Consider the following 103,338-nt stretch of genomic DNA (forward strand, 5'->3'; position numbering starts at 1 on the left):
AATATGCACCAAACCGTCTTGTTTCACCCCGATATCGACAAAAGCACCAAAATCGATCACATTACGTACCGTTCCAGACAATTTCATTCCTACTTTTAAGTCGTCCATTGATAAGACATCTTTTCGTAAAAGCGGAGCTGGCATGCTGTCACGCATATCTCGGCCTGGTTGGATAAGAGCGTTAATGATATCTTTAAGTGTTTGTCTGCCTACCTCTAATTCTTCAGATAGGTCTTTTAAAGAAAATCTTTCGAGAACTTGTTTTGCTTGTATACTGCCGACTTCTGACAGACCTAACTGAGCCTTTTCTAATAAGCGCTTTGCTACAGCATAGCTTTCCGGATGAATGGCCGTGTTATCTAAGATATTTTGAGCTTCAGGAATTCTTAAAAAACCAATCGCTTGCTCATAAGCTTTAGGTCCTAAACGCGGAACTTTTTTTAATTGCGTTCGCTTAGTAAAAGCACCCTTTTCTTCACGATAATTTACAACATTTGCTGCTGTTGTTTTATTTAAACCAGAAACATATTGTAATAGCTGCGGACTTGCCGTGTTTACGTCGACACCTACTTGGTTGACAGCCGTTTCTACGACAAAATCCAACTGTTCATTTAAACGTTTTTGCGAAACATCGTGTTGATATTGACCTACACCTACAGCTTTAGGATCAATTTTTACTAATTCAGCTAAAGGGTCTTGCAGACGACGGCCAATGCTTATAGCACTGCGTTCTTCTACTTGCAAATCAGGAAATTCTTGACGAGCGACTGAACTAGCAGAATAAACAGAAGCTCCTGCCTCGTTGACCATAACATAAAAAACTTCGCGACCAATAGTCTGTAAATTTTTAGCTACAAATTGTTCTGATTCCCGACTTGCTGTACCGTTGCCGATAGCTATCATATCCACTTGATAGTTTTCCACAAGTTGGCAAAATTGTTTGTCAGCTGCTTTTCTTTTCTCAGCAGAAGCGGGTTTGTGCGGATAAATAACTTCAATAGCTAATACTTTTCCTGTTCTATCACAAACAGCTAATTTACAGCCCGTTCGATAAGCAGGGTCAAAACCTAAAACCGTCTTGCCTTTTAATGGGGGCTGTAATAGTAAGTTGTGCAGATTTTCTCCAAAAATAGTGATCGCTTGCTCGTCGGCTTTTTCTTTTAATTCATTACGTAACTCGCGCTCAATCCCAGGACCGATAAAACGTTTATAAGCATCTTCATAAGCTGCGACTACCAGTGAGACAGCTGGTGACGATTCATCTTTTACTAGTTGACGATATAAGTAATGGAATATTTTTGTTTCGTCAATTTCAAGAGAAACATTTAAGATGCCTTCTTTTTCACCCCTGTTACAAGCTAGAATTCGGTGTGAAACCATTTTTTTTAGCGGCTCGGAAAAATCATAGTACATTTCGTAAACGCCTTTTTCGTCTTTATCTGCATCCTTTACATGGCTTTCAAAGCATCCATTTTGAAAAGTTTCATTACGTATCCAGCTACGAAATTTAGCCGTATCACTAATCTGCTCAGCCATAATTTCGTGAGCTCCTAAAAGAGCCTCTTCAGCTGTGGGAATTTTATCGTTGACAAAGGTTTGTGCTTTGTCATAAATATCATCTTGCGGGAAATTCAATAACCACTTGCTTAAAGGGGCTAAGCCATTTTCTTTAGCGATAGTTGCTTTGGTACGTCGTTTTTGTTTATAAGGACGATAAAGATCTTCAACTTGTTGCATCTTGTCTGCTTGTAAAATTTTATTTTTTAACTCTAAAGACAATTTACCTTGTTCATCGATTAACCGCAAAACTTCTTCTTTCCGGTTTTCTAGATTCTCCAAATAATGGTATCGCTCTTCAATCTCTCTGATTTGAACTTCATCTAGTTCCCCAGTCGCTTCTTTGCGGTAACGAGCAATAAAAGGAACGGTATTCCCGTCTTTTAATAATACCAATACAGATTGGATTTGTTTTGGTCGATATTGCTTCAAATCTTGTTGTAATAAAGTAAGTAATTCTTGATTAATTTCTTGCGCCATTTTGACACACCTTTCATTTTGTATCTTTTCAATTATACCATAAAAAAACGTGAATTTCGTTTAGGAAATCCACGTTTTGACTAAAAATCAGGTTGCCAACCCCCAGCTAAATTAGGATATTCAATATCTTGTACGATACCGTTTTTATCAAAAATCACTCCATGGACTGACCCACCAAAAACAGCCCCACCGTCGATGCCGATTTTTTGGTCAGAAATCCATAAGTCTGTTGTTTGCATATCACCATATAACAACGGAGTAATGGTGTGTCCAAAGACAATCGTTTTTCCAGTATTGTTTTTTCCTTGATGAAAAGGTTCTCTAATCCAGATAAAATCAGGAGGATTCGTTTTCTTCCAATCTTTTTTGCTGAGATCAACCCCTGCATGAACAAAGATATAATCTTCCCATTCAAAATATAAGGGCCTTTGTATCAGAAATTGTACTAACTCCTTATAATAAGATCGAACAGTCATAGCGATCTCTGTAGGCGAGTATTCTTCACAGCATCCTTTAAATAATAAATTTTCCAATGTTTCCTTCCCACCATTTTGAACATAGGCTTGGAACCATTCTTCTGGTGAATTTAAAAACTGTAAAAGGTACTCTTCATGGTTTCCTCGTAAATAAACAGCATCATATTTTTCTACTAACTTTTTGCCCAGCAACAAACATTCTTTGCTCCTTTTTCCACGATCATTCAAGTCACCGATTAAAACAAGCTGGTGGTTTAGCGGATCAAAATCCTTTAAAAGTTTTTTAAACAACTCTAATTCACCATGAATATCACTAATCGCGTAAACATAAGGCTTCAAGAGAAACACCCCCTTTTTTAGCTTTCTGATACAGCAAAAAAGTTCCCATCTGGATCGATAAAATTAAAGACAAGTGTTTCTTCCAACTGAATTAACTCACCTATCTCAATGGGAAGTGCTTGCATTTTTTTATACAATTCGATAATATTTTCCGAAAAAAACATCACTTGCGGTGGATTTGTTGCTACTTCTGGTGATTGTTTTTCAATAAAATTTCGGTCATAAATCATAAAATGCGTTCCCGCATTTTTGTTTGGCGCGATTTCTGCTACTAAAGTGCCATCTGTTTCTTGTGCATCAATAAGCTCAAAATCTAATGACTGCCAAAATTCGATTGCTTTTTTGACATCATCTACAAAAAGACTTACTTGTACTTTACTTGAAAACATAATTTCTCCTTTATTCTTGACGTTCAAAATCCAGATTAATGCCTGGTTTGTCAGTAATGATTTCAGTCACTTCATAAGTTAGGCGTTGCAAAATATCAAATAAAGGTTCCATCAATTCGTCAATTTCTTCTTTAGTTAAGTCTTCTTGGCTTTGAATATCTTGGTTAACAATGTGATTGATTTGCCCCATTGCTCCACGAATAATAAACTGATTAAAGACAATTTCAAAACGCAAGCGCGTTCCAATAATGCTATTTTCTTTAGGATAATCTTCATTTGGGGCCTTTAACGGTGCAAGTCCAATATTTATCCTTGTCTTAAGCTCTTTTTCTTCTTTTTTCCGCTGATCAAAATGATAAGCTTCTACAAGTGGTTGTTGTCTTTTAATTTGCAATTTGTTCACCTCTTAAAATTAAGTATAGCATAGATAATAAGCGAAACAACAAACAAAGCGCTGTGACTACCAAAATAATATGGTTAATCACAGCGCTTTGTTTATTTAATTCATCTCTTCTAAGAAATCAATAGCATCTTGTAACGTTTTTACTGGTACAATTTTCATGTGGCTGTCTAATTTGTCAGCGGCTGATTTTGCTTCCTGGTAATTACTTTTTATACCAGGGTTCTCTTTTCGCTCTTCTTTGGTTAAAGAGTCATCGGGAGCAAAAAAGATTTGAACATTTTTTTTATCAGCACTAGCTACTTTTTTATCAATTCCACTGATGCGCCCTACCTTCCCATCATTCCCCATTGTGCCTGTACCTGCAATCTCCTTGCCCTTTCTTAGGTCTTTTCCAGTTAATTGTTCATAAATCTCAAGTGTAAACATTAAACCAGCCGAAGGACCACCGATATTGTTTACATGGAAATCTATCTTGTCTTTTGTTTTAATATCTGTGTGATCGACCAGAGTGATTCCAATCCCAGCTTTTTGGTTACTTGGCAATTTCATTAATTTACCGCTAGCTTTTTCTGCTTTATTATTGTGCTCATAAGTGACCGTAACAGTATCACCAACGGACTTTTGCTGAACATAATCCATAAAAGCTTGATGATTTTTAAAACTTTTTCCGTCCACTTTCGTAACAGTGTCTCCTACAGCAATATCATTTTTAAAACTAGAATTTTTCATCACATTCATGACATAAACACCTTTATATTCAAAATCGTAAGGACGCTTTGCTAGTTTTAAAGCTTGCTCAATTGCATTATTTTGCGAGGATTCCATATAATAATTTTGCATCTGATCATATTCTTTGCCACTAGCACCTCCAAACAATTCATCTTCTGAAACTAACTCTTCAAAAGGAGAAAGTTTAGCTTTCAGCGCTGTAATAACCGAGGCTTGCTGTACACCTACAGAGGTTAAGTAAAAAGAGCCATCAGACTGATCTTTTTTTTCATTCACTGTAATTAATTCTTTTAAATCAATGGTCGAACCTGGCTTTTCAACATAATAGGGCAAGGGTAAAAAGACACTCGCACAAACGGCGAGTGCAATGACAAAAAGGATTAGGGTCTTTTTTAAAGAATCACGCTTCATCTTGGTCACGCTTCTTTTGTAATGCTTGGTAGATATTCGTTGGCAAATATTCTTTTACGTCTCCATGAAAGAATAAAGTTTCTTTTAATAGACTAGAACTAATATGACTATACTGCGTTTCTGCCATCAAAAAAACAGTTTCGATTTCAGGGTCAAGATGGCGATTCATTGTCCTAATTTCTTTTTCATACTCATAATCGTTGAAATTACGGATGCCACGTAATAAAAATTTGGCTCCAAAACGACGGGCTGTCTGCACAGTCAATTCTGTTTCTTGCGAAATTACTCGGACATTGGATAAATGATGGACCGCTTCTTTTGCTAATTGTACCTTTTCTTCTGTTGAAAATAAGGACTTTTTGTTAGTATTAACAAAAATCCCAACAATAACTTCATCAAAAATCTGAGCCCCTCGTTCAATAGTAGACAAATGCCCCATAGTTAAAGGGTCAAAGCTACCAGGAAATAAAGCAATATTTTTCATGCTTACGCCTCGTTTCTATATATGGTTATTTTTGTTCCCCCATAGATTTGCCTACGTATTTGTTGTAAAGTTTTTATTTGTTCAGGTAAATCTACGTTTGCATCCGTTTCACAAACAACTAAACTACTCTTTGTTAATAAATTTAAAGATACTAATTGCTTGATATCTTGTAAAATTGTCTGTTTAGCATAGGGCGGATCTAAAAAGACCAAGTCAAATCGCTGATTATTTTGAGCTAGTTGTAAAAGTGCTTTTTGAGCTGTTTGTTTTATAGCAACAAATTTTTGTTCCTCTTGAGTTAAATGAATATTTTCCTGAATAACTTTTAAAGCAGGATAATATTTTTCTACACAAACTGCACATTTTGCTCCCCGAGAAACAGCCTCTATTGCTAAAGCACCGCTACCAGAATAAAGGTCTAATACCCGTTCACCAGCAAAGTAAGGACCAATGATATTAAACAAAGCTTCTTTTACCTTATCCGTGGTAGGTCGCGTTGTATTTTTAGACAAGCTTTTTAATGTCAACTTTCGATAATTTCCAGAGATTACACGCAAGGTTGTTCTTCCTTCCATCCATCATAACTTAGCAGTAAAGCTAAGTTGTTTTTTATCCGTCCGATTGTGATTCAAATAAGATCATTCAGCTGAATGATCTCCAATACTTTCTGTTACTTGAAAAGCAGCTTGAGTCCCAATTTTATCACCAAAATCCATATCAATATCCGGATAATGAGAAATATCTACATTTCTGACAAAATGAAGTCGTTTTAACTTTTCAATACTTTTTTCTATGTCTTCTTCATTAACATATAAAACTACATATTTCATTTGGTTAGAAACATAATGTACAAAGCCATAGCGCCGTAAGTTTTTTAACTGCTTTAAACTATAAACCCATACAATAAGCCCACGTCTCTTTTGAATTTCAAAGGATTTTGCATTATCTGACATGGCAATGACCTCCTCGACTAGTTTTACTTTCAAAGAAAGGATTTCCTGCATCGACTTTAATTTCTTCTGAAATAGCAAGCGCAATCGTTGAACCTATGACATCTAATACGGTTTGCAATTTAGTCTCAGCATAATGAAATTCAGCAACTTTTGGATGAAGGTCTAAGGCACGTTTGGCTTCACGTACAGCAAGCTGTTTTTTTCTGCGATCGGGTGCATATTTGCCATAAGCAGCAATCGCTTCGAAAGCTTCTCTTTTTGTAATAAAATCTTTTCGTAATTTTTGAACTTGTCCATCTTCATACATTGTACGCTTTTGCTGTAAATAGTTTTGAAAAGTCTTACTTTTTTTAAGCACATCGCATAATTGATCGACTTGATCTTCAATCATAAATAATTGATCATTATAAATCAATGGCTCTCACTTTCCTCTGCTTGAGATTCTAATTCTTTCCATAAGATTAACACATTTTCTTTTGAAAAGGCAACGGCTAATGAAGCGTCATCAGCTCGCATCAGCTGTTCTTTTAATACTGGCGTACTGTATAAGGTCAACACAGAAAAACTAGGATCATAAACGGGCAATTCTAAATGTCCGGAAACAGACGGATCTTTCAGCTCAGCTAATAAATCCGACATTTCTGTGTCATTTAAGATAAACGTACCAGGTTCGCTTTCTTCAAACCTTTGAAGTTCTTGCAGTCTTTCAGTCATTAAAATGTCTTCTTTGTCTTTATCAAAAGTATTTAACAAGTCCTCGCTACTTGCTTGCAGTTGGCTATCAAGCGAAAAAGCAGGCTTATCGTTTTTTTGACGGAGTAATTGAATTAAACGACTGGTTTGCCGTTTTTTAAACTGATCGATTTTATTCCAATGAACATCTCTTTCTTGCTTATAATAAGGAACTTCATCATTAGCGACTGTGTAAGGAGCAAGTTTTACCAAAGTTTCACTATCTAAGTAATCAACTGCGTACAGTCGACTTTCTCCTTGAGTTTGTTCAAAAAATAAAATCGCAAAGCTGCCATTATCAAAAGCAATCAATGGACGGTAGTTCATATCATCTTCTTCTAATTCTAGATCGATTGATTGATCATGGTAATCAATTGTAAAGTTTGGATAAACCATAGTGATTTTGGATAATTCATCCATTGTCATGCCAAACTTAAAGGGTTCTATATCGTCGTTATTTTCTCCCAAATATTTGATACTTTTGATTCTCTTATCTTTGGTATTTACCTCTAAAAGCCCGTCATCCACTTCATAGCGGTTAATCGTAAAAGAAAAACCTGAAGTCATACTTTCTTCTGGCTGACCATAAGCTTTTTCAAACTCATCTAAATCTTGGCCAATCCAATTAGCAAAACCAGCTGTTTGGATTGGCTCATAATTTAAATTCGTAGCAGGAGGCTCTTTATTTACTTGTTTTGTTGATTGATCTTCTGCCAAGTCTTGAGGAAACCAAACAGGTTGCATATACAATGCGATCAGAAAAAGAAGAAAAAGACCTGCAAACAGAAAACTTCTTTTTTTCATATACCTAGACCTTTCTATTATTTTTCTTCAATTTCAATTAACAAGTCTCCAGAAGCAATCGGTTCATTGGTGGTTACATAAACATGTTTTACTTCTCCATCAAAACCAGCGTCAATAGAAGTCTCCATTTTCATAGCTTCTGTTACCATCAACGTATCTCCGCGTTTTACTCGATCTCCACGTTTAACCAGAACATCTAAAACAGTACCTGACATGGTAGCGCCGATATGTTCCTTGTTCGTTGGTTCAGCTTTCTTTTTGACCGCAACACTTGTTTTTATCGAAGTATCTTTTATTACAATCTCGCGTCGTTGTCCATTCAAATTGAAAAAGAGGGTCCGGTTTCCTTCAATATCAGGCTCGCCTATTTCGTCCAAACGAATAATTAAGTCCTTCCCTTTTTCAATTTTTACATTAATTTTCTCTCCTTGACGCATGCCATTAAAAAATGTAGGTGTATCTAAAACTTTAATATCCGCGTATTGTCCGTAGGCCTTTTGGTAATCTAAGAAAACGTCGGGGTACATTAAGTAGCTAAGCACTTCATCCTGCTTAGGGGTATAGCCAATCAGCTCTGCTAATTCGTCTCTTACTTGGTCAAAGTTTACAGGTTGGGCAAAGGTGCCCGGACGATCCGTGTAAGGTTTCTTCCCTTTTAAAATTATTTCTTGCAATTTCTCGGGGAAACCGCCTACCGGCTGGCCTAAATCGCCTCTAAATAGCGAAATGACAGATTCAGGAAAACTAATTGACTCTCCTTTTTCATAAATATCTTCTTCTGACAAATCATTTTGCACCATAAATAAAGCCATATCGCCAACAACTTTAGAAGAAGGGGTTACTTTTACAATGTCTCCAAACATCATATTCACTTGATGATACATTTGTTTAATTTCATCCCAACGATCAAACAAGCCGACTGCTTTAGCCTGTTGCTGTAAGTTAGAATACTGCCCGCCAGGCATTTCATGCATATAAACTTCCGTTTGCGGTGCATTTAATCCACTTTCAAAAGCTTGGTAATACTGACGTACGTCTTCCCAATAATGATTTAAATTTTGTACATTTTCTACTTGGATGTGAGGAACCCGATGACTATCATCTAAGGCATAGTATAAACTGCTCATACTTGGTTGGCTCGTTCCACCACTCATGGCGCTCATTGCTACATCAACAATGTCAACACCTGCTCTAACAGCTTCAGAATAAGTCATAATACCATTTCCACTCGTATCATGCGTATGCAAATGAATCGGCAAATCAACACTTTCTTTTAATTCACTAATTAAACGATAAGCCGCTTGCGGTTTTAACAGTCCGGCCATATCTTTTATGGCAATGATATGAGCCCCTAATTGTTCTAATTCTTTAGCCATATCTTTATAATATTGTACTGAATATTTCGGTCGATTAGGATCATTTATATCTCCTGTATAGCAAATCGCTGCTTCAGCAATTTTTCCTGTATCTCTTACTGCTTGAATGCTTCTTTCCATTTGCGGAAGCCAATTTAAACTGTCAAAGATACGGAAAACGTCCATTCCTTGTTTAGCTGCCTCGTTGATGAATTCAACCAGTACATTATCAGGATAGTTGGAATAGCCTACCGCATTTGACCCACGAAATAGCATTTGTAATAAGGTATTGGGCATTTCTTTACGTAAAAGACGTAACCTTTCCCAAGGGTCTTCTGTTAAAAACCGATAGCTAACATCAAAGGTAGCCCCTCCCCACATTTCACTAGAAAACAATTGAGGAATTCCTTTTTCTGTTTGTTCAGCAATTCTTGCCAAATCATGGGTACGTACACGAGTAGCAAGTAAACTTTGATGAGCGTCACGAAAAGTTGTATCGGTCAAAAGGACTTCATTTTGTTGACGGACCCATTGACTTAGTTGATCTGCTCCTTTTTTGTCTAAAATATTTTTAGGCGTTTGATCCACTGTTGCCTCGATAAGATTTTCTGGAATCCGTGGCTCTTCGTAATAAGGTTTTTCTTGCTTTTCAATACCGGGAAAGCCGTTAATTGTAATCTCACCAATATATTTCATCGTCTTATTACCGCGGTCTCGTGTAAAAGAGAATTCAAATAACTCAGGCGATTGATCGATGAATGTTGTCGTCATCTCACCTGAACGAAATTCCGGATGAGAAACGACATTTTTTAAAAAAGGCATATTAGTTTTTACGCCACGTATGCGAAATTCTTTTATACAACGAGCCATTTTAGCAATTGCTTGTTCAAAAGTTGCTGCATGTGTACATACTTTAACTAATAAAGAATCAAAATAAGGAGTAACGACAGCACCGGCGTAAGCATTTCCTACGTCAAGACGAACACCAAAACCACCAGGTGAACGATAGGTATCAATTTTTCCAGTATCTGGCATAAAATCATTTAAAGGATCTTCTGTGGTAATCCGACACTGTATTGCCGCTCCTTTAAAAGAGATGTTTTTTTGTTTAGGTAGGCCAATTTCTTGATGAATATCTTTTCCTTGAGCGATTAAAATTTGCGTCGTTACGATATCTACATCCGTGATCATTTCAGTGATGGTGTGTTCTACTTGAACCCGTGGATTTACTTCAATGAAGTAGTATTGATCATCTTCAACTAGAAATTCTACTGTTCCTGCATTCATATAACCGACATGCTTCATTAAGTGAACAGCTGCTGTACAGATTTTATTCCGCATTTCGTCGCTTAAAGAAACACATGGAGCGACTTCGACCACTTTTTGGTGCCTTCTTTGGACAGAACAATCCCGCTCAAATAAGTGTATAATGTTACCATGAGCATCACCTAAGATTTGCACCTCAATATGTTTAGGATTAGCAATGTATTTTTCTACATAAATTTCTTCACTTCCAAAGGCTGCTTTGGCTTCGCTTCTTGCACGCTTAAAACCTTCTCGAGCTTGCTTTTCATCATAAGCGACTCGCATGCCACGACCTCCACCGCCTAAGGCAGCTTTAATCATAATTGGATAGCCGTTTTCTTTAGCAAATCTAACAACTTCCTCAGCATCAGCAACAGGCCCATCTGAGCCAGGTATTGCTTGAATACCTGCAGCAACTGCTGCTTGCTTTGCTTTAATTTTATCCCCAAAAATATCTAAATGATGAGGAGTTGGACCGATGAATGTAATTCCCTCTTCTTTACAACGGGTAACAAATTCCAAGTTTTCGGATAAAAATCCATAGCCGGGATGGATTGCTTGAGCGCCAGACTCCTTAGCAATACGAATAATATCTTCAATATCTAAATAAGCTTCAATAGGCTTTTTACCTTTCCCTACTAAGTAAGCTTCATCTGCTTTAAAACGATGAACTGAATATTCGTCTTCCTTGGCGTAAATAGCTACTGTCTTTATATTTAATTCAACACATGCCCGAAAAACACGCGTGGCAATCTCTCCACGATTAGCAACAAGAATCTTATCCATTCAACCACTCCTCAAATTTAATCTTATCATTTATTTGGCATGTGCCAAAAATTTACTTACGGAAAAGCTGAAAAATAAGTAACATACTCATTCTTCAGCTCTGTTTTGTTACATTTCATTTAACATTGCTTTTTTCTTTTCATCTGCACTAATATTTAAAACAAAACCGATACAAATCGAAAACATCATCAAACTCGACCCGCCTTGGCTGATAAAAGGAAAGGTAATTCCAGTTAATGGTATAATTCCAGTAATGCCTCCTAAATTAATAAAGATGGAAATTAAAAATAATGAAGCAATGCCAATGCACATAATCGAATTAAAAGGATCTTTAGAACGAATACCAATTAATAAGATCCGTGCAATCATGTAAAACAAAGCCCCTAAAATCAAAATAGCAACAATGAGGCCTAATTCTTCAACTACAATAGCAAAAGCATAATCGGTATGAGCAAATTGCAAAAAGCCCTTCTTTTGGATACTATTTCCTAATCCTCGTCCAAATAATCCACCGTTAAATAAGGCATAGTATCCATGAATCATTTGATGTCCATCCCCATATTCATCAATAAAGGGATTGCGAAATACGGCAAATCTCGATAGCACATAATTAGGTAAGAAATATTTACCAAAAGTATTGACACCAAGTATAGCTAGCACACTACCGACGATCCCAATTAAGCCCCCATATAGGGTATAAAGATAATTAACGCCGCTTGCAAGTAGTAAAATTAATACAATCAAAACAACAATCGCTGCATTTCCAAAGTCAGGGTAAAGTAATAACATGACAGTTGGAATAACCATAGCAAATAAAGAACCTTTAATACTAGTTAAAAAATGAGCTTGTACATGATTTTGCTGTCTTGCTAAGGTTGTAGAAAAAAACCATACAACCACTAATTTAAAAAATTCTACCGGCTGGATTGTTCCCATCCCAGGGATTTGTATCCAACCATAAGCACCGTTTACTGGTTTAAAAGCAAAAGCTACCAGCAATAAAAAGCTAACAAATATCAAAGCAGCAAAGGTAAGTTTTTTGCTCTTTAATACCTCAGTCTTTAATCTATAAATAATAAAGATTAAAAGTAAGCTAATAAACCAAAAAATAAATTGAAAGATGGCTTGTCTAGCCGGATTATCTCCATCTTCTAACAATACGTAAGAAGTTGTGCTATAGACCATCATCAGTCCAATAACTGTTAAAAATAAATAAGGGATTAAGATTCCCCAATCTAAAAAGCGTCTTTTTTTTATCTTGTTTGGCAAGTGCTATACCTCCTTGCCATTTTCAATAACTTTGATTTCTTCATAAATATCATTATATAATTGATTTAAATCACGCTCAAGATCACTGAGCAGTTGTTGTCCTGTTTCATCGGAAATAATTCCTAAACGAATCGAAAAAGATACTTGCCTAGATAAACCATACATTTGTGTATCAACAATTTCTTCAAATGCTTTACACTGGGTAATGCATAAATGGTTTTGCTGATTTTTAATTAGCATTTTAATACGATCTGCCTCTTGATAAAGCAAGTCTAGTGCTAATTCCGGAGAAATAGATTCCATTATAGGTCCCTCCTCTACTTATGTTTTTCCATTATAGCACAAACTTTATTCAAATTGGATGATTGGTTTTAGCAATTATTAATAAATTAAATAATTCTTCTTAAAAAAATAGAGGCTACATACAACATAGTCTCTATCTTTCATCTTTATTACTATTAGTTTTTCTTTTGTCTTTTTGCTGCTTTTTCACGTTCAGATTTATTTAAAATCTGCTTACGTAAACGAACATTTTGCGGTGTTATTTCGCAATACTCATCTTCATTGATAAACTCAATCGATTCTTCTAGTGTTAGAATTCGGGGTTTTTTAATCGTTGAAGTTTGGTCTTTTGTTGCGGAACGAACATTTGTCATTTGTTTTGCTTTTGTAATATTGACACCCAGGTCATTTTCACGAGCGTTTTCACCTACGATCATGCCTTCATAAACTTCTGTATTAGGTTCTACAAAAACAGTCCCACGTTCTTCAATATTCATAATAGAATAAGTTGTCGCTTTACCAGCATCAATGGAAACTAATGCACCGTGATTTCTACCAGCGAGTTGCGCCTTTAACATAGGCAAATATTGATCAAAGGTATGATGCATAATTCCATAACCACGTGTCATAGATAAGAATTCATTATTATACCCGATAAGTCCGCGTGAAGGTACTTGAAAAATTAAACGTACTTGACCGTTTCCGCTGTTAATCATGTCTTGCATTTCACCTTTGCGCGTGCCCAAAGATTCAATCACAGAGCCCATGTATTCTTCTGGTGTATCAATTTGTACACTCTCAAATGGTTCGCATTTCACGCCATCGATTTCTCTTTCGATAACTTCTGGGCGAGAAACTTGAAGTTCATAGCCTTCGCGACGCAAGTTTTCGATTAAAATAGATAAATGTAGTTCCCCGCGTCCAGAGACTGTCCATGAATCGGGAGTAAGTGGTTCTACTCGTAAAGAAACGTCTGTTTGCAGTTCTTTCATCAAACGTTCTTCAAGCTTTCTAGCAGTTACATGCTTTCCTTCTTGACCTGCAAATGGTGAATTATTGACTAAAAAGGTCATTTGCAAGGTAGGTTCATCAATCCGTAATATTGGAAGAGCATCTTGGTGGTCATAAGGTGTGATTGTTTCACCGACAAAAATATCTTCCATCCCTGCGATAGCAATTAAATCACCAGCCTTAGCTTCTGTGATTTCTTCTCGTTGCAACCCAAAATAACCAAATAATTGACTTACACGGAATTTTTTCACATTACCATCAAGTTTGATCAAAGCAACTTGGTCACCAACTTTAATCTTACCGCGGAAAATACGGCCGACTCCGATACGACCTACATAATCATTATAATCCAGTAAAGAAACTTGGAACTGTAAAGGTTCATCGCTATTATCAACAGGAGCTGGAATGTGCTCAATAATTGTGTCGAATACGGGTGCCATAGTTGTTTCTTGTTGACTTGGATCATCCGAAAGACTGGAAGTGCCATTGATCGCCGATGCATAAATAACTGGAAAGTCCAATTGTTCGTCATCAGCGCCTAATTCGATAAATAGTTCCAAAACTTGATCCACTACAAATTGCGGACGAGCTTCCGGCTTATCAATTTTATTAACGACTACGATTGGCGTTACGTTTTGATCCAATGCTTTTTTCAAAACAAAACGAGTTTGAGGCATAGTGCCTTCATAAGCATCTACTAAGAGGACTACGCCATCGACCATTTTCATAATACGTTCAACTTCACCACCAAAGTCCGCGTGCCCTGGTGTGTCTAAAATATTAATACGGGTATTACGATATTGGACAGCCGTGTTTTTAGATAAAATAGTGATACCGCGTTCTTTTTCAATATCATTATTGTCCATAGCTCTTTCTTGTAAATCTTTTCTTCCATCTAATGTTTCTGATTGTTTTAATAATTCATCAACTAAGGTTGTTTTTCCATGGTCAACGTGGGCAATGATTGCCACATTGCGAATTGTATCTCTATATTTCAATATTCATTTGCTCCTTTAAAATTCAATCAACTTATCAATCGTCTCAATAGAATAAGTGTTAAATTATTTCTACTTCATAACAGATAATACTACGCTCGACAAGTCATTATATCAAAAATTCTTTCTGAAAACCAGTGAAAACATTTCAAATTTGTAAATTTCTTACAAATTTCATCTAATTTTCGTCTTTAGCTTCCTCGACTAAAGCCATCATTTTTTCATAAGCTTTAGGAGTTGCTGCAATGAAATGTTCACGGCCATCAAATTTTAAAGGTCTGCCATTGATGTTTGATACCTTCATGCCAAATGCTTCTAACATAGCATTGCCTGCTGCGTAATCCCAAGGTGCTAAACTGGAAACGTAAGCACTACGCTCTCCTCTTAATAGCCCTATCAGTTCCAAACCAGCACAGCCCGACATACGAACACCCATCGAGTGTTCAGCCATTACCTGCGCATTATAGCTATTTTTACGATACATACTTGAATTCATTCCTACTAGACCATCTTTTAAAGACAGATCATCCGGTGCTTTTAAATTTTCTTCATTTATAAAAACACCGATTTCTTTGCCTCCCCATAAAAGAAGATCCTCCATTACGTTGTAGATAAAACCTAGTTTTCCTTGTCCTTGTTCATATACACCAATCATAATACAAAAATTTTCTCGTTCTAAGACAAAATTTAAAGTGCCATCAATAGGATCAATGATAAACACACGACCTGAAAAATCGGTTAAATGATCACGTCCGTTTTCTTCTGCTAAAATTTTTGCATCAGGGTCAAAAGCACTGATCTGTTCAATCAAAAAATCTTGAACTTTTTGATCAACATTTGTCACTAAATCTCGACGACCATTTTTTGTATCCACTGTCATCTCGTTTTTAGCAATTTCTTTTTTAATTAATTCTGCCGCTTCTTTCATCCAATTTTTTATTTCATTAATCATAATTTGCATCTGATTCATCCTTTCATTCTTAATTTTTTATCAGGATGAGTTTTTGCTTCTTGTACCGCTTTATATAAAGAATAACCAGACAATTTTTCAAACTCTCGACCTAACTTTCGCTCTTCACCGATACTTTTAACTACCGTTTTAAACCCTTTATAAGCATCAAGAAATTTTTCGGCAGAAATTCCCTTCTCATAACTATCTTCTAAGGCCTGCCATAAATTAACGACTAAAATGATTTCTTTAGTTGTCCATTCCATATCCAGAGGGTATTGATAATCTTGCATGACTTCACCTATTTTCTTTTTTCTCATAATTCTAGTGTACCAATATCTAAAAAAATGAACAACTATGACAGAAAGTTTTCGTAAAAAATGTTAAAAGCTTTAATCGTTTTCAACAATCGTTATGTATACATCCTAAGTATTATATAAGTACACAATTACTTTCAATATGTAAAATATATAAAAAAATTGTGGACTAAAACGCAAGCCCACAATTTTTACTATTTATGCATGGATTGGTAATCCAAGAGCTAACTCGGAAGCATCCATTGTAATTTCTCCTAAAGAAGGATGTGGATGAATGGTCAATGCGATATCTTCAGCGTTCATTCCTGATTCAATTGCTAATGCTAATTCTGAAACCATGTCAGAAGCTCCCACACCTGCGATTTGTGCCCCTACAAGTACATTATCTTCAACAGTAGTTACAAGTCGCATAAACCCTTCTGTCTTGTTTAAAGATAATGCCCGACCGTTACCAGCGAATGGAAACTTATAAGCTTTAGCATCAAGTCCTGCATCTTTGGCCTCAGTAATTGTCATACCTACAGTTACAATTTCTGGATCTGTAAAAGCTACAGCCGGCATTGCTTTATAATCAACAGCTACCTTTTTACCAGAAATAGCTTCAGCAGCAATTTTTGCTTCATAGCTTGCCTTATGTGCCAAAGCAGCGCCAGGGACAATATCGCCAATGGCAAAAATGCTTTTGACGTTTGTCCGTCCTTGATTATCAACTGGAATTAAACCGTGATCGCCAATTTCAACGCCAGCTTGTTCTAATCCCATTTCATCGGTATTAGGGCGGCGTCCGACAGTAACCATAACATAATCAGCTGTCACTGATTCTTTTTTACCATCAACTTCATAATTAACTGTAACACTATCGCCATTATCAACTGCTTCTTTGGCCATTGCGCTAGTAATAATATGAACGTCTCTTTTCTTGAAATCATCCTCAACTAATTTTACTAGATCTTTTTCATAAGTAGGCAAAATTTGTGGAGTTCCTTCAAGGATCGTTACTTCAGCTCCTAGGTTAGCGTAAGCACTCCCTAATTCGGCTCCGATAACGCCGCCGCCGATAATCACTAATTTTTCTGGTACTTGTTTTAAAGCTAATCCACCAGTCGAATCAATCACACGGCCACCAAATTTAAACCCTGGAATTTCAATAGGACGTGAACCAGTAGCAACAATCGCATGGTTGAAAGAATACGTTTGTGCTGAGTCAGGGTGAATGACCCTTAAATTATTTTCATCAACAAAGAAGGCTTCACCTTCAATAACCTCTACCTTATTTTTCTTTAATAGACCTTTAACGCCAGAAGTTAATTTGTTTACAACTTGTTTTTCTTTCCATTCTTGTGTTTTGCTAAAATCAAGAGAAGCATTTTCTGTTTTCACACCAAATACTTCAGAATCTTTTGCGTCTTGGTAGTGATGTCCAGCAGCAATCAAGGCCTTTGAAGGAATACAACCTACGTTTAAACAAACGCCACCGATATTTTCTCTTTCAATTATAGCAACTTTTTGGCCCATTTGGCTGGCCCGGATGGCAGCTACATAGCCACCAGGTCCCGAACCAACGACAACTGTATCTAATTCTATGGCAAAATCTCCAACGACCATTTATTTATCATCCTTCCATTAATAGTAGCTCTGGATCGTTTAGTAAACGTTTGATGTTGTTCATTGCAGTTTGAGCCGTTGCACCATCGACAATACGGTGGTCAAAACTCAATGACAATTTCATCATACGACCCACTACAATTTCACCTTCATCATTAACGATTGGTTCTTGTTTGATAGTACCTACGCCTAATATAGCAACTTCAGGGTAGTTGATAACTGGAGTAAACCAAGTGCCACCCACTGATCCGATATTACTAATTGTGATCGAACCATCACGCATATCTTGTGCCGATAGTTTGCCTTCGTGAGCAAGACCTGCTTTTTCGTTAATTTCGTCTGCAATAGCAAACATTCCTTTACGGTCAGCTTCTTTTACATTTGGCACGTACAAACCATGATCGGTATCTGTTGCAATACCAATATTGTAGTAATGTTTATAAACAATTTCTTGGGCTGCATCGTCGATCGAAGCGTTTAAAACAGGGAATTTCTTCACTGTTGCTGTCAAAGCTTTAACAACATATGGTAAGAAAGTCAACTTGGTCCCATTTTCTTGAGCAATGGCTTTGAATCTCTTACGTTGATCCCAAAGTTTGCTTACTTCTACTTCGTCATGCAAAGTAACGTGAGGTGCTGTATGTTTACTATTTGTCATCGATTTTGCAATAGCTTTACGTGTTGGAGTCATCTTTTCGCGTGTTTCCAAATCAGATAAGTTAGAAGTAAACGGCTTAGCAGGTGCAGCTTTTTCTTCTGGTTGAGATGTAGCTGCTTTTTCAGTAGTTTCTGTGCTTGCCTCAGCTTGTCCGCCGCCTGAAATAAAGTTTTCCACGTCTTCTTTTGTCACGCGTCCGCCTTTACCAGTTGCTGATACTTGTGTAATATCAACATCTTTTTCACGAGCAAATTGACGAACAGATGGCATTGCCAATACCCGTTTATTAGGATTAGATGCTGCCACTACTCCTGTCGAGCCGGTCGTATCCGTGCTTGCATCTTCTTTTAATTCTTGGCTAGCAGCAGGTGCACTTGATTTAGCATTGTTATGGCCAGGCGCATCGATTTCTACTAAAGTATCTCCTACATTGGCTACTTGACCTTCATCAATTAAAATATTTTTAATGGTTCCAGTAACTGGAGAAGGAATTTCTTCAACAGACTTGTCGTTTTGTACCTCAAGTAAAGTATCGTCTTCATTGATTGTATCGCCTGGTTTTACCATCCACTTAGCGATTTCACCTTCTGCAATTCCTTCACCAATGTCTGGTAATTTGAACTCATAAAAGCCTTCTTCACCAGATTCAGCATCTGATGCTGGCGCTGCAGGTGTCTGTTCTTCTTTAGGAGCAGCCGTCTCTTCGCTACCGTCATCTTCATAGCCTTCTGCGTCAATTTCTACTAAAGTATCTCCTACAGCTGCAGTTGTTCCTTCCTCAGCTAAAATATTTTTAATGGTTCCAGTAACTGGAGAAGGGATTTCTTCAACGGATTTGTCGTTTTGCACTTCAAGCAATGTATCGTCTTCATTAATTGTATCGCCTGGTTTTACCATCCATTTGACAATCTCGCCTTCTGCAATTCCTTCACCGATATCTGGTAATTTAAATTGAAATGCCATTTTGATATCTCCTTTATTTAGGGTTGGTATTACAGGCACACATTTCAAGAGATAAGAGTAAGATGACTCTTACCTCTTATCCCTGAATATGAACCTTCTTTATCTTTTTGATTAAAAGTTTACAATTTCTTTAACTTTTTCTTCAATATCTGCTGCATTTGGTAACCAAATTCCTTCAGCTTGGCCAAATGGGAAAACAGTATCAGGTGCAGAGACACGTCCGATTGGAGATTCTAATGAAAGAATGGCCTTTTCAGCAATTTCAGATGAAACTTTTGCACCAACACCTGCTTGTTTTTGCGCCTCTTGTACAACAACTACGCGATTTGTTTTCTCAACAGAAGCAATAATTGTTTCCATGTCAATTGGAGAAACTGTACGTAAATCAATAATTTCTGCACTGATGTTTTCTTTTTCTAAATTCTCAGCTGCTTTTAAAGCTTCACGTACCATAGCGCCGTATGTCACAATTGTAACGTCGTTGCCTTCTTTAGTTACTGCAGCTTTATCTAGCGGTACTTCATATTCTCCATCTGGAACTTCTTCACGGAAAGAACGGTAAAGTTTCATATGTTCTAAGTAAACCACCGGATCGTTACTTCTAATAGAAGAAATTAATAGCCCCTTTGCATCGTAAGGATTAGACGGGATAACTACTCGGATACCCGGTGCTTGAGCAATGAGCCCTTCCAAGTTATCAGAGTGCAGCTCTGGAGTATGAACACCACCGCCAAATGGCGCACGAAGGGTAATTGGTAAGTTGCGCGTTCCTCCCATACGATAACGTGTACGTGCGATTTGTCCTACAATTTCGTCCATTGCTTCAAATACAAAACCGAAGAATTGAATTTCAGGCACAGCACGATAACCTTCTAAAGCTAAACCAAAAGATAAACCCATAATTCCAGATTCAGCAAGTGGTGTGTCAAAGACTTGCTCTTCGCCGAATTTATCTTGCAAATCAGCAGTCGCACGGAATACTCCGCCGTTTTTACCAACGTCTTCACCAAAAACTAAGACATCTTTATCTTTTTCCAATTCAACAGCTAAGGCATCCGTGATCGCTTGAATCATTGTTTTTTGTGCCATGATTATTTCGACTCCTTCGCTTCGTAAAATTTAATTTGCTCTTGAATATTTTGAGGTTGTTTTTCAAACATATTCTTCAAGAAACCAGACACTTTTTGTTTTGGAACTTTGTCTGCTTCTGCAATTGCGTCTTTAATTTCTTGTTTTGCGTTTTCCATAACTTCTTCTTCTTTTTGTTCAGACCATAGTCCTTTATCTTCCAAGTAATTGCGGAAACGGATCAATGGATCTTTCTTTTGCCATTCATCGTCTAAATCTTTTGAACGGTAGCGGGTTGGGTCATCTCCTGACAAAGTATGAGCTCCGTAACGATAAGTAACTGTTTCAATCAGTACTGGGCCGTTGCCATTTGCAGCCCATTCACGAGCTAATTTTGATACAGTATATACAGCAAGCGGATCCATTCCATCTACTTGGATACCTGGAATTCCAGCTGCAACTGCTTTTTGTGCAATCGTCGTTGCCGCTGTTTGTTTATCACGAGGTGTAGAGATTGCAAAACCATTATTTTGCACATAAAAAACACCATTTGCTTTATAAGCACCAGCAAAGTTGATTGCTTCATAGAAATCTCCTTGGGAAGAACCACCATCACCAGTATAAGTAAATACTACATTCTTTTTACCACGTTTTTTCAAACCTAAAGCAACCCCTGCAGCTTGTACAAACTGAGCACCAATAATAATTTGTGGTGGAAGAGCTTTAAAATCCTCTTCGTATTCGTTACCAACTACGTGTCCACGGGACCACAAAAATGCTTGGTATAATGGTAATCCATGTTTTATTAATTGCGGAACATCACGATAGCCTGGTAGTAATACATCTTCTTTTTCAAAAGCAAAATGACTTGCTAATTGACTTGCCTCTTGCCCGGCAGTTGGTGCAAAAAAACCTAAGCGTCCTTGCCGGTTTAAAGCAGTAGAACGTTGGTCTAACACACGTGACCATACCATCCGAGTCATTAATTCAACTAATTGTTCATCACTTAAATCAGGTACTAACGATTCATCTACTACATTTCCATCTTGATCCAAAGCTTGGTAAGTTGGAAATAGCGTATCAACTTTATCCAGCAATGCTTGAAAGTCAATCGTCTTTTTCTTTGCCATCTTGTCACACTTTCCTCTCTTTAAACAATTATTCCTATTTATGGGTCACTATAACAGCAAAAAAATTCTGTATTACTGCTTGAACCACTTACAAATATAAATTATCATTTTTACAACCAAAATACAAGCGTATTCTTGATGAAAATTGTATTATTCCTGTTTTGTAGCAGTCATATATTAAAGTGTCTAAAAAATATAAACAATTTATGGAAACGCTCGCTTTCAACAAAAGTTCGTGCGTTTTATCACAAAAATAGTACAGTTTTAAGAAGCAACCAAAACAGTTTACTTAAAAACATCATTTTCATTGTCTGTATTTCATGTGAAAATTTGTACTATAAAAATAAAATCGCTTAAAAAACTTTGGAGCCAACTTAGAATATCAATAGTTTTGTCCCATAAATTATTTGTAACACGAAAAAAAGATGAGACATGATAAAATCTCATCTTTTTTGCTATATAACTATATAAAATTAAAGCCATTCTTCATTCAATGCAATATAAAACCTTTTAACTCCTTCTACTGTCAAAAGATAGGCTGCAACAATTAAAAAGAAATAAATCCAGTAACTATTTGGAAGCTGAACAAAGTCAAAAGCCTCACGCAATGGTGTTAATAAGATGACTCCCCCCATTAAGCAAGCTATGACAGTCGCAAATGTCACTTGCCAAGAAGCTTGGCTTTCAATCAGTGACCGTCTGCTAGTACGCAAGAAGTGTACAACCAGAGTTTGAGTAACAAGTCCAATAGCGAACCAACCGGTTTGGAATAGGTTTTGATCTGCTGGAGTATTGGCACCTATGATATACCACATCACCAAAAAAGTAGCAATATCAAATATACTACTAATCGGACCTATACACAGCGTAAATTTCAACAACCCTTTAACCTTCCATTTAACTGGAGCTTGTAACTCTTTATCATCAACGTTATCCCAAGGCAAAGTTAATTGGGCCATGTCATAGATTAAATTTTGAACAAGTAATTGCAGTGATAACATAGGCAGAAACGGCAAGAAGGCACTGGCAGCTAAAATGGTAAAAACATTCCCAAAATTAGAGCTGATTGTCATCTTGATATACTTCATCATATTAGCAAAAACCCTACGTCCTTCAATAACTCCTTGGGAAAGTACATTTAAACTTTTTTCTAGCAGTATAATAGAACTAGCGTCTCGTGTAATATCGGCAGCTGTGTCAACTGAGATACCAACATCGGCTGTTCTTAGTGCAGGCGCATCGTTAATCCCGTCTCCCATAAAACCCACAGTATGTTCTTTTGTTTGCAAAGTTGCAATAATTCGTGATTTTTGTTGCGGATTTAATTTAGCAAATAAGTGTACTTCATCTACTTTGTCTGCTAGTTCTTCATCAGTCATTTTTTCAATATCATTACCTAACAGCCATTCATTCACTTCAATTCCTACATCATGGCATACTTTTTTAGCCACAACATCATTATCCCCCGTTAATACTTTGACCGCTACGCCGTGGCTTTGTAAGGAATCAATAGCTGATTTTGCTGTTTCTTTTGCTGGGTCTAAGAAACAGATAAACCCTAACAGCTGCATATCTTTTTCATCATCAACAGAATAGACAGCTTCATTGTGCGCATCCATTTTTGTCGCAACAGTCAATACGCGCATACCTTGTTCATTTAATTTGCGGTTAAGCCTACGTAACTTTTTTCGTATTTCATCTGTCAAAGGAACTGTTTGTTTATCCCAGCGAATACAAGAACAAGCCTCTTCCATTTCTTCAACAGCCCCTTTAGTAATCATGAGCTGATGGGTCTCATTTATCTTTACTACAGCAGTTTGCCGCCGGCGAGCAAAATCAAAAGGAATCTCATCGATTTTTTCGATCTTATTATAAGGTAGTCGCTTATTGTTTTCGTTATAGAAATCAATTAATGCCTCATCCATAAGATTTTTCCAACCTGTTTGGTAAAAAGCATTCATATACGCTACATCAAGTACTTCGTCATTTTTATTACCTGAAGAATCTAGGTGTTGTACTAGCACCACTCTGTCTTCGGTAATGGTTCCCGTTTTATCTGTACATAAGACATTCATACTTCCTAAATTCTGAATCGATGGCAGTTCTTTGACAATGACTTTTTCTTTAGATAATGTCATTGCCCCTTTTGCTAAATTTGTGGTCACAATCATTGGCAGCATCTCTGGAGTAAGTCCTACCGCTACTGCAATAGCAAAGAAGAAAGCCTGTGCCCAATCCCCTTTTGTTAGCCCATTTAATACAAATACAATAGGAAACAAAATAAAAACCATTCGTAATAATAATTTACTAATTTGAGAGAGACCGCGATCAAAAGAAGTTGTGTTACGCCTTTTTGTCGCATTTTGAGCAATATCACCAAAGAAAGTATTCTGCCCAGTTTTTAAAATAATTGCCTTAGCTTGTCCACTCAACACATCGGTCCCCATAAAAACTAAATTGGGCATTTCAACGGCTGAACCCTCACCAATTGTTTCGTGTTTAACATCGGCAAGCTTTTCTACTGGCATCGATTCTCCCGTTAATGAGGATTGATTTACAAATAAATCTTTGGTCCAAATCAATACTGCATCTGCCGGTATCATATCTCCTGTTTCTAAGGTTAAAAGATCTCCTGGAACAACATCTTCCATAGAAATTTCGTTGGTTTGCCCTTCACGAGTAATTGCACATGTATTTTCAATAAACTCTTTTAACTCAATACTTGCTTTTTGTGAACGGTATTCTTGTACAAAAGTAATAAAAGCACTAGCTAAAATCATAATTGCCATCACAATTGCAGCGTCTAAATCATTCGTGAGAAAAGAGACGACCATCAAAAAGGCTAAAACAAAAACAAAGGGATCATAAAACGCATGCAGGAAAATTTTCCAGCCAGCCAATGGTTTTTGAGCATTCACTTGGTTTTTTCCATATTCTTCTAATCTTTTTTTTGCATCTTGTTCCGTTAACCCATTTTCAGAAGTACGCAAACTCATCATCAATTCTCTTTTTGAAAAAAGACCTAATTGCTTCATTTCTTTTTCTTTATTTTGTAATACACGCATGTTTTTCTCCTCCAAGCTTTTTACTAGGAGGTATGCTTAGGCCCCCTAGAAACGTTTTTTATTCTCTTACATTTACTCTGGGGATCTTCCATCATTCCACTCCTTTCTTTAACCTCAACAAACTGTTGGGCATTGTTCAGGTGAAAAACAAAGACGTCATTGACATAAAAAAACTGTGCACTTACTCAACAATGAGCGTACACAGTAATACAAATAACTTATGGCCATCGTCGAGCTTTGACACTATACGCCGTAGACGATGAATATATCGTCAGCTGCATTGTGAATGACCTTTTCGAGCATCCATGTTATACCAAGCTAAGAGTCTCTCGATTCTTTCGCGGCAGCAGCTTATTTCCGTATAGGAGCCTCACCTAACAATTATTTTATTTTCAACTCTCACTCTAATAGATATAAAAATATTCGTCAATAAAAAACTCTTTTTTTTTTTAACACAAAACGTTTTACTTCTCTGGATAAAAATATTTATCTATAGCATTTAAAATATACTCGCTAGCAAAACCATCTCCATAAGGATTTTTTGCTTGTGCCATAGCTGCGTGAGCATCAGCGTCATCTAGTAAATGTTTAGTTATTTGATAAACATCTTCTTCTTGTGTGCCGATTAATTTTAAAGTCCCTGCTTCAATTCCTTCCGGACGCTCAGTAGTGCTTCTTAAAACAAGTACTGGCACTCCTAATGAAGGAGCTTCTTCTTGCACACCGCCAGAATCACTCAAAACTAAATAACTGTTTGCAATAAAATTATGAAAATCAATAACATCCAACGGTTCTATTAAGGAAACATTATTTAAATCAGATAATTTTTCTTTGGCTAACTTTCGTACCTGGGGATTTTTATGCATAGGAAAAACAATAGAAACATCAGAAAACTCTTTAGCAATTCGTCTTAAAGCAGAAAACACTTGTAACATTGGCGTTCCTAAATTTTCTCTTCGATGCATTGTCAAAACTAGCTGTCGCTTTCCGCTAGGCGCTAAAGAAGGAGCAGTATAATCTTTTTTTACAGTAAATTTCATCGCATCAATCGCTGTATTACCAGTGATGACAATTGATTTTTCCGGATGGTTTTCGGCTAAAAGATTTTGCTTACTTTGCTTTGTTGGCGCAAAAAACAGATCTGCTAGCACATCTGTCATCTGTCTGTTGGCTTCCTCAGGGAAAGGAGAATATTTATTCCATGTTCGTAAGCCAGCTTCTACATGTCCGATTCTTACCTGTTGATAAAAAGCAGCAGTAGCAGCTGCAAACGTTGTGGTAGTATCCCCATGAACAAGGACCATATCTGGCTGTTCTTTTTGTAAGATTGGCTGTAAATCCAGTAAAACTTTGGTCGTGATATCCGTCAAGTTCTGACCTTGAGCCATAATATTCAAATCATAATCAGGAGTAATCGCAAAAATCTGTAACACTTGATCCAGCATATCTCGATGTTGAGCTGTGATTACTGTTTTTGCTAAAAAGCGTTCATCGTTTTTTAATGCTTTGACAACCGGCGCCATTTTGATTGCTTCTGGCCGTGTGCCAAATATAGATATCACTTTAATCGGCATCTTTTTCACCTCAGCATCATTCTATCAGACATAAGAAAAACAAGCTATCTTTAAATTGTATCGCCATTAAAGATCGAGTTTTTTACGATTGCGTAATCTACAGTTCGAATAGAATCTAAATCTTTCCCTCCAGCGTAAGAAATAGAAGACTGCAAGTCTTGTTGCATCTCATCTAAAGTATCTTGAAAAGATCCTTTATGAACGACCCAAATTTTTTTGCCTTCAACGTTTTTCTTTTCGCCCTTTTGAAATTCCGATGCAGAACCAAAATATTCTTTATAAACAATGCCATTTTCAACCTTCGTTTCACCAGGAGACTCTTCATGTCCAGCAAATAAGGAGCCAATCATAACCATGGTTGCTCCGAAACGGACGGATTTAGCAATATCTCCATGTGTACGAATACCACCATCAGCAATAATGGGTTTTCTGGCTGCTTTAGAACACCAATGTAAGGCGGCTAACTGCCAACCTCCAGTACCAAAACCGGTTTTAAGCTTCGTAATACAAACTTTCCCGGGCCCAATTCCAACTTTTGTCGCATCAGCACCAGCATTTTCCAATTCACGAACAGCTTCCGGTGTGCCCACATTACCTGCAATGACAAAAGTTTTTGGTAAGCTTTTTTTGATATATTGAATCATTGCAATCACTGAATTTGAATGTCCGTGAGCGATATCGATAGTTATATAATCTGGTATCAGCTTTTCTTTGGCTAATTCGTCAATAAAAGTATATTCTCCTTCTTTTACCCCTACACTAATGGAAGTAATCAGCCCTTTTTTCTTCATCTTTTTTATAAATGGAATTCTTGCTTGTTCATCAAAACGATGCATGATGTAAAAATAGCCTTTTTCTGCCAAAAATTCAGCAATTGATTCATCGACAATCGTCTGCATATTTGCTGGTACAACTGGCATCTTAAAAGTATGCTTACCTAAAGTAGCTCTTGTATCACACTCTGAACGACTATTTACAATACATTTATTAGGTATTAACTGAATATCTTCGTAATCAAATACTTGCATATCAACCATAAATAATTTCATCTCGCTTTGTTCGTTATTTTTTTCAAACCCTTAACAACTTAGCGTAAATGAACCTATTTTGCAAATGAATCCTTGATTTAAGTAAAATAAAACAGCCGATTGTTCGCCTTTTACGAACAATCGGCTGTGTTTTTATGGTAAATCATTTCCAGCTGCAAGATAAAGTTGATACCAATCTTTTCTTGTTAGTTGAACTTGACTAGCTTGGGCAATCTCTTCAATTCGTTTTGGATTCATTGTACCTGCAATGACCTGCATATTTGCCGGATGACGCAATATCCAAGAAGAAGCCAGTCCATTTGGCGTAGTGTTGTATTTTTCAGCTAGTTCGTTTAATTTTTGATTTAATTCCGGGAACCGTTCATTTCCGATAAAGACTTCTTTAACGGAACTAGCTTGATAAGGCGGCTATGCCTGAATCGTCATGTTCTCTAAACGAGAAAATTCTAAAATCTCACCGTCACGTACATTCGCTTGTTCTTCTTTCCGGTTAACGTATAAGCCTTCATCAATCATTCCCGTATGCATTAAACCAAATTGTAATTGATTGGCAACTAATGGTTGCTTAACCACACTTTGCAACAGTTTGATTTGTGCTGGATTATGATTACTTACACCAAAATGTCGAACTTTTCCTTGGGTAGCCAGTTCATCAAAAGCCGCCGCCACTTCTTCAGGTTCCATCAAAGCATCCGGACGATGTAAAAGCAAAGAATCCAGATAGTCTGTCTGCAGTCTTTTTAGACTGCCATCAACCGCTTCAATGACATGTTCTTTTGAGAAATCATACATTTCACCTGGAACAATACCACATTTTGATTGAATAAATAGATCTTCTCGTTTGATAGAAGTTTTTGCTAGATTTTTTGCAAATATCTGCTCGCATTCGCCCTTACCATATATATCTGCATGATCAAAAAAAGTAATTCCGTTATCAACAGCTGTTTGTATCACTTTTGCAGGATCTGCAGCAGAGTTCATCCGCATACAGCCTAAAATGATACTTGGCAGCTTAATTCCTGTAGAACCAAATGTCACTTGTTTCATGTTAGTCACTCCTTAGCTATCTAACCCTACACGTCTAAAAAGATCATCTACATGTTTTAGATGATAATGGTAATCAAAAGCATCATCAATTTCTTTGTCAGATAAAACATTGGTAATCTTTTCGTCTTTTTCCAATAAAGAACGAAAACTAATCCCATTGTCCCAAGCCTCTGCTGTTTTCGGCTGAATTAAATCATAAGCTTCTTCTCTTGTCATCCCATGATCAATTAATTTTAGCAGTACTTGCTGGCTATAAATCAATCCGTAAGTAGCTCCCATATTTCTTTTCATATTTTCTGGGAGTATAGTAAGATTTTTTAATATATTCGTAAACCTTACTAACATATAGTCCAGTAAAATCGTTGTGTCTGGAATAATTATCCGCTCAGCTGAGGAATGAGAAATATCCCGTTCATGCCATAATGAAACATCTTCATAAGCCGTGATCATATGTCCTCGCATCACACGAGCCAAACCAGCCATATTTTCTGAACCAATTGGGTTTCTTTTATGGGGCATAGCAGAAGAACCCTTTTGACCTTGAGAGAAAAATTCTTCGACTTCTCGCGTTTCTGATTTTTGTAAACCACGAATCTCTGTTCCAAATTTTTCGATGCTAGTGGCAATTAATGCCATACTAGCGATATATTCAGCATGTAGATCGCGCGGTAAAACTTGCGTTGAAATATCTTGAGCGCGTATTCCTAGCTTATCACATACATATTGTTCAACAAATGGTGGAATATTAGCAAATGTTCCTACAGCACCGCTAATTTTCCCAGCTTCCACTCCACTAGCAGCATGTTCAAAACGTTCGATATGTCGTTTAACTTCAGCATACCATAAAGCAAGTTTCAAACCAAAAGTAGTAGGTTCAGCGTGGACGCCATGGGTTCGTCCCATCATTACTGTATATTTATGGGCTTTTGCTTTTTCTTCGATCGTTTTGGCAAACGTCTTTAAGTCTTGACGTAAAATTTCATTGGCTTGTTTCATTAGGTAACCATAAGCTGTATCTACCACGTCAGTAGAAGTCAGTCCATAGTGAATCCATTTACTTTCCTCACCCAAAGTTTCAGAAACGGCGCGGGTAAAACTTACAACGTCATGTTTGGTCTGTTCTTCAATCTCTTGGATTCGTGAAACATCAAAAGAAGCGTTCTCCTTAATTTTTCTAACGTCTTCCTGCGGAACTTCTCCTAACTCTGCCCAAGCTTCATCAGCTAAAATTTCAACTTTCAACCAAGCATTATAGCGATTTTCGTCCGACCAAATGCTTCCCATCTCTTTACGTGTATATCGTCCTAACATGCTTTTCTCCTTTTATTACAAATTTGTACCATCAATTTCACTTAAAACCCGTTCGGGCGTCGTTGTTGGAATAGTGATATGCCCCATTTTTCTATGATTAACTGTCCGCTTTTTTCCATAATAGTAAAAATTCCAATCTTTTTTTTCAGGAATCAGTCTAAAACTAGTGCTTAACGCTGTACCTAAAATATTGACTGTTACTGCTTTACTAAAGAGTTGAACCTCTCCTAAAGGCCAGCCGCAAACACCTCGAATATGGGCATCGAACTGGCTCATATTGCAAACATCAATCGTATAATTTCCAACACTGTGTGGTCGAGGCGTCAATTTAATCGTATAAATGCTACCGGATTCAGTCAAAACCATATCAATTGCTAAAACCCCATGCAAAGCTAGTGCTTCTCCAATTTGTATACCAATCCGTTTTACCTCATCAGAAACTTCCTCGGCAATATCGGCAGAAGCAATGGTTTCAAATAAAATTCCATCCCGATAAATGGTTTCCGTTACTGGAAAGGTTGTATACTCTTGACCGTTTCCAGCAACTAAAACTGACAGCTGTTTTTTTACAGGAATTAAAGCTTCCAGTACACAAGTTCCTTCCCTAAGTAAGCCCATCGAAGGGGCCAAGTCTGACATACTATTTAAAATATTCTGTTGTTCAGAATCACGTGTGACTTTTAACACACAAGGAAAACCAATGCTATCAATGGCTTCTTGAATATCGGTAGGACTAATAATTGTCTCATAAGGCGGGATAACAACATTATTTGTTTCTAAAAAGGATATTTCCATCAGCCGATCTTGTGTGATGGCTAGCAGGTCCGTACCTTGCGGAACATTTGCTGAATCAATGACAGCATTTAAACTTTCTACGCCAATTTTGCTTGTTTCGTAAGTGACAATATCACTTCGCTTTGCCAAGGCTTCTAAAGCAAGTACATCGTCACAATCAGCAACGATATGCCAATCGGCTAGCTGCGCAGTTGGACAATCATTTACCGGGTCTAAAACTCCCACATGAAACCCCATATTTTTTGCACTGATTGTCATCATTTTGCCCAACTGTCCTCCGCCGACAATCCCAATTGTTCCACCTGGCATCAAAGGTCTGACCAAGTTGATCCCTACTTTCCATAATTGTTTGGCTTCTACTTGTAAATGATACCTTGAAAATTCGACAGCCGCAAGTAGGCACGCAATAGTTAAAAGAAATTTTTTTCTAAAACTAAAATAGTTCAATAATAATTATCGGAAACCCCATCAAAACTACTTATCCTAGCTTTAATTTTAAGGCTGTCACACCAACCCTTTAAGTGAACGCTTATTACTTGTAGGCTTATATAGTAAGTACAATAACTCAGCCATTAATTTTTATTAAACAATAAATAACCAACTAAACAAAGATGAAGTTTAGCTGGTCGAATCATTCTATAAAAACAATATTAAAAATTAAGCATCAGCTTCTTTAAATGAAACTTTTCCATCATTTAAAGAAGCAATACGTGCCAATGAAACAACCGGTACGTCCATGTCTTCTAATAATTGTCGACCTGTTTGAAAACCTTTTTCAATGACAATGCCGATTCCTTCAACCTGAGCGCCAGCTTGTTGACATAGCTCAATTAATCCTTTAGCTGCTTGACCATTAGCTAAGAAATCATCTACAATTAATACACGATCTTGTTCGCTAAGAAACTTCCTTGAAATAGAGATAGTGCTTGATACTTGTTTAGTGAAAGAATAAACCGAACTAGTCAACAGTTCTTCGTTCATTGTTAAACTTTTAGCTTTACGAGCAAAGATCATAGGGACTTCTAAACTTTGTGCCGTATATATTGCAGGGCCAATACCAGAAGCTTCAATAGTCACGACCTTAGTGATTTTCTTTTTGGCAAAAACTTCTGCTAATCTTGCTCCGATACGTTTCATTAAATCCGGATCGACTTGGTGTGTGATGAAACTATCGACTTTTAAAACACCTTCAGATAAAACATTTCCATCTTTTTGTATACGACGAACCAATTCTTCCATTCTTACTCTCCTTTTTCAATTAAAAAAGCACCCTTTTTGGACAAAGCAAAAAAGTATGCAAATAGACATATTTTTGACTTATAGACCAATATTTACGGTATTGGGTAGAAACAGCCGACCGATTACGGCTATATATAAGTATAAATTTAAATTACTTATCAACATTATGCCTGCGAATCGAATAAATTACAAGTATTGCTCAGTTATTTTCTAACAAAAAATAAAAAACAGCGCTTTAATAATATGTCAAAGTGCTGTTTTTCATCATTTAGTGTCTGCTCTATTAAAAAATGACTATTTTCCTAACTCAGAAGCTTCTTTATTTTTGAGAAAAGTTTGGATTGGCCACTGATCATTCAACAGCTGACTATCAGGCGAAAGAGAAGCTTTTTGTTTCAAACCTGTTTGCCAGAATAACCAGAGAACACCTAAGGTTAACACTCCGCCTAGAGCATAAGATAATGGAGTTAATCCCATTTGCAAACCAATAGGTTCACTGAGGATATAAACGATACAAGCATATAGCATGAAAGAACCAGGAATCAATGTAACAAAATAATTTCTTCCCTTCAAAAAGAGATACCGTGTCGAGACTAGTAATGAAATGACTGCTGTTACTTGGTTTGCCCAGTTAAAATAGCGCCACAAAATATTAAAATCAATTTGAGTTAATACAAAAGAAATAACAAATAGAGGCACAGCAACTAGTAAAACCTTTTTGATTTTATCTTGCTTCATCCCGATATAATCCGCTAAAATTGTTCGACAACTTCTAAATGCCGACAAGCCGGAAGAAATTGGCAGAACAATAACACCAATAATCGCAATGGTTCCTAAAACATTTCCAAGAAGTAGGATAGAAACTTCGTTTACTACAGCCGAAGGTGTTCCCGCATTAATAATTGCACTTAACGTTTGTCCATCAAAGAGTGTCATAGAAGCCGCTGCCCAAATCATAGCAATAATACCTTCACCGACCATCATACCATAAAAAGTAAACCGTCCTTCTCGCTCTCCTTCTGTAGTGCGCGAAACCATTGGTGCTTGCGTTGCATGAAAGCCCGATAAAGCACCACAAGAAATAGTAAAGAACAATGCTGGAAAAATAGCTGTTCCTTCGGGATGAAAATTATTCATTGTTTGTACACTTAAATTGGGAATATCGTGACCGCTAAATAACAAACTAATTCCTATGGCAAGTGTACTGACAATCAAAATCGCACCAAAAATAGGAAAAACCTTTCCAAGCGCCTTATCAATTGGCAATACGGTTGAAATCAAGTAATAAACAAAGATTAACGCTGTAATAATCCCGACTGTCAGCCAGCTGGGCGTGATATCTGCAATTAAATTTGCCGGTGAACTTACAAAAACAGTGCCAACCAGCAACAAAAGCAACATTGCAAAAATATTAACTACGTGTTTCACAGGTTTTCCTAAGTATTTACTTGCCAGTTCTGGCAAATGAGCGCCATTATTCCGTAATGAAATCATACCAATCATATAATCATGAACGCCCCCAGCAAAAATACAACCTAATACAATCCATAAATAAGCCACTGGACCATAAAGAGCCCCCATAATAGGACCAAAAATAGGACCCGTTCCAGCAATATTTAACAATTCTATAATCGCATTTTTTGACTTTGACATAGGAACAAAATCATAGCCATCTTGCAAAGCTTTAGCTGGAGTAACTCGTTCAGGCTTGATTTGAAAGTTCTTTTCGATGTAAGTACCATAAAAAATATACCCTAAAATTAATAACCCTATTCCACCGATTAATGTTATCATTGATTGCCCTCCTTGTTTGTTTTTACACATCAAGTATAAACAATGAAAAGGCAAATAAATCGCTTTCATCCCTAAATAGCAAAAAAGCAGGCTGACTTGCAGTCCTGCATGTTTCAGATGCACTCTATAATTATTTTTTCACAAAACAAAATAAACTTATATCCCTACCTTTTCCTTAAATTTTTTAATATAAGAACGACTGACTGGAACTTTTAACTCATCTGTAATTGTTAATTGATAAGTATGATTAAACCATGGCTGAATCTCTTTAATTGCATCTACCTTAACAATAAAAGAGCGATGGACTCGCATAAAGTCCGGCGAATCTAATTTTTGTTCCCAATCAGATAAGGAAGATTGTGTATGGTATACTTTTTCTTTTGTATAGACCTTGGTTTCTCCCCTTGATACTTCTAACGCTAAGATATCGTTTATATTTACCATCACAATTCGATCTTTTTCTTGAATAGGTACATTTTTCTTTGTTAGAGCTTCTTGTTTTTCTTTGCTAGCTGTATGTTTAAGCCCAAAACGCGATTGCACGCGCCTTACTGCCTCTTGTACTCGTTTTAGTTCAAATGGTTTCAAAATATAATCCTGTGCATCTTTTTCAAAAGCTTCAATCGCATATTCATCATATGCTGTCGCAAAAACAAAGGCAGGCGGATGTGACATTTTCGCCATTTTGTCTGCCAAATCCAAGCCAGACTCATTCGTCAATTGGATATCCAAAAAAGCAATATCAATCGACTCTGTAAGTAAAATTTCCAAAGCTTCTTGAACTGTACTAGCTTCTGTAATTGAAAAAACACCTTCACATTGGTTTAGCAAATACTTTAATTCATTGCGAGCTAAGGCTTCATCGTCAACTAATAGGACGTCCATTTAATCGCTCTCCTTTTTGATAGGAATTAGACAGGATACGCAAGTACCCTCTTGGGTTGATTTGAAAGAAAGCATTGATTCTTCGCCAAATAAACTAATTAATCGCTGGTTCAAATTTGCCAAAGCCGATCCTGTACCCTTTTGTGAAGGAAGCACTTCTTTACCTATTTGATTTAAAATTTCTTCTGATAGGCCTACACCGTTATCTTCTACCTGAATACGAGCTTGATTTGCCTTTTTTACAACTTTAATCCAAACCTGATTCCCTTCTTTTCTTGAACTAAAAGCATGCTTAAAAGCATTTTCAACTAAAATCTGTATGATAAATGGTGGAACAGCAATATTTTCTAAGCCACTTTCTATTTCAAAGAAAACAGTATAACGTTTGGGAAAACGGGCTTGTTCTAAAGATTGATAAGCTTTTACATGCTCAAGTTCTTTATCAAGAGAAATGAGTTTTTTTCGTGCTCCTTGTAAATTTGAACGGAAGAATTGGCTTAAACGTAATAATAACTTTCTTGCTTGTTCGCTATCTACACGTATGAGTGCCGATATAGTATTAATCGCATTAAAAAAGAAGTGAGGATTTACTTGAGCCTGTAAAGACTTTATCTCTGCATCCTGTAGTAATCTAGCATGTACTTCTGCTTCTCCTAACTCGATTTGGCTGGAAAAGATATTTCCTAATCCCTCAGCCAATTGTCGCTCAACAAAAGTTAACTCATCTGCGTTTTCAAAATATAACTTTAATGTACCAATGGTCTTCCTAGCAATTTTCAAAGGGATAACAATAGCAGCTTCAAGCGGACAATCAGCAACACCACAGCCAATTTCTTCGCGAGAATGCGCTTCCTTGATTTCGCCAGTTCGCAAAACATCATGAGATAAATCGGTAATAATCTTATATGAAGGTCGATGATGATCACTGCCCAATCCTACATGAGCAAGAATTTGTTGTTTATCAGTAATACTTACGGCAGAAACTTTCATAAATTTACGAATTACCTCAGCCGCTTTTTTGCAGGACTGCTCATCCAAGCCAGCTCGAAAGTAAGGAAGAGTCGCGTTCGCTAATTGTAATACATCATGTGTCTGAACAGCTCGAGCTTGTATTTCTTGTTTTTGAGCTGCATGAATAATTGACAAAAAAACAGCGACACCAAAACTGTTAATTAGCGTCATTGGCAGAACAATAAACTGTACTAGTTGCCAAGCATCTGCCGTTGAACTACTAAATAAAAGAATACATGCCATTTGAATCATTTCTCCAACAATTCCCATAACTCCGCCTTTTATTGGCGAAGGAAAACTTTCTTTTTTGATAAACTTTTGGCCATACAAACCAGCAACCAAACCAATAAGTACGGAAGACACCACATAAGTCAGCGGGTCAAGTCCTCCTTGAATAAACCGGATAGCTCCAGAGATTACTCCCACAAGAACGCCTACAATCGGTCCGCCCATCATACCGGATATACCAATCGTTAATGCACGTGTGTTAACTAAAGAAGATTCCTCAGATAACGACCATAACGAGGTACTTGAAAGAATTTGTCCTTGTGAAATTTCTATTCCGCTAAAATTTGAAAGTGTTGCAAATAAACCAAAAATTAGAACCAACAAACATTGTGTTGACCATCTTCTACGATTTGTCAATCTTTGTTTAAATGAAGAAATATTTAGTAACAAGTAAGCGATCAAAATGATAAGTCCGACACGTTCGAGAAGTAAGATAAATAGGGAAACCATGAGCCACTCCTTTCTCCTCTTTTTACTATATTCATTATAGTGCTTCAATATAATTACGTCCATAACCGACAAGCTTTTTAAGTATTATAATAACAAATAACCGCCTTTTTCTGCAGCGAAAAGACGGTTATTTGTCGTTGAAATATTTTTAAATATGAATGAACGATAGCCTATAAACTGTTTATCTATACAAACAGCTTACCAGCAAAATAACAACTAAATTTTTCAGTAAAACTTATAAATGAGTAAAACATCAATGCAGTTCTTCGTACTTATCGAGTTCCTGTTGACGATAAATATCCATTTTTTTACTAAATAACTCTCCATTTGAAGGCGGTGTATAAGTGATCGCGTTAGCACCCGCTTGGATTGTTTTACGAATACTGGTATCATCTGGTCCGCCTGTAGCCATAATTGGTAGCTCAGAATACCTTTTACGAAAGTAAGCGACTACTTCAGGTGTTTTCTTTCCTGCGCTAATGTTAATCATTTTCACGCCGCATTCTAATTTTTCTTCGATTAACGAATAAGCACTAGTTACGGTGCTAACTACCGGAATATCCACTATCTGACAAACCTCTTTGACCGTGTCAACTGGAGTAGGCCCATTTAAGACCACACCAATCGAGCCTTGCGCTTCTGCAAAAAGGCTCATATAATTTGCTCTAGACCCTTGAGTTAAACCGCCTCCTACTCCCGAAAAAACAGGAATATCAGCAGCTTCAATGATACTTTTTGTAATCGCTGGATGGGGAGTAAAAGGATAAACAGCAATCACCGCATTTGCGTCCGTATTGCGAATAATTGCGATATCCGTGGTATAAATAATCGAGCGAATTTTCTTTCCAAACACGATAATCCCGCTTGCCTCTTGGATAGCTTCAGGCACCTTGACAATATCTTTTCTCAATTCAGTCGTAATATTGGGGATAAATTGGTCACTCATGTAAACCAGCTCCTCTAATCGTATTGGTCTAACTGATAATTTTCCACAACCTCTTTTACTTTTTCTGCATAGCCAGGATCAGTTGCATAACCCGCTTCCTGTAATGCATCAGCAGCTTGTTCATAATTTTGTGCTGTTAACACATCCTCATACTTCTGTGGATTCCAATCAACCCCATTAACAAATAATCGAGTATGATCATCCATCGACTCTTCCCATGAATTATAAACTCGAAACTCTCCTTTGATGGTAATCCACTGTTCATTCACATATTCCTTGGTCTCAAGTTTTACTTTATCTTGATCACCATAAGCTTTAATTCCAAACAAATTATTATATTCATGGGCCAACTGACTAGAACCCCAGTTAGATTCCAAAATTGCTTGGCTGATAATAATACTAGGAAGTATACCATAACCTTCTTGTAATTCCTTGGCATGAGGAAGCAAGCGTTCAATAAACTCCTGCTTGGTCATATTCTCATCTTCTTGGCGTGCAAGTGGGTTATTATTGCCCACAGGATCAGATAAACTCATCAAAGAAAAGACAAACCCTACTAAAATTAAAAGAAATCCCACAATTATTGCAGGCATTTTAAGTTGATTTTTCTTTTTTCTTGCCATACACACCCTACTTTTCGTTTAATTGATCAAGGTATTCTTCCAACGTCAACTCGTTTTCTTCTATATACTTTGCGTTTTCTTTACCGACATAACGGAAATGCCACGGTTCATAATTAATCTTAGTAATATCTTCCTTACCTTTTGGATAACGTAGAATAAAACCATAGTCGCTTGCATGTTCAGCCAGCCATTTCGCACTGTCTTCTTTACCGAATCCTTCCTCCAAAACTGTTTGAGGATAAGATTGCTGCCAATTTTCATCCACAATGTCTAGGGCGAGACCGGTATGGTGCTCACTATGGCCAGGCTCAGTAGAAGTTTCTTTGGTTTTATTTTTCGCCTTTTTATCGTCCATTCCCTGATTTTTATATTGAGCAACACGTTCATTAAAGATTTGTTCTTGCTCGCTGATAGAACGATAGGCCGAAATAATTACCAAAGGATAACCTGCTTGAGAAGCAGCTTTGCTGAATTGTTCATAGGATTTTATCACGCGTTTATCTAGCTGCATATTCGTATTAGGAATATATGAAAGCTGATCCGAAGAAATATCTTTTTCTAATGGTTGATCTGGTCCTACTAGGATTAGTGACCAATCTTTAGATGAAACATCGGGTAAGCCCTTGTCTGCTTTTTTGCTTTTATTTTGTTGCTTTTTGTTACTTTTTGCTGTTGTTTTGTTTAAAACAACTTCTTGACTATTAGGATCTTCAACTTTTCTTGTTACAAAACGATTGATCCCATAAATCAAGCAAATACCTACAATACTTAAAATACCAATTTTTAAATAACGCTTCAAAAAAGTTAGTCACCTCCTGTTTATGAATTATATGTCTCTTCTAATTTATCATTCACCCAATCCAATAACGCAACTTGTTCATTATCGATCTGTTGTTGAATATAAGCGGGTAAACGGAAATTTAGAATATCATCAAATCCCCATTCTCTATAATCAATCGTCACTCGCAAGTCAAGGTATTGTCCATTATTATTTTCTTCTTTTGTATCAAGAATTTCGACCGTCGCAAGACCGATATTTAACCATTGTCTAGCAATTTTTGTCTTCATACGTCGATATTCAGCAACAGCAAACGTTCTTTTTTCAGGGTAGATAATCGTTTGACGTAATACTTTTTGTAACAACATCCATTCATAATCACTAAAGAGGTTTTTAACCTTTTGCATTTCTTCGGGAGACAAATTACTGAAACCTTTTTTCCAATTTTCCCATTTATCTGGAGAAATTCCCAGACGATCCCGGTAAAAAGCCGTTTCAGAACCAAAATTTTCTACAATTGTACTGATAATTAGGTCAATATATATGTCATTCATTGTTCATTCCTCCAAGTATTATTTTACTGAAAATATTGAATAAATAAAAACTTTTCATTCCAACCTTTAGTCATTTTTATGATCTATCTGTTATACTAGAGATTGATAAGAAATAATTGCGAATAAGGAGAGAGACATATGCACAATTATCGTTGGGGAATTATAGGAACAGGCGACATCGCCCACCAATTTGTTAAAAATTTTAAAAGCAGCCAAAGTAGCATCGCAGGCGTAGCTGCTAGAAACTTTGAAAAAACACAAGCTTTTGCTCAAGAATACTTTCTTCCAACGGCTTATGAAACTGTAGAAGAAATGCTAGATAACCCAGAAATTGACATGGTTTACATTGCAGTTCCTAACAATATCCATCATTACTATATCACAAAAGCCTTAGAAAAAGGAAAACATGTTTTGTGTGAAAAAGCAATTACAATGACAAGTGCTGAATTAGAAGAAGAAATTACTTTGGCAAATAAAAATAACTTAGTGCTACAAGAAGCAATGACTATCTTTAATATGCCATTATACCAAAAACTAAAAGAAATCGCAGACTCAGGCGAGTTAGGAAAATTAAAAATGATACAAGCACCTTTTGGTAGCTACAAGGAACCTGATCCAAACAATCGTTTCTTTAACCCAGATTTAGCTGGGGGTGCTTTATTGGATATTGGTACCTATGCTGTGTCTTTCGCGCGTTTCTTCTTAACTTCAACGCCCAATGTTTTATTTAGTGAAATGATTCCCTTTGAAACTGGGGTTGATGAAGAATCTATTACTGTTTTAAAAAATGATTATGATGAAATGGCATCTGTTAACCTTTCATTCCAAGCGAAAATGCCTAAAAAAGGAATTGTCGCTTACGAAAAAGGATATATCACCATCGATGAATACCCTCGTGCAGAGGAAGCTGAAATCACTTACCGCACAACAGGAGAAACTCAAGTAATAAAAGCTGGTAATACAAAAGATGCACTTAACTATGAAGTACAAACGATGATTGACACCATCGAAGAAAATGAAAATGATACTCTTCCTTTAACAAGAGATGTTATTCAAATATTGGATGAAATGCGTAGTTTTTGGAATGTCTAATCGTCAAAAAGCTCCAGGAATTTTCTTGGAGCTTCTTATATTTCAATGTTTATTACCTGATATCTGTTGCCTAAGACTAGAAAAACTACGCAAAATTGAGTAAAATAGACTTTGTAGGGAGGAGTACTAGTATTATGCATATCGGTCGATTTAGACTTGGAATGAGAACGTTCAAAACTGCTTTATCCGTGGTACTATGTGTTTTGCTTTTTCATGTTCTTGGCCGGGACAATCCGCTAATCGCAACAATCGCAGCTGTTGTTTCTTTGCGTCAAGATATGACATCGACCGTTAGTATAGGAAAAGAACGTATCTTAGGCAATACAGTAGGTAGTGTTGCTGCTATGATTTATCTTTTAGTGCAACATTTTTTTCCACAGACATTGTTTTTACAGCTAGTCTTGTTACCTATACTAGTCGCTTTAGTGGTCATTCTTCAAGATGGAATTGACAACAATTCAGGCATCATTACCGGAATTGCTACTTTTATTTTAATCTCCTTAAGTACTCCTCAAGGGGAATCAGTGATTGTAGCGCTCGATCGGATCCTTGATACCTTTATTGGAGTTGGCGTTGCTATCTTTTTAAATACTGTTATAAAACCACCAAAAATGGAGGAACAAAGAGAAATTGAAAATGACTTAGCTAAGTTAAAAGAGCAAGAACAGGATTTGCAAGATACATTAACACAAGTCCACGAAAAAATTAAAGCCAAAGAAAAAGATGAAAAGTAAATGTTGATACATCTACTTTTCATCTTTTTTAATAAGCTCATGCTTGATATCTTTCTTCTCCGTCTAAATAAGTAGCAGCAAGTGTCATGTCTGGATTTAAAACAATAAAGTCAGCTGCACGTCCTTTTCTTATCTTTCCACAAACATCGTCAATTTTAGAACTGATTGCAGGGACTAAACTTCCCATCGCAACAGCTTGTTCTGCAGTAGCAATATTCCAATCAACTACGTTTTTAACTCCCTCTTTTAACTTCAATATACTACCAGCGAGATTTCCTTCTTGCATCCTAGCAGTTCCGTCCTTGACGACTACTGGAAATTCTCCCAACATATAATTGCCATCAGGCATCCCTCCTGCCATCATACAATCTGTAATCAAAGCGACATGGTCATAACCTACTTGGTTGATGACAAGTTCTGCAGCCTTGGGATGAACATGATGACCATCACAAATCAATTCTGCATACACATCACGCAGAGCCAACAAAGCGCCTACCATACCGGGTTCACGATGATTTAATCCACTCATTCCATTATAAGCATGAACAAAAACATCAGCTCCAGCTTCAACTGCTGATGAGGCTTGCTGGAAAGTAGCATCGCTGTGTCCTAATGATACAACGACGCCTTCATCGCTGACTTGTTTCACAAAATCTTCTACACCTTGTCTTTCTGGCGCCAGAGCGATTTTTTTAATCATATTGCCGGAAGCTTTTTGCCATTCATGAAAAGTATCAATATCTGGATCACTAAAATAAGAAGGATTTTGAGCTCCCTTATGTTTTTCAGTAAAAAAAGGTCCTTCAAAATAAATCCCTTGAATTTTCGCCCCGGTCACTTTATCTTTTATGTCACCTAGCATTTGAGCTACATCTTTTAAATGTTGTTTACTTGAAGTAAGCGTCGTTGGCAAAAAAGAAGTAACCCCACAAGAAAGCAATCCTTCTGAAATTTCATTCATTCCTTTTGCATCATTGTCCATCACATCATGATTTTTAAATCCATGGATATGTGTATCAACTAAACCAGGCGCAATCCATTTTCCACTTTGATCCACTACACTCACTTCTTCATCAGGAAGTTCACGATAATATTGTCCAAATTTTCCATCTGTAATTTCTAAATAGCCTTTATTTTCGACATGAGACTCTAAGAAAAACTTATCTGCTGCTACAAATTTTCTCATTTTTCCCTCTCCTTTTACTAGCTTTTTCTACATTTAACCTACTCCAATTTTATTGGAAAGTCAAGAAAGGTCTACACCACTTTTGTTATAATAAATAACTCTTGCATCCTAGAAAAAATAATAGTATAGTCTAGCAAAAGGATTTAACACAGATGTTGTTGAATGTCTTTTAAATACAAGTGCAAAGGTATCACCAGGGTATTTTTACTTGACTCAACTAATTAGATAGGAGCCGACGATATGGTAGAAAACACAACAGTCACATTTAAGTGGGAAAACACCACGCTATCAGGTCACATTTCAAAAGAATATGAAAATTCATATCTGGTTGAAATTGATAATCCGACCAAAGAAATTGCCGACAGTTACAATGGTCGGATGGTTGTTAGTAAAAAAGATTGTAAGGTAGAAGAGAAAAATTAAAAAAATATCCCTATGTCCAAAATTATACGAGGACATAGGGATATTATTATTTTTGACTATAATTGGCTAAAAATTCTCTCATCTTATCCGTAGTTACCTTTAAATCATCTACATTAGGCAAATAGACAATTCGAAAATGATCAGGTTGTTGCCAATTAAATCCACCACCATGAACTAATAGGACATGATATTCATGTAAAAAATCTAATACAAATTGTTCATCATCGACAATATTAAAACGTTTGGTATCAATTTTTGGAAATATATAAAAAGCTGCTTTGGGCTTAACTGCTGAAAGACCTTCAATATTATTAATCGCATTATAAATATACTCGCGTTGTTCGTATATACGCCCGCCAGGAAGTAATAATTCATCTACGCTTTGATAACCGCCTAAAGCCGTTTGAATAATTTGTTGGGACAAAACGTTGGAACACAAGCGCATTGATGCAAGCATATTTAAACCTTCAATATAATCTTTAATATGCGACTTATCTCCACTTATTACCATCCAACCTACACGAAAACCGGCTACACGATGAGATTTAGACAAACCGCTAAAAGTTACAATTGGTCGATCTGGGGCTAATGTCGCAATCGGAACATGCGTATACTCATCCATTACTAAACGATCATAAATTTCATCAGAAAAGATAATTAAGTCAAATTCTCTGGCAATTTGAACGACCCCTTCCAAAATTTCTTTTGGATAAACTGCGCCTGTTGGGTTATTTGGATTAATCAAAACAATCGCTTTGGTTTTACTAGTAACTTTAGACCGAATATCATCAATATCAGGATTCCATTCACTAGCTTCATCACAAATATAATGAACGGGCTTTCCCCCTGCTAATGAAACAGAGGCAGTCCATAACGGATAATCTGGCATAGGAACAAGTACTTCATCACCATTGTTACATAAGCCTTGCATTGACATCGTAATTAATTCGCTAACTCCATTCCCTGTATAAATATCATTGATAGAAACTTCAGGAAAATCGCGCAATTGACAATACTGTTCAATCGCTTTTCTCGCTGAAAATACCCCTTTAGAATCAGAATACCCTTCTGACTCTCGTACATTCATAATTAAATCACGAACTACTTCATTAGGAGCTTCAAAACCAAAAGTCGCTGGATTGCCAGTATTTAACTTTAAAATACTGATTCCTTCTTCTTGCATACGGTCAGCTTCTTCCACGACCGGCCCACGTACATCATAGCTGACACCCTCAAGTTTGCCGGATTTTTCAAAATCTCTCATAAGCTTTCCTCTTTCCAAAAATCTTTTTACTTGTAGCAAAAGATAGAATAAGACTTCGAGTCTATATTATAGCAAAAAAATTTTCAAAAACGTAGAATGAGAACTTATTATAAAATAATTTATATTTTTTCAATACCAACTGATGAAGAATTCGAAGAATTTTTTACCTGTTTTTAACATGCTCTGAAATTAGTACTCTGATTCATTATAAATCGAATTTACATAACAAAATAATCAAAGCGTCGACTTTCTCCAAGCTTCCAAATAGTATAACCCTTTAATAAAAAATAGTTCTTGAAAAAAATAACACACGTTTGATATCCTTAATTCAAGACTACAACAGTATTTGGCTAATAAAACGGTAATATTGTAGTTAATAGCGGTGTAAGACCTCATGGGAGTTAACCTATCTTTTGTTATGTAGTTCATACAAGCTAAAGAAAGTATCAAAATAGCAAAATAAAGAATGTAAATGACAATTAAAATGCATCTCCTAAGCTAGACTATTGCAAGCTAACTTAAGGGATGCATTTCAAATTATTATCCAAAAATATTCTTATCTCAATGCGGATAGTGGGAGTCGAACCCACACGAGCGATATGCTCACAAGATCCTTAATCTTGCTTGTCTACCAATTCCAACATATCCGCAAACTGACAAAGATTATTATATCAATGTTAATAACTTTGTCAATAAAAAATAGAGAACGTTTTTTATAAAACTCTATCCTTCTTTGAAATAACCATTCCCTTTTAAATCGTTCTGGTCTTCTTCAATCATTCCTTTAAGCGAACGATTAAGGATGTTAGAGTTTTTCTCCTTAGTTTGTTGATTATCCACTGCTTCATTTTGGTTAAATTGGCGTAATACATTTTTTGGTTGAAAATGAGAATGGTCTGTTTCAAATAATAAATAATCATCCTGGGATTTTTCCAAAGAATGCAAGAGCTCTTTGTCGGAATTTTTATGCATCTTTTTATTCACAGATGCTGTAGCAGGCACATACTTAGAAGCAAAATAAGATTGTCTATCTCGTTTCCTTTTTAATGAATCAACAGATTGATTTTGTTTTACAGATGTACGCTGATACGTCGAAATATTTTTGCTCGAGTAACTTGGCAGATGTTTTCTATGCTTTTTTAATTCATTCTGCTCTTGAATCGTTAAACCCGCTTTTTCTAGAGTATCTTTTTTAGTACGCCTTAATCCACGCTTTTTTTTATTTTCTTTTAATACTGATTTGGTTAAGGGAGTGCTACTGGCCTCCGTTAGAATCCAAGGCTCATCATCTGAAAAAGGGGGGTGTTTTCTTTCCGATCGAATTTTAACGCCTGTCTCATCTGAGAAAACAGGAAAACGAGAATGTTTTCGTTTAATTTGATCAATATCTTTCATGAAATTCATTCCCTTATTTGTATTTTTTATTATCATACCATAAAAAAAAGCCAGAGGACAGTTTATCTACAGCTAAAATGAGAAAGACTAAAAAAACAACCTCTATCCAAAAAGGGCAAGGTTGCCATAGCTGCTTGTATGCACAAGTTTCTAAAATATATACACCCTAGGTCAAAACGCACAAAAAAATATGATGATACACAAGATCTTAGTAAACGATTATTCTCTAAATAACTTCTAACGATAAAGGAATGCCCAATTTCTAGTTATAAGACCAAAGTTCAGTTGACTTTTGTCTTATAACTAGAACATAGACATAAATAGTGGACTCTTTTGTCTCTTTAGTAAAAAATAAAGAAAAAATCTCCGTTTTTGTTGAAATAGGACAAAAATTCATGAAAATAATGTCGCCTTTCTGATTACTGGACATAAATCAATGAAACTTTTGCCCTATCAACGGTTACCGGACACAAGTAATGTCATTCTATGTCCAACCATCATAAAGTTAACCTTAAACCTTAATAAACGACGACTTTTTCCTTTTTAATAAAAAATCAATAAAATCGAAAAAGGGGCTTCTATCACAAATCACTTATTACATAAATATCTGACCAATTGATTGCACTTCGTCTTTTGTTAATTGAACATCTAATGTTTTCAGATTGCTATCTACTTGTTCTTTGCGTTTAGCGCCTGGAATAACAGCATCAATAACGTCTATTTGCAGATAAAAAGCTAATACGACATTTGCCACTGATGTGTCTTTATCTGCTGCTATTTTTTTCAATTGGTCTACTTTCCGGATGTTTTCTTTAAAGTTATCACCTTGGAAATCCTCTTGTTCAGCACGTAGATCTCCTTCAGGGAAAGTTTCGTCTCCTTTATATTTTCCTGTTAATAATCCAGATTGAAATGGGAAGTACGGAACAAATGAAATATTATTTTTCCTTAAATATGGAAATAGCTCTTTTTCCGCTTCGCGATGCAATAAGTTATAGTGTCCTTCGAAAACATCGACATCTCCGTTTTTGTTGGCTTCTTTTAATTGTTCCAATGAGAAATTAGAAACGCCGATCGAACGAATGAGACCTTCATCTTTTAGGTCTTTTAAAGCTTGAACGGCTTCGTCTTTAGGAGTGTTGTCATCAGGAAAATGAATATAGAATAAGTCGATATATTCTGTTTGTAGTCGCTTCAAAGAATTACGTACACATTCTTTTAAAAACTCAGGTGAATTATCGATACTTTCCCCATTTTGCGCTCCCTTAGAAGCAATAACTAACTGCTCTCTATTTCCTAGTTCTTTTACAACTTCTCCGATTAATTCTTCGGAACGTCCTAATCCGTAGACATAAGCCGTGTCCAAAAAATCAATGCCAGAATCAATCACGTACTTCAACAATTTCTTGTTTTCTTCTTCATCTAAATTAGGATACAAATTATGTCCACCGATAGCGTTTGTTCCAAAACCGATAGGATTGATCTTTAATCCAGAGTTACCTAAAGCTACTTTTGTTGACATTTGTATATTCCTCCTCTTATATATCTTACAACCATTTTAAATCACAGTTTTTCTTTTATCAAAGATTTGATATAGACAAGAGGATTGCTAGGCTTTAATTATTCGTCATCGAACGGTATTTTTCGATGCTTTTTCGTTTTTGTTCACTAGTAATTAATAAATAACTATTTTCTTTTACAGTACGATTAGAAAAACGATGATGAACTTCTTTAATCAAAGGAGATTCATCAGCAATAAATGTCAAATTGCCGTTGACTGTTGTAGGATAATTTCCTGGATTGATTAAAAGAGCTATATATTCATTGACAGAATAGCGCAGGATACCAAATAGGTGCGGTCCGTAAAAAAAGCAAACGTCGCCTTCTTTGAGTAAAGCATGTTCTTTACGAAAGTAAATCCACCTTTGACAGCTGTCGTAAATGTCCTGATCGATATTTTTCCATGGAAAAAATTTGCGATTTTCTGGATCTTTACCGCCAGTTAGACCAGCTTCGTCTCCATAATAAATACAAGGAATCCCTGGAAAAACAAACATCATAGCAAAAGCTAAGTCTAATTTTTTCAAATGTTTTCCTAGTTCTGAGAAAATTCTTTCAGTATCATGGGTGCCAATGTTATTTAAATTGTTGAAAAAAACATCCGCTGGATAATTCTCGTATAATTTCATCAATGCTTTTGCAACACTTTCAGGGGGCTTATTTTCATTTAATAAGTCTATGACACTATTACGTAAGGGATAATTCATCACGCCTTGCAAGTGATCGCCTAAAATATAATCTCGTCTTTGATTGTAAGATATCTTATTAGAAGCATCTTCCCAAACTTCGCCTAATAATACCTTTTCGGAAAAATTCTCTAAATTCTTCCTTATTCCCTTAATAAAGGTATCGGGAAGCTCATCAGCTACATCTAAGCGCCAACCATCTACGCCCATTTCTGTCCATTTGGTCAAGACACTATCTTCTTTACCATAAATAAATTGTTGGAAGGAATCGTCTGCTTTGTTTACTTCCGGCAAATCTTTAATCCCCCACCAGGAGGCATATTCGGTTGGATATTCATAAAAAGTAAACCAAGAATAATAAGGACTATGCCGATCATGATAAGCACCCGTATGCTCTCCATAGGCACCATCAACATTAAAATAACGGCTATGTTGACCCACATGGCTAAAAACGCCATCTAAAATTAAATGCATATCATTTTCGTGCAAAGTATCTAACAGCCTTTTAAACTCTTCCTCTGTACCTAAAACTGGGTCTATAGCGAAATAATCAGCCGTATCATAACGATGATTGCTGTTGGCCTCGAAAATAGGCGTTAAATAAATGCCGTTGACACCCAATTCTTTTAAATAAGGGATTTTTTGTAAAATGCCCTTAAAGTTGCCCCCAAAAAAGTCCCAGCGTAAAATTTCACCTTCTGAATCTTTCACATATAGAGGATCATCTTCTTCAGTAGCATAAATGTAAGAATTTTTCTTAGGAGAATTCACAATACGATTGGGGTTTCCATTGGCAAAACGATCCGGAAAAATTTGATAAAAAACCCCATTTCTATACCACTCAGGTGCTTTTTCTTCCTTTTTATAACAAGTCACTTGAAAATCCCAAACTCTTTCAAAGGGTGAAAACTTTTGCCCTTCACCTCCTTCTTTGGTCGCTCCGTAAAGTTCTGTAACCACTTCATCGCCCTTTTTAGTTTGAATTTCAAAATGATAAAAGTATAGGCCTGAGCGTTGATTAAAAAAATACTCGCAGGAAAATTGTCCTTCTCCTTGCCTTTTCATAGAAATTATTTTTTCTGTCTGGAAATCCTTGTGGATAACTAATTTGACAGCCACGACTTCTTCAGCCATCACTTCAATGGTAAATGTCGCAACTTCATTTTCTTTAACTGCTCCAAAAGGTGTCTTATACGCAATTTTCCAAGGATTAAAGCGGATGACTGCCATTGGTTGTCCCCTCTTTTTCTGTGTGAGCAAATATCGGTTCAATTTGCCAGATATCTTCTGCATAAGCTTTTACAGTGTCATCTGCTGAAAAGTTTCCAGCATTCGCGATATTTGCTAAACTTTTTTTCTGCCATAGCATCGAATCTTTGTAATCTTGATTAATCTGCTCTTGTGCTTTTACATAGTCATGAAAATCTCGTAATAAGAAATATTCATCATTAAACTTCAATAAAGCGTCATAAATCTCTTGTCCTTCAAATTCGATGTTAGGAATCGTTCCATCCACAAAAGCATCCAAGATACGCCGCAAGTTTTCGTCTTCATCGTAGATTTTTTGCGAAGAATAATCTTGCTTTTCATAGTAATCATAAACTTCTTTTTCCGTTAAGCCAAAAATATAAATATTGTCATCTCCAACAGCATCTCTAATTTCAACGTTGGCACCATCTAATGTCGCAATAGTTACAGCGCCATTTAACATCAATTTCATATTGCTGGTACCTGAGGCTTCTTTAGAAGCTAATGAAATTTGCTCGCTGACATCTGCAGCTGGAATAATTTTTTCAGCCAATGAAACATTATAATTAGGTAAAAATACAACTTTGATTTTATCTTGCAAAGAACGATCAGTATTAACCATGTTTGCTACCTCATTGATCGCTTTAATAATTGATTTCGCATAAGTATAACTAGGCGCAGCTTTTGCGCCAAAAATGAATACGCGCGGTGTTATATCCATTTCCGGATTATCTTTAATCTCAAAATATAATTTCAAAATGTGTAATAAATTCATTAGTTGTCGTTTATAAGCATGCAGTCGTTTAATTTGTACATCAAAAATAGCATTCGATGATACCTCAATCCCAGTAGTTTTCAGGATGTAATTGGCTAATTCTTCTTTTTTTACTAATTTAGCTTCTCGTATTTTTGTTAAGGCGGCTTCATCATTTTGATAATTCATTAATAATTTTAAATCTTGCGGCGTCTTACGCCAAGAATCTGTAATTAATTCATCAATAACATTCGCTAAGGGTTCGTTAGCCAATTGCAACCAACGACGTTCCGCAATTCCATTGGTTTTATTATTAAAACGTTCAGGGTAAATAACATAAAAATCATGCAAAACAATAGATTTTAACAAATCAGAATGAATTTTTGCTACTCCATTGGTACTATGACTTCCAATAATTGCTAGATGTGCCATGTAAACTTGATCATTTTGTAATGGACGCGTTCTTTGGATTAAATCTTGTGAATGAATCCCTTGTAAAGTTGTAACATAACGCCGGTCGATTTCCTCAATAATTTGATATATTCTAGGAACAACTATTTTCATGAGGTAAATTGGCCATTTCTCTAAAGCCTCAGCCATAATAGTATGATTGGTATAGCTTAATACTTTGACAGTAATATCCCAAGCAAACTCCCAGTTCAGTCCGTTCTCATCCACTAAAACACGCATTAATTCTGGTACGCACATCGCAGGATGCGTATCGTTAATATGAATAGCAATTTTTTCACTTAATGAATGCCATGGTAAATTGAGCTTTTTATAATAACGAATAATACTTTGTATCCCAGCAGATACAAAAAAGTATTCCTGAGCTAGACGTACCAAACGACCACTTTCCTGTGAATCGTCGGGATATAAAACGGCTGTCAAATCCTCAACTGTACGTCTTTCATCTAAGCTTTGATATTTCGCTTCTTCTGAAATAGGAATTTCCACGCTCCATAAACGCATAGTATTTACAATACCATTCTGGTAACCAATCATTCCCGTATCATAAGGAACGGCACGTACAGTCGTCTGATTCTCTGCGACTGGCTGAAGTTTTCCGTTGGCTAAACGTTTCATATAAACATTGCCAAATAGTTTCACATCACAAGCTTTGCTTTCACGTCGTATTTCCCAGACATTCCCTCTTTTTAACCATTCATCCGGAAGCTCTACTTGGTATCCATCCACGAATTGTTGTTTAAATAAACCATAATCATAACGAATCCCATTTCCATTTCCAGGTAAACCACACGAAGCAATAGAATCCATAAAACAGGAAGCTAGTCTGCCTAAGCCACCATTACCTAAGGCCATATCCTTTTCAACCTCAGCTAATTCTTCAAGGTCAACATCAATATCTGCCAGCGTTGTCCTTACCTCATTCAAAATCCCTAAATTTAACAAATTGCTTTTCAACAGTTTTCCTGGTAGGAATTCAATTGAGAAATAATAGACTTGTTTTTGTTCTTCTGTTAGGTAATTTTTCCAGGTCTTATGCCATTTTTCATTGGATATAGCTTTGATCAGACCACCTAAGCTATAAAACAACTCCACCGGGCCTGCGTCCTCTAACTCTAATGCATAAGTATCTCTTAATCGCTGGCGCAATTCTTTTTTTATCTCTTCTTTTGTCAAAAAAATCTTGCCTCCTGTTCTGTTTTTACGTAGATTTTCTTCGGTTAAAAGCAAGCTAAAAAAGGAATAAACACCATATTTCAGCTTGCTTTTCGTTAACTTTTAATCTTTCGTTTGTAACTGCTGATACATATCAAGGTATTTATGGCAACTGCGGGTCCAACTAAAATCTTGGGTCATCGCTGCTTGAACTAATTTCTGCCAAGTCTCAGGAGAAAATTCATATAGCTCTATTGCTTTTTTGATACACTCAATAAGTCTAAAGGAGGAATATTCCTGAAAGCCAAAACCAGTACCTGTCCCTTCAACTGGATTAAAAGGAGTAACGGTATCTTTAAGCCCCCCTATTTCATGAACAACAGGTATAGTTCCATAGCGCATAGCAATCATCTGCGATAAACCACAAGGCTCAAAAGCTGAAGGCATTAGGAAAATATCCGCACTAGCGTACATCTGCTGTGCTAATTTGGTATCAAAATCAATCACTACGGTACTGTTTGTCGGATACCTTTGAGCAATTTCTGTAAAACCTCGTTCAAAATCTGGATCCCCTGTACCTAACAAGATAAATTGGACATCCATTTGCAGCAAGTTTTCAAATTCATCAAGCAAAAGATGAAATCCCTTTTGATAAGTTAAACGGCTAACTACAGCAATTAAAGGAACAGAAGTATTCACATCTAAACCCATCAATTTTTGCATAGCTACCTTATTTTGTTGTTTTCCTGTTAAATTTTCTACAGAGTAATGAACATCCAATGCTGGATCTGTTTCAGGATCATTTAGTTCATAATCAATCCCATTTAAAATACCACTTAGCTTACCAGCTTCCATACGCAAAATCACTTCCAAGCCACAGCCAAACTCAGGCGTTTGAATTTCTTCGGCATAAGAAGGACTTACTGTAGTCACCTTATCTGCATACAAAATCCCAGCTTTCATAAAGTTTAATGCATCCCCTAAACGTAAGGTTCCGTCCTCATAACGCTCAGTACCCATACCAAATAAATCTGGTAAAATTTGGGGACCATATTGACCTTGAAATTGTATATTATGGATAGTTAAAACGGTACGGATATTACGATAAGCTTTAATCCAATGATACTTTTCCTTTAATAAAAAAGGAATCATTGCCGTATGATAGTCATTTACGTGTAAAATGTCAGGAATAAAATCAATTTTTTCCATTAACTCGATGACCGCCATTTGAAAGTAAGCAAAACGTTCGCCGTCATCATAATAGCCATATAGCTCCTCTCGGTCAAAATAGTAAAGGTTATCAATAAAGTAATAAGTCACTTCATCGATTGTTATTTTTTTTACGCCGCAGTATTGTTTTCGCCAACCTACATTAACTTCAAAATGAAGAACATCTTCTAATTGTTTTTTATAAGTATCAGACATTTTAGTAAAATAAGGTAAAACAACTGCGGTTTCTACGTTTTCTTTGGCAAGTACTTTAGGTAACGTTCCTATAACGTCGCCTAGACCGCCTGTTTTAAAAAATGGTGCACATTCTGCCGCTGCGAAAAGAAGCTTCATCGTTTAACCTCCAATAATATCTTGTGTCACATGACTGCCTTTTTCAATCACTACTGGTTTTTCAGGCGTCCCTTCAATACGTACCCCTTCATCTACCACAACATTCTTATCCAAAATAGCACAACGTACAGTAGCACTTGATTTTACTATATTGCTTGGGAAAATCAGCGAATCAAATACTTCAGCACCTTCTTTGATGCTTGTCCCTCGCCCGACTAGAGTTCGTTCCACGCGTCCTTCAATCATACAACCTGTTGCAAATTGACTATTATTGACAATCGAAGTTTCTGAGTAAAATGTCGGTACTTCGTTTTTCATTTTCGTATAAACTTTTTGACTAGAGTATAGTAAAGCATTAAATTTTTGTGTATCTAACATGTCCATATTCGCACGATAATAAGATAAAACATCAAATATATTATTTAAATAGCCGGTATATTCATAAGCATTAGTTGAAGAGCTGATACGTTCACGCAAAAAGCTTTCCACATTGCCCAAGACACCACCCGCTTGCTTTTGTTGTAAGATTTCAATTAAAAGGTCTGTTTTAATAATAAAGATATCTGCGCAAAGATTTACTTCTTCTTGTGTGGTAATATCTTTAGCAAATGTTTTTTCTCTAATCGTATGTTCATTATCTAAAGTAAATAAAAGATCATCATCTTGAGTTTTATCCATACTTACTTTTTTATAAACTACTGTCATATCCTGTTGTCTTGATTGATGAATATGAAGTAACGTTTTTAAATCAATGTTGCATAAAATTTTACTGTTCATATATACAGCATATTCAGATTTTGACTTGCGTAAATAATCAATCACCACATCGTAATAACTGCTATTATTATCATCTTTACGAATAAAATCCTGATAAGTATGAACAAAAAAATGATTTTGAATACCATCTAAATTCCACTCTTTACCCCCGCCCAAATGATCAAAGACTGAGCGTGTTTCGCCTTCATTAAAAACCATAAAAAGAGATTTTATATTCGCATTGGCAACATTTGATAAATTAAAATCGATTAAACGATATTTTCCATCAAAAGGTAAAGTGGCTAAAGGACGATTTTTGATTAGAGGCATTAAACCATTATAACGATGCAAATTTCCTACCAATGCACACATTTTATTAGTCTTCATCCATCGTCACCCCAATCACTTCATTATAACCAACAACTTCTATCTCTTCTGTTCCATCAATTTCAGCGTTATCTCCAATAATGGCGTTTTCACCAATAATGGCTCGTTTAACAACCACATTTTTGCCGATTGTTGCCCCTGACATAATGACACTATCGGATACCGAAGCACCATCTTTTATTTGGACATCGTCTGATAAAATGCTATGTTTTACATCCCCAGCGATATAACAACCATCCGAAATTAACGAATCTTTAGCTGAACCCATTTCAGTGATAAAATGAGGAGGAGAAATACGATTTTTAGAATAAATGCGCCACCCTTTATCCCGGATATCTAACTCCATCTCTGGATCTAAAAATTCCATATTCGCTTCCCAAAGAGAATCAATCGTTCCGACATCTTTCCAATAACCTTTAAAACGATAAGCAACTACATTTTCTCCACTATCAAGGTAAGCGGGAATCACATGTTTTCCGAAGTCGCTCATCGTACTATCTTTAGCGTAGCTGGTACGCAAAACACTTCGCAAACGTCCCCAGTTAAAGATATAAATCCCCATCGAAGCTAAGTTGCTTTTTGGGTTTTCAGGTTTTTCTTCAAATTCAATAATTCGATCATTTTCATCTGTATTCATAATGCCAAATCTGGAAGCTTCCTTGAATGGAACTTCAATAACTGCTACCGAAAGCGATGCCCTTTTTTTCTTATGATTTTCAAGCATGGCTTCATAATCCATTTTATAAATATGGTCTCCCGATAAAATTAAAACATATTGTGGATCTAAGCGGTCAATATAATCCATATTTTGATAAATCGCATGGGCTGTTCCTTCAAACCATTTACTCCCTTCCGAGCTTGAATAAGGTTGTAAAATCGTTGCTCCTGAATCAATTCCATCTAAGCCCCAGCTAGCTCCGTTTCCTATATGAGCGTTTAACTCTAAAGGCTGGTATTGCGTGACAACCCCTACATTTTTAATGCCAGAATTAGCACAATTACTTAATGTAAAATCAATAATTCGATAACGCCCGCCAAACGGCACACCAGGTTTAGCCATATTCTTTGTGAGTTTTCCTAAACGCGTTCCTTGTCCGCCTGCTAAAATCATAGCTACTGTTTCTGTTTTCATTGTTTCGGTGAAAACACCTTTCCTCCTCTCAATTATTCCTAACTATTGCTGCTAACTTGTGTGTATTTTTTCCGGTTTAATAATTAAAGCACCTAAAGCTGGTAAAATCGTTTGAATTTGATAATCGAATTGTTTAAAAGGTTGCTCAACACTTTGACAACTAGTGTTGTTTTTTGTCCATGTTCCACCAAACTCTGTTTTTTCAGTATTTAAAACCTCTTGATAACTTCCAGGATAGGGAACACCAATCGCAAAATTTTGTCTTTCTATCGGTGCCAAATTTAATGCTACAATTAAAAAGTCCTTTTTGGTTTTTGATTTGCGAATAAATGTCAATGTACTTTCCGCTGTATTATCTGCATCGATAATCTCTATCGTTTCAGCTGTATCTTCTAACTCCCACAAACTACGTTCTTGCTTATATAGAGCATTCAACTTTGCAGTAAAAGTCTGCATTTTTTTATTTAATTCATCTTCTAGGTTTCCCCACTCCAAGCCTTCATCATATTTCCATTCCAAAAACTGTCCATATTCACTACCCATAAACAGTAATTTTTTCCCGGGATGTGTCATCATGAAAGTATACATATTACGTAAATGAGCGAACTGCTTATACCGATCTCCCCACATTTTATGCATTAAACTCTTTTTCCCATGAACAACTTCATCATGTGAAAAAGGCAGAATATAGTGTTCATTCATCATATACATAAAAGAAAAGGTCAATAAGTGGAAGTTATCTTTGCGAAAAATAGGGTCCATCTCATAAAATCGTAATACATCGTTCATCCAGCCCATATTCCACTTATAATCAAATCCTAAGGCACCACTTTCAATCATTCCTGTAATTTTCGTTTCAGAACTGCTTTCTTCTGCCATCATCACTGCTTGTGGAAAGGCCAGTTTGATTACTGCATTTAATTTTTGTAAAAAATAATAACCTTCAAAATTACGATTTCCTCCTTCATGATTGGGCTGCCAAGGTCCCTCATCGTAATCCAAATACAGCATGCTAGAAACAGCATCCACGCGCATCCCATCAATGTGGTAAACTTCAAACCAAAATAAAGCGCTTGAAATCAAAAAACTTTGTACTTGTGGTTTGCCTAAATCAAAACAAATGGTCCCCCAACGAATGTTGTGAGCTCGATTTGGATCTTCATACTCAAATGTTGGTGTACCATCATAATAAGGAAGTGTGTCCTCATTAATACAAAAATGCGCAGGTACCCAATCAACAAATACACCAATATTATTTTGATGACAACTATCTACAAAATCACGAAATTCTTCGGGTGTAACATAATAAGAAGATAGTGCGAAAAAACCCGTCAATTGATAGCCCCAGGAAGCCCCGAGAGGATGTTCCATTAATGGAAGAAATTCGATATGTGTATAGCCCATTTCTTTTACATAGGGAATTAGCTCTTTTCTTAATTCATCAAAGGTATATGGTTGTCCGTCTTCATAATGTTGCCAAGAACTGGCATGAACTTCATAAATATTCATAGGACGTTTTAATGTTTTCGTTTTTTTCTGGCGTCCACGCCATAAATTATCGTGCCATTTTTTTTCCGCTATCGTATACACAACGGCTGCTGTACCAGGCCTTTTTTCAAAGCGAATCGCAAAAGGATCAATTTTCATAATTTTACGGCCATTTGCTTGCTCGACTAAAAATTTGTATAATTGTCCTTCTTCAGGCAAAGAGGTTGAGATTTCCCATACACCAGATTTTTCCCTTTTCTCCATTGGTAAAGATTCGTCCCAACCATTAAAATCTCCAACCAGGTACACTTGTCTAGCATTTGGTGCCCATACCCGGAAAACGTATCCGTTTTCATTTTTGCGTAAACCTAAAAAGTGCTGAACATAAAAATTTTCTCCCGTTAAAAATCGCTGCTCAGCTTCTAAAACTTCTTTACTTGTTTCGAGCATAACAACCCTCCTTTGAAAAATAACAAAACAACATCTAAAATGATGAATTTATTAGTTAACTATTATTGCTAACTCCATTATAGCACAAACATCAGCATTTCAAGTGAATTTTTTAAAGATTCTAAAAAATAACAAAGACACAAAATATAAAGGAAACATTTTATAAAAATGACATTTTCGCTATTATTTTCAGTAGCATATGAAACAAACTATTTTATTTATCCATCCCTTTTTTCATTTTTTTCACAAAAAAAAGCGCTAAAATTAGCGTCTGCGCCTTTATTTCTTAGTATTAAATTTTATAAAGTAGGATTTTTTTCACAAAATTCGAAAGATAAAAATGATTTACTAGTTATTAATAAATAAATACACTTAAAAAAATAACTAATAAAATATTCTTAGTAAAAAACCTTTAAGACATAAAAAGAATTATCCTCTTATGTCTTAAAGGTCTTATCTTATAAAATTACTGAAAACTTGCAGTCAAAGGGGGCACAACTTGTTTTTTACGAGAAACAACACCCTTTAGAAAAGCACGATGATTATTTAATTTTACATCAAAAGCTTTTTCAACCATTTCGCTCGGCTCACCAATCACAAGGAGTTCCGAATCACTATCTAAGATATTTGTCACCAAAAGCACAAACAAATCATAATTATTCTCATTATTGGCTTTTTTCATAGCTTTTTCAAGCTCATCTTGCCGATCAAAGACTTCTTGTAAATCCACCGTGTTCACTTGAGCGATACGTACTGTTTTATCACCCATAGGAAAACTTTTAGCATCCATATCTAATAAGACATCTGCTGATTTATCACTAAGATTTGTACCTGCTTTAAGCATTTCTAAACCATAGCTATCAACATCTACACTAGCTATTTCTGCTAATTCTTTGGCGGCATCAATGTCTTCTTGCGTACATGTTGGTGATTTAAACAACAAGGTATCTGAGATAATAGCAGATAGCATAATACCAGCAATTGCTTTTGCAGGAGTTAAACCAGCTTCTTTGTATAGCTTCAAAATAATGGTACTCGTGCATCCTACTGGTTCAGCACGATAATACAGCGGATCAGTGGTGTTAAAATTTGCCACACGATGATGATCCACTACAGACAATATTTTAAGGTTTTCAATATCAGTTACGCTTTGTTGAAATTCGTTATGATCAACCAACATAACATCAGAGGTCTCATTACTAGCCTTAGTAATGACACGTGGTGCTGTTAAATCGAAATAATCCAAAGCAAATTGCGTTTCTTCACTAGCTTCTCCCAAAGCAACAGCTTCAGTATCTTGTCCTTTTTGTTTTTGTAATTCAGAAAAAGCAATGGCCGCCCCAATCGCATCTGTGTCAGGATTTTGGTGACCAAAAACTAAAACCTTTGCCATAACCTTCACTCCAATCTTTCTCTTCATTAATATGATAGCAAAAAGTTTTACAAATTTCCATAATTTTCATAAGATGAAAAAAGTCGAATCGCCTAACACTTTCGTCGTTTCCCTTTTTCAATAATAAAAAAAGAAATTGTAGCATAAGGAAAACAAGACAAAAACCCCGAACTATACTGATGAAAATCACTAATTGCCATTTATTTGCGTCGCAACGAGTAATCTCTTTATAGTTCGGGGATTTTGTATCAAAAGAACTTATATTCTATTTTTCTTTTGTCACCTTGTTTGATAACCAGTATATTGGTCAACTTGAAGAATCTTTTTAGCATTTTCTACTCGTTCTTGTCCTGGCGGCTCAATTCCTTCTAATGGGTATTTCAGACGCAATTCATCCCATTTGTAACGCCCCATTGTATGGTAAGGTAAAATTTCCACCTTATCAACATTATCTAGTGTTTGGATAAATGCGTTTAGTCTTTCTAAAAATTCATCGTAGTCACTGCGAAATGGCACTAGAACATGACGTATCCAAACAGGTTTCCCAATTTCTGATAAATATTGGGCCATCTCTAAAATATTTTCATTACCATGTTTCGTTAATTTTTTGTGCTCAACTGTATCAATGTGTTTAATATCAAATAATAATAAATCGGTGTAATTCATTAGTTCTTCAAACTTACTAAAAAAAGGCTCTTTTCTAGTAAATGGATTGCCACAAGTATCGAGCGTAGTATGGATTCCTTGTGCTTTTGCTTTTTTAAATAAGTCAAGCAAAAAATCAATTTGTAACAGAGGTTCACCACCACTTACAGTGATTCCCCCTTTTTCTCCCCAATAAGCACGATAGTTTAAAGCTTCATCAAGCACATCATCAGCAGTACGCATTTGTGCCTTTTTAGATTTAATATTCCAAGTATCAGGATTATGGCAAAATTGACAGCGCATCCGACACCCTTGAGCAAAGATAACAAAACGAACACCAGGACCATCTACTGTACCAAAATTTTCTGTAGAATGAATACGTCCCATAACTGGATCCGTCATAAAAATCCCTCTTTCGTTAAAAAAGCAAAGCAGTAAGTCATAAACATTATTGCCTGCTATAAGTTTAGAAATTCAGCGGTTATTTAAGCATGGCTAGCTTTTTAACCATTATTTAAAAAGAGGGCAACAAGAGTCTTGTCACCCTCAAAAAAATTTTACATTCTATCATGTGCTGTTCTTGAGATAACGTCGTTTTGTTGTTCACGTGTCAAATCACGGAACTTAACAGCATAACCTGAAACACGAATTGTTAGGTTAGGATATTTTTCTGGATGTTCTTGCGCGTCAAGTAACAGATCATTGGAGAATACATTAACATTAATATGATAAGCCCCTTTGTCAAAGTAACCATCCAACACATTTCTTAAGTTGCCAATACGTGTATCATCATCTTTACCTAAACCAGTCGGGTTAATCGTTTGCGTATTTGAAATTCCATCCATAGCATTTTCATAATTCAAACGAGCTGTTGAATTCAACGAAGCAAGTAGTCCATTTTTTTCACCTAAATATTTACCATCTTGGTAACTTGGGTTAGCTCCTGGTGCCAATGGCTTGCCTGCACGACGTCCATCAGGCGTATTTCCTGTGGCTTTTCCGTAAACAACGTTTGACGTAATAGTTAATAAGGATGTCGTTGGTGTTGAATTGCGATAAGTATGTTGTCGTTTAATTTGAGTAATGAAATATTCTACAATCCAATTCGCCATCTCATCAGCTTCTTTATTATCATTACCATAAGTTGGAAATTCATTTTGTGGTTCGTAATCTACTGCCAAGCCATTTTCATCACGAATCACTTTAACATTGCCGTATTTAATGGCCATGATACTATCAGCCGCATGAGAAATCCCTGCAATCCCTGTAGCAAACGTACGTTTCAAATTCGTATCCATTAAAGCTAATTGGGCAGCTTCATAAGAATATTTATCATGCATGTAGTGAATCACATTTAAGGTGTTAACATATAGCTCAGCTAACCAATCTAACATATCCTTATATTTTTCAATAAAGTCATCATAGTCAATAGAATCGCCAGTTATTGGACGATACTTAGGTCCGACTTGTTTTTTTGTTTTTTCATCTACCCCACCGTTAATTGCATACAAAACGGCTTTACATAAGTTAGCGCGAGCACCAAAGAATTGCATGTCTTTACCTGTAACTGTTGCAGACACACAACAAGCAATTGCCACGTCATCTGAACCCCAGTTTTCACGTAACAAATCATCGTTTTCAAACTGAATAGATGAACTTTCTTTGGCCATTTTGGCAGCAAATGTACGGAATCCTTCAGGTAAGTGAGAAGAATATAAAACAGTCATATTTGGTTCTGGCGCAGGTCCCATATTGCTTAATGTATGCAACAAGCGGAAATCATTTTTAGTTACTAGTGAACGTCCGTCAATTCCCATACCTGCAAGAGATAAAGTTGCCCAAACAGGGAAACCTGAGAACAATTCATTATATTCCGGCGTACGTGCAAATTTCACCATACGTAATTTTAAGACAAGTTGGTCGATTAGTTCTTGTGCTTGTGCTTCTGTAAGAATACCTTTATCCAAATCACGTTGGATATAAATATCTAAGAAAGCTGAAACTCGTCCAAAGGACATTGCAGCACCATTTTGTGATTTAATAGCACCTAAATAGCCAAAATACAACCATTGAATCGCTTCTTGTGCTGTTTCTGCCGGGCGAGAAATATCGAAGCCGTAAGAAGCAGCCATTGTTTTCAAGTCATTTAAAGCTCGTAGTTGTTCAGTTACTTCTTCTCTTAAACGAATAACATCGTCGGTCATTGTCCGATTTCCCGTATTGGCTAAATCATCTTGTTTTTGTTCAATCAGATAGTCAATTCCGTATAAAGCAACTCGGCGATAGTCACCAATAATACGTCCACGACCATAAGCATCAGGCAACCCTGTAATGATCTTATTCGAGCGTGCCCGTCTCATTTCTGGAGTATACGCATCAAAAACACCTTGATTGTGCGTTTTACTCCAGTCAGTGAAAATCTTCGTCATTTCTTCATCCACTTCGTAACCGTTTGATTGCAAAGCATTGTTTGCCATCTTAATGCCGCCAAAAGGTTGGAAAGCTTGTTTTAGTGGTACGTCTGTTTGTAAGCCGACAATTTTTTCTTCGTCCTTGTTTAAATATCCTGGACCGTGTGAGGTAACAGTTGATGGAATGTCGTTATCCATGTCATAAACGCCTTTGTGCTCATGTTCTACTTCAAATAATTCTTGTAATTGGGTCCACAATTTGTCTGTACTTTCAGCAATTGGTTCTAAAAACTTGTCATCTCCGCGATATTCAGTATAGTTGTTTTGAATAAAATCACGTGTGTTTACTTCATGGCGCCAAGTTTCTCCTTTAAAACCTTCCCAAGCAGTCTTGTTTACGTTTTCTGTATTATTTGTTACAGATGCCATATGATGCTCCTCCTTATTTTCTGTGCTTTATGCAACAGTCTTACTGTGAATAGTATAACACATAGCCCTTTTTTTGCAAGCACTTGCATGTTAGTTTTTTAACAAATACAAATAAAAAAATACATTATTCCTGTTAAAAGCCCGGAATTTAAGCATTTTAATTGTGATAGTTTAATCATTTTTTATTTTTTCGGCAAGATAAAAATCACACAAATTAGTAAAACAAGCTCACTGTATTGGTACAGTTTTACAAAGCTATAATAGAAAATGATACAGTAAAGAAAGTAGATAGACGTTTTCTGGGTACACGATTCTATATGGTCTATCCTACTTTCAAATTTAGCTCCTATCTGGAAATACTATACTATAAACAGCTTACCTATTTTATAAGTGCTAAGCATTTCGCTATGGACAAAGACAGGGAGGAAAATCCAAATCGATTCCCTATGTTTGCAAAGATAGGGAATGTTTCTAGATTTCACTCCCTGAGAAGTAAAAGACAGGGAATAGATTAAAAAAAGACTCCCTGTTATTAGAGTAAATTAGTATAAATTTGTATGATTATAGAAAAAAAGAAAAAACATAAGGATCGAATAGCTGTTTCACTCCCTGTTATGCTCTTCATAGGGAGTAAAACGAAGATTTAACCCCTGAAAACCCAAAGATAGGTAACGCTTTTTTAATTTAACCCCTATAAATTGTCTAAACTTATACCTAGCGTTTATTTTCAGGATTCAATGATTTTAGTTTTAACCTTATTATAAAAAACCAAGAATAAACGACACTTTTCGCCGCTTATTCTTGGTATCATTGGTTTATTCTTCTCTATCCTCTTGCAAGTCAAATTGTTCCTTGACTTCAATAACTTTACCGCCTTGTTTTTCATCCAAGGCAAACGAGCCATTTGACATACGATCACTAATCGGATAATGATCACTTTGAATTTCTGCTTGTTGCCCCTTTTCATTAGCCAGTAGCAACGTTTTATTTTGTCCATCTCCCATGTAAACAATACGATGAGGATTTTTTTTCAATTCCCTTAAAATCATAACACCTCGTTTAGCTCGGCTTAATTGACTCAGTTCTTGAGCAAGCATACGTTTTATTGCACCACGCTGAGATACAATAATGACAGGATTATCCCCATTACTATAAACCAATAGTCCATTGACTACTTCATCTTCAGCTTTCAGATTAATGGCTTTAACACCACTTGCCTTTGCACCAACTATAGGTACTTCATTTAATGCATAACGTAGTCCCATACCTTTATAAGTCGCTAAAAAGACATCTAGTTCTTCTTTTGTATCGACTAGAAAAGCATTGATTAATTCATCTGTTTCGTCCTTAAATTTCATTGCAGTAACTCCACGGCTTTTATAGGTCCGCCATGGCGCAAATTCATCCATTCGAGTTTGCTTAATCATGCCATTTTTCGTCATAAACACAAAATTTCGAGCTGCATCTAATTCTCTGTAACTGAAAACTGACAAAACGACTTCATCGGAGTTAAAGTTTAATACTGTCTGCGAGAGATGTTCTCCTGTGTCTTTCCATTTCAAATCAGGCAATTCAAAAACAGGACGGTAAATCATATTTCCTCTATTAGTTACCAGCAACAAATGATCCAAAGTATTTAACTGTTGACAAAAAACCACCTCATCTGTCTCTTTCATCCCAAGTTCTTCGGGTCTAGAAGCACTAAAAGAACGTAAGCTACTACGCTTAATATATCCTTCTTTAGTAATAGCTGTCATCACTTCTTCTGAAGGAACTAAGACTTCTGTTTCAATCTTAATTTCTTCAATTTGTTCTTCAATTTGCGTTAACCGCGGAGTACTGAATTTCTTTTTCACTTGCCGTAATTCATTTTTTATGACTTTCATTAATTCAGTTTCATCACTTAAAATTTTCTGCAATTCAGCAATATAGGCGGCTAATTCTTTTGCTTCATTTTCCAATTCAGTAATATCAGTATTGGTTAAACGGTATAACTGCAAATTAACGATGGCTTCTGCCTGTGCTTGAGTAAACTGATGCTGAATAACCAGGTTATTTTTAGCATCTTTTTTATCTTTACTAGCACGAATAGTGGCAATTACTTTATCAAGAATGGACAATGCCTTCATCAATCCATCGACGATATGTTGTCGTTTTTGCGCTTTATTTAATTCAAATTGACTGCGTTTTAAAACTACGTCACGACGATGTTCAATATAACTTGCTAAAATATGCTTTAAGCTCACTTGCTGAGGCCGCTTATGGTCAATAGCTACCATATTAAAACTATAGTTGACTTGTAAGTCTGTATTTTTAAATAAATAATTCAATATACCTTGCGCATTTATATCTTTTTTCAACTCAATAACCATGCGTAAGCCGGAGCGGTCTGTTTCGTCTCGTACTTCTGCAATACCTTCGATTTTTTTTGCTAGACGAATTTCATCGATTCTTTTCACTAAAGTAGCTTTATTTACTTCATAGGGGATTTCAGTAACAACAATTTGCTGCTTGCCGCCATGTAATGTTTCAATTTCTGTTTTGGACCGCAAAATCACTTTTCCCTTACCGGTTTCATAAGCTTTTTTGATTTCTTCTTTTCCCTGAAGGATACCTCCTGTAGGAAAATCCGGTCCTGGAATAAATTCCATTAATTTATTTAAAGAAGCATTAGGATGATCGATTAAATAGACAGTACCATCGATCACTTCTGCTAAATTGTGCGTGGGAATCTCTGTTGCATAACCAGCTGATATTCCGGTGGAACCATTTACCAGCAAATTGGGAAATTTTGCCGGTAATACAGTAGGTTCTTTTTCAGTATCGTCAAAATTTAATACCATATCCACAGTATCTTTTTCAATATCAGCCAACATCATACCACTTAGTTCCGATAGACGAGCTTCCGTGTAACGCATTGCTGCAGGCGGATCCCCATCCATACTCCCATTATTGCCATGCATTTCCACTAAAACTTCTCGCAACTTCCAGTCTTGACTCATTCGTACCATAGCTTCGTAAATACTGCTATCTCCATGTGGGTGGTAATTTCCCATGACATTGCCAACAGATTTAGCAGATTTACGAAAACTTTTGTCGTGAGTATTGCCATCATTATTCATTGAAAATAGAATACGTCGTTGCACCGGTTTTAATCCATCTCGAACATCTGGTAAAGCTCGTTCTTGAATAATATATTTCGAATAACGACCAAAACGATCGCCCATCACTTCTTCTAATGTTAACTCTTGAATATGATTATTTTGTTCCAAAAACTCACCTTCTACTCAAATAATTTCGTTTCTTCAAAAGATTCTTCTGCTGTATTTTTTTCATCTGTTGATTCAGTCGTCTCTAGAATACTACCGTCTTCTTCTAAGCTAAACTGTACATGCGATTCGATCCATTTTCTTCTAGGAGCGACTTTATCCCCCATCAAAGTGGTTACCCGGCGCTCTGCTTGCGCAGCATCATCGATTCTAACACGTACTAACGTTCGGTGTTCTGGATCCATAGTTGTTTCCCATAATTGTTCTGCATTCATCTCACCTAAACCTTTATACCGTTGTAACAAATAGCCCTTGCCTATATTTTGAGTAATAGAAGCTAATTCTTCATCAGTCCAAGCATATTGATTGATCTGCTTTTTTCCACTACCTTTCGTTACCTTATAAAATGGAGGCAGAGCAATATACACTTTTCCTGCTTCTACCAAAGGTTTCATATAGCGATAAAAAAAGGTTAGTAGTAATACTTGAATATGTGCACCGTCAGTATCTGCATCGGTCATAATAATAATTTTATCATAGTTGCAATCTTCCAATGTAAACTCCGGACCAACGCCTGCACCAATGGTATAAATCATGGTATTGATTTCTTCGTTTTTTAAGATGTCCTGCATATTCGCTTTTTCAGTATTAATGACTTTTCCGCGTAAAGGCAAAATAGCTTGGAATTTTCGATCGCGTCCTTGTTTAGCCGAACCACCCGCTGAGTCACCTTCAACTAAATATAACTCATTTTTTTGTGGATTTTTAGACTGTGCTGGGGTTAGCTTACCCGAAAGTAGGGATTCGCCCTTTTTCTTTTTCTTACCGTTCCTACTATCTTCACGTGCTTTTCGAGCCGCTTCACGAGCTAATCGTGCTTTAGTTGCTTTACGTATAAGCATTTGACTCATGTCATTATTTTCTTGTAAGTAAAAGATGAGTTGTTCACTAATAACGTTATCTGTTGCCGTCCTAGCGGCAGGAGTTCCTAATTTTTCTTTTGTTTGTCCTTCAAATTGTAATAAATTTTCAGGAATGCGTACAGACAAAATAGCGGCTAGCCCTTCGCGAAAATCACTACCTTCTAAATTTTTGTCTTTATCTTTTAATAAACCAACCTTACGAGCATATTCATTAAAGGTTTTTGTCAAAGAGGCCTTCATACCTGCTTCATGTGTCCCACCATCTTTAGTCCTTACATTATTAACAAATGACAGAATATTTTCCGAATAACCATCATTATATTGAAAAGCAAATTCTACTTCGATGCCATCTTTTTCACCAGAAAAATAGGCGACAGGTGTTAAGGTATCCTTTTCTTCATTTAAATAGTCGACAAATTCTTTGATTCCTTCTTCAAAGAAAAAAGCTTCTTCTGTTTTTTCTTCTCCTCGTAAATCTGTCAGAGTAATTTTTACGCCTTTTAGTAAGAAAGCTGACTCACGCAGCCGTTCAGCTAAAGTACTATATGAAACCTTAGCTGAAGAAAAAATTTCTGGGTCTGGTAAAAAATGTACTGTTGTACTGTTTGCTTCCTTCGTTTTTCCGATTTTTTTTAATGTACCTTCTGGCTTACCGCCATTTTTAAACGTTTCTTTATATCTCATCCCATCACGCACAATGGTTACTTCCAGCCAGCTTGAAAGAGCATTAACCACACTAGCACCTACACCATGTAGACCCCCAGAAGTTTTGTATCCTCCCGCTTGTCCAAATTTACCGCCCGCATGCAGAACAGTAAAAATGACTTCTACGGTAGGAATACCTGAAGCATGCATTCCTACTGGCATCCCTCGTCCATGGTCAACCACTTGGATACTATTATCTTCACAAATAGTAACATCAATCGTATCCCCATAACCAGAAAGTGCTTCATCAACTGCATTATCTACAATTTCGTATACCAGATGATGTAATCCGCGCTGATCCGTAGAGCCAATATACATCCCTGGACGTTTTCTTACTGCTTCTAATCCCTCTAATACTTGGATTGAAGCATCATTATATTCATTGGATTTTTTTGCCAAAGTCAACGCTCCTTGTATCTTGTTTTTCTTTTATCAGTATTTATAATTAAATTTGTTACACGAACACACTATATCATACGCTAAAAAGCTGACAAAAAAAAGAAGAAAAACCTCGAAATGAAGTTTTTCTTTAGAATCAGTTCGCCAACTCGATCATTTGTAATCCGTTCTTTTTAAACTAAAAAACTTTTTATTTACAGGCTATAAACTATTTTTTCATTAAAAGCTTAAAACCTATGCGAGAGTCTTACTGAGATTATTTTTGATCTAGTTTTCCTAATTCAATTTTGATACAACGGTTCATTACAATATCATTGCGACCTGCCTCTTGTAACTTCTTCGCTGCTTCTTCACTTTCAAGTCCTAATTGTGCCCAAAAAACTTTAGCGTTTGTTTCTAAAAATTCATCCGCAACTTCAGGTAAAAATTCGCTGCGGCGAAATATATCCACAATATCAATCGGTTCTGGAATATCTTGTAAACGTGCATAGACTTTTTGACCTAATATTTCTTTACCTGCCAATTTTGGATTCACAGGAAAAATGTGATAGCCATGATTTTGAACAACTTCTGTCACCTGGTAACTTGTACGCTCACTATTATCACTTAAGCCGACAACGGCTACGTTTTTTGCTGTTTTTAAGTAGTTTTGAATTGTTTGTTCGTCTGGATTTTTAAAAGCCATTATCATCGTACTCCTTTAAAAATTTATTATCTAACTTGCATTAGATCAATAATTAAGTTGTTGCTTTTATGTTTTCATGCTAAAATATTGCTAGTCTAACAAAAGGTTGGTTCTTATGAAAATAATTCTATTAATGCTTATTGCTTATTTACTCGGCTCCATTCCGTCTGGCTTATGGATTGGAAAAGCCTTTTACAAAAAAGACATTCGTCAATATGGAAGTGGCAACTCTGGAACAACAAATACCTTCCGTATATTGGGTGTTAAAGCCGGATTTGCTGTTTTTCTTGCTGACTTATTAAAGGGGACACTGGCGACCTCTTTAGCTTATCTACCAGGGATAGACATCAATCCCTTAATATTTGGTTTATGTGCGATTATAGGACATGTCTTTCCTATCTTTGCCGAATTCAAGGGAGGTAAAGCTGTCGCGACCAGTGCCGGCATGTTGTTAGGTTACCATCCGCTTTTCTTTTTCTACTCGTTGGCAATTTTTTTAATTTTATTATTTATCACGAGCATGGTAAGTTTGTCTAGTATGCTTGCAGCAGTGATCATTACACTATCTACTTTTATTCTGCCGTTTATTTTTCCAGTGCTCTTGCCAGAACCCGATGGATTGCTTTCTTTTATAGCAGTCGTAGTGACAGCATTTATATTCTATCTACATAGACAAAATATTCAACGCATTCGTCAAGGAACAGAGAGTCGAATTTCTTTTGGCTTAAATAAAGGTAAAACAAAGAAAAAGAAAAAAGTAAAATGAAAACATCCGAACTATAATCAATCAGATTGGCTTCTGCTTTTTAGCTCATAACGAGTAATTGATGGAGCAATCCTTTATAGTTCGGATATTTTATTGTCAACATTCTTAGTTATTTGACAACGATAGCGTATTTTGTATGAAAGATATCTTGTGCCGCTAATTTTTGAATTCCTAATTTTTCCGTCAGGTCCCCACTGCTTTCAGTTGTATCGGCAATACCCACCCAAGGTTCAATACAAACAAAGGAAGACTTAGTAGGGTAAGTCGACCAAATACCGACATAAGAAAAATCTTTAAAGCTGACTGTAACTGAATGTGGTGACTTTTCAGTACGAATAGCAAAGGAATTTAGCCCTTTCGTTTCGTAAATCAGAGCATCATTTTTAAACAATTCATGGTTTAAAGCAATTGAAGTGTTTGTTTGACCAAGCGTTCGCTGCTTTAAGTCAATAAGTCCATCCTTTAATGGTAAATGAATTCTTGACTTCGCCGGGGAAGGATCTACGTAATAATCGGTAAATGTCAAAGAATCTTCTAAAGGGATATTAAATGCCGGATGAGCACCAATGGAAAAATACATTTCTTCATCAGCAGTATTTTTTACCTGATAATCTACTGTTAGACCATCACCGCCTAAAACATATCCAATAACTAATTCAAAATCAAAAGGATATACCTTTTTCGTTTCTTCTGTACTTTTTAACCGAAAACTGGCAGCATCTTCTTTTTGTTCTATTAGCTCAAAATTCATATCTCTAGCAAAACCATGTTGCGGCAATTGGTAAGTCTTGCCTTTATAGCTGTAAGTTCCATTTTTTAACGAACCGACGATGGGAAATAACACTGGAGCGTGTCTTTTCCAAAATTCTGGATCAGCTTGCCAGATATATTCAATATCTGCATCTTTACGCTTTAAGCTAGCCAACTCAGCACCTTTTTCGTTGAGTACTGCCTTTAGATGATCCGTTTCGATTGTAACTGCCATCGCGCATTCCTCTTTTCTTAAAACTTAGGCTTTATCCAATTCTTCTTTAAACCGATGATTTAAAACTTTTAGATAAGTGCCCTTCATCCCTAGCGAACGTGATTCAATAATGCCTGCTGATTCAAGCTTTCGCAAAGCATTAACAATTACAGAGCGAGTAATCCCAATTTTGTCAGCAATATTAGAAGCAGTCAGACGCCCTTCATCCCCATCCAAAGCATCAAAAATGGCTTGTACAGCTTTTAACTCACTATAAGAAAGCGTACCAACAGCCATCTGAACAGCTGTTGTATTCCGCACATCTTCTTCGATACTACGCGATTTTTGGTACAAAATTTGCATTCCGACAACCGTTGCACTATATTCTGCCAGAACCAAATCTTCTTCATTAAATGGCTGTTCAATACGAGACAAGATAATTGTCCCCAAACGTTCGCCCGCGCCAAAAATTGGAACAACAGTCGTTACCCCATTAGGATAAACTTCTCGCAATTCCACAGGAAAAGCTGTCATGTCACTTTCAATAGTAATATTTGCCTCAGTTTTTTTTAGCTGATCTACCATATCTGTATAGCTTTTAGGAAATTGTTTTTGTACAAACATATTCTTGACCCGTTCATTATTGACATCCAATATTTCAGCAAAACCTAACACACTTCCATCATCGCTAATAATATAAGTGTTGCTGTTCAAAATATCTCCTAAAACATCTGCCATTTCGCCATAAGGCAAGTCAGATTCGATATTAAACGTATTATTTTGCTGCAATAATTCGTTAATTTTTCTAGTTTGTTCTAACAGTGTACTCATAATCTTCTCCTTTAAGTGTTTTCCAGCATTTTTAACCCAGCGACTTTTTTACAGAATGTAACGACTTAAATCCTTATTCTTAGCAATATCCGATAATTTATCCTCAACATAGGCTTCAGTAATTTGAATTTCACCCATTTGCATATCAGAAGCTTCAAATAAAAGATCTTCTAATAATCTTTCTAAGATCGTGTGCAAACGTCTAGCCCCTATATTATCCGTGTCACGGTTGACTTCAAAAGCAATCGTTGCAATCTTTTCAATAGCTTCTTGCGTGAATGTCACACTTACGTTTTCAGTTTCTAATAAAGCAACATATTGTTTAACTAAGGCATTATTGGGTTCTTTTAGAATTTTGACAAAGTCTTCAGCATTTAAATCATTGAGTTCAACACGAATTGGAAAACGTCCTTGCAATTCTGGAATTAGGTCACTTGGCTTAGATACATGGAAAGCACCTGAAGCGATAAATAAAATATGGTCTGTCTGGATTGCCCCATATTTAGTATTCACTTGAGAACCTTCTACAATTGGTAAAATATCACGCTGTACCCCTTCACGCGAGACGTCCCCCGATTGTTCTGATTTTGCAGTCACTTTATCAATCTCATCAATAAAGATAATACCGCTTGATTGTGCTAACTGGATTGCTTCACTATGGATATCTGCGTCGTTTACTAATTTAGCAGATTCTTCTTGAATCAACAGCTCTCTAGCATCCTTTACTGGCAAAGTACGATCCACTTTTTTGCTAGGCGTTAATTGAGAAAAAGCCTCGCTCAAGTCAATTCCCATCTGCTCTAAACCATTGTTCATCATCGGGTTTTGATTTTTCTCTTCTTCTACTTGAATTGTAACTTCGCGGTTGTCCAAAACGCCTCTTTGTAATTGTTCAAAAATAGCTTGACGATTGCTTCTAATTTCTTCTGTCAGCTCTTCTTCTGGCTCTTCAGTTTCTTGTGACTGTTGTCCTTGAGCGAACATATTCATCATTTGTTCATAAGGATTTTGACTTTTCCGTTTTTCTTTTTTAATCCCCGGCGCTAAAGCTTTTGCTAAACGACGATTAGCCTTTTTTTCTGCTTGGCTGTATACATCGCTATAACGCGCTTTTTTGACGATTTGAATCGCATTTTCGACTAAATCACGCACCATTGATTCGACATCACGACCAACATAACCAACTTCAGTAAATTTCGTAGCTTCTACTTTTACAAAAGGTGCAGAAATTGTTTTGGCTAAGCGACGAGCAATTTCAGTCTTTCCTACCCCGGTAGGGCCGATCATTAAAATATTTTTCGGAGTAACATCTTGTTGCATTTGTTCATCTAATTGTAACCGACGATAACGATTTCGCAACGCCACAGCAACTGATTTTTTCGCCTGATCTTGGCCAATAATATAATTATCTAGTTCATTTACAATTTCTTTAGGTGTTTTTTCTCGATTCGTCATCAAACTAACATTCCTCCACATTAATATCATGGTTGGTAAAAATACAAATATCAGCTGCAATATTCAATGCATTTTCAGCAATTTCTTTAGCAGTTAATTTATCACTAGCATATTTGCGCATCGCTCTAGCAGAAGCCAAAGCAAAATTTCCTCCTGAGCCAATCGCTAAAATACCATCATCAGGTGTGATCACTTCGCCTGTTCCTGAAACTAAAAGCATTTCTTCTTTGTTCATGACAATTAACATGGCTTCAAGTTTTTGCATAGAACGCTGAGTGCGCCATTCTTGAGCTAACTCAACGGCAGCTCGTTGTAAATTTCCATGATATTCATTTAATTTTTCTTCGAATTTTTCTTCTAAAGTAAACGCATCAGCTACACTTCCAGCAAAACCGACAACGACTTCCCCGTTATAAATGCGCCGTACTTTTTGCGCTGTTCCTTTCATGACGACTTGTTCGCCCATAGTTACTTGGCCATCTCCGGCCATTGCAAATTTGCCGTCTTTTTCAACTGCACAAATAGTTGTTGAATGAAATTGTGATTCCATTATTGTTGTTCCTCCTAAATTTAAATCATCTTTATGCTCTTGGATGAAACTGGCGATAATTTTTTTGCAGATTCTCTTTAGTTACATGAGTATAAATCTGCGTCGTTGATAAATTAGCATGTCCTAATAGCTCTTGCACTGTCCGCATGTCTGCCCCATTATTTAACAAATGAGTGGCGAAAGTATGTCGCAGCATATGCGGATGGATTTGTGAGTCCAAGCTGCTTTTTTTGATTACTTGATTTAAAGCATACTCAATACCCGTTGAAGTGATCCCATCACCTAAACGGTTAACAAAGACATATGCGTGTGTCTTATGATATTTTTCCATCAAAAAAGAACGCCCATTGGTTAGATACTCATCCAACGCTTCTTGAGCGTAAGCTCCAAACGGCACATAACGATCTTTATTTCCTTTTCCGTGGATATATAATACGCTATTATCCCAATCGATTTGTTCAAGCGTTAATGATGAACATTCACTAACCCGTAAGCCAGAGCCATATAAGACTTCTAGCAAAGCTCGGTCTCTTTGTTGCAACGGTTTCGATCCTTGAACACTATCAAACAACGCCTCCATTTCTTTTTCATAAAAAAAACGAGGAAGTTTGACATTTTTTTTCTTCAAATGAACATAAGAAAAAGGATTTTCTTCTATCACTCCTTGTTTTAATAAAAAATGATAAAAAGAACGCAAGCTGGCAATTTTACGACTAACTGTATTGCGACTATACTTTTTCTCATTTAATTCACTTAAATAAACACGTACATCGCGGTGATCAATCTGTAAATAATTAGCGTCGCCAGAGTCTTTTAAAAAAGAAAAAAAATTCGTAATATCCTCTTGATAAGCTTCTTTTGTTTTTTTAGAATAACCACGCTCTACCAAAAGATAACGATAATACTCACTAGGCCAATCTTTTGTCATCTTGCACTTCTCCTATTCCTTATTCTCCTAAAATGTAGCATAGAAAAAATAAAATTACAAATAAATTGTCAGAATTTAATCAATATTTCAAAGTATGTTCACAATTAAAAAAATTATGAAATTACTTGCTAAGTAAGCAATAACTAATCTAGTTTAATTCGGATGTGCTTCATTTATAAAAAGCAATCATTATTTTAACACCTTATTTTAAAATGACCAAGAATTTCATCGTTACAAAAAAGGCCATTACAACGAAACATTTGTCGGGTTATTTTTTACCTAACCTGTGATAGACTAGTAGTGGAGGTTAAAAATGCATAGAAAAAAGAAGAATATTTTTAAACCAATCTCTTTGTTTTTATTTATCTTATTATTTACAACAATAGTTATTGTTTTTAAGCCCGCACCAAAAAATGACTACGTTATATCTCATCGTGGAGCTAGTGGTGAAGAAATTGAGCATACCTTTAAAGCATATGATCTAGCTATTGATTATGGAACAAAGTATATCGAACAGGATTTAGTAACTTCAAAAAGTGGTACTTTATATATCTCTCATGATGAAAATGCAAAACGTATAACTGGCGTAGATAAAAACTACAGTGATATGAACGATAAAGAAATAGACAAACTAAGAACTTCTGATCACCAGCCCATTTTGAAACTAGAAGATGTATTTAAAAAGTATGGAGATAGTACATATTACGCAATAGAGTTGAAAGAAAAAGACAATTCAAGAGCTATAAAACCTTTTGAAAATCTCGTAAAAAAATACGATTTGAAAGACAAAATTATTGTACAAGCTCGTAACAAAGAAGCTTTAGGAACATTAGAAATTAATTTTCCTAACATGCAAAAGCTAATTCTGGTGAATACAGAGGACGAATTAAATGAAGCTTTAAAACATGACTATATTGATATTATTGGCGCAAATTCTAAGCTAATGAATAAGAACAATATCAAAAAAACTCATGAAAATAATAAAGAATTCAATGTATGGACATTAAATAGTAGTGATGAAATAAAAAAAGCCATTGACTTAAACATTGATAGCTATTTTACTAACTATACTGCTAAAGCTTTATTATTAGAAGATAACTATAGATAAAAAAGTATAAACAGCTATTAAAAAAAGAGGTAGACACATAATAAAGTCGCCTCTTTTTAATAACTTTATACAAACTATAACCATTTTTTACGACGGGTCTTTCTAGGACTTCATTCTAGCGTTTGAATCATCACTCCTTAACATAGTCATTAAAACCTACTTATTTTCCTCCAAACAAAAAATCCCATAAGTGCATATCAATAGCACTATGGAATTTTTTATTTATTTTTGTACATCTTCTTTGTAATCACAATTGGAGCAAACCACTTGTTTGCCGCCTTTTTTCTTTTTCTCTACTAAATAATGATCACATTTAGGACAGTTGCGACCGATAGGCTTGTCCCAAGAAATAAAATCACAGTCTGGATAGCGATCACAGCCATAAAAAATACGATTTTTCTTTGATTTTCTTTCAATGACTTGTCCTTTTTGACATTTAGGACACGTCACACCAATTTCTTTAACAATCGGTTTAGTGTTACGACATTCAGGAAAATTGCTGCAAGCGTAAAATTTGCCGTATCTTCCTAGCTTAATTACCATTGGATGACCACAAACATCGCAATCAAAGCCAGCGGGTTCATCCTTAATTTGAATTTTTTCCATCTTTTCTTCAGCAGTATCTAACTCTTTTTCAAACGGACGGTAAAATCGATCAATGACTTGCACCCATTCTTCTTTTCCTTCCTCGACATGGTCCAAGTCTTCTTCCATGCTCGCTGTAAAAGATACATCCACGATTTCAGGAAAGAAATCTTCGATTAAGCTGTCGACAATTTCTCCAAGTTCAGTCGGTTCAAAGCGCTTTTGCGTAAGTTTAACATAATAACGTTTCTGAATCGTTTGTAAAGTAGGCGCATAAGTTGAGGGCCGCCCTACGCCGTTTTCTTCTAATGTTCGAATCAATGTCGCTTCGCTAAAACGAGCAGGTGGCTGAGTAAAGTGTTGGTTGGGTGTAACTTCTTCTGATTGTACGACATCACCAGAAGCTAATTCAGGTAAGATATTTTCTTTCTCTTTTTTACCATCATCGCGACCTTCTACATATACTTCCATAAATCCTTTAAATTTAACTTTTGAACCATTTGCTACAAAAATAACGCCATTTTGTTCCAGAGTCGCTTTAACCGTATCCAGGATGGCAGGTTTCATCTGGCTAGCAACAAAACGTGACCAAATTAAACGATACAACTTCAATTGGTCTTTATCTAGATACTTTTCAATTTCCTCTGGTGTCCGCATTGCACTTGTGGGACGAATGGCCTCGTGAGCATCTTGTGCCCCTTGAGCATTTTTTAACTTTTTATTACTATGTGCTGCATATTTTTTTCCGTAGGTTTGCTCAATAAAGTCTGTCGCTTCTTGTTTAGCACTGTCAGAGATTCGTTTGGAATCTGTACGCATGTAAGTAATTAACCCGGTTGTTCCGCCTTTTCCAAGAGTAATCCCTTCATATAACTGTTGGGCAATCATCATTGTTTTACCAGTACGAAAATTCAATTTACGTGCAGCTTCTTGTTGCATACTACTTGTAGTAAAAGGTGCTGCAGGATTTCTTTTACGTTCCTTTTTTTCAACCTTGGTTATATTATAATCTTCGCCAGAAATACGATCAGTTACTTCTTTGACAGTTTCTTTATTCGGTAACTTTTTCTTTTTACCATCAACGCCCCAAAAACTAGCCTTGAATTTTTTCCGACCTTTTTTAAAATTTCCATCAATGCTCCAGTATTCTTCTGGAGTAAAATTTCTAATTTCTTTTTCGCGATCGATAATCATTTTAAGAGCCACAGATTGGACACGTCCAGCACTTAACCCTTTTTTAACCTTACGCCAAAGAATAGGACTAATGGAGTAACCAACTAAGCGGTCCAATATTCGCCGAGCTTGTTGTGCATCGACCAAATCTAAGTTAATCGTTCTTGGTTCTTTGAACGCTTCTTTAACCGCGTCTTTGGTAATTTCATTAAAGACTACGCGGTTTTTATCTTGTGGATTTAACCCTAAAATATAGGATAAATGCCAAGCAATCGCTTCTCCTTCTCTATCCGGGTCACTAGCAAGATAAACTTTTTCGGCTTTTTTCGCATGTTTTTTTAAATCTTTAATTACATCGCCTTTGCCACGAATCGTAATATAATATGGAGCATAGTTATTTTCTACATCGATTCCCATTTTGCTTTTTGGTAAGTCACGAATATGTCCAACACTGGCTACAACTTTATAATTGCGACCAAGATATTTTTCAATTGTTTTTGCTTTAGCAGGTGATTCCACAATCACCAAATATTTATAAGCCATTAAAAGGCCCCTTTCTTAAATGGTTTTTTTACTGTATATAGCGCCATTTAATTTTCGAATAACAAATCGTAGCCTATCATAGCCATTTGAAAATCGTTTGTCAAGCAAGGAAACATAATTGAAAGTGAAAATTGGTCCTTCGTATTTGAAAAAAAGCAAATAACTTGTAAGTATCAATATTATTGAAGGAAGCTTAAACAATTTGGCTCTAACCTATTTAAAAAATGGAGGAGCATCAAGCAACTTAACCCCACCATAAAGAATTGGTGATACATTCAACGACTTACCACCAATGGAACAATTATTGGAGGCAACTTTCTTGATGTTCCTCCAATATAGATAGTTACTGGTGGAACGTAGGAATATTCTTTAACAAAAAAGAAAATTTTCCTAGTAGCCTTATTTATATAGTTTTATCTCACAACATTTTGCTCTACTCTTTAAAAGTCAGGTAATTCTTCTAAAATATCCTGTACAGAAATAACACATTTAGCGCCGTCTTGAATGAGACGATGGCAGCCGTCTGATTGGCCGGATAGAATTTCGCCCGGAATGGCAAAAACGTCTTTGCCATAATCTAAGGCTAACTGAGCAGTAATCAAAGAACCACTGCGTTCTTTTGCTTCAATGACACAGGTTGCCTTGCTTAACCCCGCAATAATTCGATTCCGCATAGGAAAATGATGCTTTTTAACCGGTGTACCTTGCGGGTATTCGCTGATTACTAAATGATTTTTCTTCATTTCGTTAAATAAAGGCTTTACTTCCCGCGGGTAACAAATATCTAAACCACAACCTATCACTCCGACGGTCAAACCACCCGAACGTATAGCCATTTCATGGCTCATTCGATCCACGCCCTTGGCAAGTCCGCTAACAATCACAAACTGCCGTTCTATAATAGTAGGAAGTAATTTACGAATGACTTGCGTTGAATAGTTTGTCGCTTGTCTAGCTCCTACAAACGCTAAACATGAAAGCTCGAGTAAGCTAAGATTACCTTTATAAAAAATGACAAGGGGCGGAAAAGGGAGTGCTAATAATTCTTGTGGGTAATCAGGCGATAGCCAAGTAACGTACTGCTGTTCACTTAGAACCTCTTGTAACCAGTCATCATTAATGGCGTTAAAACTCTGACGAAACATTCCTTTATATTGGGTAATTTGCGCGATTTGTATCACGTCTTCTGCATAAAAGTTTTCTGCTTGGAATTTTTCGTAAAATTTTACGATCTTCCACTTACCAATCAAGCCAATTCCTTTACAATAAGTCAACTTTAGTATCATTTTTTCAATCATTGACAGTTCTTCGTAATTCAAAAAACCCCTTCTTTCTTGTATTTACTAATAAATACGCAAAAAAGAGGTTTTTCTTTTTATAAATATTTTTTTATAGGAGCATAGGACTTACGATGAATTTCCGTAATTCCATGTTCAGCTAAGCCATCTAAATGAGCTTTAGTCCCATAACCTGCATTTTTATCAAACCCATAATAAGGATATTGTTGATGGTATTCTTTCATCAGATTGTCTCGATAAACTTTAGCAATAATACTTGCAGCAGCAATAGAAACACTTCTAGCATCGCCTTTTATAATCTTTTCTTGAGAAATAGGCAAATCTAAAGTCATGGCATCGATTAATAAATGCTCCGGCTTCATATTTAAGCCCTCAACCGCTTGAATCATCGCTAACTTACTTGCTTGATAAATATTAATCTGATCAATTTTTTCAGCCGGAATCTCGCCGATACCAAATGCTACTGCTTGCTCTTTAATTTCTTCAGCCAATGCAATCCGTTTCTTTCCACTTAATTGCTTGGAATCATTTAAGCCCAGAATCACGCGATCTTTGGGTAAGATAACCGCTGCTGCAACAACTGGACCTGCTAAAGGACCGCGTCCTACTTCATCAATACCTGCCACTAGATGGATTCCATTTTGATAACACGAACGTTCAAAAGTTTGCATGTGATAAAACTGTTCTTTTAATGCTTGTTCTTTTTCTAAACGTTTTTGTAGCTGTAGCAAAAGTTTTTGTACACCTTTTCGTTCATCTGCTTGTAAATAAGTAACATAAGGATCTGTAAGCGTGGTAACGTTAAGTAAGTGTGTTTTTATTTCAGAAATTGCTTCTTTGGTCATTTACTCACCCATCTCTTCATAACGATCTAAAGTATATTTACCTAATTTCCCGTCTCTTATATCATGGATAACACGCTGACTGCCCTTTTCGTAGTCTTCTTGAAAGCCTTGTTTTTTGGTAATGGTCATCAATAATTCTGGAATAGTTAGCTGCAAATCTTCTGGTGTTAATTGATAACGATTCGCCAGCTGCTCGGGATAAAACTTAGTAAAGAAACCTAATCCATAAATCGCAATATCGTCTTGGTGGTATAACTGCTCTTTAATTGCGCCAGTTAGCGCCAATTTTTTGCCAATTTCTTGGTCTTCAAATTTCGGCCACAAAATTCCTGGCGTATCCAATAATTCTAAATCTTTTTTATAACGGATCCACTGCTGGCCCTTGGTTACGCCCGGTTTATTCCCCGTTTGAGCTATCTTTTTACCTGCCAATCGATTTAGCAAAGTCGATTTTCCTACGTTAGGAATACCAATCACCATTGCTCGAATCGCTCGCGGTTTTAAGCCTTTTTGTTGTTCACGCTGAAGTTTTTCAGCTAATGCTTCTTTTGTCTTTGGTAAAATAGACTTACTGCCTTTATTGTCTTGCGAATTAATTGCTAAAACAGCAAAACCTTGTTCGCCAAAATAGTTTTCCCACTTTTTTGTTTGTATGGGATCAGCTAAATCTGCCTTATTGATTAATATAAGACGCGGTTTTTGTTGCAAAATTTGATCCAGCATTGGATTTCTCGAGGAAATAGGCAAACGACCGTCTACTAATTCAAAGACAATATCTACATGCTTTAGTTTTTCTGATACTTGACGCTTAGCTTTTGCCATATGGCCTGGAAACCATTGAATGGTCATATGTATCTACTCTCCTTGTTATAACAGCTCTTTTAAAATAAATAAAAAATTTATTAAATAGCAACTTCTGCTAAGAACTCTATTTATCATAAACTTTTTCCAGTAGTCTTTCAATTTTTTTAGCAATTGATAAAAAATTTTTCTTTGAAAAGGACGATATTTACTGTAATTGTTTTTTTACAACTAGAAAGTTCCCTAACTGCGTATAAAACATAATCCTACTTTCTAAAAAAGAGGGGAAGTCAGCTATTTTCCCCTTGATTTCAAAGAAAAAGAAGGGAAGTGGCTTATACTTCCACTGATTTTATCTACAATAAAGGGACATCACACCTACTTTCCTTCATTTCATTAAAAAAGAAGGCTCCCCACTCATACTTCCCCTTATTTTACAAAAAGTTCTTTTATAATTAAAAAAGTTTGTAAAGTTAAATGAAAACAACTCTACAAACTTTTTCTCAAATAAATTTCATATGTTTTAATGGATAGTATACAAAATGAGCTTTTCCTAAAATTTCATCTTCTGAAACGGCTCCAAAAGAACGACTATCCTTAGACAAACGACGATTATCGCCGATAACGAAATAACTGTCTTTCCCTAATTTTTTAACGCCCATCAATTCTTCAAAATCAAAATCATAAGTGTAAGGAATATTTTCTTCGTCATCATGGATATTATCTTTTAAAAAAGGTTCGTTTATTTTTTTTCCATCAATATATAACTGATCATTCTTATAACTAACAGACTCACCGGGAAGTCCAATGACACGCTTAACATAAGTCCCTCCATCTGGAAGATTAAAAACCACCACATCAAAGCGTTTTACACTAGATAAACGCTCAACCAGTACCATATCTCCTTGGGAAACAGTATCTGCCATCGAACTTCCTTGTACTGGCACAGGAAACAGCAAAAAACCTCGAATCAACAGTGCCAGTAAACCAGCAGCAAACGAATATTTTATTATCAGCCAAAACCACTCGAAAAATCGTTGTTTATTCATTTAGCCCTCGATCCCGTCTGATTCATCATTTTGTTAACTCTTCAATCGCTTTTTTATACACTGGATCAGAATCCTGAATTTTTTTAACGACTGACTGTTCAATCGCCGTGCTTGTTTCCTCAGTCACTTTGCCGGTTGATTTTAAGTCATGTTTATTCTGGAAGTCTTTGACAGCTTGTTTCGTCTGTTCGTTAAATTGGTCTCCCTTTGTTTCATAACCTAAAGCTTGTAGGAATTTATTCAAATTTTTGACAGTATCCGATTGATCGCCATTTTTTAGTTCTTTATCTTTAGGCAATGGCGGTAGATAAGCATAATCAGGACGATCTGCTTCGATGGTCGGTTTGACTCCTTTTTCATTAATCCATTCTCCTTTTGGAGTTAACCATTTTTGTACCGTCATTTTTACTTCGCTATCATCAGAAAAATCACTTACACTTTGTACAGTTCCTTTACCGAAAGTGTTCGTTCCAATAATCGGCACATTAGCCGACTCTTTTAAAGCTGCCGCAAAAATTTCTGAGGCTGAAGCACTCTGCTTGTCTACTAATACAGCTGTGGGTTCTTTTACTTTAAAGCCGCCATCCAATTTTTCAGAAGCCTTGCTTTTCCCCGTAATTTCATCATCAGTACCAAACTGGACAATCGTTTTGCCATTTTTTAAAAACATACTAGCCATTTCTTCTACTTGATCTAAGTAACCGCCCGGATTTTGCCGCACATCGATTACAAAGGACTTAGCCCCTTGTTTGCGTAAACTTTTAATCGCATCTTTTAACTCTTTAGCGGTATTTTCATTAAAACTAGCAATTTCAATACTACCTATAGCTGGATGCTTTTTATCAATTTCATACTTTAGAGATTCAAGGGGGATGGTGTCGCGCTTAATATCTACTTCAAAGGTCTCATCATCACGCTCAACTTCTAGTTTTACCGTTGACCCTTTCTTTCCACGAATCGTTTGGACAACAGAACTGAGTTCTTTTCCCTTCGTCTTTTTGCCATTAACTTTTAAAATTTTATCATTGGCTCGCAAACCCGCTTTTTCAGCCGGACTATCTTTTACCGGTGCTTCAGAAACTTCCGGTAAGTCATCGACAATCGTCAAAGTTGCCCCAATTCCTTCAAAATCACCAGATAAGGAGTCGGTAAACTTTTTGGCATCTTTTTTGCCCAAATAAGAAGTATAAGGATCATCTAAAGCATCCGTCATTCCTTTAAGGGCGCCTTCAACCAGTTTATTACTATCTACATCTTCATAGTAATTTTCTTTGATATCATCATACAAAGCATGAACTTTATATAAATCATTTCGAGAAAACGAAGAGGACTGAAAAGTTTCACTTGTTGTCACCCAATAAACAAGCCCTCCGGAAATAAGTGCTACCACCACTAAGGAAATAATATATTTGACAAAAGAAATCTTTTTATTTTTCATGTAACACCTCAATTCCACGCTCTATCGCTTTTATCGATTATTTTCTAGATATTTCTGCCATACACGATCAAAAATATCCATGTTAGCTAAATAATCGACATTCAACTCTAAATAATTAGAAATTTCCTCATAATTATCACTTTGTTTAGGAAATTGAATATCTTTTGACGCCTGGTTAGCAAAGACCTGTTCTTCATCAGAAGAATTGGGGCCTCGTAATGTCATTAAATAATGGTAGAAACTACGCTTCATTTACCCCAATTCTCCCTTATGAAAGCAGCTCTTTTGGCATGGTTTCTGGCGAAATTTTCAGGATTTTTCTTATAAAAATCTTGGTGATACATTTCCGCCGGATAAAAAGTTTGCGCCGGTTCAATTTGTGTAACAATTAGTTTATCAAAACGTCCACTATCTTGTAGTTCTTGGCGACTTTTTTCCGCAATTTCTTTTTGTTCTTCATTTAAATAATAAATGACCGGACGATAATTATCTCCACGATCTTGAAATTGCCCAAAGGCATCTGTAGGATCTGTTTGTTGCCAGTAAAGTTCGACTAAGTCTTTATAAGAAATAATTTCTGGGTCAAAAATGATTTCAACTGCTTCTGTGTGTCCGGTTGTCTTGGTAACAACTTGTTCATAAGTTGGATTTTCTACATGCCCACCTGTATAACCTGAGACGACAGAATAAATTCCAGGTTGTTCATCAAAAGGTTGAACCATGCACCAAAAACAGCCGCCTGCAAAAATTGCTCGTTGTTTCATACAATCACTCCTATTTTTCTTTGTCCTGAGGTAAGTATAGACTTACTTGGATGTCATCATCAACTAAATTGATTTTTTCCGCTTTTATAAATAATCCATTTTCCATTCGGAATTGATCAAGACGCACAAGAACCGTTTTTTCGTCTGGGTCAAATTCAATCCACTTAGGAAATTTAAAACTTTTTTCAATCATTTTCATTACTTGTTTTACTGGAAGGTCCAAAGTACCCACGGATAGACTATCTGCTTTAAGCTGTACATTGCCATCATCTGTAACATAAGGATCAAAATATAAATAAAAAGTAATGGGCGCGCCTAAAACTTTAAAATCTCCCGTTAGCATTGCCTGATTTTCTAGCTGAAAATGATATTCTACATCAGAATCTTTCTGATAATTTCGCAAATAAAAATCAATAAGCGAATTCATTTGCTTCTTATCACTATTAATTGATAAAACTGGCTCTCCTTCGCGTTGTACAATCGGTTGTGTGTCATATTGAATAACTTCTCTTTGTTGTGTTGCGCGGAAGAAAAAGAAAGCTAGCAATCCTACAACAATGCCTAGTAATACAATAAATGCAATTTTCCATTTATTTGTTGGTTTCTTTTCGTTTTCTTGTGTTGCTTTTTTATGTTTCTGCTTTTCCTCTTTCACGATGCGTTCTCCTCTTTTAACCAAGTACTTTTGGTTGCATCAATATTTTTCATCACTTCTCGAGTGATTAATTGATAGCCCGTTGTATTCGGATGGAAATTGTCTTCTTCATAAAGTGCCTTATTTTTCACTGTATTTAGGTCGTTCTCTTCTTCAGAAGAAGAGTCTTGCTTATTAGTATCAAGTGCAGCGTCATCGCCAGTTCCTTGCGAAATCACTTCATTAATAGGGACAAAATAGGCATTCTCATCTTTTTCAACAACTTCTTTAGTGCCTTTGTCCCAATTTTTTATAATCGTTTGCATATCTTCAATTTCTGGAAAATTGACATAAAAAGGATTATAGACACCCACTACGTAAATACTAGCATTCTCATTTAAGGAACGAATTTCATTCATCATGTTGGATAGGTTTTCCTGATATTTTTGTAATGGTTTATCAAAAGAATCCACACTCAAGCCAAAAATATTTTTTTTAATGACTTTCATAATATCATTTCCGCCTACTGTCACTGTGATAATATCAGAAGCAGCAATATCTTTTTGCGTGTTGTCGTCTTCTTGAATACGCTGCAAAATTTGGTCACTTCTTTCACCTGCGACACCGTAATTATCTACTTCCACACTACTCAATGAATAATCGTCTTGTAGATCATCGGCCACAAGCGGGACAAAACCGCCACTTTGCGTTGTGTCGCCTACTCCTTCAGTCAATGAATCTCCAATCGCTGTATAATGGATACGTTCTTTTGTTTGATCATCATTAACACTAGTGGTGTCAGCCAATTTAGGCTGAGCTTTAGGTAAACTTAGTTGAAGAACGAAAAAAGTTATGAAGGCAATAACTACTACACTGAAAAAAGGAATGAAAAATTTCTTACTCTTCATACTGATTTCCTCTTTCTAACGACTGTTTGTCGTTATTCTTACAAATTTTACGTATCATCAGTTTATCAAAAATAATGAAAAATTCGTACTAATTTTCATTTTATTCATCAAAACTTAAAAAATCAAAAAGAAGAGCCGTATTTGGCTCTTCTATGACTTTACTAAACTTGGTCTGCATAATACATAATCGCAAAAGCATCTTTTCCTGTATGCGTAGCAATAATTGGTGTAGTGTGCAATAAGTAGATTTCTAATTGTGGAAACAATTCTTGCAATTCATTTTTATACTTTTCACATTGCTCTTTACCACCCGCATAAGAAATGCCGATTTTTTTTACCGTCGAATTATTTTTTAATTCATTTTTTAAGCGTTCAAACCATTTATTAAAGGTTTTAGCTCCTCGACCCTTTACGATAGGAAGCAAATCACCATTTTTGAATTCCATTACCACACGTATACTCAAAATGCTAGATAAAAGACCTTTTGCCCGGCTAATACGCCCTCCCTTTACTAGATTTTCTAGTGTGGAAACACCAATATATAATTTCGTATTTTTTAACATATGTTGAATTTCAGCGAGTACTTCTTCTGAACTTTTACCTTCTTGGGCTAACTGAGCAGCTCTTATAACTGCAAAAGCTAGCGACTGGTCGGTTGTTTGTGTGTCAATCACCGTTACCTTACTTTTAGTAATGTTACTTGCTTGTCTTGCTGCGTCAACCGTACCGCTTAAGGTCTCAGACATATGAATAGATAAAATTTCACTACCGTCAGCTCCTAGTTCATCATATAAATTGACAAACTCTCCAATGGGCGGCTGACTTGTTTTTGGCAACTTTTTGGCTTTTGCCATCATTTCCATAAAATGTTCGCCAGTAAGACTTTCGTCATCTGCATAAACAGTCCCATCGATCATCACAAAAAGAGGGACCACGTGAATATCATATTGATCCCTTAAACTCGGCTTCATCGTAGCCGACGAATCCGTTACTATTTTAAGTTTTCCCATAGTTTCTGTTCACTCTTTCTTCTAGCTTTGCCCCCTTTTTCAAGCGGTCAAAGCTAAATCTTTTCTCTCATCAGTATAACAGAGTAAACGTAATTTTTCATTAAAAATTAATTCTTAAAAACTATAAAGCTTCAACTGCTTGAATCGCAGCAAAAATTTGTTCTTCTGTAACTTCTGGATCGATCATAGGAAAAGTATCATCCTCAGCTGCAGCTTTTTGTACCACTAAGGATAGTCCTTCTTTTGATGTATCAGCAACGTTCATTTGGGCTAACTTGGTTGGCAAACCAATTTGTTTGTAAAAGGGATAAATTTTATCTATTTCATCAAAATCGTTAGTGTAAGCTAATTGAACCAAAATTCCATAAGCAACCTTATTACCGTGAAGTGCTGAATGAGTTTCTTCTAAATAAGAAAGACCATCATGAACAGCATGTGCACCAGCAGAACGTCCATAACTTACTGCAAATCCTCCAGTTTCTCCAGCAAGAGCTATGATCGTATCGGTCACTCGTGCAAACTCTGGCGTAATACTTTGTTGATTCAAAGAATCAATCGCTTTTTGAGAATCTTCAAATAAAATTGTCGCAATCTCTTTAGCACAAGCAATTCCTAAGCGTGTATAAGCTGTTTTGTCATCTTTATTTAAACGGCGAGTAATCCCTTCAATCTCATACCATTTTGCCAATGTATCTCCAATACCCGCTACAAAATACTCTTCCGGAGTAGCAAGCAAAAATTGCCAGTCTACTAAAGTTAAATAAGGCGCGCGTGTTTGAAAGCCCATGCATCTAAAGGTTCGATTAGGGTAATATACAGCTGTAATTGGAGTAAATGGTGCACAATTAGAAATCAAAGTCGGCACTAAAATCACATCACAATCTAAAACTTCTGCAGTTAATTTTGCGGTATCGCAAACTCTTCCTCCACCAATACCAACAATGACATCTGCTTTTCCAATCTGATCTGCAATTTCTTGAGCATTTTCATAACTTGCACTACCATCATAACGGTAAACAGAAAAGGGCAGTTCTTTTTTATAGTAATCCTTAAAAACTTGATAAGAAATTTCCCCGGTAACAACCGCTACTTTTTTAAAAGGTTCTAAATAATTCGTCAAGTCTTTTATAACATTTACTCCACTCACATAACGGTTTCCTCCAGGACGAACTTCGTCATTAATATTCATAGCCACACTCCTTAAATTTTAATTTTTTTGAAACAAAGAAAAGGATGATAGATCCTCGATTCCTCTTGCCTAACTTAAACCATTGCTCTTCTATCCGTTATTTATTCTTTTAATCGCAGATAGCATTTTTACATTTCTCTTTTCGTCCTCATCCTTTTTAAAATGAATTGTTTTATAGAAATTGGAACAAGTTTACAACGCTTTATTTCTTAAGTCAACATCGAAAGCGCATTATAATTATAATTTTCACAATATTCATTAAATTATTCTATTCAATCAATTTTGCTTATAAGTTTTTATTAAAACATTTGTTACTTTTAAAAGATGTTCTTGAATAAAAAATCGTTTCCGTGTATAGTCAAATTAAAGCTAAACAAAGGATTTTTTACAAAAAGAGGGTTGCTAATGGAAGCAAACAAATTTACCCATAGATATTTAATCACCAATGAAGTCTTCAATGCGATCACTCATGGAATAGGTTTTGCCCTGAGTATCGCCGGACTTGTTATTTTGTTAATCAGCGGAACACGGTTAGGTTCGTCTATACATATTGTTTCTTATGCGATTTACGGTTCAATGCTGATTTTACTTTTTTTGTCATCCACCTTATTTCATAGCCTGATATTTACTAAAGCTAAAAAAGTATTTCAAGTGTTTGACCACGCCTCAATTTATTTATTGATCGCAGGCAGCTATACTCCTTTTTGTTTATTAAGTATTGGTGGAATTTTTGGTTGGGTACTATGTAGTATTATCTGGCTATTAGCCATCTCAGGTATTGTTTATAAATCGTGTACATTGCATAAAAAAGAAACAGTTTCAAAACTTTCTACGTTGATTTATGTTTTGATGGGTTGGGGATGTGTTATTGCCTTTGGTCCATTGCTAGATTCATTAGGAATTTGGGGGGCCCTCCTTCTGGCTAGTGGGGGTCTTGCTTACACAATTGGTGCCATTTTTTATAGTTTAAAAAATGTTCGATTTATGCACGTTATCTGGCACTTATTTGTTATGCTAGGAGCTGGTTTTATGTACTTTTCAGTTCTGTTTTTTACTTAATAATACAGTAAACGAAAGCTCGAGTATTAAGTTCTTGAGCTTTCTTTATAAACGGTATAGGGGAAATTTATGGAAAATAAAAGTGAAATCGAAAATTACTGGAATCGATTTGTAAAAGAAAAGGGGATAGTTGAGACAAACTACTTGGTGTGGTCATTCGGTGATAATAAGCAAATGGCCGATGAATTAGCTGCTCTAGTAGTTAAAGGAAAAAAGACAGCAACAACCTCCGCTTTTGATCTATACGAAGAAAACGAAGCAAAACCAAAAGTGGGCGAATATAATATTATTTTAGAGGGTCACAAACGCCCTGTCTGCATTACAAAAACCGAAGTTGTAGAAGTCGTTCCTTTTAAGTTTGTGTCAGCAGAACATGCTTATCATGAAGGTGAAGGGGACCGCACACTTTCCTATTGGCGTAAAGTTCATAAAAGTTTTTTCAAGCGGGAGTATGCAAAGGCGAAAAAAACATTTACTACAGACATCCCTTGTCTTTACGAGATATTCAAAGTCGTTTATATTTAATCTTGAGCGAAGCTTTTAACCTTCATAATGACATTATTGAAGAATCTTTGTTAATCTATTATTCAATTATGCTTAATTGAAGCATTCTATCCTTTTTTATGACTCAATTTTGCTCCATCTAAACATTTTAAGAGCGGTTTAGAAATTTTATGAAGAACGAATTAAAGTTTCGTTCTTCATTTTGTCTTTATTAAATAAGAAACTCTCCCTTGATTATTCAATATTTCTTAAGATTGAATTTTTGAAATCTCCTCTAAGAGCGCATACCCTTGTGAATTTTTATATTCTCTTATAAATTTCAAACTGATGCTTGTAATGGTTTTTTTCATCCACGACGCCTTCTTTTTTGTCGATCAGCTTCCACTGCGACCAATCGACTGGAGGCATATAAACCTCTCCTGAAAAATTCTCGTCAATGAAAGTCCGATACAAATAATCAAAGTGAGGAAGAAGTTCTCTAAAAATCTCTGCCCCACCTGCCACAAATACAGGGGTAGTTTGTTGCTTTGCTAAAGCGACAACTTCGTCTATTGAATGCATAATTTGCACATTTTCTGCTTTATAAGCAGGATCTTTTGTTAAGATAATCGTTTTACGATCAGGTAAAGGACGAGACCCCATTCCTTCAAAGGTTTTTCGTCCCATGACTAGTGTGTTTCCCACCGTGGTGTTTTTAAAAAACCTTAAATCGTTGGGCAGATACCAAGGCAATTTATTATCTTTTCCAATTAATCCATTTTTATCTTGAGCCCAAATAGCTGCTAACATTTTTTGCCTCCTCTATCTATTATACTGCAATGGGTGCTTTAATCCCTGGATGTGGCTTATAATTTTCCACCTGAATATCATCCATTTCAAATTCGAATACCGATTTTTTTTCTGGGTTTAATACCAACCTAGGTGCCGGACGCACATCACGCGATAATTGTTCTTTCATTTGTTCAAAATGATTATTATACAAATGTGCATCGCCCAATGTGTGGACAAATTCGCCCACTTTTAAGCCAGTCTCATGAGCAATCAAATGTGTCAATAATGCGTAGCTAGCAATATTAAAGGGCACGCCTAAGAAAACATCGCCGCTGCGTTGGTATAACTGACAGCTTAATTTGTTGTTATTGACATAAAATTGAAATAAAGCATGACAAGGAGGCAAAGCCATACTTGGTACATCTTCAGGGTTCCAAGCAGTCACAATCATTCGACGAGAATCAGGATTTGTTTTAATCAATTCAATCACGTTTTTAATTTGATCGATAAAACTTCCATCGGTGGTTTCCCAATGACGCCACTGGTAACCATAAACCTTTCCTAGATCGCCATATTTTTTGGCAAAATCTGCGTCATTTAAAATCTTTTGGCAAAATTGGTCATGCGCCTTTTTATATTCTTTGTTGAACTGTTCATCTACTAAAGAGCGACGGCCAAAATCAGTCATATCGGGACCTTGATAATCTTTACTTTGGACATAATGAGCAAACGCCCATTCATCCCAAATATGATTATTATGCTCAAGTAAGAAACGAATATTCGTATCGCCTCTTAAAAACCACAGCAGTTCGCTTTTGATTAAGCCAAAAGGAACTCGCTTTGTTGTCAACAATGGGAAACCTTGATTTAAATCAAAACGCATTTGATGGCCAAAAATACTTCTGGTGCCAACTCCCGTACGGTCTTCTTTTTGATTTCCTTCTTCTAAGATTTTACGGCCTAAATCTAAATAAGCTTGCTCCATCGATGCTCCTCCTTTATTTTATTTACACATATTCGCTTAAGTATTCCCAGCGTTGCATTTTATTAGTTAATTCTTCTTCTTTTTGGTCCACTTTTTGTTGTAATTCTTGTAATTTCGTATAATCATCGCTTTGTTGGTTCATTTCTTCTTTTAAACCAGCAATAGCTTGTTCTAGTGAATCGATGTCTTCTTCGATTGTTTCCCATTCTTTTTGTTCTTCATAGGTTAGCTTTTTCTTTTTTTGAGCCTTTACAGGAGCTTTACGTTCAACTGTTTTAGGCTTAGAATCTGAAGTTGTCTTTGCTTTTATTTCACGATATTGCTCAATAGAACCCATAAATGAATCAATTGCTCCATCGCCATTAAATACTAGCAATTTTTCAGCAACTTTATCCAAAAAATAACGATCATGGGATACTGAAATTACTGCACCTGGAAAAGTTTGTAAATAATCTTCTAGAATCGTTAACGTATCAATATCCAAATCGTTGGTTGGCTCATCTAAAAGTAGGACATTAGGCTGACCGATTAATAATTTTAATAAATACAGCCGCCGTTTTTCGCCACCGGAGAGTTTGCCAATTTTTGTTCCATGCATAAAACGTGGAAATAGAAATTGTTCAAGCATTTCAGTCACGTTTGTTGTCGTACCATCACTTTGAGTGACCTCTTCAGCAGCTTCTTGCAAGTAACTAATCATCCGCTTATCTTCATCCATTGCTTCATTTTGTTGAGTGTAATAAGCAATCCGCACCGTTTCGCCAACAACTAATTCTCCAGAATCCAAAGGCAGCCGACCTGCTAAAATATTTAATAACGTTGATTTTCCTGCGCCATTTTCTCCTGTGATACCTAAGCGTTCTTTCGATTGAATCAATAAATCGAAATGGTCTAAAATAGTTTGCTGGTTCATTTGAAATGAACCATCCTTAATTTCTAAAACTTTTTTGCCTAATCTTTTAGTGGCAAAGTCTAATTCAACTTGGTCATCTGTTTGAACTTGATGTAGATTTTCTTTTAAATCTTCAAAGCGGTTAATCCGTGCTTGCTGCTTTGTACTACGTGCCTTTGCGCCAGCACGCATCCAAGCCAGTTCTTGTTTATACAACTGCTTACGTTTATTTTCTTGTTCTGCTTCAACTCTTTGACGTTCTGCTTTTTCTGTCACATATGTTTCATAATTTCCTTGGTACTCATACAGCTTACCAAAAGATAATTCAAAAATACGAGTGGTCACATGATCCAAAAAATAACGATCGTGAGTGACCATCAATAAAGCTCCTCTATAACGAGATAAATAATCTTCCAACCATTCGATTGCTTCATAATCCAAATGGTTAGTAGGTTCGTCAAGCAAAAGCAAATCCGGCTCATCGATCAACACCTGTGCTAAAGCTACACGTTTTTGCTGTCCTCCAGATAAAGTTCCAATCTTTTTATCTAGGTCTGAAATTCCAAGTTTTTGTAAAATAATTTTTGCGTTTGTATCGGTATTCCAAGCATCTTGTTCATTCATCGCTTCTTGAGCTGCAGTGTATTTATTTTGCGCCTTGGTTGATTGACTGTTGCTTTCTAATTCAAGTAAAGCTTATTCATACTGCTTTACAATATGTACTTGCTCATTTTCTCCTTGAAACACAGCTTCCAACACGTTTTTATTAGGGTCCAAATGACTGTCTTGTGATAAATAGCCTATCCGGTAATCCGTGGGATAAAAAACATGTTTTTTATCACTATCATCGGTTTGAAAACCAGCTAGTATCGACAACAAGCTTGTCTTTCCAGTTCCATTGACACCAATTAGCCCTATGCGGTCATGTTCATGAATAATAAATGAAATTTGATCAAAAAGTACTTTATCTCCGTACGTTTTTGAAAGATCGCTAACTTTTAATTCTTTCACGATATCTTCCTCCGATCCCTGCTATTGTATCACAAAATAGGAGCTTTCAGTAAATTTTATAAAATGAAAAAGTTTCTTCCTGTTTAAGTATTCTGTCTTAAAAAAAATAAAAAGTAGAGGACATTTTATTTTCTATCCTCTACTTTCTATTTATTATTCATCTTTGTATAGGTCGTAATAAGCATCCATAACTTCTTTTGTGATGTCTTGATTTGGAGTAACTTTACTATTTTTACGTTGTATTTGAGGAATCACTACAGCAAAAGCAATCTCTGGATCATCATAAGGACCATAACTTACTAAGTTTAGTCCCTCCACATTAATTTCCTTTCCATCTTCAACTACAACCATTTCAGCTGTCCCTGTTTTAGCTGCCAAGTCCATTTTCGCATCAGCTAAGCCTTTAGCTGTTGTCCAAGCATTATTTCCATGAACAACATCATGAAATCCTTTGTGAATAGTAGCCATATTTTCATCAGAAATGTCTACTTCATTAAGCACCTCGGTATCGATTTTTTCTTTTTCTTTCCCAAGCTCGCCTTTTTTGTTATTGCCGTAAATGCCGGTGACTAAATGGGGACGAACTCTTTTTCCATCATTAGCTACAGTTGAAACATATTGTGCTAATTGCATCGGGGTGTAAGTGTCAAACTGACCAAAAGCTAAATCTAAAACATTCCCAGCTTGACCTTTAGCATCACTTAAATCATCAACAGGGGTGCGAATGCCTGTAACCTCGTCGGGCAAATCTACACCTGTTTCAACGCCCATACCGTATTGTGCCATTGCATCCCGCAATTGTTTATAAACACCTTTTTGGCTTTGAACCCCAGGAATAGAAACGGTTTGTCCATTATAATTAATTCCCATCATTTTTAAAGCAACTTGAATCATATAAGAATTTGAAGAATACTCTAAGGCTTTTTGAGCCGAAACGTTTTGGTTATTATTTCCATTTTTATTGAAAATAGACGCCTTATTATTTGAACCGGCAAGGCGAACAGGCTGATCATAAAGAACCTGGTTTCCCTGAATTGCACCTGATTTCCATCCTGCTGTCAGTGTACCTGCTTTGACGACAGAACCTGGAGTAAAGCTTTTCGTATAAGTACCAATCGCATCTTCAGTAATTTCTGAGGAGCCTATTTCGTGATAATAACCACTTAATGACAGTATTTCCCCTGTCTTTGGATTCATAGCCACGGCATAAATCCCCGGCGAGTAATTTGCCATGCCGTCACTAATTAATTTCTGATAGTTGTCTCTAACAATTTTATCCACTTTTTGCTGGAATTTTGAATCGATAGAAAGCTTCAAATTATCGCCTTTTTTACCTTCAGAAATCGTCTTTTGGTCGACAATCTTTCCGTTACGATCAACTGAAACTTCATTCTCGGCTTTTGTTCCTTGTAATACACTTTCGTATTGTTTCTCTAGATAGCTAGTTCCAACACGATCATTACGTGAGTAACCCTTTTTGACATACTCTTCTTCTTCTTCAGCCGGCAAGCCTTGTTCTTGCGTAGAGACTTTACCAATAACACTTTGTAATGGATTTTCGTCTGTGACCATTTTTCTGGTCCAGTCCATACCAGTAGATACTCCTGGTAGCTCTTTAGCTCGTTCGGAAACTCTTGCAATCTCTTCATTAGTAACATCTTGATTTTTCACATAGTCTGTCGACAATTCTTGTGTGCCATTTAGACGCTTAAAGATAGTAGCAAGTCTCATTTGGTCATCATTAAAATCAATTTCGTCATCGGTTACTTTATCTACAATTGCCGCGTATTCTTTAGCATCATCGCTTGTACTCGACTCTTTTTTTGACAGACGATCACGAGCTGTATCAAGATGGTCTTCATCTGCTAACCAAAAATCTTTTAAATCACGGTCTGTCAGTTTGTCATCTACCTCAACGTCAATTAAATCATCCAATTTTTTTGCAATATTTAATAGATCACTAGCTTCCATATCTAAACCTCTGGTAAAGGTAATCGCTGCTTCTGAATAATTATCAACCAAAGGTTCGCCGCTTGCATCATAGATTGTTCCTCTTGGCGTACTCTCTTTAATTATCCGATCAGAAGAAGCTTTGATTCGAGTTTCCATGTTATCACTATTAACAATTTGCAAGTTTCCTAATTGAATAATCAATGCAACAAACAAAATAAAGATCACCACAAATAATATGTTTAACCGAAAAGGAACATGGGATCTTTTATATGTATATTTTTTTTCTTCACTCTCTTTTTTAGGGGAATTATTCAAATGATTATTTTTCTTAGGCATGAAGACATTCCTTCCATCTTAAACTACTTGTATCACAATTTTACCAAAAATTCTAAATTAAAAAAGCAAAAACAAGGAATTCAATAAATATTTATATAAAATACAAAAATTACAAACAAAAATTCATTTTGTTTCACAGTTTTTTTACCTTTTTTTATAAAATAAGGTTTATTACTGTTTTTGCTCTATCATATTCACAAAAATTCGTGAAACATTTTTAACTTCTTTTTCTGTGTGGATAACTTTCATAAATTACTATAAATTAATCTCTTTTTATAGTAACACATCACCTATTTTTAATCCTAAAAAAGAACCCATGATTTCATGAGTTCTTTGACTACTATTAATACCCTCCATTAACAATTCCGTTATCACCATTAACTACACCCTGGTCATAAGCAGGGGTATAGTTTGGAATGGCCGGTTGACTATAACCTTCTTGTTGCTCAGCAGGAACTTGAGGCTCTTGGTTTTCAGGAACTTCTTGTTGTTGCGCTGGATCTTCTGGTCCTTGCGATTCTGGATAACTTTCTTCACCAGAAGATTCTGACTCTTGTGTATCTTGATTATCTTCATTTTCTGTAGCATCAGAATCATCATAGAATTGGTTACCTATAAAACCATTTTGGGAATATTCGTTTTGCGGATCTATCTCTAGTTTATCTTTTGTCGGTAATTCAAGCTGTTTTTTTAACTGATTTTGCAATTCCAACAGCTCGTTCATTCCTAAAATTTGATAAGAAATACCATTAACCATCTGATTTTCGCCTTGAAGTTGTTCTTGTTTCACATTTTCAAATGCGGGATAGTAGTTACTTGCAATATCGAGCATTTCATTCCAAGAAAGATCTGTTTTCGAATTTTTTTCTACTGCATTTAAAATCTTCTTATAATTGCTCACGCTATCTACACTAACAAGCTTATCTACAATCTTTGTCACTACTTCACGCTGTCTTCTTTGTCGACCAATATCGCCTTCTGGATCGTCTTTTCTCATGCGCGCATAAGCAAGACCTTTTTTACCATTTAATTTGATTTTCCCTTTAGGAACATGGACCCCTTCCAAAGTAAAATCAATTTTGTTATTAACCTGAATCCCACCGACAGCATCAATTAAATCCGTCATTCCCTGTAAATTAATGGTTGCATAGTGGTCAATAGGAATATCAAGCATCTTTTCTACAACATCCATTGAAAGTTCTACGCCACCATAGGCATACGCATGGTTTAATTTATCAAAGGTCTTCCCATCATCAAGCATATCAGCCATAATATCTCTTTCTAAGCTGACGATGGTTGATTCTTCTTTTTTAGGGTTGACTGTTACAACCATCATGCTATCCGTGCGGGCAGGATCTTCATCATCTTCTTTTCGACCCAGCCCCCCCGAATCCACTCCTAAGAGTAAAATAGAAAAAGGTTCGCGGTCAGCGATGCTAACTTCCTTATCTCTTCTGCTTGATTTTCGGTTAAGTTCTTCATTAATATTATTTATCGCGCTATTTGCATCATCTAAGGCTTGCATACCATAAACAGTGATACCTGCAACAGCTAAAGCAACTATGGCTAATACACCCACGATAATTTTCTGATATAAACGCATCCCACACCTCGTTTTCTCCGCAAGAAGGTTTTATATAAATTTTGGCATAGTCCTATTGAATTTACAATAACCCATTTTTTTCATTACCAAATTTTAATAAACCATGAAAGCACAAAGTACATCTTCAAAAATTAAATATAGTCCACAAACTTCGCTCTAAACTTCATGTGCAAGTGGCTACCTAATATCAATAAGGCCAAAACCACTCCCCAAAATATTAGAGTATAGGTAGCTTTTTCGAAAAACCACTCACGGCTTAAAAATGTATCGCGAAAACCATCAATTATATAATAAAGAGGATTCAACTTTAAAATTTTTACGGCAATCTCTGGTAAATTACGATTTTCAACGTTCACAATTGCACCGGAGATATAAAATAGAAGCCGTATGATAGACTGTAAGAAAATATGATAATCCCGAATTAACACTGTAATTGTTGCATTTAATAAACCAAAGGCGAATAAAAAGGTGATCATACAAACAAAATAATAAATATACTGCAACCAATAAATAGTAGGCATTATTCCAAAAGATAAGGCAGTTACAATAACGATGATTATCATAGGAAAATAAGAACTTAAATTACTAACAATATTGACCGATGGTAATATACTAACAGGAAATTTCATTTTAGAAACAAGCCCTATTTGCTTATAAATACTATTAGAAGCCCCTAAAATTGATTTATTGATATAAAACCAAGCTGTAATACCAATTAATAACCATACAATAAAAGGAACCTTTCCCACGTCTTGTCCTTGCCTAAAACCAATACCAAAAACTAAATAATAAATTCCAACTTGGATTGCAGGATTTAATATTTGCCAAGCCAACCCTAGATAATGGCTTTGATAATCTGCTTTATCCTCATAACGTGACATCCGAAAAATCATGCCCATATGTTCAAACTGTTCTTTTATAACCGTAATAATCTCTTTCACAAAACTCTTCCTTTTCTACAACAATAATTATTTGAATACACGCATGATAACATCTGCAGGATTTCCAACAGCGTAAGTTAAAGACTTCCCGCTAAAAGTTACTAACATACAAAAAATCGTTGCTAGTATAGTCACAAACAAAATGAGGCGAGTAGGAATGGTCATCTTGTCTCCTAATGGTGTGCGTTCTAAATTTTTAGCAAGTTGTTTTTCATTTAACTGTTGTTCTTGCAACTTTTCATCTTCAGAAGCAGTTTCTTTTAATTTTTCAAGAGTGAATTTTTTTTGTTTATTTTTTTGCCGTTTTTGATAATTACTTTGTTTTTTCTTGGGTAATTTTTTAAACCAACGAATAAACTTTTTATACTGTTCCATAATTTCTGCCGTTGGACCAAACTCTCGGATATCTCCGTAGTGCATCCAGATAGTTTTATCACATAATTTTTCTACCTGTTTTAAAGAATGGCTGACAAAAAAGATGGTTTTCCCTTGTGCCTTAAATTCCAAAATTTTATCCACACATTTTTGATAAAAGGTATCATCACCGACCGATAATGCCTCATCAATAATCAAAATATCCGGGTCGTTATGCACCGCAATCGAAAAACCTAACCGAGAGCGCATCCCACTAGAATAATTCTTTACCGGTTGGTTAATAAAATCGCCTAAATCAGCAAAATTGATAATATCATCAATGCGTTCATCGATTTGTTTATTGGTCATTCCTGACATCAATGCTTTAAGTCGGATATTTTCTAACCCAGTCAGCTGCTTTTTAAGACCTGCTCCGATTGAAATAATGGAAGGTTCCCCATTAATTTCTATTGTACCGGAAGTTGGGGGAATAATACCGCTAATAATATTAGAAAGTGTTGATTTGCCTGAACCATTAATTCCAATAAGTCCGATTGACTCACCGGCTTTTACCTCGAAACTCACGCCCTTTAAAGCCCAAAAGCTGGGAATGCTACTACGCGAGAATTTAAAAAGCGATTTGATTTTATCTGATTTTTTCTTATAAAGATCGTACTCTTTGGTTACCAAAGTAGCACGCACTTTTACATCATCGTTTTTCAATTTATTCATCCATTCTTCACTGCTTTTTACGTAACAAAAACATTTATATCATAGCATATTTTTTCTGTGAAAAGAATACAATTAAAAAAACTAATCTTCAGCTTAGTATTTTTTTAATGAACGTCCTTGACGCTAAAAAAGCCGAGTGGCCTCGACTTTTTTACTTAATTCAATTTTAAATCATTTTTGATTTGAGTAGTGGAAACTTCCGGTGTTCGCGGCAAGTAAACGACTGTAGCATCTGTCTGGTCTTCTATAAAGTCGAATTCGCCCGCCCAGTCATCTCCCATCACGAATGTATCAATGTGATATTCTGGAATGTCTTTTACCTTTTGTCCCCAACCTTCTTCTGGGATAACTAAGTCTACATAACGAATTGCTTCAAGCAACTGTTTACGTTTGGCATAATCAAAATAGCATTTTTTTTGCTTTTCTTTCCAATTAAATTCATCCGTCGATAAAGCAACGATGAGATAATCTCCTTGTTCTTTTGCACGACGTAACAAATTAATGTGTCCATAGTGCAATAAGTCAAACGTACCGTATGTAATTACTCTTTTCATATGATAACAACCTCTTTTGTTTTTAATACATTGAAGATACCAAAAAAATAAAAAAATAGCAACATTACTTCAGAAATGTTAGAAAAAGCTTCATATTTCATTCTTTCTCAAAGACGTAATCCACCATTTGAAAGCCTTGACCAATGTCTGAAATAGCTTCTTGTAATAATTTAAAGCCTAAATGTTGGTATACTCTAATCGCTCTTGTATTTCCCTGATTTACCCGCAAACGTTGTTTAAGTCCATATTCTTGGGCCAGTTCATCAAACCAATTAAATATTTCTCGCATAAATCCTTGGCCGCGGTATTCATTAATAATATAAATTTTGCTCAAATACAGTGAATCTGACGATATTTCATAAGCAATGTAGCCAACATATTTATTATTTAATATTAATGCGTAATAATTTACCCCTGCATGAATTTCCTGCATAATGATTTCTTTACTTTGATAATTTTCTAACATATATTCTACTTGCTCACTGCCGATAATGGGAGTGAATACTTCCTGCCAGATTTCTTCTAAAGCTGGATAAAAATCATCTAACTGCTCTTGAGTTGTAATTTTTTGTTTCTCCAAGACAACAGTCTCCTTTATAAAAGCTTTGTAGTGTATAAAACCTCTCGCTTTAAACGAGAGGTAGATTGGTTCTTTATTGTAAGCTGCAAAATTTACTTGGCTGCTTCGTAATTTTTATTTGCTTGGTCCCAATTCACAATATGCCAGAAAGCTGCGATGTAATCAGGTCTTACATTTTTATATTTCAAATAGTAAGCATGTTCCCATACATCTAAGCCAATAATAGGAATTTGTCCATCTGTCAATGGAGAATCTTGGTTTGGCGTCGAAGTAATTTTTAATTTGCCGTTATCTAAAACTAACCAAGCCCAGCCAGAACCAAAACGACCGGTGGCAGCTGCCTTAAATTCATCTTTAAAAGCATCAAAACTGCCAAATTCTTGATCAATCGCATCTTTTAATGCACCGGTTGGTTCACCGCCTCCATCTGGAGATAAAATCTTCCAGAAGAAAGAATGATTTACATGTCCACCGCCGTTATTACGTACTGCTGTAAAAATATCTTCAGGGACACTATCAAGATCTGCCATTAGGTCTTCCACTGATTTTTCGCCTAATTCAGGATGTTTTTCAATCGCTGCATTTAAGTTCGTCACATAAGTGTTATGGTGTTTATCATGATGCAAATGCATGGTCTCTTCGTCAAAATAAGGTTCTAAAGCGTCATAATCATAAGGTAATGCTGGTAAAACATAAGTCATTTTGTCATTCCTCCCAAATACTTATTTATTACAAGTTAAGGGTATCAAAGAAAGCGATTTTATTCAAAGCAAATGCTTTTTTCTTTTCTAGGGAAGTCTTTTAAAAACTAAAAATTTACTAAATAGATAATTGGCAATCCCCACCAAAATTTGTGTTATGATTTTTGCTAGGCCATCTCCAAACTGCACCCATTCTCTTAATACATACATTAAGGCCATATCAATTCCAAGCGCTATTAAACGAAATAACATAAAGCGTAAAAATTCCGACCAATAAGCCAATCGACTCGCCGACTTAGAATGAAACACCCATCGCTTATTTGTTATAAAAGAAAACACATTCGCTAAAAACCAAGAAATAATGGTGGCTGTCATATAATGAACATGAAAAAATCCCATACATAAAAAATGTATGGCAATATTAACAATTGTCGCCCATTGACCAAAAAAGAGGTAAGCAATAAATTCCCACCATCCCTTTTCCTCCAGCCAATTTTTAGATTGACGAAAATGTTGCATGAATACTTACTCCTTACAAATTAGCTATTTTTTTTGGTAAAAATCAGAAACTTACTAAACACATAATTGGCAATCACAATAATAACCTGAGTAATAAATTTTGCCCAAAAGTCACCCATATTCAAGCCATCGATAAAAAACAACATACATCCCATATCGATGCCAAAAGAAACGATTCGATAAAAGAAAAATTTCCCTAATTCAGCCAAAGTTTGTGTCAAATCAGTAGTTTTTGATTTGAATACCCATTTTTTATTAGTCGCAAAAGCGAATAATACAGAAAATATCCATGAAAGAGTATTAGATATAACAAGGTTCCAACCAAATAAGTTTCTAGCGATAAAAAAGACAACAAAATTGACCAAAGTTGTCATACCGCCAAAAAACAAATAGCTAATGATCTCTTGTAATTTCGTATCTTCTCTTATTTTTTTTATGAACTGTTTCAATCCGCCACCTCGCAACGTTTTTTTATTATTGATATATTCTAAGATAGGATATACTTTTTCATTTTGAAATACAATAAAAACCCTTTTTTATAGAAAAATTTTTATATATTCATTTATTTTACTGTTGGGGTTGTGACATAAGCTCCTTTAATAATAAAATATCGGAACTATAAGAGAGATCGCTCCTACGATTACTCGTCGCAAATTCACGACAATTAGTAAATCTTATCAAATAGAACTCGAGTATTTTTGTCTTGTCTTTACTTATGTCACAGCCCAATATTGATTGTTTTGTCATTTAGTTAGTATTTTTCCTTGTTTTCTCAGATTTTGTTAGATAGAATATTAAGTATGTAAAAAATAAAATTAAGAAGGTTCTTATATGACTTTGCTTCAACTAGCAAAAAATTCAGTTTTACACTTTAACAAATTAAAATTTGCTAAAAATGTGGGTTTTGGTAAAATGATTGTCTATTTACTGTTACTAAGCCTGGTTGCTGCCATACCTATCACGCTTCAAGTCCGGCATGTTTTTACAGATATTCAATCTGATGGTCAAGAAATCGCTAAACAAATTCCTGACTTTACTATTGAAGATGGGAAAATACAGACAGAAAAACAAAAAGGATTTATCTATCAAACAAATACAGTAATTTTCACCTTTGATCCTGAAGGTCAACGCACACCAGAAGATATCTCATCTGATATGGTGGGAAATTTTCTAAGCGTAGGTTTATTACAAGAAGAAGCTGTTTTAAGTCTTCCATCAAATGAAGCAACTGAAGCTATCTTTGGCGATAATCAATTTGAATTTTCTTATGAAGAAGAAGAGCTGCAGGACTTAACAGGAAAAGAAATACGCAACGAATTAAACCAAAGTAAAGTTCCATGGTGGGTCCCTTTTCTAGTCTTACTTATTGCCACTTATCCTTCTTTTATCAATCTGATTGTCACTTTACTGATTACCACAATCATCGGCAATCTATATAGTCGAATTCGGCGAACTAAAAATCGATTTTTTGATAACTTGAAAATTATGATTGCAAGCGCGACACTTCCAGTAGTTATAGGAGCAGTCATTAATAGCTTTTCTACAAGCTTTGACAGCACGACGTTTATTGCTATTTTATCCTTCTTTATCTTCACGCAGGCAATTAGAAATACGAAAAAAATAGAGTAGTCCAAAGATATTTCCAAAATTTTGGAAATGTCTTTTTCTTTTAATTATTGTATACTAAATGGTAAAGGAGTAGATAATATGAGCAAATATATTTTATCTGATCGGCCGTTCCGTAAAGAATTCGATGAAAAGATAGCCGAAATTGACAGCGATTATCGTTTCGTACTTGAGGATGAGCTAGTAAACGATGCTAATTGGCAAAATGTTGAAATAACAATTGGTTGGAAGAAACACTGGAAAGACAAATTATTATATGAAGGAACACCCTTAAAATGGGTTCAATCAATTTCAGCTGGTGTCGATTACCTGCCTTTGGATGAATTTGCAAATTATAACGTAAAACTTTCCAATTCAAGTGGTGTACATGCACAAGCAATCGCCGATCACTTATTAGCGATTTTATTTATGCAAAATCGTGGACTTTTTTCTGCTATACAAAATCAGCGTCATGCCAAGTGGGAAGTAAACGGCGATGATTACGCATTCATGCAGGACCTTCGCGTTTTAATTGTCGGTACAGGAAAAATTGGTCAACGATTGGCAAGCTATTTAGATTTCTTCAATTCCAAGCCTATCGGAATTAATACAAATGGTCGTGAAATCGAGCACTTTAAAGAAACTTATTCTTTGAGCGAATTAGATAAACAAGCAAGTAAAGCAGATGTTGTCATCAATATTCTGCCTTTAACAGAAGATACTTACCACTTATATAATACTGAATTTTTCAAAAACATGAAAACAACAGCCACCTTTATTAACGTCGGTAGAGGACCTAGTGTATCTACTACAGATTTGTATCAGGCACTCCAAGAGCATGAGATTGCTTTTGCAGCCATTGACGTTTTTGAACAAGAGCCGCTACCAGCAGATCATCCTCTGTGGCAGCTTGAAAATATCCTAATCACGCCACATATTTCTGGCTTTACCCCGCATTTTCAAAAAAAATTTATGAAAATATTTTTAAATAATCTTTCTAGCTTTATTAAAGAAGGAAAAATCATAGAAAATGAAGTTTCTCTTACTTCCGGCTATTAAAAAAAGAAAGATGGTCCATGTAGTGACCCCCAAAAGTTAGACTTTTATGGAGTGGAGAAATCCACTCCTTTTTTCATGTAGTAAAATTGCTTGTTAAGCAACTACTGAAGCCGCTTGTCGAAATTCAACTGGACTTTGGTAGTTCAACTTTCTTTTCATTCGTTTATTGTTGTAATAATAGATATAATCTTCAATGGCCGATTTTAGTTCGTCAAAGCTGTTATAAACTTCTCCATGAAAAATCTCTTGTTTCAAAAGACTAAAGAAATTTTCCATAGGGGAGTTATCTAAGCAGTTGCCTTTTCGGGACATACTCTGAAAGATCTTGTGTTTTTTTAGCTTGTTTCCATAAGCTTTCATTTGATAAGCCCATCCTTGATCAGAGTGGAATGTCCGACGATAAAGACAGTCCTCTGTCATTTGGATAGCTTCTTCCAACCCTTCCATGATTGCCAAGGCATTGGGCCTTTCTGAAATACGGTAAGAAAGGATCTCGCTGTTATACAAATCCATAAACGGATCCAAATACAACTTTCTTTGACGGATCACACCGTTGGTATCTAAGGCAAAATACTTGAATTCTGTTGTGTCTGTTGTAATTTTTTGATGACAAATACTTGTGCAAAAGCGACGGTGGATTCGATTCTTCGCAATTGTGCCAACTTCTCCTCTATAAGAACGATAACGTCGAGATTTTCGGGTATAAGATCGGACTTCAAGTCCCAACTTTCGAATCAAGCGTTGTACTTTCTTTTTATTGACATGGAAGCCACGATTTTTAAGCTCTTGGGTCATTCGCAAACAACCGTAATCTTTGTGTTTCTTACGAATAGTAATCATTTCTTCTTCGATTTCCTGATCCGGATTTTTTCGATCCCATC

At 35.9% G+C, this 103,338-nt stretch carries 87 protein-coding genes, 1 tRNA gene, 2 pseudogenes and 2 riboswitches (1 of these 92 cut by a window edge); of the genes and pseudogenes, 9 read left to right on the forward strand and 81 right to left on the reverse strand.

The genetic code is table 11. The features are described 5' to 3' along the window. From TS1_RS00250 to TS1_RS00415, 34 genes and pseudogenes are all read right to left on the reverse strand, one after another. Positions 1-2,037, reverse strand: the 5' portion of a protein-coding gene (locus tag TS1_RS00250) for a Tex family protein (RefSeq protein WP_068706620.1). The gene continues 141 nt to the left of window position 1, outside the view; only the first 2,037 of its 2,178 coding nucleotides appear in the window; it begins with the start codon at positions 2,035-2,037; its stop codon lies beyond the left edge, outside the window. Positions 2,038-2,117: 80 nt separating this feature from the next. After that, positions 2,118-2,852 carry a metallophosphoesterase family protein gene (locus TS1_RS00255; RefSeq protein WP_068706622.1) on the reverse strand — a complete coding sequence of 245 codons (735 nt, stop codon included), beginning with the start codon at positions 2,850-2,852 and terminating at the stop codon, positions 2,118-2,120. Positions 2,853-2,869: 17 nt separating this feature from the next. Continuing rightward, a complete protein-coding gene (locus TS1_RS00260) occupies positions 2,870-3,241 on the reverse strand; it encodes a VOC family protein (RefSeq protein WP_068706624.1) in 372 nt (123 codons plus the stop codon). Positions 3,242-3,251: 10 nt separating this feature from the next. Beyond that, positions 3,252-3,635, reverse strand: coding sequence for a DUF1149 family protein (locus TS1_RS00265; RefSeq protein WP_068706626.1), 384 nt, complete (start codon positions 3,633-3,635; stop codon positions 3,252-3,254). 105 nt (positions 3,636-3,740) lie between these two features. Next, positions 3,741-4,784 (reverse strand): SepM family pheromone-processing serine protease, encoded by a 1,044-nt coding sequence (locus tag TS1_RS00270; RefSeq protein WP_068706628.1) that lies wholly within the window; start codon positions 4,782-4,784, stop codon positions 3,741-3,743. Next, on the reverse strand, positions 4,774-5,268 hold the full coding sequence (gene coaD, locus TS1_RS00275; RefSeq protein ID WP_068706630.1) for a pantetheine-phosphate adenylyltransferase: 495 nt from the start codon (positions 5,266-5,268) through the stop codon (positions 4,774-4,776). The genes TS1_RS00270 and coaD overlap by 11 nt, the downstream gene beginning before the upstream one ends. A 2-nt stretch (positions 5,269-5,270) precedes the next feature. Continuing rightward, positions 5,271-5,825 carry a 16S rRNA (guanine(966)-N(2))-methyltransferase RsmD gene (gene rsmD, locus TS1_RS00280; RefSeq protein WP_068706632.1) on the reverse strand — a complete coding sequence of 185 codons (555 nt, stop codon included), beginning with the start codon at positions 5,823-5,825 and terminating at the stop codon, positions 5,271-5,273. Between the two features lie 81 nt (positions 5,826-5,906). Beyond that, positions 5,907-6,221 (reverse strand): YlbG family protein, encoded by a 315-nt coding sequence (locus tag TS1_RS00285; protein ID WP_068706634.1) that lies wholly within the window; start codon positions 6,219-6,221, stop codon positions 5,907-5,909. Then, positions 6,211-6,636, reverse strand: a complete 426-nt coding sequence (locus TS1_RS00290) for a YlbF family regulator (RefSeq protein ID WP_068706636.1) — start codon at positions 6,634-6,636, stop codon at positions 6,211-6,213. Before TS1_RS00290 ends, TS1_RS00285 begins: the two co-directional genes overlap by 11 nt. After that, positions 6,633-7,757 carry a CAP-associated domain-containing protein gene (locus tag TS1_RS00295; protein WP_068706638.1) on the reverse strand — a complete coding sequence of 375 codons (1,125 nt, stop codon included), beginning with the start codon at positions 7,755-7,757 and terminating at the stop codon, positions 6,633-6,635. Before TS1_RS00295 ends, TS1_RS00290 begins: the two co-directional genes overlap by 4 nt. Positions 7,758-7,774: 17 nt before the next feature. Continuing rightward, complete coding sequence (locus tag TS1_RS00300; protein WP_068706640.1) at positions 7,775-11,203, reverse strand: pyruvate carboxylase; 3,429 nt, start codon at positions 11,201-11,203, stop codon at positions 7,775-7,777. A 108-nt stretch (positions 11,204-11,311) separates the two neighbouring features. Further along, positions 11,312-12,472: an FtsW/RodA/SpoVE family cell cycle protein gene (locus TS1_RS00305; RefSeq protein ID WP_068706642.1), complete on the reverse strand. Its 1,161-nt coding sequence runs from the start codon at positions 12,470-12,472 to the stop codon at positions 11,312-11,314. 3 nt (positions 12,473-12,475) lie between these two features. Continuing rightward, positions 12,476-12,775 (reverse strand): YlaN family protein, encoded by a 300-nt coding sequence (locus tag TS1_RS00310; protein WP_068706644.1) that lies wholly within the window; start codon positions 12,773-12,775, stop codon positions 12,476-12,478. A 155-nt stretch (positions 12,776-12,930) separates the two neighbouring features. After that, on the reverse strand, positions 12,931-14,763 hold the full coding sequence (gene typA / locus TS1_RS00315) for a translational GTPase TypA (RefSeq protein ID WP_068706646.1): 1,833 nt from the start codon (positions 14,761-14,763) through the stop codon (positions 12,931-12,933). A gap of 175 nt (positions 14,764-14,938) precedes the next feature. Continuing rightward, complete coding sequence (locus tag TS1_RS00320) at positions 14,939-15,721, reverse strand: inositol monophosphatase family protein (RefSeq protein WP_068706648.1); 783 nt, start codon at positions 15,719-15,721, stop codon at positions 14,939-14,941. A gap of 5 nt (positions 15,722-15,726) precedes the next feature. Then, positions 15,727-16,002: a UPF0223 family protein gene (locus TS1_RS00325; protein ID WP_068706650.1), complete on the reverse strand. Its 276-nt coding sequence runs from the start codon at positions 16,000-16,002 to the stop codon at positions 15,727-15,729. Positions 16,003-16,224: 222 nt separating this feature from the next. Further along, positions 16,225-17,631 (reverse strand): dihydrolipoyl dehydrogenase, encoded by a 1,407-nt coding sequence (gene lpdA / locus TS1_RS00330; RefSeq protein WP_068706652.1) that lies wholly within the window; start codon positions 17,629-17,631, stop codon positions 16,225-16,227. Positions 17,632-17,638: 7 nt separating this feature from the next. Then, the gene (locus TS1_RS00335; protein ID WP_068706654.1) at positions 17,639-19,252 is read right to left on the reverse strand and encodes a dihydrolipoyllysine-residue acetyltransferase; all 1,614 of its coding nucleotides are present in this window, start codon (positions 19,250-19,252) and stop codon (positions 17,639-17,641) included. Positions 19,253-19,363: 111 nt separating this feature from the next. Next, entirely contained in the window at positions 19,364-20,341 is a 978-nt protein-coding gene (locus tag TS1_RS00340) for an alpha-ketoacid dehydrogenase subunit beta (RefSeq protein WP_068706656.1), read from the reverse strand. Positions 20,342-20,343: 2 nt separating this feature from the next. Next, entirely contained in the window at positions 20,344-21,450 is a 1,107-nt protein-coding gene (gene pdhA / locus TS1_RS00345) for a pyruvate dehydrogenase (acetyl-transferring) E1 component subunit alpha (RefSeq protein ID WP_068706657.1), read from the reverse strand. A 473-nt stretch (positions 21,451-21,923) separates the two neighbouring features. Then, entirely contained in the window at positions 21,924-24,515 is a 2,592-nt protein-coding gene (gene mgtA / locus TS1_RS00350; RefSeq protein ID WP_068706659.1) for a magnesium-translocating P-type ATPase, read from the reverse strand. A 216-nt stretch (positions 24,516-24,731) separates the two neighbouring features. Beyond that, positions 24,732-24,904: riboswitch (M-box (ykoK) riboswitch) on the reverse strand. Between the two features lie 75 nt (positions 24,905-24,979). Next, a complete protein-coding gene (gene wecB / locus TS1_RS00355; RefSeq protein ID WP_068706661.1) occupies positions 24,980-26,089 on the reverse strand; it encodes a non-hydrolyzing UDP-N-acetylglucosamine 2-epimerase in 1,110 nt (369 codons plus the stop codon). 50 nt (positions 26,090-26,139) lie between these two features. Beyond that, on the reverse strand, positions 26,140-27,117 hold the full coding sequence (gene guaC, locus TS1_RS00360; RefSeq protein WP_083498211.1) for a GMP reductase: 978 nt from the start codon (positions 27,115-27,117) through the stop codon (positions 26,140-26,142). A 153-nt stretch (positions 27,118-27,270) separates the two neighbouring features. Then, positions 27,271-28,185: pseudogene (locus tag TS1_RS00365) on the reverse strand (aldo/keto reductase). A gap of 12 nt (positions 28,186-28,197) precedes the next feature. Continuing rightward, positions 28,198-29,496, reverse strand: coding sequence for an adenylosuccinate lyase (purB, locus tag TS1_RS00370; protein WP_068706666.1), 1,299 nt, complete (start codon positions 29,494-29,496; stop codon positions 28,198-28,200). A 15-nt stretch (positions 29,497-29,511) separates the two neighbouring features. Then, positions 29,512-30,600, reverse strand: a complete 1,089-nt coding sequence (purK, locus tag TS1_RS00375; RefSeq protein ID WP_068706799.1) for a 5-(carboxyamino)imidazole ribonucleotide synthase — start codon at positions 30,598-30,600, stop codon at positions 29,512-29,514. Between the two features lie 348 nt (positions 30,601-30,948). Further along, positions 30,949-31,530, reverse strand: coding sequence for a xanthine phosphoribosyltransferase (locus TS1_RS00380; RefSeq protein ID WP_068706669.1), 582 nt, complete (start codon positions 31,528-31,530; stop codon positions 30,949-30,951). Positions 31,531-31,591: 61 nt separating this feature from the next. Then, positions 31,592-31,688, reverse strand: a riboswitch (purine riboswitch). 136 nt (positions 31,689-31,824) lie between these two features. After that, entirely contained in the window at positions 31,825-33,324 is a 1,500-nt protein-coding gene (locus TS1_RS00385) for a carbon starvation CstA family protein (protein ID WP_068706671.1), read from the reverse strand. A 156-nt stretch (positions 33,325-33,480) separates the two neighbouring features. Continuing rightward, positions 33,481-34,209: a LytTR family transcriptional regulator DNA-binding domain-containing protein gene (locus tag TS1_RS00390; protein ID WP_068706673.1), complete on the reverse strand. Its 729-nt coding sequence runs from the start codon at positions 34,207-34,209 to the stop codon at positions 33,481-33,483. Beyond that, positions 34,210-35,958 (reverse strand): sensor histidine kinase, encoded by a 1,749-nt coding sequence (locus tag TS1_RS00395; RefSeq protein ID WP_068706675.1) that lies wholly within the window; start codon positions 35,956-35,958, stop codon positions 34,210-34,212. It lies immediately after the preceding gene. Positions 35,959-36,211: 253 nt separating this feature from the next. Next, on the reverse strand, positions 36,212-36,904 hold the full coding sequence (locus TS1_RS00400; RefSeq protein ID WP_068706677.1) for a beta/alpha barrel domain-containing protein: 693 nt from the start codon (positions 36,902-36,904) through the stop codon (positions 36,212-36,214). Between the two features lie 14 nt (positions 36,905-36,918). Next, entirely contained in the window at positions 36,919-37,527 is a 609-nt protein-coding gene (locus tag TS1_RS00405; protein WP_068706679.1) for a glycoside hydrolase family 73 protein, read from the reverse strand. A gap of 7 nt (positions 37,528-37,534) precedes the next feature. Beyond that, positions 37,535-38,326, reverse strand: coding sequence for a M15 family metallopeptidase (locus tag TS1_RS00410; RefSeq protein ID WP_068706681.1), 792 nt, complete (start codon positions 38,324-38,326; stop codon positions 37,535-37,537). A 20-nt stretch (positions 38,327-38,346) separates the two neighbouring features. Beyond that, the gene (locus TS1_RS00415; RefSeq protein ID WP_068706683.1) at positions 38,347-38,859 is read right to left on the reverse strand and encodes a hypothetical protein; all 513 of its coding nucleotides are present in this window, start codon (positions 38,857-38,859) and stop codon (positions 38,347-38,349) included. A gap of 138 nt (positions 38,860-38,997) precedes the next feature. Between TS1_RS00415 and TS1_RS00420 the strand changes: the two genes are divergently transcribed. Then, a complete protein-coding gene (locus tag TS1_RS00420; protein WP_068706685.1) occupies positions 38,998-39,951 on the forward strand; it encodes a Gfo/Idh/MocA family protein in 954 nt (317 codons plus the stop codon). Positions 39,952-40,085: 134 nt separating this feature from the next. Further along, positions 40,086-40,685: an FUSC family protein gene (locus tag TS1_RS00425; protein WP_068706687.1), complete on the forward strand. Its 600-nt coding sequence runs from the start codon at positions 40,086-40,088 to the stop codon at positions 40,683-40,685. A 37-nt stretch (positions 40,686-40,722) separates the two neighbouring features. On the opposite strand, the gene nagA is transcribed toward TS1_RS00425, so the two are convergent. Continuing rightward, a complete protein-coding gene (gene nagA / locus TS1_RS00430; RefSeq protein WP_068706689.1) occupies positions 40,723-41,871 on the reverse strand; it encodes an N-acetylglucosamine-6-phosphate deacetylase in 1,149 nt (382 codons plus the stop codon). 240 nt (positions 41,872-42,111) lie between these two features. On the opposite strand from nagA, the gene TS1_RS00435 reads away from it, so the two are divergent. Then, positions 42,112-42,294, forward strand: coding sequence for a hypothetical protein (locus tag TS1_RS00435; RefSeq protein WP_068706691.1), 183 nt, complete (start codon positions 42,112-42,114; stop codon positions 42,292-42,294). A gap of 46 nt (positions 42,295-42,340) precedes the next feature. Here TS1_RS00435 and TS1_RS00440 read toward each other — a convergent pair whose 3' ends face one another. From TS1_RS00440 to TS1_RS00520, 16 genes are all read right to left on the reverse strand, one after another. After that, the gene (locus TS1_RS00440; RefSeq protein WP_068706693.1) at positions 42,341-43,558 is read right to left on the reverse strand and encodes a pyridoxal phosphate-dependent aminotransferase; all 1,218 of its coding nucleotides are present in this window, start codon (positions 43,556-43,558) and stop codon (positions 42,341-42,343) included. 565 nt (positions 43,559-44,123) lie between these two features. After that, positions 44,124-44,208, reverse strand: a tRNA-Leu gene (locus TS1_RS00445). Positions 44,209-44,281: 73 nt separating this feature from the next. After that, positions 44,282-44,953, reverse strand: coding sequence for a hypothetical protein (locus TS1_RS00450; RefSeq protein ID WP_068706695.1), 672 nt, complete (start codon positions 44,951-44,953; stop codon positions 44,282-44,284). 595 nt (positions 44,954-45,548) lie between these two features. After that, a complete protein-coding gene (locus tag TS1_RS00455; RefSeq protein WP_068706697.1) occupies positions 45,549-46,475 on the reverse strand; it encodes an aldo/keto reductase in 927 nt (308 codons plus the stop codon). 94 nt (positions 46,476-46,569) lie between these two features. Then, on the reverse strand, positions 46,570-48,429 hold the full coding sequence (locus TS1_RS00460; protein WP_068706699.1) for a glycoside hydrolase family 13 protein: 1,860 nt from the start codon (positions 48,427-48,429) through the stop codon (positions 46,570-46,572). Beyond that, positions 48,410-50,845: a glycogen/starch/alpha-glucan phosphorylase gene (locus tag TS1_RS00465; RefSeq protein WP_068706701.1), complete on the reverse strand. Its 2,436-nt coding sequence runs from the start codon at positions 50,843-50,845 to the stop codon at positions 48,410-48,412. Before TS1_RS00465 ends, TS1_RS00460 begins: the two co-directional genes overlap by 20 nt. Positions 50,846-50,947: 102 nt before the next feature. Next, the gene (gene glgA / locus TS1_RS00470) at positions 50,948-52,387 is read right to left on the reverse strand and encodes a glycogen synthase GlgA (RefSeq protein ID WP_068706702.1); all 1,440 of its coding nucleotides are present in this window, start codon (positions 52,385-52,387) and stop codon (positions 50,948-50,950) included. A gap of 3 nt (positions 52,388-52,390) precedes the next feature. Continuing rightward, positions 52,391-53,530 (reverse strand): glucose-1-phosphate adenylyltransferase subunit GlgD, encoded by a 1,140-nt coding sequence (gene glgD, locus TS1_RS00475; RefSeq protein WP_068706704.1) that lies wholly within the window; start codon positions 53,528-53,530, stop codon positions 52,391-52,393. Beyond that, the gene (locus TS1_RS00480; RefSeq protein WP_068706706.1) at positions 53,520-54,662 is read right to left on the reverse strand and encodes a glucose-1-phosphate adenylyltransferase; all 1,143 of its coding nucleotides are present in this window, start codon (positions 54,660-54,662) and stop codon (positions 53,520-53,522) included. The genes glgD and TS1_RS00480 overlap by 11 nt, the downstream gene beginning before the upstream one ends. Positions 54,663-54,713: 51 nt before the next feature. Beyond that, on the reverse strand, positions 54,714-56,600 hold the full coding sequence (gene glgB, locus TS1_RS00485; RefSeq protein WP_068706708.1) for a 1,4-alpha-glucan branching protein GlgB: 1,887 nt from the start codon (positions 56,598-56,600) through the stop codon (positions 54,714-54,716). A gap of 466 nt (positions 56,601-57,066) precedes the next feature. Continuing rightward, entirely contained in the window at positions 57,067-57,993 is a 927-nt protein-coding gene (locus TS1_RS00495) for a manganese-dependent inorganic pyrophosphatase (RefSeq protein WP_068706711.1), read from the reverse strand. Between the two features lie 279 nt (positions 57,994-58,272). Further along, positions 58,273-59,040 (reverse strand): pyruvate formate-lyase-activating protein, encoded by a 768-nt coding sequence (gene pflA / locus TS1_RS00500; RefSeq protein WP_068706712.1) that lies wholly within the window; start codon positions 59,038-59,040, stop codon positions 58,273-58,275. Positions 59,041-59,195: 155 nt separating this feature from the next. Further along, positions 59,196-61,478 (reverse strand): formate C-acetyltransferase, encoded by a 2,283-nt coding sequence (gene pflB / locus TS1_RS00505; RefSeq protein ID WP_068706713.1) that lies wholly within the window; start codon positions 61,476-61,478, stop codon positions 59,196-59,198. Between the two features lie 815 nt (positions 61,479-62,293). Then, complete coding sequence (parC, locus tag TS1_RS00510) at positions 62,294-64,750, reverse strand: DNA topoisomerase IV subunit A (protein ID WP_068706714.1); 2,457 nt, start codon at positions 64,748-64,750, stop codon at positions 62,294-62,296. An 11-nt stretch (positions 64,751-64,761) separates the two neighbouring features. Next, complete coding sequence (parE, locus tag TS1_RS00515) at positions 64,762-66,774, reverse strand: DNA topoisomerase IV subunit B (protein ID WP_068706716.1); 2,013 nt, start codon at positions 66,772-66,774, stop codon at positions 64,762-64,764. Positions 66,775-67,030: 256 nt separating this feature from the next. After that, the gene (locus TS1_RS00520) at positions 67,031-67,459 is read right to left on the reverse strand and encodes a CoA-binding protein (protein WP_068706718.1); all 429 of its coding nucleotides are present in this window, start codon (positions 67,457-67,459) and stop codon (positions 67,031-67,033) included. Between the two features lie 115 nt (positions 67,460-67,574). Between TS1_RS00520 and plsY the strand changes: the two genes are divergently transcribed. After that, complete coding sequence (gene plsY / locus TS1_RS00525; RefSeq protein ID WP_068706720.1) at positions 67,575-68,225, forward strand: glycerol-3-phosphate 1-O-acyltransferase PlsY; 651 nt, start codon at positions 67,575-67,577, stop codon at positions 68,223-68,225. 109 nt (positions 68,226-68,334) lie between these two features. On the opposite strand, the gene TS1_RS00530 is transcribed toward plsY, so the two are convergent. Genes TS1_RS00530 through xerC form a run of 5 tightly spaced genes read right to left on the reverse strand, consistent with a single transcriptional unit; the run spans position 68,335 to position 72,953 of the window. Further along, positions 68,335-69,210 (reverse strand): aldose 1-epimerase family protein, encoded by an 876-nt coding sequence (locus tag TS1_RS00530; protein WP_068706722.1) that lies wholly within the window; start codon positions 69,208-69,210, stop codon positions 68,335-68,337. 24 nt (positions 69,211-69,234) lie between these two features. Continuing rightward, positions 69,235-70,020 (reverse strand): GTP-sensing pleiotropic transcriptional regulator CodY, encoded by a 786-nt coding sequence (gene codY / locus TS1_RS00535; protein ID WP_068706724.1) that lies wholly within the window; start codon positions 70,018-70,020, stop codon positions 69,235-69,237. Positions 70,021-70,068: 48 nt separating this feature from the next. Next, a complete protein-coding gene (gene hslU / locus TS1_RS00540) occupies positions 70,069-71,475 on the reverse strand; it encodes an ATP-dependent protease ATPase subunit HslU (protein ID WP_068706800.1) in 1,407 nt (468 codons plus the stop codon). A gap of 4 nt (positions 71,476-71,479) precedes the next feature. Further along, on the reverse strand, positions 71,480-72,028 hold the full coding sequence (gene hslV, locus TS1_RS00545; RefSeq protein WP_174519309.1) for an ATP-dependent protease subunit HslV: 549 nt from the start codon (positions 72,026-72,028) through the stop codon (positions 71,480-71,482). Between the two features lie 28 nt (positions 72,029-72,056). After that, on the reverse strand, positions 72,057-72,953 hold the full coding sequence (xerC, locus tag TS1_RS00550) for a tyrosine recombinase XerC (protein WP_068706728.1): 897 nt from the start codon (positions 72,951-72,953) through the stop codon (positions 72,057-72,059). 313 nt (positions 72,954-73,266) lie between these two features. Between xerC and TS1_RS00555 the strand changes: the two genes are divergently transcribed. Continuing rightward, positions 73,267-74,061: a glycerophosphodiester phosphodiesterase gene (locus TS1_RS00555; RefSeq protein WP_068706730.1), complete on the forward strand. Its 795-nt coding sequence runs from the start codon at positions 73,267-73,269 to the stop codon at positions 74,059-74,061. 222 nt (positions 74,062-74,283) lie between these two features. On the opposite strand, the gene topA is transcribed toward TS1_RS00555, so the two are convergent. The 12 genes from topA to TS1_RS00615 form a co-directional block, all read right to left on the reverse strand. Continuing rightward, a complete protein-coding gene (gene topA, locus TS1_RS00560) occupies positions 74,284-76,362 on the reverse strand; it encodes a type I DNA topoisomerase (RefSeq protein ID WP_068706732.1) in 2,079 nt (692 codons plus the stop codon). A gap of 440 nt (positions 76,363-76,802) precedes the next feature. Continuing rightward, the gene (gene dprA / locus TS1_RS00565) at positions 76,803-77,681 is read right to left on the reverse strand and encodes a DNA-processing protein DprA (protein WP_068706734.1); all 879 of its coding nucleotides are present in this window, start codon (positions 77,679-77,681) and stop codon (positions 76,803-76,805) included. Between the two features lie 56 nt (positions 77,682-77,737). Then, positions 77,738-78,505, reverse strand: coding sequence for a ribonuclease HII (locus TS1_RS00570; protein ID WP_068706737.1), 768 nt, complete (start codon positions 78,503-78,505; stop codon positions 77,738-77,740). Continuing rightward, positions 78,506-79,354 (reverse strand): ribosome biogenesis GTPase YlqF, encoded by an 849-nt coding sequence (gene ylqF, locus TS1_RS00575; RefSeq protein WP_068706739.1) that lies wholly within the window; start codon positions 79,352-79,354, stop codon positions 78,506-78,508. 455 nt (positions 79,355-79,809) lie between these two features. After that, entirely contained in the window at positions 79,810-80,355 is a 546-nt protein-coding gene (gene lepB / locus TS1_RS00580) for a signal peptidase I (protein ID WP_068706741.1), read from the reverse strand. A gap of 25 nt (positions 80,356-80,380) precedes the next feature. Next, the gene (locus TS1_RS00585; protein WP_068706743.1) at positions 80,381-81,793 is read right to left on the reverse strand and encodes a S41 family peptidase; all 1,413 of its coding nucleotides are present in this window, start codon (positions 81,791-81,793) and stop codon (positions 80,381-80,383) included. 30 nt (positions 81,794-81,823) lie between these two features. Further along, positions 81,824-82,045, reverse strand: a complete 222-nt coding sequence (locus TS1_RS00590; protein ID WP_068706745.1) for a YozE family protein — start codon at positions 82,043-82,045, stop codon at positions 81,824-81,826. Next, positions 82,042-82,557: a peptide-methionine (S)-S-oxide reductase MsrA gene (gene msrA, locus TS1_RS00595; protein WP_068706747.1), complete on the reverse strand. Its 516-nt coding sequence runs from the start codon at positions 82,555-82,557 to the stop codon at positions 82,042-82,044. Before msrA ends, TS1_RS00590 begins: the two co-directional genes overlap by 4 nt. A 10-nt stretch (positions 82,558-82,567) precedes the next feature. Beyond that, on the reverse strand, positions 82,568-83,215 hold the full coding sequence (locus tag TS1_RS00600; RefSeq protein WP_407701874.1) for a YpmS family protein: 648 nt from the start codon (positions 83,213-83,215) through the stop codon (positions 82,568-82,570). After that, positions 83,209-84,099 carry an SGNH/GDSL hydrolase family protein gene (locus TS1_RS00605; RefSeq protein WP_068706751.1) on the reverse strand — a complete coding sequence of 297 codons (891 nt, stop codon included), beginning with the start codon at positions 84,097-84,099 and terminating at the stop codon, positions 83,209-83,211. Before TS1_RS00605 ends, TS1_RS00600 begins: the two co-directional genes overlap by 7 nt. Before the next feature lie 161 nt (positions 84,100-84,260). Continuing rightward, positions 84,261-85,109 (reverse strand): DegV family protein, encoded by an 849-nt coding sequence (locus TS1_RS00610; protein WP_068706753.1) that lies wholly within the window; start codon positions 85,107-85,109, stop codon positions 84,261-84,263. Between the two features lie 121 nt (positions 85,110-85,230). Continuing rightward, positions 85,231-86,298, reverse strand: a complete 1,068-nt coding sequence (locus TS1_RS00615; RefSeq protein WP_068706755.1) for an iron-containing alcohol dehydrogenase family protein — start codon at positions 86,296-86,298, stop codon at positions 85,231-85,233. A gap of 405 nt (positions 86,299-86,703) precedes the next feature. Here TS1_RS00615 and trhA point away from each other — a divergent pair, with 405 nt between their 5' ends. Continuing rightward, positions 86,704-87,357, forward strand: a complete 654-nt coding sequence (gene trhA / locus TS1_RS00620) for a PAQR family membrane homeostasis protein TrhA (RefSeq protein ID WP_068706761.1) — start codon at positions 86,704-86,706, stop codon at positions 87,355-87,357. 69 nt (positions 87,358-87,426) lie between these two features. After that, the gene (locus TS1_RS00625; RefSeq protein ID WP_068706763.1) at positions 87,427-87,882 is read left to right on the forward strand and encodes an ASCH domain-containing protein; all 456 of its coding nucleotides are present in this window, start codon (positions 87,427-87,429) and stop codon (positions 87,880-87,882) included. Positions 87,883-88,161: 279 nt separating this feature from the next. On the opposite strand, the gene TS1_RS00630 is transcribed toward TS1_RS00625, so the two are convergent. The 12 genes and pseudogenes from TS1_RS00630 to TS1_RS00685 all read right to left on the reverse strand — a co-directional run bounded on the left by TS1_RS00630 (position 88,162) and on the right by TS1_RS00685 (position 100,242). Further along, positions 88,162-88,650, reverse strand: a complete 489-nt coding sequence (locus TS1_RS00630) for a dihydrofolate reductase (protein ID WP_068706764.1) — start codon at positions 88,648-88,650, stop codon at positions 88,162-88,164. Between the two features lie 19 nt (positions 88,651-88,669). Continuing rightward, on the reverse strand, positions 88,670-89,617 hold the full coding sequence (locus TS1_RS00635) for a thymidylate synthase (protein ID WP_068706767.1): 948 nt from the start codon (positions 89,615-89,617) through the stop codon (positions 88,670-88,672). Between the two features lie 22 nt (positions 89,618-89,639). Next, positions 89,640-91,520, reverse strand: a pseudogene (gene abc-f, locus TS1_RS00640) (ribosomal protection-like ABC-F family protein). 153 nt (positions 91,521-91,673) lie between these two features. After that, the gene (locus TS1_RS00645; protein WP_068706769.1) at positions 91,674-93,809 is read right to left on the reverse strand and encodes a penicillin-binding transpeptidase domain-containing protein; all 2,136 of its coding nucleotides are present in this window, start codon (positions 93,807-93,809) and stop codon (positions 91,674-91,676) included. A 343-nt stretch (positions 93,810-94,152) separates the two neighbouring features. Continuing rightward, complete coding sequence (locus TS1_RS00650) at positions 94,153-95,412, reverse strand: LCP family glycopolymer transferase (RefSeq protein WP_068706771.1); 1,260 nt, start codon at positions 95,410-95,412, stop codon at positions 94,153-94,155. A gap of 131 nt (positions 95,413-95,543) precedes the next feature. Continuing rightward, complete coding sequence (locus TS1_RS00655) at positions 95,544-96,353, reverse strand: ABC transporter permease (protein WP_068706773.1); 810 nt, start codon at positions 96,351-96,353, stop codon at positions 95,544-95,546. 27 nt (positions 96,354-96,380) lie between these two features. Continuing rightward, positions 96,381-97,439: an ABC transporter ATP-binding protein gene (locus TS1_RS00660; protein ID WP_068706775.1), complete on the reverse strand. Its 1,059-nt coding sequence runs from the start codon at positions 97,437-97,439 to the stop codon at positions 96,381-96,383. 155 nt (positions 97,440-97,594) lie between these two features. Next, positions 97,595-97,993 (reverse strand): glycerol-3-phosphate cytidylyltransferase, encoded by a 399-nt coding sequence (gene tagD, locus TS1_RS00665; RefSeq protein WP_068706777.1) that lies wholly within the window; start codon positions 97,991-97,993, stop codon positions 97,595-97,597. A gap of 97 nt (positions 97,994-98,090) precedes the next feature. Further along, positions 98,091-98,573 (reverse strand): GNAT family N-acetyltransferase, encoded by a 483-nt coding sequence (locus TS1_RS00670; RefSeq protein WP_068706779.1) that lies wholly within the window; start codon positions 98,571-98,573, stop codon positions 98,091-98,093. Between the two features lie 92 nt (positions 98,574-98,665). Next, the gene (locus TS1_RS00675; RefSeq protein ID WP_068706781.1) at positions 98,666-99,274 is read right to left on the reverse strand and encodes a superoxide dismutase; all 609 of its coding nucleotides are present in this window, start codon (positions 99,272-99,274) and stop codon (positions 98,666-98,668) included. A gap of 87 nt (positions 99,275-99,361) precedes the next feature. After that, positions 99,362-99,793 carry a GtrA family protein gene (locus tag TS1_RS00680; RefSeq protein ID WP_068706783.1) on the reverse strand — a complete coding sequence of 144 codons (432 nt, stop codon included), beginning with the start codon at positions 99,791-99,793 and terminating at the stop codon, positions 99,362-99,364. 20 nt (positions 99,794-99,813) lie between these two features. Next, positions 99,814-100,242 (reverse strand): GtrA family protein, encoded by a 429-nt coding sequence (locus tag TS1_RS00685; protein WP_068706785.1) that lies wholly within the window; start codon positions 100,240-100,242, stop codon positions 99,814-99,816. Between the two features lie 382 nt (positions 100,243-100,624). On the opposite strand from TS1_RS00685, the gene TS1_RS00690 reads away from it, so the two are divergent. Together TS1_RS00690 and TS1_RS00695 are read left to right on the forward strand one after the other, a co-directional pair. Next, on the forward strand, positions 100,625-101,422 hold the full coding sequence (locus TS1_RS00690) for a DUF1189 domain-containing protein (RefSeq protein ID WP_068706787.1): 798 nt from the start codon (positions 100,625-100,627) through the stop codon (positions 101,420-101,422). Between the two features lie 78 nt (positions 101,423-101,500). Beyond that, positions 101,501-102,457 carry a phosphoglycerate dehydrogenase gene (locus TS1_RS00695; protein ID WP_068706789.1) on the forward strand — a complete coding sequence of 319 codons (957 nt, stop codon included), beginning with the start codon at positions 101,501-101,503 and terminating at the stop codon, positions 102,455-102,457. Positions 102,458-102,550: 93 nt separating this feature from the next. Here TS1_RS00695 and TS1_RS00700 read toward each other — a convergent pair. Continuing rightward, positions 102,551-103,338 (reverse strand): IS3 family transposase (locus TS1_RS00700; RefSeq protein WP_068706791.1); only part of this gene is annotated, 788 nt, incomplete at its 5' end.

Origin of the sequence: Tetragenococcus solitarius NBRC 100494, assembly GCF_001544195.1 — a bacterium.
Taxonomy (GTDB): Bacteria; Bacillota; Bacilli; order Lactobacillales; family Enterococcaceae; genus Tetragenococcus; species Tetragenococcus solitarius.

Excerpts from the sequence above, each read along its gene's own strand:
- TS1_RS00260 (WP_068706624.1), bottom strand. The coding sequence starts at position 3,241 with ATGTTTTCAAGTAAAGTACAAGTAAGTCTTTTTGTAGATGATGTCAAA.
- TS1_RS00270 (WP_068706628.1), bottom strand. The coding sequence starts at position 4,784 with ATGAAGCGTGATTCTTTAAAAAAGACCCTAATCCTTTTTGTCATTGCA.
- coaD (WP_068706630.1), bottom strand. The coding sequence starts at position 5,268 with ATGAAAAATATTGCTTTATTTCCTGGTAGCTTTGACCCTTTAACTATG.
- TS1_RS00285 (WP_068706634.1), bottom strand. The coding sequence starts at position 6,221 with ATGTCAGATAATGCAAAATCCTTTGAAATTCAAAAGAGACGTGGGCTT.
- TS1_RS00295 (WP_068706638.1), bottom strand. The coding sequence starts at position 7,757 with ATGAAAAAAAGAAGTTTTCTGTTTGCAGGTCTTTTTCTTCTTTTTCTG.
- TS1_RS00300 (WP_068706640.1), bottom strand. The coding sequence starts at position 11,203 with ATGGATAAGATTCTTGTTGCTAATCGTGGAGAGATTGCCACGCGTGTT.
- TS1_RS00310 (WP_068706644.1), bottom strand. The coding sequence starts at position 12,775 with ATGGAATCTATTTCTCCGGAATTAGCACTAGACTTGCTTTATCAAGAG.
- TS1_RS00320 (WP_068706648.1), bottom strand. The coding sequence starts at position 15,721 with ATGCAAATTATGATTAATGAAATAAAAAATTGGATGAAAGAAGCGGCA.
- TS1_RS00325 (WP_068706650.1), bottom strand. The coding sequence starts at position 16,002 with ATGCAAGATTATCAATACCCTCTGGATATGGAATGGACAACTAAAGAA.
- lpdA (WP_068706652.1), bottom strand. The coding sequence starts at position 17,631 with ATGGTCGTTGGAGATTTTGCCATAGAATTAGATACAGTTGTCGTTGGT.
- TS1_RS00335 (WP_068706654.1), bottom strand. The coding sequence starts at position 19,252 with ATGGCATTTCAATTTAAATTACCAGATATCGGTGAAGGAATTGCAGAA.
- TS1_RS00340 (WP_068706656.1), bottom strand. The coding sequence starts at position 20,341 with ATGGCACAAAAAACAATGATTCAAGCGATCACGGATGCCTTAGCTGTT.
- pdhA (WP_068706657.1), bottom strand. The coding sequence starts at position 21,450 with ATGGCAAAGAAAAAGACGATTGACTTTCAAGCATTGCTGGATAAAGTT.
- mgtA (WP_068706659.1), bottom strand. The coding sequence starts at position 24,515 with ATGCGTGTATTACAAAATAAAGAAAAAGAAATGAAGCAATTAGGTCTT.
- wecB (WP_068706661.1), bottom strand. The coding sequence starts at position 26,089 with ATGCCGATTAAAGTGATATCTATATTTGGCACACGGCCAGAAGCAATC.
- guaC (WP_083498211.1), bottom strand. The coding sequence starts at position 27,117 with ATGCAAGTATTTGATTACGAAGATATTCAGTTAATACCTAATAAATGT.
- purB (WP_068706666.1), bottom strand. The coding sequence starts at position 29,496 with ATGTTAGGACGATATACACGTAAAGAGATGGGAAGCATTTGGTCGGAC.
- purK (WP_068706799.1), bottom strand. The coding sequence starts at position 30,600 with ATGCCAGGTGGAACAATTGGGATTGTCGGCGGAGGACAGTTGGGCAAA.
- TS1_RS00380 (WP_068706669.1), bottom strand. The coding sequence starts at position 31,530 with ATGGAAGAATTGGTTCGTCGTATACAAAAAGATGGAAATGTTTTATCT.
- TS1_RS00385 (WP_068706671.1), bottom strand. The coding sequence starts at position 33,324 with ATGATAACATTAATCGGTGGAATAGGGTTATTAATTTTAGGGTATATT.
- TS1_RS00390 (WP_068706673.1), bottom strand. The coding sequence starts at position 34,209 with ATGGACGTCCTATTAGTTGACGATGAAGCCTTAGCTCGCAATGAATTA.
- TS1_RS00395 (WP_068706675.1), bottom strand. The coding sequence starts at position 35,958 with ATGGTTTCCCTATTTATCTTACTTCTCGAACGTGTCGGACTTATCATT.
- TS1_RS00400 (WP_068706677.1), bottom strand. The coding sequence starts at position 36,904 with ATGAGTGACCAATTTATCCCCAATATTACGACTGAATTGAGAAAAGAT.
- TS1_RS00405 (WP_068706679.1), bottom strand. The coding sequence starts at position 37,527 with ATGGCAAGAAAAAAGAAAAATCAACTTAAAATGCCTGCAATAATTGTG.
- TS1_RS00415 (WP_068706683.1), bottom strand. The coding sequence starts at position 38,859 with ATGAATGACATATATATTGACCTAATTATCAGTACAATTGTAGAAAAT.
- TS1_RS00420 (WP_068706685.1), top strand. The coding sequence starts at position 38,998 with ATGCACAATTATCGTTGGGGAATTATAGGAACAGGCGACATCGCCCAC.
- TS1_RS00425 (WP_068706687.1), top strand. The coding sequence starts at position 40,086 with ATGCATATCGGTCGATTTAGACTTGGAATGAGAACGTTCAAAACTGCT.
- nagA (WP_068706689.1), bottom strand. The coding sequence starts at position 41,871 with ATGAGAAAATTTGTAGCAGCAGATAAGTTTTTCTTAGAGTCTCATGTC.
- TS1_RS00435 (WP_068706691.1), top strand. The coding sequence starts at position 42,112 with ATGGTAGAAAACACAACAGTCACATTTAAGTGGGAAAACACCACGCTA.
- TS1_RS00440 (WP_068706693.1), bottom strand. The coding sequence starts at position 43,558 with ATGAGAGATTTTGAAAAATCCGGCAAACTTGAGGGTGTCAGCTATGAT.
- TS1_RS00450 (WP_068706695.1), bottom strand. The coding sequence starts at position 44,953 with ATGAAAGATATTGATCAAATTAAACGAAAACATTCTCGTTTTCCTGTT.
- TS1_RS00455 (WP_068706697.1), bottom strand. The coding sequence starts at position 46,475 with ATGTCAACAAAAGTAGCTTTAGGTAACTCTGGATTAAAGATCAATCCT.
- TS1_RS00460 (WP_068706699.1), bottom strand. The coding sequence starts at position 48,429 with ATGGCAGTCATCCGCTTTAATCCTTGGAAAATTGCGTATAAGACACCT.
- glgA (WP_068706702.1), bottom strand. The coding sequence starts at position 52,387 with ATGAAGCTTCTTTTCGCAGCGGCAGAATGTGCACCATTTTTTAAAACA.
- glgD (WP_068706704.1), bottom strand. The coding sequence starts at position 53,530 with ATGAAGACTAATAAAATGTGTGCATTGGTAGGAAATTTGCATCGTTAT.
- TS1_RS00480 (WP_068706706.1), bottom strand. The coding sequence starts at position 54,662 with ATGAAAACAGAAACAGTAGCTATGATTTTAGCAGGCGGACAAGGAACG.
- glgB (WP_068706708.1), bottom strand. The coding sequence starts at position 56,600 with ATGCTCGAAACAAGTAAAGAAGTTTTAGAAGCTGAGCAGCGATTTTTA.
- TS1_RS00495 (WP_068706711.1), bottom strand. The coding sequence starts at position 57,993 with ATGGCAAAGGTTTTAGTTTTTGGTCACCAAAATCCTGACACAGATGCG.
- pflA (WP_068706712.1), bottom strand. The coding sequence starts at position 59,040 with ATGACGGATCCAGTTATGGGACGTATTCATTCTACAGAAAATTTTGGT.
- pflB (WP_068706713.1), bottom strand. The coding sequence starts at position 61,478 with ATGGCATCTGTAACAAATAATACAGAAAACGTAAACAAGACTGCTTGG.
- TS1_RS00520 (WP_068706718.1), bottom strand. The coding sequence starts at position 67,459 with ATGGCTTTTAAAAATCCAGACGAACAAACAATTCAAAACTACTTAAAA.
- plsY (WP_068706720.1), top strand. The coding sequence starts at position 67,575 with ATGAAAATAATTCTATTAATGCTTATTGCTTATTTACTCGGCTCCATT.
- TS1_RS00530 (WP_068706722.1), bottom strand. The coding sequence starts at position 69,210 with ATGGCAGTTACAATCGAAACGGATCATCTAAAGGCAGTACTCAACGAA.
- codY (WP_068706724.1), bottom strand. The coding sequence starts at position 70,020 with ATGAGTACACTGTTAGAACAAACTAGAAAAATTAACGAATTATTGCAG.
- hslU (WP_068706800.1), bottom strand. The coding sequence starts at position 71,475 with ATGACGAATCGAGAAAAAACACCTAAAGAAATTGTAAATGAACTAGAT.
- xerC (WP_068706728.1), bottom strand. The coding sequence starts at position 72,953 with ATGACAAAAGATTGGCCTAGTGAGTATTATCGTTATCTTTTGGTAGAG.
- TS1_RS00555 (WP_068706730.1), top strand. The coding sequence starts at position 73,267 with ATGCATAGAAAAAAGAAGAATATTTTTAAACCAATCTCTTTGTTTTTA.
- topA (WP_068706732.1), bottom strand. The coding sequence starts at position 76,362 with ATGGCTTATAAATATTTGGTGATTGTGGAATCACCTGCTAAAGCAAAA.
- TS1_RS00570 (WP_068706737.1), bottom strand. The coding sequence starts at position 78,505 with ATGACCAAAGAAGCAATTTCTGAAATAAAAACACACTTACTTAACGTT.
- ylqF (WP_068706739.1), bottom strand. The coding sequence starts at position 79,354 with ATGACCATTCAATGGTTTCCAGGCCATATGGCAAAAGCTAAGCGTCAA.
- lepB (WP_068706741.1), bottom strand. The coding sequence starts at position 80,355 with ATGAATAAACAACGATTTTTCGAGTGGTTTTGGCTGATAATAAAATAT.
- TS1_RS00585 (WP_068706743.1), bottom strand. The coding sequence starts at position 81,793 with ATGAAAAATAAAAAGATTTCTTTTGTCAAATATATTATTTCCTTAGTG.
- TS1_RS00590 (WP_068706745.1), bottom strand. The coding sequence starts at position 82,045 with ATGAAGCGTAGTTTCTACCATTATTTAATGACATTACGAGGCCCCAAT.
- msrA (WP_068706747.1), bottom strand. The coding sequence starts at position 82,557 with ATGAAACAACGAGCAATTTTTGCAGGCGGCTGTTTTTGGTGCATGGTT.
- TS1_RS00605 (WP_068706751.1), bottom strand. The coding sequence starts at position 84,099 with ATGAAGAGTAAGAAATTTTTCATTCCTTTTTTCAGTGTAGTAGTTATT.
- TS1_RS00610 (WP_068706753.1), bottom strand. The coding sequence starts at position 85,109 with ATGGGAAAACTTAAAATAGTAACGGATTCGTCGGCTACGATGAAGCCG.
- TS1_RS00615 (WP_068706755.1), bottom strand. The coding sequence starts at position 86,298 with ATGAATATTAATGACGAAGTTCGTCCTGGAGGAAACCGTTATGTGAGT.
- trhA (WP_068706761.1), top strand. The coding sequence starts at position 86,704 with ATGGAAGCAAACAAATTTACCCATAGATATTTAATCACCAATGAAGTC.
- TS1_RS00625 (WP_068706763.1), top strand. The coding sequence starts at position 87,427 with ATGGAAAATAAAAGTGAAATCGAAAATTACTGGAATCGATTTGTAAAA.
- TS1_RS00630 (WP_068706764.1), bottom strand. The coding sequence starts at position 88,650 with ATGTTAGCAGCTATTTGGGCTCAAGATAAAAATGGATTAATTGGAAAA.
- TS1_RS00635 (WP_068706767.1), bottom strand. The coding sequence starts at position 89,617 with ATGGAGCAAGCTTATTTAGATTTAGGCCGTAAAATCTTAGAAGAAGGA.
- TS1_RS00645 (WP_068706769.1), bottom strand. The coding sequence starts at position 93,809 with ATGCCTAAGAAAAATAATCATTTGAATAATTCCCCTAAAAAAGAGAGT.
- TS1_RS00650 (WP_068706771.1), bottom strand. The coding sequence starts at position 95,412 with ATGCGTTTATATCAGAAAATTATCGTGGGTGTATTAGCCATAGTTGCT.
- TS1_RS00660 (WP_068706775.1), bottom strand. The coding sequence starts at position 97,439 with ATGAATAAATTGAAAAACGATGATGTAAAAGTGCGTGCTACTTTGGTA.
- tagD (WP_068706777.1), bottom strand. The coding sequence starts at position 97,993 with ATGAAAAGAGTAATTACATACGGTACGTTTGACTTATTGCACTATGGA.
- TS1_RS00675 (WP_068706781.1), bottom strand. The coding sequence starts at position 99,274 with ATGACTTATGTTTTACCAGCATTACCTTATGATTATGACGCTTTAGAA.
- TS1_RS00680 (WP_068706783.1), bottom strand. The coding sequence starts at position 99,793 with ATGCAACATTTTCGTCAATCTAAAAATTGGCTGGAGGAAAAGGGATGG.
- TS1_RS00690 (WP_068706787.1), top strand. The coding sequence starts at position 100,625 with ATGACTTTGCTTCAACTAGCAAAAAATTCAGTTTTACACTTTAACAAA.
- TS1_RS00695 (WP_068706789.1), top strand. The coding sequence starts at position 101,501 with ATGAGCAAATATATTTTATCTGATCGGCCGTTCCGTAAAGAATTCGAT.